This is a genomic window from Hylemonella sp. P2_B10 (assembly GCF_056404875.1).
The window spans coordinates 731,163-842,299 of the sequence record NZ_JBFUDE010000002.1 but is presented as its reverse complement, the minus strand read 5'-3'; the positions used below and the strand labels follow the sequence as shown (position 1 = coordinate 842,299).

The 111,137-nt window shown below is 65.0% G+C and carries 106 protein-coding genes and 2 tRNA genes (1 of these 108 only partly in view); 54 read left to right on the top strand and 54 right to left on the bottom strand.

Annotated elements, in window-relative coordinates; all coding sequences use genetic code 11:
- Both AC1DX2_RS11720 and AC1DX2_RS11715 read left to right on the top strand, forming a co-directional pair.
- Positions 1-922, top strand: the 3' portion of a protein-coding gene (locus AC1DX2_RS11720; protein WP_477196518.1) for a hemolysin family protein. 377 nt of this gene lie to the left of the window's left edge; only the last 922 of its 1,299 coding nucleotides appear in the window; its start codon lies off the left edge, out of view; its stop codon occupies positions 920-922.
- 74 nt (positions 923-996) lie between these two features.
- A complete protein-coding gene (locus tag AC1DX2_RS11715; protein ID WP_477196517.1) occupies positions 997-2,316 on the top strand; it encodes a peptidylprolyl isomerase in 1,320 nt (439 codons plus the stop codon).
- Positions 2,317-2,340: 24 nt separating this feature from the next.
- Here the strand turns inward: AC1DX2_RS11715 and AC1DX2_RS11710 are convergent, their stop codons facing one another.
- Positions 2,341-3,111 (bottom strand): YdcF family protein, encoded by a 771-nt coding sequence (locus AC1DX2_RS11710; RefSeq protein ID WP_477196516.1) that lies wholly within the window; start codon positions 3,109-3,111, stop codon positions 2,341-2,343.
- Between the two features lie 126 nt (positions 3,112-3,237).
- Here AC1DX2_RS11710 and AC1DX2_RS11705 point away from each other — a divergent pair, with 126 nt between their 5' ends.
- From AC1DX2_RS11705 to AC1DX2_RS11695, 3 genes are all read left to right on the top strand, one after another.
- On the top strand, positions 3,238-3,420 hold the full coding sequence (locus AC1DX2_RS11705; protein WP_477196515.1) for a hypothetical protein: 183 nt from the start codon (positions 3,238-3,240) through the stop codon (positions 3,418-3,420).
- A gap of 105 nt (positions 3,421-3,525) precedes the next feature.
- Entirely contained in the window at positions 3,526-5,085 is a 1,560-nt protein-coding gene (locus AC1DX2_RS11700) for a S1C family serine protease (RefSeq protein WP_477196514.1), read from the top strand.
- A gap of 40 nt (positions 5,086-5,125) precedes the next feature.
- Positions 5,126-7,324 carry a putative bifunctional diguanylate cyclase/phosphodiesterase gene (locus AC1DX2_RS11695; RefSeq protein ID WP_477196513.1) on the top strand — a complete coding sequence of 733 codons (2,199 nt, stop codon included), beginning with the start codon at positions 5,126-5,128 and terminating at the stop codon, positions 7,322-7,324.
- Between the two features lie 64 nt (positions 7,325-7,388).
- Here the strand turns inward: AC1DX2_RS11695 and AC1DX2_RS11690 are convergent, their stop codons facing one another.
- The 4 genes from AC1DX2_RS11690 to AC1DX2_RS11675 all read right to left on the bottom strand — a co-directional run bounded on the left by AC1DX2_RS11690 (position 7,389) and on the right by AC1DX2_RS11675 (position 12,735).
- Positions 7,389-10,262: a TonB-dependent receptor gene (locus tag AC1DX2_RS11690; protein ID WP_477196512.1), complete on the bottom strand. Its 2,874-nt coding sequence runs from the start codon at positions 10,260-10,262 to the stop codon at positions 7,389-7,391.
- Between the two features lie 180 nt (positions 10,263-10,442).
- The gene (locus AC1DX2_RS11685; RefSeq protein WP_477196511.1) at positions 10,443-11,207 is read right to left on the bottom strand and encodes a LytR/AlgR family response regulator transcription factor; all 765 of its coding nucleotides are present in this window, start codon (positions 11,205-11,207) and stop codon (positions 10,443-10,445) included.
- Positions 11,179-11,892 (bottom strand): sensor histidine kinase, encoded by a 714-nt coding sequence (locus AC1DX2_RS11680; RefSeq protein ID WP_477196510.1) that lies wholly within the window; start codon positions 11,890-11,892, stop codon positions 11,179-11,181. The genes AC1DX2_RS11685 and AC1DX2_RS11680 overlap by 29 nt, the downstream gene beginning before the upstream one ends.
- A gap of 18 nt (positions 11,893-11,910) precedes the next feature.
- Entirely contained in the window at positions 11,911-12,735 is an 825-nt protein-coding gene (locus tag AC1DX2_RS11675; RefSeq protein WP_477196509.1) for a cytochrome P460 family protein, read from the bottom strand.
- Positions 12,736-12,836: 101 nt separating this feature from the next.
- Here AC1DX2_RS11675 and AC1DX2_RS11670 point away from each other — a divergent pair, with 101 nt between their 5' ends.
- Positions 12,837-13,421, top strand: coding sequence for an ECF-type sigma factor (locus AC1DX2_RS11670; protein ID WP_477196508.1), 585 nt, complete (start codon positions 12,837-12,839; stop codon positions 13,419-13,421).
- A gap of 113 nt (positions 13,422-13,534) precedes the next feature.
- The gene (locus AC1DX2_RS11665; RefSeq protein ID WP_477196507.1) at positions 13,535-16,048 is read left to right on the top strand and encodes a protein kinase domain-containing protein; all 2,514 of its coding nucleotides are present in this window, start codon (positions 13,535-13,537) and stop codon (positions 16,046-16,048) included.
- Between the two features lie 23 nt (positions 16,049-16,071).
- Here AC1DX2_RS11665 and AC1DX2_RS11660 read toward each other — a convergent pair whose 3' ends face one another.
- Together AC1DX2_RS11660 and AC1DX2_RS11655 are read right to left on the bottom strand one after the other, a co-directional pair.
- Positions 16,072-16,767, bottom strand: a complete 696-nt coding sequence (locus AC1DX2_RS11660) for a hypothetical protein (protein WP_477196506.1) — start codon at positions 16,765-16,767, stop codon at positions 16,072-16,074.
- A 211-nt stretch (positions 16,768-16,978) separates the two neighbouring features.
- Positions 16,979-17,092, bottom strand: a tRNA-Thr gene (locus AC1DX2_RS11655).
- Positions 17,093-17,180: 88 nt separating this feature from the next.
- On the opposite strand from AC1DX2_RS11655, the gene AC1DX2_RS11650 reads away from it, so the two are divergent.
- The 15 genes from AC1DX2_RS11650 (at position 17,181) to AC1DX2_RS11580 (ending at position 28,205) form a co-directional block, all read left to right on the top strand.
- Positions 17,181-18,515 (top strand): tyrosine-type recombinase/integrase, encoded by a 1,335-nt coding sequence (locus tag AC1DX2_RS11650; protein WP_477196505.1) that lies wholly within the window; start codon positions 17,181-17,183, stop codon positions 18,513-18,515.
- Positions 18,516-18,745: 230 nt separating this feature from the next.
- Positions 18,746-19,039: a hypothetical protein gene (locus tag AC1DX2_RS11645; protein WP_477196504.1), complete on the top strand. Its 294-nt coding sequence runs from the start codon at positions 18,746-18,748 to the stop codon at positions 19,037-19,039.
- The gene (locus AC1DX2_RS11640; RefSeq protein WP_477196503.1) at positions 19,036-19,572 is read left to right on the top strand and encodes an HNH endonuclease; all 537 of its coding nucleotides are present in this window, start codon (positions 19,036-19,038) and stop codon (positions 19,570-19,572) included. The genes AC1DX2_RS11645 and AC1DX2_RS11640 overlap by 4 nt, the downstream gene beginning before the upstream one ends.
- Positions 19,573-19,592: 20 nt before the next feature.
- Positions 19,593-19,922: a hypothetical protein gene (locus AC1DX2_RS11635; protein ID WP_477196502.1), complete on the top strand. Its 330-nt coding sequence runs from the start codon at positions 19,593-19,595 to the stop codon at positions 19,920-19,922.
- A gap of 118 nt (positions 19,923-20,040) precedes the next feature.
- A complete protein-coding gene (locus AC1DX2_RS11630; RefSeq protein WP_477196501.1) occupies positions 20,041-20,535 on the top strand; it encodes a hypothetical protein in 495 nt (164 codons plus the stop codon).
- A 68-nt stretch (positions 20,536-20,603) separates the two neighbouring features.
- Positions 20,604-20,813 carry a DNA-binding protein gene (locus AC1DX2_RS11625; RefSeq protein WP_477196500.1) on the top strand — a complete coding sequence of 70 codons (210 nt, stop codon included), beginning with the start codon at positions 20,604-20,606 and terminating at the stop codon, positions 20,811-20,813.
- A 1,007-nt stretch (positions 20,814-21,820) separates the two neighbouring features.
- Positions 21,821-22,180, top strand: coding sequence for a hypothetical protein (locus AC1DX2_RS11620; RefSeq protein WP_477196499.1), 360 nt, complete (start codon positions 21,821-21,823; stop codon positions 22,178-22,180).
- Positions 22,177-22,902: a hypothetical protein gene (locus AC1DX2_RS11615; protein ID WP_477196498.1), complete on the top strand. Its 726-nt coding sequence runs from the start codon at positions 22,177-22,179 to the stop codon at positions 22,900-22,902. The genes AC1DX2_RS11620 and AC1DX2_RS11615 overlap by 4 nt, the downstream gene beginning before the upstream one ends.
- A 474-nt stretch (positions 22,903-23,376) precedes the next feature.
- Entirely contained in the window at positions 23,377-23,610 is a 234-nt protein-coding gene (locus AC1DX2_RS11610) for a helix-turn-helix transcriptional regulator (RefSeq protein WP_477196497.1), read from the top strand.
- 1 nt (position 23,611) lies between these two features.
- Positions 23,612-23,938: a hypothetical protein gene (locus AC1DX2_RS11605; protein WP_477196496.1), complete on the top strand. Its 327-nt coding sequence runs from the start codon at positions 23,612-23,614 to the stop codon at positions 23,936-23,938.
- A gap of 17 nt (positions 23,939-23,955) precedes the next feature.
- Complete coding sequence (locus AC1DX2_RS11600) at positions 23,956-25,374, top strand: hypothetical protein (protein WP_477196495.1); 1,419 nt, start codon at positions 23,956-23,958, stop codon at positions 25,372-25,374.
- A 93-nt stretch (positions 25,375-25,467) separates the two neighbouring features.
- Positions 25,468-25,911 (top strand): hypothetical protein, encoded by a 444-nt coding sequence (locus tag AC1DX2_RS11595; RefSeq protein WP_477196494.1) that lies wholly within the window; start codon positions 25,468-25,470, stop codon positions 25,909-25,911.
- Between the two features lie 98 nt (positions 25,912-26,009).
- Entirely contained in the window at positions 26,010-26,381 is a 372-nt protein-coding gene (locus tag AC1DX2_RS11590) for a hypothetical protein (protein ID WP_477196493.1), read from the top strand.
- A gap of 471 nt (positions 26,382-26,852) precedes the next feature.
- Positions 26,853-27,617, top strand: coding sequence for a S1/P1 nuclease (locus AC1DX2_RS11585; RefSeq protein WP_477196492.1), 765 nt, complete (start codon positions 26,853-26,855; stop codon positions 27,615-27,617).
- Positions 27,618-27,638: 21 nt separating this feature from the next.
- Complete coding sequence (locus AC1DX2_RS11580) at positions 27,639-28,205, top strand: hypothetical protein (RefSeq protein ID WP_477196491.1); 567 nt, start codon at positions 27,639-27,641, stop codon at positions 28,203-28,205.
- A 422-nt stretch (positions 28,206-28,627) separates the two neighbouring features.
- Here the strand turns inward: AC1DX2_RS11580 and AC1DX2_RS11575 are convergent.
- From AC1DX2_RS11575 to AC1DX2_RS11555, 5 genes are all read right to left on the bottom strand, one after another.
- Positions 28,628-28,703: transfer RNA gene (locus tag AC1DX2_RS11575), tRNA-Thr, on the bottom strand.
- A gap of 16 nt (positions 28,704-28,719) precedes the next feature.
- Positions 28,720-29,751 (bottom strand): class 1 fructose-bisphosphatase, encoded by a 1,032-nt coding sequence (locus AC1DX2_RS11570; RefSeq protein ID WP_477196490.1) that lies wholly within the window; start codon positions 29,749-29,751, stop codon positions 28,720-28,722.
- A complete protein-coding gene (gene pepN / locus AC1DX2_RS11565; RefSeq protein ID WP_477196673.1) occupies positions 29,751-32,450 on the bottom strand; it encodes an aminopeptidase N in 2,700 nt (899 codons plus the stop codon). Before pepN ends, AC1DX2_RS11570 begins: the two co-directional genes overlap by 1 nt.
- 29 nt (positions 32,451-32,479) lie before the next feature.
- Positions 32,480-33,584, bottom strand: a protein-coding gene (prfB, locus tag AC1DX2_RS11560; RefSeq protein WP_477196489.1) for a peptide chain release factor 2 whose coding sequence is annotated in 2 segments (ribosomal slippage) — positions 32,480-33,502 and positions 33,504-33,584 — 1,104 coding nt in all. Because the reading frame shifts where the segments join, the coding sequence is not laid out codon by codon here.
- A gap of 376 nt (positions 33,585-33,960) precedes the next feature.
- Positions 33,961-34,863: an alpha/beta fold hydrolase gene (locus AC1DX2_RS11555; protein WP_477196488.1), complete on the bottom strand. Its 903-nt coding sequence runs from the start codon at positions 34,861-34,863 to the stop codon at positions 33,961-33,963.
- A 7-nt stretch (positions 34,864-34,870) separates the two neighbouring features.
- Here AC1DX2_RS11555 and AC1DX2_RS11550 point away from each other — a divergent pair, with 7 nt between their 5' ends.
- The 4 genes from AC1DX2_RS11550 to plsY all read left to right on the top strand — a co-directional run bounded on the left by AC1DX2_RS11550 (position 34,871) and on the right by plsY (position 39,409).
- Positions 34,871-36,697 carry an acetate--CoA ligase gene (locus AC1DX2_RS11550; RefSeq protein WP_477196487.1) on the top strand — a complete coding sequence of 609 codons (1,827 nt, stop codon included), beginning with the start codon at positions 34,871-34,873 and terminating at the stop codon, positions 36,695-36,697.
- 77 nt (positions 36,698-36,774) lie between these two features.
- Positions 36,775-37,842 (top strand): aldo/keto reductase, encoded by a 1,068-nt coding sequence (locus AC1DX2_RS11545; protein ID WP_477196486.1) that lies wholly within the window; start codon positions 36,775-36,777, stop codon positions 37,840-37,842.
- Positions 37,843-37,858: 16 nt separating this feature from the next.
- Positions 37,859-38,353, top strand: coding sequence for an aminoacyl-tRNA deacylase (locus AC1DX2_RS11540; RefSeq protein ID WP_477196485.1), 495 nt, complete (start codon positions 37,859-37,861; stop codon positions 38,351-38,353).
- A 411-nt stretch (positions 38,354-38,764) separates the two neighbouring features.
- Complete coding sequence (gene plsY / locus AC1DX2_RS11535; protein ID WP_477196484.1) at positions 38,765-39,409, top strand: glycerol-3-phosphate 1-O-acyltransferase PlsY; 645 nt, start codon at positions 38,765-38,767, stop codon at positions 39,407-39,409.
- A gap of 11 nt (positions 39,410-39,420) precedes the next feature.
- On the opposite strand, the gene AC1DX2_RS11530 is transcribed toward plsY, so the two are convergent.
- The 3 genes from AC1DX2_RS11530 to AC1DX2_RS11520 form a co-directional block, all read right to left on the bottom strand.
- Positions 39,421-40,380 (bottom strand): HD-GYP domain-containing protein, encoded by a 960-nt coding sequence (locus AC1DX2_RS11530; protein WP_477196483.1) that lies wholly within the window; start codon positions 40,378-40,380, stop codon positions 39,421-39,423.
- A 142-nt stretch (positions 40,381-40,522) separates the two neighbouring features.
- On the bottom strand, positions 40,523-41,176 hold the full coding sequence (locus tag AC1DX2_RS11525) for a retropepsin-like aspartic protease family protein (protein WP_477196482.1): 654 nt from the start codon (positions 41,174-41,176) through the stop codon (positions 40,523-40,525).
- Positions 41,177-41,197: 21 nt separating this feature from the next.
- Entirely contained in the window at positions 41,198-41,683 is a 486-nt protein-coding gene (locus AC1DX2_RS11520) for a YajQ family cyclic di-GMP-binding protein (RefSeq protein WP_477196481.1), read from the bottom strand.
- 55 nt (positions 41,684-41,738) lie between these two features.
- Between AC1DX2_RS11520 and murB the strand changes: the two genes are divergently transcribed.
- Together murB and AC1DX2_RS11510 are read left to right on the top strand one after the other, a co-directional pair.
- A complete protein-coding gene (gene murB, locus AC1DX2_RS11515) occupies positions 41,739-42,833 on the top strand; it encodes a UDP-N-acetylmuramate dehydrogenase (protein ID WP_477196480.1) in 1,095 nt (364 codons plus the stop codon).
- Positions 42,834-42,937: 104 nt separating this feature from the next.
- Positions 42,938-43,774, top strand: a complete 837-nt coding sequence (locus tag AC1DX2_RS11510) for a glycine-rich domain-containing protein (protein ID WP_477196479.1) — start codon at positions 42,938-42,940, stop codon at positions 43,772-43,774.
- Positions 43,775-43,927: 153 nt separating this feature from the next.
- Here AC1DX2_RS11510 and rpmG read toward each other — a convergent pair whose 3' ends face one another.
- The 3 genes from rpmG to trxB form a co-directional block, all read right to left on the bottom strand.
- Positions 43,928-44,098, bottom strand: coding sequence for a 50S ribosomal protein L33 (gene rpmG / locus AC1DX2_RS11505; protein WP_477196478.1), 171 nt, complete (start codon positions 44,096-44,098; stop codon positions 43,928-43,930).
- Positions 44,099-44,109: 11 nt separating this feature from the next.
- Positions 44,110-44,343, bottom strand: coding sequence for a 50S ribosomal protein L28 (gene rpmB / locus AC1DX2_RS11500; RefSeq protein ID WP_272548698.1), 234 nt, complete (start codon positions 44,341-44,343; stop codon positions 44,110-44,112).
- A gap of 225 nt (positions 44,344-44,568) precedes the next feature.
- The gene (gene trxB, locus AC1DX2_RS11495) at positions 44,569-45,519 is read right to left on the bottom strand and encodes a thioredoxin-disulfide reductase (protein WP_477196477.1); all 951 of its coding nucleotides are present in this window, start codon (positions 45,517-45,519) and stop codon (positions 44,569-44,571) included.
- 176 nt (positions 45,520-45,695) lie between these two features.
- On the opposite strand from trxB, the gene AC1DX2_RS11490 reads away from it, so the two are divergent.
- The 3 genes from AC1DX2_RS11490 (at position 45,696) to lolA (ending at position 49,438) form a co-directional block, all read left to right on the top strand.
- On the top strand, positions 45,696-46,370 hold the full coding sequence (locus AC1DX2_RS11490) for a Crp/Fnr family transcriptional regulator (RefSeq protein WP_477196476.1): 675 nt from the start codon (positions 45,696-45,698) through the stop codon (positions 46,368-46,370).
- 63 nt (positions 46,371-46,433) lie between these two features.
- Positions 46,434-48,794 carry a DNA translocase FtsK gene (locus AC1DX2_RS11485; protein WP_477196475.1) on the top strand — a complete coding sequence of 787 codons (2,361 nt, stop codon included), beginning with the start codon at positions 46,434-46,436 and terminating at the stop codon, positions 48,792-48,794.
- Between the two features lie 5 nt (positions 48,795-48,799).
- Entirely contained in the window at positions 48,800-49,438 is a 639-nt protein-coding gene (gene lolA, locus AC1DX2_RS11480; protein WP_477196474.1) for an outer membrane lipoprotein periplasmic chaperone LolA, read from the top strand.
- A 36-nt stretch (positions 49,439-49,474) separates the two neighbouring features.
- Here the strand turns inward: lolA and AC1DX2_RS11475 are convergent, their stop codons facing one another.
- The 5 genes from AC1DX2_RS11475 to AC1DX2_RS11455 form a co-directional block, all read right to left on the bottom strand.
- Complete coding sequence (locus AC1DX2_RS11475; RefSeq protein WP_477196473.1) at positions 49,475-49,882, bottom strand: VOC family protein; 408 nt, start codon at positions 49,880-49,882, stop codon at positions 49,475-49,477.
- Positions 49,883-50,005: 123 nt separating this feature from the next.
- Complete coding sequence (locus AC1DX2_RS11470) at positions 50,006-52,051, bottom strand: Ig-like domain-containing protein (RefSeq protein ID WP_477196472.1); 2,046 nt, start codon at positions 52,049-52,051, stop codon at positions 50,006-50,008.
- 71 nt (positions 52,052-52,122) lie between these two features.
- Positions 52,123-52,935, bottom strand: a complete 813-nt coding sequence (locus tag AC1DX2_RS11465) for a ferritin-like domain-containing protein (RefSeq protein WP_477196471.1) — start codon at positions 52,933-52,935, stop codon at positions 52,123-52,125.
- A 26-nt stretch (positions 52,936-52,961) separates the two neighbouring features.
- On the bottom strand, positions 52,962-55,352 hold the full coding sequence (locus tag AC1DX2_RS11460) for a putative bifunctional diguanylate cyclase/phosphodiesterase (RefSeq protein ID WP_477196470.1): 2,391 nt from the start codon (positions 55,350-55,352) through the stop codon (positions 52,962-52,964).
- On the bottom strand, positions 55,349-55,954 hold the full coding sequence (locus AC1DX2_RS11455; protein ID WP_477196469.1) for a methylamine utilization protein: 606 nt from the start codon (positions 55,952-55,954) through the stop codon (positions 55,349-55,351). Before AC1DX2_RS11455 ends, AC1DX2_RS11460 begins: the two co-directional genes overlap by 4 nt.
- Positions 55,955-56,214: 260 nt before the next feature.
- Between AC1DX2_RS11455 and AC1DX2_RS11450 the strand changes: the two genes are divergently transcribed.
- Positions 56,215-56,739, top strand: a complete 525-nt coding sequence (locus AC1DX2_RS11450; protein WP_477196468.1) for a gamma carbonic anhydrase family protein — start codon at positions 56,215-56,217, stop codon at positions 56,737-56,739.
- A gap of 21 nt (positions 56,740-56,760) precedes the next feature.
- Entirely contained in the window at positions 56,761-57,750 is a 990-nt protein-coding gene (gene hslO, locus AC1DX2_RS11445; protein ID WP_477196467.1) for an Hsp33 family molecular chaperone HslO, read from the top strand.
- Between the two features lie 24 nt (positions 57,751-57,774).
- Here hslO and AC1DX2_RS11440 read toward each other — a convergent pair whose 3' ends face one another.
- The 5 genes from AC1DX2_RS11440 to AC1DX2_RS11420 form a co-directional block, all read right to left on the bottom strand.
- Entirely contained in the window at positions 57,775-58,317 is a 543-nt protein-coding gene (locus tag AC1DX2_RS11440; RefSeq protein WP_477196466.1) for an AAA family ATPase, read from the bottom strand.
- Between the two features lie 7 nt (positions 58,318-58,324).
- Positions 58,325-58,966, bottom strand: coding sequence for a nicotinamide riboside transporter PnuC (gene pnuC, locus AC1DX2_RS11435; RefSeq protein ID WP_477196465.1), 642 nt, complete (start codon positions 58,964-58,966; stop codon positions 58,325-58,327).
- A gap of 8 nt (positions 58,967-58,974) precedes the next feature.
- Complete coding sequence (locus AC1DX2_RS11430) at positions 58,975-59,250, bottom strand: septum formation initiator family protein (RefSeq protein WP_477196464.1); 276 nt, start codon at positions 59,248-59,250, stop codon at positions 58,975-58,977.
- Positions 59,251-59,358: 108 nt separating this feature from the next.
- Positions 59,359-60,642, bottom strand: coding sequence for a phosphopyruvate hydratase (gene eno / locus AC1DX2_RS11425; protein WP_477196463.1), 1,284 nt, complete (start codon positions 60,640-60,642; stop codon positions 59,359-59,361).
- A gap of 84 nt (positions 60,643-60,726) precedes the next feature.
- Complete coding sequence (locus tag AC1DX2_RS11420; protein ID WP_477196462.1) at positions 60,727-62,394, bottom strand: CTP synthase; 1,668 nt, start codon at positions 62,392-62,394, stop codon at positions 60,727-60,729.
- 481 nt (positions 62,395-62,875) lie between these two features.
- On the opposite strand from AC1DX2_RS11420, the gene coaBC reads away from it, so the two are divergent.
- The gene (gene coaBC, locus AC1DX2_RS11415; RefSeq protein ID WP_477196461.1) at positions 62,876-64,087 is read left to right on the top strand and encodes a bifunctional phosphopantothenoylcysteine decarboxylase/phosphopantothenate--cysteine ligase CoaBC; all 1,212 of its coding nucleotides are present in this window, start codon (positions 62,876-62,878) and stop codon (positions 64,085-64,087) included.
- Positions 64,088-64,186: 99 nt separating this feature from the next.
- Here coaBC and AC1DX2_RS11410 read toward each other — a convergent pair whose 3' ends face one another.
- On the bottom strand, positions 64,187-64,720 hold the full coding sequence (locus AC1DX2_RS11410) for an FKBP-type peptidyl-prolyl cis-trans isomerase (RefSeq protein WP_477196460.1): 534 nt from the start codon (positions 64,718-64,720) through the stop codon (positions 64,187-64,189).
- 74 nt (positions 64,721-64,794) lie between these two features.
- Between AC1DX2_RS11410 and AC1DX2_RS11405 the strand changes: the two genes are divergently transcribed.
- Positions 64,795-65,958: a JmjC domain-containing protein gene (locus AC1DX2_RS11405; RefSeq protein WP_477196459.1), complete on the top strand. Its 1,164-nt coding sequence runs from the start codon at positions 64,795-64,797 to the stop codon at positions 65,956-65,958.
- Positions 65,948-66,475 carry a hypothetical protein gene (locus AC1DX2_RS11400; protein ID WP_477196458.1) on the top strand — a complete coding sequence of 176 codons (528 nt, stop codon included), beginning with the start codon at positions 65,948-65,950 and terminating at the stop codon, positions 66,473-66,475. Before AC1DX2_RS11405 ends, AC1DX2_RS11400 begins: the two co-directional genes overlap by 11 nt.
- 521 nt (positions 66,476-66,996) lie before the next feature.
- Here the strand turns inward: AC1DX2_RS11400 and AC1DX2_RS11395 are convergent.
- The 6 genes from AC1DX2_RS11395 to AC1DX2_RS11370 are packed head-to-tail and all read right to left on the bottom strand — an operon-like array spanning position 66,997 to position 71,852.
- Positions 66,997-67,776, bottom strand: a complete 780-nt coding sequence (locus tag AC1DX2_RS11395) for an MBL fold metallo-hydrolase (protein WP_477196457.1) — start codon at positions 67,774-67,776, stop codon at positions 66,997-66,999.
- Positions 67,777-67,799: 23 nt separating this feature from the next.
- Entirely contained in the window at positions 67,800-68,918 is a 1,119-nt protein-coding gene (gene bamC, locus AC1DX2_RS11390) for an outer membrane protein assembly factor BamC (protein WP_477196456.1), read from the bottom strand.
- 44 nt (positions 68,919-68,962) lie between these two features.
- On the bottom strand, positions 68,963-69,856 hold the full coding sequence (gene dapA / locus AC1DX2_RS11385; RefSeq protein WP_477196455.1) for a 4-hydroxy-tetrahydrodipicolinate synthase: 894 nt from the start codon (positions 69,854-69,856) through the stop codon (positions 68,963-68,965).
- Positions 69,857-69,893: 37 nt separating this feature from the next.
- Positions 69,894-70,508 (bottom strand): class I SAM-dependent methyltransferase, encoded by a 615-nt coding sequence (locus AC1DX2_RS11380; RefSeq protein ID WP_477196454.1) that lies wholly within the window; start codon positions 70,506-70,508, stop codon positions 69,894-69,896.
- Positions 70,493-70,618 carry a hypothetical protein gene (locus tag AC1DX2_RS11375; protein ID WP_477196453.1) on the bottom strand — a complete coding sequence of 42 codons (126 nt, stop codon included), beginning with the start codon at positions 70,616-70,618 and terminating at the stop codon, positions 70,493-70,495. Before AC1DX2_RS11375 ends, AC1DX2_RS11380 begins: the two co-directional genes overlap by 16 nt.
- A gap of 10 nt (positions 70,619-70,628) precedes the next feature.
- Entirely contained in the window at positions 70,629-71,852 is a 1,224-nt protein-coding gene (locus AC1DX2_RS11370; RefSeq protein ID WP_477196452.1) for an MFS transporter, read from the bottom strand.
- Between the two features lie 131 nt (positions 71,853-71,983).
- Here AC1DX2_RS11370 and AC1DX2_RS11365 point away from each other — a divergent pair, with 131 nt between their 5' ends.
- The 5 genes from AC1DX2_RS11365 (at position 71,984) to AC1DX2_RS11345 (ending at position 79,174) form a co-directional block, all read left to right on the top strand.
- A complete protein-coding gene (locus AC1DX2_RS11365; RefSeq protein WP_477196451.1) occupies positions 71,984-73,954 on the top strand; it encodes a DNA topoisomerase IV subunit B in 1,971 nt (656 codons plus the stop codon).
- The gene (locus tag AC1DX2_RS11360) at positions 73,954-74,751 is read left to right on the top strand and encodes a lytic transglycosylase domain-containing protein (RefSeq protein WP_477196450.1); all 798 of its coding nucleotides are present in this window, start codon (positions 73,954-73,956) and stop codon (positions 74,749-74,751) included. The genes AC1DX2_RS11365 and AC1DX2_RS11360 overlap by 1 nt, the downstream gene beginning before the upstream one ends.
- A gap of 37 nt (positions 74,752-74,788) precedes the next feature.
- Entirely contained in the window at positions 74,789-77,173 is a 2,385-nt protein-coding gene (parC, locus tag AC1DX2_RS11355; RefSeq protein WP_477196449.1) for a DNA topoisomerase IV subunit A, read from the top strand.
- Between the two features lie 410 nt (positions 77,174-77,583).
- Positions 77,584-78,447 carry a phytanoyl-CoA dioxygenase family protein gene (locus AC1DX2_RS11350; protein WP_477196448.1) on the top strand — a complete coding sequence of 288 codons (864 nt, stop codon included), beginning with the start codon at positions 77,584-77,586 and terminating at the stop codon, positions 78,445-78,447.
- A 187-nt stretch (positions 78,448-78,634) separates the two neighbouring features.
- Entirely contained in the window at positions 78,635-79,174 is a 540-nt protein-coding gene (locus tag AC1DX2_RS11345) for a hypothetical protein (protein WP_477196447.1), read from the top strand.
- 116 nt (positions 79,175-79,290) lie between these two features.
- On the opposite strand, the gene AC1DX2_RS11340 is transcribed toward AC1DX2_RS11345, so the two are convergent.
- Both AC1DX2_RS11340 and AC1DX2_RS11335 read right to left on the bottom strand, forming a co-directional pair.
- Positions 79,291-80,253 carry an N-acetylmuramoyl-L-alanine amidase-like domain-containing protein gene (locus AC1DX2_RS11340; RefSeq protein WP_477196446.1) on the bottom strand — a complete coding sequence of 321 codons (963 nt, stop codon included), beginning with the start codon at positions 80,251-80,253 and terminating at the stop codon, positions 79,291-79,293.
- Positions 80,254-80,376: 123 nt separating this feature from the next.
- The gene (locus AC1DX2_RS11335; RefSeq protein WP_477196445.1) at positions 80,377-81,306 is read right to left on the bottom strand and encodes a helix-turn-helix domain-containing protein; all 930 of its coding nucleotides are present in this window, start codon (positions 81,304-81,306) and stop codon (positions 80,377-80,379) included.
- A gap of 124 nt (positions 81,307-81,430) precedes the next feature.
- Here AC1DX2_RS11335 and AC1DX2_RS11330 point away from each other — a divergent pair, with 124 nt between their 5' ends.
- From AC1DX2_RS11330 to AC1DX2_RS11295, 8 genes are all read left to right on the top strand, one after another.
- Positions 81,431-81,841 carry a hypothetical protein gene (locus AC1DX2_RS11330; RefSeq protein WP_477196444.1) on the top strand — a complete coding sequence of 137 codons (411 nt, stop codon included), beginning with the start codon at positions 81,431-81,433 and terminating at the stop codon, positions 81,839-81,841.
- A 112-nt stretch (positions 81,842-81,953) separates the two neighbouring features.
- Positions 81,954-82,829 carry a bile acid:sodium symporter family protein gene (locus AC1DX2_RS11325; protein WP_477196443.1) on the top strand — a complete coding sequence of 292 codons (876 nt, stop codon included), beginning with the start codon at positions 81,954-81,956 and terminating at the stop codon, positions 82,827-82,829.
- Entirely contained in the window at positions 82,810-84,570 is a 1,761-nt protein-coding gene (locus AC1DX2_RS11320) for an N-acyl-D-amino-acid deacylase family protein (RefSeq protein ID WP_477196442.1), read from the top strand. Before AC1DX2_RS11325 ends, AC1DX2_RS11320 begins: the two co-directional genes overlap by 20 nt.
- Before the next feature lie 268 nt (positions 84,571-84,838).
- Positions 84,839-85,666, top strand: a complete 828-nt coding sequence (locus tag AC1DX2_RS11315) for a hypothetical protein (RefSeq protein WP_477196441.1) — start codon at positions 84,839-84,841, stop codon at positions 85,664-85,666.
- Between the two features lie 38 nt (positions 85,667-85,704).
- Entirely contained in the window at positions 85,705-86,625 is a 921-nt protein-coding gene (locus AC1DX2_RS11310) for a DUF2785 domain-containing protein (RefSeq protein ID WP_477196440.1), read from the top strand.
- A 95-nt stretch (positions 86,626-86,720) separates the two neighbouring features.
- On the top strand, positions 86,721-89,444 hold the full coding sequence (gene acnA, locus AC1DX2_RS11305) for an aconitate hydratase AcnA (RefSeq protein WP_477196439.1): 2,724 nt from the start codon (positions 86,721-86,723) through the stop codon (positions 89,442-89,444).
- Entirely contained in the window at positions 89,444-90,034 is a 591-nt protein-coding gene (locus AC1DX2_RS11300; protein ID WP_477196438.1) for a GNAT family N-acetyltransferase, read from the top strand. The genes acnA and AC1DX2_RS11300 overlap by 1 nt, the downstream gene beginning before the upstream one ends.
- A gap of 8 nt (positions 90,035-90,042) precedes the next feature.
- Positions 90,043-91,215, top strand: a complete 1,173-nt coding sequence (locus AC1DX2_RS11295; protein WP_477196437.1) for an FAD-dependent monooxygenase — start codon at positions 90,043-90,045, stop codon at positions 91,213-91,215.
- 15 nt (positions 91,216-91,230) lie between these two features.
- Here the strand turns inward: AC1DX2_RS11295 and cutA are convergent, their stop codons facing one another.
- From cutA to AC1DX2_RS11260, 7 genes are all read right to left on the bottom strand, one after another.
- Positions 91,231-91,587: a divalent-cation tolerance protein CutA gene (cutA, locus tag AC1DX2_RS11290; protein ID WP_477196436.1), complete on the bottom strand. Its 357-nt coding sequence runs from the start codon at positions 91,585-91,587 to the stop codon at positions 91,231-91,233.
- Positions 91,588-91,604: 17 nt separating this feature from the next.
- The gene (locus AC1DX2_RS11285) at positions 91,605-92,564 is read right to left on the bottom strand and encodes a bifunctional helix-turn-helix transcriptional regulator/GNAT family N-acetyltransferase (protein WP_477196435.1); all 960 of its coding nucleotides are present in this window, start codon (positions 92,562-92,564) and stop codon (positions 91,605-91,607) included.
- Between the two features lie 37 nt (positions 92,565-92,601).
- Positions 92,602-93,234: a pyridoxamine 5'-phosphate oxidase family protein gene (locus AC1DX2_RS11280; protein ID WP_477196434.1), complete on the bottom strand. Its 633-nt coding sequence runs from the start codon at positions 93,232-93,234 to the stop codon at positions 92,602-92,604.
- A 112-nt stretch (positions 93,235-93,346) separates the two neighbouring features.
- Positions 93,347-94,396 carry a hypothetical protein gene (locus AC1DX2_RS11275; protein ID WP_477196433.1) on the bottom strand — a complete coding sequence of 350 codons (1,050 nt, stop codon included), beginning with the start codon at positions 94,394-94,396 and terminating at the stop codon, positions 93,347-93,349.
- A 163-nt stretch (positions 94,397-94,559) separates the two neighbouring features.
- Positions 94,560-94,832, bottom strand: coding sequence for a KTSC domain-containing protein (locus tag AC1DX2_RS11270; protein WP_477196432.1), 273 nt, complete (start codon positions 94,830-94,832; stop codon positions 94,560-94,562).
- A 31-nt stretch (positions 94,833-94,863) separates the two neighbouring features.
- Positions 94,864-95,073, bottom strand: a complete 210-nt coding sequence (locus AC1DX2_RS11265) for a DUF3820 family protein (protein WP_477196431.1) — start codon at positions 95,071-95,073, stop codon at positions 94,864-94,866.
- Positions 95,074-95,119: 46 nt separating this feature from the next.
- Positions 95,120-96,796 (bottom strand): hypothetical protein, encoded by a 1,677-nt coding sequence (locus tag AC1DX2_RS11260; RefSeq protein WP_477196430.1) that lies wholly within the window; start codon positions 96,794-96,796, stop codon positions 95,120-95,122.
- Positions 96,797-96,958: 162 nt separating this feature from the next.
- Here AC1DX2_RS11260 and AC1DX2_RS11255 point away from each other — a divergent pair, with 162 nt between their 5' ends.
- Positions 96,959-98,548: a calcium-binding protein gene (locus AC1DX2_RS11255; RefSeq protein ID WP_477196429.1), complete on the top strand. Its 1,590-nt coding sequence runs from the start codon at positions 96,959-96,961 to the stop codon at positions 98,546-98,548.
- Between the two features lie 13 nt (positions 98,549-98,561).
- Here the strand turns inward: AC1DX2_RS11255 and kynA are convergent, their stop codons facing one another.
- From kynA to AC1DX2_RS11235, 4 genes are read right to left on the bottom strand one after another with little or no spacing between them, the layout of a single operon-like run.
- Complete coding sequence (kynA, locus tag AC1DX2_RS11250) at positions 98,562-99,407, bottom strand: tryptophan 2,3-dioxygenase (protein WP_477196428.1); 846 nt, start codon at positions 99,405-99,407, stop codon at positions 98,562-98,564.
- Entirely contained in the window at positions 99,404-100,708 is a 1,305-nt protein-coding gene (kynU, locus tag AC1DX2_RS11245; RefSeq protein WP_477196427.1) for a kynureninase, read from the bottom strand. Before kynU ends, kynA begins: the two co-directional genes overlap by 4 nt.
- Entirely contained in the window at positions 100,705-101,328 is a 624-nt protein-coding gene (gene kynB / locus AC1DX2_RS11240; RefSeq protein ID WP_477196426.1) for an arylformamidase, read from the bottom strand. The genes kynU and kynB overlap by 4 nt, the downstream gene beginning before the upstream one ends.
- Before the next feature lie 51 nt (positions 101,329-101,379).
- Positions 101,380-102,327, bottom strand: coding sequence for a LysR family transcriptional regulator (locus tag AC1DX2_RS11235; RefSeq protein WP_477196425.1), 948 nt, complete (start codon positions 102,325-102,327; stop codon positions 101,380-101,382).
- A gap of 182 nt (positions 102,328-102,509) precedes the next feature.
- Here AC1DX2_RS11235 and AC1DX2_RS11230 point away from each other — a divergent pair, with 182 nt between their 5' ends.
- From AC1DX2_RS11230 to AC1DX2_RS11220, 3 genes are all read left to right on the top strand, one after another.
- Entirely contained in the window at positions 102,510-102,956 is a 447-nt protein-coding gene (locus AC1DX2_RS11230) for a hypothetical protein (protein ID WP_477196424.1), read from the top strand.
- A gap of 239 nt (positions 102,957-103,195) precedes the next feature.
- Complete coding sequence (locus AC1DX2_RS11225) at positions 103,196-104,389, top strand: porin (RefSeq protein ID WP_477196423.1); 1,194 nt, start codon at positions 103,196-103,198, stop codon at positions 104,387-104,389.
- A gap of 131 nt (positions 104,390-104,520) precedes the next feature.
- Positions 104,521-104,973: a hypothetical protein gene (locus AC1DX2_RS11220; protein WP_477196422.1), complete on the top strand. Its 453-nt coding sequence runs from the start codon at positions 104,521-104,523 to the stop codon at positions 104,971-104,973.
- Between the two features lie 41 nt (positions 104,974-105,014).
- Here AC1DX2_RS11220 and AC1DX2_RS11215 read toward each other — a convergent pair whose 3' ends face one another.
- From AC1DX2_RS11215 to AC1DX2_RS11195, 5 genes are all read right to left on the bottom strand, one after another.
- Positions 105,015-105,500 (bottom strand): hypothetical protein, encoded by a 486-nt coding sequence (locus AC1DX2_RS11215; RefSeq protein ID WP_477196421.1) that lies wholly within the window; start codon positions 105,498-105,500, stop codon positions 105,015-105,017.
- A 322-nt stretch (positions 105,501-105,822) separates the two neighbouring features.
- Positions 105,823-106,128 carry a YkgJ family cysteine cluster protein gene (locus AC1DX2_RS11210; protein ID WP_477196420.1) on the bottom strand — a complete coding sequence of 102 codons (306 nt, stop codon included), beginning with the start codon at positions 106,126-106,128 and terminating at the stop codon, positions 105,823-105,825.
- Positions 106,125-107,924: an RDD family protein gene (locus tag AC1DX2_RS11205; protein ID WP_477196419.1), complete on the bottom strand. Its 1,800-nt coding sequence runs from the start codon at positions 107,922-107,924 to the stop codon at positions 106,125-106,127. Before AC1DX2_RS11205 ends, AC1DX2_RS11210 begins: the two co-directional genes overlap by 4 nt.
- Positions 107,925-107,936: 12 nt before the next feature.
- Entirely contained in the window at positions 107,937-108,851 is a 915-nt protein-coding gene (argF, locus tag AC1DX2_RS11200) for an ornithine carbamoyltransferase (RefSeq protein WP_477196672.1), read from the bottom strand.
- A gap of 2 nt (positions 108,852-108,853) precedes the next feature.
- Positions 108,854-110,074 (bottom strand): acetylornithine/succinylornithine family transaminase, encoded by a 1,221-nt coding sequence (locus tag AC1DX2_RS11195; protein ID WP_477196418.1) that lies wholly within the window; start codon positions 110,072-110,074, stop codon positions 108,854-108,856.
- 183 nt (positions 110,075-110,257) lie between these two features.
- Here AC1DX2_RS11195 and AC1DX2_RS11190 point away from each other — a divergent pair, with 183 nt between their 5' ends.
- On the top strand, positions 110,258-110,551 hold the full coding sequence (locus tag AC1DX2_RS11190) for a DUF3579 domain-containing protein (RefSeq protein WP_477196417.1): 294 nt from the start codon (positions 110,258-110,260) through the stop codon (positions 110,549-110,551).
- Between the two features lie 125 nt (positions 110,552-110,676).
- On the opposite strand, the gene rpsT is transcribed toward AC1DX2_RS11190, so the two are convergent.
- Entirely contained in the window at positions 110,677-110,997 is a 321-nt protein-coding gene (gene rpsT, locus AC1DX2_RS11185) for a 30S ribosomal protein S20 (RefSeq protein WP_477196416.1), read from the bottom strand.
- Between the last annotated feature and the right edge of the window lie 140 nt (positions 110,998-111,137).

Sequence of the window (111,137 nt, the reverse complement as noted above, 5' to 3'; positions counted from 1 at the left end):
CTACCCCGAGGCGGTGGCGCGCTGGGTGGCACGGCCGATGCGCTGGATGGCCCAGGCGGCGCGGCCTTTCGTGCGCCTGCTGTCCGGCACCACGGCTGCGGTGCTGAAGCTGCTGCGCATAGACACCACGCAGGTGCGCTCGGTGACCGAGGAGGAAATCACCGCCAGCCTGGAGGAGGGCCGCGACGCCGGCCTGATCGAGCAGCACGAGCACCAGATGGTGCAAAACGTGTTCCACCTGGACGACCGGCCGCTGACCTCCATCATGGTGCCGCGCGCCGACATCGTGTGGCTGGAAGCCACCAGCAGCGTGGCGCAAAGCCTGGCGCACATCGACGGCCTGGCGGTGGAGGAAACCCAGTTTCACTCCTGGTACCCGGTGTGCCAGGGCGGGTTGGACAACGTGGTGGGCCTGGTCAGCCTGGCGCGGCTGATCAGCCTGCGCCCGCGCGGCGAGGAACTGCTGAGCGAGCACGCCACGCCAGCGGCCTTCGTGCCCGAGACGCTCAGCGGCATGGACCTGCTGGAGCAGTTCCGTACCAGGGCCGAGCGCCTGGTGTTCGTGGTGGACGAATACGGTGCCGTGCAGGGCATCATGACACCGCGCAACCTGTTGGAAGCCATCACCGGTGAGCTGCAGCCCAGCGCCGACGAGCAGGCCTGGGCCACGCGGCGGGAGGATGGTTCCTGGCTGCTGGAGGGGCTGATGCCGGTGTCCGAGTTGCGTGCCCGCCTGGACATCAAGGAGTTGCCGCTGGAAGACCGGGGCCGCTACAACACCCTGGCCGGGCTGCTGATGGCGGTGTCTGGTCACATGCCGGCCACCGCCGAGCGCATCGAGTGCGCCGGTTGGCTGTTCGAGGTGGTGGATCTGGACGGCAAACGCATCGACAAGGTGCTGGCCAACAAGCTGCCGGAGTGATGCGCCTCACACCGTTGCGCAACACGCTGCGTGGATAATGGGTGCGGTTTTTTTCTTTTCAGGATGGTGAGAGCATGAAGGGTTTGCGTTGGATGGTGCCGTTGTGGGCGGTGGTGTGGGGTTTGGCGGGTTGTGGCGGCGCGGATTCGCCCGCAGCAGGTACGCAGGTCAGTCCTCGCATGTTCGAACGTCAGGCGGCGCTGGCGGATACGGCGCTGTGTGCCACCCGCGCGGCGGGCGCCACCAGCGCCGTGGCCTACCAGGAGGTGGACGGCGAATGCATGAGCGTGTTCACCGGCGGCGAGAGCAGCCCGCTGGTCTCGGCCAAGGCGGCGCGCCCGCTGGCGCGCGCCATCAAGCCGGTGGACGCCAGCGCGTTCATGAACTGGGCGCAGCAGGTGTTTGCGCCTTTCTTCCCCAGTGGCCCGGCCACCGTCACGGTGCCGGGCCTGGCCTACCGTTACTACCCGGGCACGCAGAACTACATCGCCGTGCTGGACGACACCAGCATCGCCATCCTGGGGCCGGTGAGCGGCAACCAGCTGGCCTTCGTCGGCAAGCTGGCCGATTTCAGTTGCGCGGTGTACCCTGAGAACTGCCAGGCACAGGTGGACGGCATCACCTCGGTCAACGCGCTGAGCTACAGCCAGGGCGCCACGCTGGTGGTCAACGGCAGTGCGCTGGACCAGGGCATCAGCCTGACCGCACCCGGCTGCGGCACCGTGGCCGAGTTGGCCGGCGGCAGTGCCACGCAGCGGCGCTACAGCTGCGCCGCCGTCGCCAGTGCCACGCAACTGGCCGTGACCGTGAAGAACGCGGCTGGCACCACGCTGTCCACGACCAACCTGGCCGTGCCCGACCCGCAGGTCACCATGGTCACCAATTTCGGCACCATGGTGGTGGAGTTGTACCCGGCCAAGGCACCCATCACGGTGAACAACTTCCTGAAGTACACGCACGATGGTTTCTACACCAACACCACCTTCCACCGCGTGATCTCCAACTTCGTCATCCAGGGCGGCGGCTTCTTGTCCAACATGGCGCAAAAGGCCACCACCTACCCGGCCATCAAGCTGGAATCCAACAACGGCCTGAGCAACGTGCGCGGCACCATTGCCATGGCGCGCGGCGCGGCAGCAGACACCGCCACCTCGCAGTTCTACTTCAACGTGGTGGACAACAGCAGTTGCCTGGACTATGGCAAGGTCACTTGCGACACCACCGGCAACGGCTATGCCGTGTTCGGCCAGATCGTCTCTGGCCTGTCGGTGGCCGACACCATCAAGGTGCAGCCCACTTTCACCGTGCAGGCCAATGGCACCACGTATTCCGACGTGCCGGTGGCCAACGGCATCGTCAGCGTGCTGATCCAGTCCGTCGCGCAAACGCGCTGACGATCCGCGCCGGTCCGGGCCTGCTCAGGCCCGGCCGGTCAGCCGGTAGACCCACAGGCCAATGGTCTCGTGCAAAAACAGGTGCCACTTGAGGGCACCGCCGCTCAGCGAGAACTCGTTCCAGTCAGTGTGTTCGCTGGTGCGGAAGTCCACTGCGTAGGCGGTGACGTTCCATCCGGCCTTCTGGAAGGCCGCCATGGAACGCGGCATGTGGTAGGCCGAGGTCACCAGCAGCCAGGGCTGGCGCGGGTCCACGCCCGGCAGCTTGGCGCTGAGTACAGCGTTTTCGTAGGTGGTGCGTGATGCGTGCTCATAGAGCACGCGCTGCGCCGGCACGCCCAGGTTGTCGAACATGATCTTGGCACGGTCTGCTTCCGAGAACTTGTCGCGCTGCAAATTGCCTTCGCCGCCAGTGAACAGCAGGCGCCAGCCGGGGTTGCGTTGCAGCAGGCCAACGGGAACGATCATGCGCTCGGCGGCGTCATTCAAGGCAATCTGCCCCTGTTCGCTCCATAGTTTGGAGTGCTGCAACGCGCCACCCAGCACCACCATGCCCGCGTAGCCAGACAGCGGCGCGTTGGGCCGCGGGTTGGGGTAGTGCGACTCCAATTGGCGCATGCCCAGATCGGCCAGCGGCTGCCAACCGGTCAGCAGCAACACGGCCAGTGCACCCCAGCTCAAGCCCACACCCAGGCGCCGCCAGCGCCGCAGGCTCAGCAGGCCGGTGAAAAGGAGCAGTGCGGCCCAGGCCAATGGCTGGGTGCCGAATGCGAGCAAGTGGGCGGCGAGGAACATAGGCAGATGTCGAATTTTCTAACAGTTACCGCGATGTACGGAAAAAAATACAAGCACATCAACAGCTTGTCTGGTGGCCTGGATTTTGCTGCATCCTCGCAAAGACGTCGTTGTGGGTAAAGTTTGATGAACAGAAAATACTCGGACATGCTGCTCCAGCAGCGCCAGGCAGCCCAGGACAGGCTTCAGGCCGAGCGCATGGTCATCCCCGTGCCGCAGGTGATTGAAGACGATCCGGACACCGCCTGGAGCCTGTGGCAACAAGCGGTGGCTGCGCAGGACTCGCCCCCGGGCAGCCAGCGCGGGTAAGCGCCAGATGAGAAGTTGGCCGCCCCGCACGCGGGCGCGGGGGCCATGCCAGAATCGGGTCTTTGGTGGCTTGTCGCCACGGCCCCTTTTTTTTCTGGATCGTTGATGCTCTCCATTCGTTCACGGTGTGCCCGCCTGGCACACGGCTTGGCATGTGGCCTGGGGTTGGCCACGCTGTTGCTGGCAGGTGCCGGCGCGCAGGCGCAAACCACCAGCGACGCGGCGGCTTCCAGCCAGGTCAGCAATGCCGTGGTGAAGATCTTTGCCACCGTGCGCCAGGCAGACCCCTTCAAACCCTGGGCCAAGCAGGGGCCGCAGGACATCACCGGCTCGGGCGTGGTCATTGAGGGCCGGCGCATTTTGACCAATGCGCATGTGGTGCTCAATGCCAGCCAGATCGATGTGCAGGCCAACCAGGCCGGCGACAAGCTGCCAGCCCGTGTGGTGGCGATCTCGCCCGGCATGGACCTGGCCGTGCTGAAGCTGGATGACGAGTCCTTCTTCGCCAGCCACCCGCCCATGCAGCGCACCAAGGAGCTGCCCGACATCCGCGACGCGGTGCTGACTTACGGCTTTCCCACCGGCGGCTCGTCGTTGTCCATCACCAAGGGCATTGTGTCGCGTATCGAGTTCGTGCCCTACACCTTCCCGGTGGCGGGCCTGCGCATCCAGATCGACGCTGCCATCAACCCCGGCAACAGCGGCGGCCCGGCCGTTGCCGGCAACAAGATGATAGGCCTGGCCTTCGCCACGCTGGGCGGCGCGCAGAACATCGGCTACATCATTCCCAATGAGGAGGTGGAGTTGTTCCTGCAAGACGTGGCAGACGGTCGCTACGACGGCAAGCCGGCCATGTACGACGAGTTGCAGACGCTGGAAAACCCCGCCCTGCGCGCCTTCCTGAAGCTGGGCAAGGACATCCGCGGCATGGTGGTGCACCGCCCCTACCGCAAGGAAGCCGACTACCCGCTGAAGGAGTGGGACGTCATCACCCACATCGGCAGCATTCCGGTGGACGACCAGGGCATGGTCAAGCTGGGCCCGGACTTGCGCGTGGAGTTCCGCTACATGGTGCAGAAGCTGGCGAAGAACGGCAAGTTGCCGCTGACCGTGGTGCGCGCCGGCAAGGCCATTGGGCTGGAGTTGCCCGTGGCCACCACGCGGCCCATGCTGGTGCCGGACCTGGCGGGCAGCTATCCGCCTTACTTCGTTTATGGGCCGCTGGTGTTTTCCCGCGCCACCGCACAGTTCACCGCCTTCCTCAGCAGCAACGCCGCTGCTGCGGCGCGCTATGGCTTCATCGGCAGCCCGCTGGTGACGCGTCGCGGGGAGCCGCCCTCGGCCGACCGGCCCGAACTGGTGGTGATCTCGTCACCGTTTTTCCCGCACCGGTTGGCCAAGGGCTATTCCAATGCCGCCGGCTCGGTGGTGCGCACCATCAATGGCCAGCCGGTCAGAAGCCTGGTGCACCTGGTGGAGATCCTGCGCGACATGAAGGACGAATTCGTCACCGTGGAGACCGATGGCCGGGGCGGCGAAACCATGGTGTTCCGCCACAAGGACATGGTCGCCGCGATCGAAGAGATCCTCAACGACAACGGCGTGCGCGCCCAGGGCTCGCCGGACATGCTGGCGGTCTGGCAGACTGGCCAAGCGGCCAAGTAAGCCGCGCCAATAGGGGGCCTGGCGCAGTGGAGACACCGACGTGACGTACCTGATCCCGAGCTACGACGCCTGGCTGGTGCTGGTGTCCGTGCTGATCGCCAGCTTTGCCTCCTATGTGACGCTGGACCTGGCCAAGCGGGTGCGCACCAAGGACCGCGCCGTGGGTCTGCGCTGGTGGGCCGGTGGTTCATTGGTCATGGGCACCGGTATCTGGTCCATGCACTTTGTTGGCATGCTGGCCTTCTCCCTCCCCACGCCGCTGGGCTACACCCGGCTGCTGACCGCCTTGTCATGGGTGGCCGCCGTGGGGGTGTCCGCGGTGGCGCTGGCGGTGGCCAGCCGGGGCAAATTGAAGTTGTACCGCCTGCTGGGTGGCTCGGTGGCCATGGGTGCCGGCATTTGCGCCATGCACTACACCGGCATGGCCGCGCTGGACATGGCGCCGGCGATTGTCTGGAACTGGACGCTGGTGGCGGCTTCGGCCGCCATCGCGGTGACCGCCTCCGGCGTTGCCTTGCTGCTGTTTTTCTGGCTGCGACGCGTCAGCGACCGGCAAGGCCTGATGTACCAGTTGCTCGCGGCGCTCGTGATGGGACTGGCCATCAGTGGCATGCACTACACCGGCATGTTTGCCGCCAACTTCCCCGCCGGCAGTGTGTGCCTGAGCGCCAATGACCTGTCCGGCAGCAATCTGGGCGGGCTGGTGATGGTGGCCTCCATCACCCTGCTGGGTGTGACCTTGTTCACCTCCATGCTGGATGCCCGCATGCGCAGCAAGACCGTGTGGCTGGCCGATTCGCTGCAGGTGGCCAACACCGAGCTGCGTGCCGCCAACGAGGAGCTGCACCGCCGGGCCTTCCAGGACACACTGACCGGCCTGGCCAACCGCATGCTGTTCGAGGACCGCCTGGGCCACGCCTTGCAGCGCAGTGAGCGCACGGTGGGCAAGGGCTCGCAAGAGGAGCGCGCCCGCGTCCGGCTGGCGGTGCTGTTCCTGGACCTGGACGGCTTCAAGCCGGTCAACGATTCCTTCGGCCACGCCAGCGGCGACATGGTGCTCAAGGAGGTGGCACACCGGCTGATGGAGATGGCACGCCAGAGCGACACCGTGGCACGGGTGGGTGGCGACGAATTTTTGGTGCTGATGGAAGACATCGCCGATCCGCAGGACTGCATTTCGCTGGCCCAACGCTTTGTCGAGGCCCTGCGCCAGCCGTTCGAGCTGGGCGAGCGCCGCGTGCACATCTCATGCTCCATTGGCATTTCGCTGTTCCCCGATCACGGTGACCAGCAGCAGTTGGTGATGCGGGCCGACGCCGCCATGTACGCCGCCAAGCGCGCGGGCGGCAGCACGTATGCGGTGTTCGAGCCGCACATGGACAGTGGTGCGCTGGAGCAGGTCACCCTGCAGACGGAGTTGCGTTCGGCGCTGGAGCAGGGCCAGTTCGAACTGCATTACCAGCCCAAGCTGGGCGTGCGCCATGTCAACGTGGTGGGGGCGGAAGCGCTGATACGCTGGAACCACCCGCAGCGCGGCTTGCTGGCCCCCGGCGTTTTCATTCCTGTGGCCGAGCGCTTCGGCCTGATAGGCGCCATCGGCAACTGGGTGATCGACGAGGCTTGCCGGCAGATGGCCGTGTGGGCCAGCGAAGGCGTGAAGATGTTCGTGGCCATCAACTTGTCGGTGCACCAGCTGCGGCAGGACGATCTGGTGGAGCGCATCTCGCAGGCTCTGCAGCGCCACCGGTTGGAGCCTTCGCAGTTGCTGTGCGAGATCACCGAAACCGTGGCCATGGAAGACACCGCCGCCACCCAGACCGTGTTTGCCGGCCTGCGCGATCTCGGCGTGTACCTGTCCATCGACGACTTCGGCACCGGTTACTGCAGCCTGAGCTACCTGCGCCAATTGCCAGCGCAGCAGCTGAAGATTGACCGCAGCTTCGTGATGGACCTGGACACCAGCAGCCACGCCCGTGCGGTGGTGGAAGCGGTGGTGCAACTGGCCCACGCGTTGGATCTGCGCGTGGTGGCCGAAGGGGTGGAGAACGAGCGCCAGCGCGACATCCTGCTGCAACTGGGCTGTGACGAGCTGCAAGGCTTCCTGTTCGCCAAGCCCATGCCGGCTGGCCAGTTGCTGCCGTGGATCGCGCAGTCGTTCAGCAATGAGCGCAAGGCGCTGCGGGCCTACACCACCACGCGGCCACAGAGCGTGACGGACATGATGCCCCTGCAGCGCTAGGCGCAGCAGGCCTCACGGCATTCAGCGCTGAGCGCCGCAGGGGCCATGTCCTCTCTTTCTTGCTTCAGAAGTTGTAGTCCAGCCCCACGCTGTAGGCACGGCCCACGGCGCCGATCTGGTGCATGGACGGGTTGTACGGCGTGGTGCCGGTGCCGCCGTAGGTGCCCATGTCCACCGGCGGCGCCTTGTCAAACAGGTTGGTGATGCCCGCGCGCAGCGTCAAGCCCTTGCCGAATTTGTACGCGGCCGTCACGTTGGTGTAGGTGAAGGACGGTATCGTGCAGTACTGCGACGGCGGCGTCTTGCCCGACACCCCGAAGCTGCCGCCCACCGTGCTGCCCTGGCTGGTGATGCCCAGCACGCAGGTGTTCAGGCCGATGGCGGGGTCGGTGACGGCGAAGGCGCTGATGTAGCTGGTGTTGCTGGTCAGCGTCAGCGGGCCATTGGTGTAGGCCAAGGTCAGCTGCGCGCGGTCCTTGGGGCTGCCGGTGTCGCCACCCACCGCGGAGGGACCGTGCGTGCCCGCCAGCTGGATGGGCGGCGCGCCCTCGATCGACAGCGTGTAGCTCAGCAGGTGCGTCAGTTGGAAGCTCACCGCCAGCGTGCTGGCCTCGGCCAACTTGAACTTGTAGCGGGTCTCGAACTCGATGCCGCTGGTCTCCGTGGATTGGGCGTTGAAGTACGGCGAGTTGATGTAGGCGATGGGGCCCACCGGGCTCAGGCCGCTGCGGCCATCGCCAAACACCACCTGCTGCGGCGTGGCGCGCACCAGGAAGCTCAGCGGATTGAAGGACGGCGTGGCCGCAGCCGAGATGATCTGGTTGTCGATCTTGATGCGGTAGTAGTCCAGCGTGGTCGACCAGCCGGTGATCGGCTCCGCGATCAGGCCCAGCGTGAACGATTTGGACTTCTCCGGCTGCAGGGAGGCCGTGGTGCTTTGCAGGTACACCGGCTGGAAGTTGCAGAAGGCCGGCACGTTGGCAGCGGCCGTGGTGTTGGGCGTACCGTTGGCGTTGGACACCGGGCACAGCAACGGGTCGCGAATCGCGTTGAAGGCGAAGGTGGATCCGGCAATGCCGTTTTCTGTGGCCGTGGGCGCGCGGAAGCCCTCGGACACGGTGCCGCGCAGCGCGAATGCCTTGGACGGCGTGAACTTGAAGCCGAACTTGGGCGTGGTGGAGGTGCCGTAGGTGTCGTAATGGTCCACCCGCAGCGCGGCATTCAGCTCCAGCGTCTTGGTCACCGGCGCCGCCACCTCCACGAACGCGTTGGTGTTGCTTTCCGTCCCGATGGCGTAGGCACCGTTGATGGCCATCAGGCCCATCTGCACTTCCACCGGATCGGGGGCATTCAGGCTCTTGCGGAAATAGCCCGCGCCCAGGCTGAGGCCCAGCGGGCCGCCTTCCAGCTGCATCAGCTCGCGCGTGACGCGCGCGTCGATGAAGCCCAGGCTGTCGGTGGCCATGTTGTTCACTGTCGGCATGATGAATTTCATCTGCGCCGCAGTGGCGCCGCCGGTCAGCGACAAGGGCGCGCTGGTGTTGTTCAAAGCGGCATACAGGTTGGGGAAGTTGAGGAAGCCGTTGTAGACCAGCGACTGCTCCACCCGGGTATAGCCGGCCGAACCCTTGAAGTCCCAGCTGCCCATCGAGCCGTTGAGCTCGGCCACCAGGCGGGTGGACTTGGCGTCCTGGTCTGTGGTGCGCGCGATGGGGAAGAAACCGCGCACGTTGGCGGCCACGCCCAACGTGTTGCCGGGGTAGCTGGCCGGCACCGTGTAGTTGGGAATGGCGTTCAGGATGGCCGGCACCAAGCCGGGGCCGATGGCGGTGATGCCGGCGAACGAGCCCACGGGAATGGCCTGCGGCGCAATCGAGACCCTGGATTTGCTGTCGAAGAAGGACGCGGTGATGTTCATGTCCCAGTCGCTGGACAGTTTGGCGTTGAAGCGGCCGATCAGGTTCAGGTTCTCGGTGGGCGGCTGCAGGTTGCTGTAGAAGTCGGTGAAGGCGCACTGGCTGGCCTTCAACTGCGCGAAGTTGCAGTTGCTGTTCAGGAAGGCAAAGCCCGCCGGGTTGGTGCTGGAGCTGCCGGGCGCCTGCAGGTAGGGGGTCAGGATGTTGGGCAGCGAGGTGGCCAGCTGGGCGGCACCGGGGCGCCGGTCCAGGCCGCCTTCAGCCAGCCAGTTCAGCCGCGTCCAGTCGCCCGAGCGCTGGTTCAGCGCGATGGGGTTGGCGTGCTTGTACTCCAGCGAGATGTAGCCATTCTGGGCATCGGCCGAGGTGCCGAAGCCGTGTGCAAGGGACAGCGACGAGCTGGCGCCGCCGCCGTGCGAGGTGTTACCGGCGCTGGCGCTGATGGCCGTGCCTTGGATGGTCTTCTTCAAGATCACGTTGACCACGCCTGCGATGGCGTCCGATCCGTAGACGGCGGAGGCACCGTCTTTCAGGATTTCTATGCGTTCCACGGCTGAGAACGGAATGGACGAAATGTCCACGAATGGTCGCTGGCCATCGTCCGAACGCGGGAACGGCGCCATGCGGTGGCCGTCGATCAGCACCAGCGTGGCGCCCACTGTCAGGCCGCGCAGCGAGATGCCGGAGGCGCCGGTGGCAAAGGCGCCGCTGAAGGACTGGCTCAGCGTGCCGTTGCCGTTGGCGGTGATTTCGCGTAACACCTCGGACACGCTGCTGTAGCCGGAGTTCTTCAGGTCGGCAGCCGTCAGCACCTGCACCGGGCTGGCGGTTTCCTTGTCGGTGCGCGGAATGTTGGAGCCGGTGACGGTCACGCGTTCCAACTCGGCGCCGGGGGCCTGGGTTTGTGCCTGTGCCTGCACACCGGCCAGCGCCAGTGTGCCGCCGCCGAATGCCAGGATGAGTGCGCGCGCCAGCCCGGTTTGGCGACTGGCGTGCGGATGGCGATGTGCCTTGTTCTGCATGGGTTTTTCCTTCAGTGGTTGTCGGTTTCGCAAGGGAATAGCCTGCCCATACCCTTGCCGGACCACTGTAAAAAGACGCTGCCACGCGGCCAATGCCCGCTACACCCAAACCCAACAGCTGGGACGGCTGTGTGACCAACAGTGGTGTTTGCGTGAGCAATCGCCGGCTGCGCCGTGGCATCACGCCAACAATTTGCGCACCTGCGCGACGAAGCGCTCGCTGACCGGCAGCTCAATACCGCTGGACAGGCTGGCCACAAACGTCTTGTCGCCGCCACTGCTCAAGGCCGTGATGGTCGAGACCCGCGCCAGCGCCGTGCGGTGCACGCGGATGAACTGGTCGGCTGGCAGGGATTTGGCGATGGCGTCCAGCGACGAGCGGTGCAGCACCATGCCCGTTGCCATGTGCAACTCCACGTAATTGCCGGCCGAGCGCACCCACTGGATGTTGGCGATGGGGATTTTTCCCATGCTGCCCACCGAACGCACATGCAGGTGCTTGGACCCTGCCGTGGCTGGCCCTGCCGCGTCTTCCGACAGTTCTGCCGCTGCAACAGGCACCGCCGCCTGGCGCTGCGCCAGCGCGCGCTCGGCGCGGGCCAGCGTGGCGGCGAAGCGCTCGCCGTCAAAGGGTTTCAGCACATAGTCCAGCGCCTCCACCTCGAAAGCACTCAGCGCGTGCTCGGCGTAGGCGGTGACGAACACCACCAGCGGCGGGGCGCGCAGCGTGCGCAACTCTGCCGCCAGCCCCAGGCCGCTTTGCCTGGGCATGCGCACGTCCAGCAGCAGCAGGTCCACCGCCTGCTGGTTCAGCAGTGCGCGCGCCTCCTCGGCGCTGGCGCAGGCGGCCACGCACAGCCAGCGCGGGGACTCGGCCAGGGCCAGCTGCAGATTGGCGCGGGCCAGCGGCTCATCGTCAACAACCAGGGCTTTCCAGCGGCTCATCCAGGCTCCGTAGCGGTAGCGTCAGCAGCACCGTGAACCCACCGTCCGCGCCGGCCTGGGCGCTCAGGCTGGCCTGGTTGCCATACAGCAGGGCCAGGCGCTCGCGCGTGCCGGCCAGGCCCAGGCCCATGCCGGCGTTGCTGAGCACGCGGGCGCTGACAGGGGGCAGGCGGTTGTGCACCGCCAGCAGCAGTTGGCCGGCGTCCGTGCATTCCAGCTGCAGGCGGATGTGCTCGAAGCGGCCGGACACCTCCACGCAGTGGTGAAAGGCGTTTTCCACCAGCGGCTGGAACAGCAGCGGCGGGCAGGCGCAGCTGTCCCAGGGACCGCTGGCGATCTGCCATTCCACCTCGAAGGCGTCGCCAAAGCGCAGCCGCTGCAGGTCCAGGTAGCCGCGCACGAAATTCAGCTCGTCTTGCACGCTGATCCATTCGCCGGTGCCCGCCTTCAGCGTGTGGCGCATCATGCCGGCCATCTTGGCCAAGGCCTTCAGCGCGCGCGGCGGATCGTTGGCGCGTATCAGCGCCGAAATGCTGTTCAGCGCGTTGAACACGAAGTGCGGCTCCAGCTGGCCTTGCAGCTGCGACAGGCGCGCCCGCGCATGCGGGTCCGCGTCGTGCGGCCAGCTGGCGGCAGCAGGAATGAGCGTGGGCGCTGTCGTGCCCGGGAAACTGACGGCATGCATGGCGGTCTCCTGTTGCGGTTACTGCATCTTGCTCAGCGTGAACACATAGCTGTTCGCGGCCTGCGGCTTGTGGCAGGCCAGGCAGCGCGGCTGGTTGTTGCCCAGGCGCGGCGTGCCGTCGGCGGTGAACAGCCCGTAGTGCCAGTTGCCGTTGCGCAGCAGCGGCGGGATGTCTTCGCCCCAGCCGGCCTGCGCCTGCATGCCGTTGTAAGACAGCGGCTTGCCCAGGCGCCAGCGGCCCGGGCCATCTGGCAGCGGCTGGCCCTTGTCGTCCAGCTGCGCGGCGTACATGGCGCGCATCAGGATGGCGCCGTCCGGCAAGGGCTTGCGCGCACGGGCTGCCTCCAGCGCCACCGGGTTGGCATAGCTGACCTGCACCTGCAGGCTGCCGGCGATGTTCTCGCGCTCGTACTCGATGAAGCCCTTGGGGAACCCTGGCGGAAAGGCCATGCGTGACAGCGTGCCCTTGGTGGTGACGGCAGCAGCCGGCAGGGGCGCCGCAACAGCGTGCGCGGCCGGCTGGCTGCTCCAGAACGCGGCCAGCGCCTGCATGTCGGCCTCGCTCAGCTGGCTGGCAATGGCTTGCATCAGGTCGTTCTTGCGCTCACCCTTGTGGAAGGCTTGCAATTGCATCAGCAGGTAGGCGCTTTTCTGTCCGGCCAGGTTGGGGATGTCGGCGGCAGCGCTGATGCCCGCCGCGCCGTGGCAGGCCTGGCAGGCCGCCAGCCGCTCGTGCAGGGCGTCGTCGGCCTGGGCGGCCAGGTTGGCCGCCAGCAACAGGCCCAGCGCCCCCAGGCGCCAACTGGGCCAGGTGCGCGATGCATGAGTAGAAAAAACCGCCATCGTGGTTGCACGCTTGAAGTGGTCCTGCCTGGTTCCACGCAAAGCCGGCGGGAAAGCGGACATGGCGCGGACATGGCGGCCTGCGGTGGTATTCTTGTTTGATGCAGCCCACGCAGCAGCCTGACCCCCACCCCGCCGCACCAGCCAGCGCGACCGGGCTGGTGCCGCGCGAGTCGGTGGAGCAGCTGTTCCCGGCGCTGTATGGCGAATTGAAGCGCCTGGCGCGCTCCCGCCTGGCGAGCAGCGGCCGCCACACGCTGCTGGACACCTCGTCGCTGGTGCATGAAGCCTTTTTGCGCATGCAGCGTGACGGCGGCGTGGCTGTCAACGACCGCGAGCACTTCATGGCCTACGCGGCCACCACCATGCGCTCCATCATCGTGGACTTCGTGCGCCGCCGCTCCGCCGACCGCCGTGGCGGCGGTGCCGAGCATGTGACGCTCAGCACCACCCATGCCGGCGGCCTGGTCGATGACGGCGGCGGCCCGGAAGAAGTGCTGGCCGTGCACGAGGCCCTGCAGACGCTGGCGCAGGTGGATGCACGGCTGGTGCGGGTGGTGGAGATGCGCTACTTCGCCGGACTGACCGATGCCGAGATCGCCACCGCCCTGGGGCTGACCGACCGCACCGTGCGGCGCGACTGGGAGCGCGCACGGCTGCTGCTGGCCAGCATGCTGGGGCGCTGACCGCCGTTTGAAGGACACCGGTGCGCCCTTGTCCACCGGTGTCCGCTTGCCAGCGCAGATTGCGTTAAACCAGAAAACCGCACTTTCAACACAGCACTTTCCCAGGCCGCATGATGGACCTCCCTTCGCTGAAAGCCAGCCCTGAGCGGCTGCGCGGCCTCAATGCGCTGCTGGAGGTGGCGCTGGCGCTGCCGGCGCCGCAGCTGGAGGCCTGGCTGGCCTCGCTGCCGGCGGAGCAGCAGGCGCATGTGCCCTTGCTGCGCGCCATGCTGGCCCGCGCGGACCACGAGACCGACGACTTCCTGCGCGAGCCGGCCGCCCAGTCACTGGCGCAGCTGGCCCAGTGGGATGCCCAGCCGGACCAGCCGGGTGACGAAGTGGGGCCCTACCGCCTGTTGCGCGAACTGGGCGCCGGCGGCATGGCCACCGTGTGGCTGGCCGAGCGGCGCGACGGCCTGCTGAACCGCCCGGTGGCGCTGAAGCTGCCGCGCCTGGGCTGGGCACTGGGCCTGGCCCAGCGCATGGCGCGGGAGCGCGACATCCTGGCAGCGCTGGCACACCCCCGCATTGCCCGCTTGTACGACGCCGGCATCACGCCGCAGGGCCGCCCCTGGCTGGCGCTGGAGGTGGTGGACGGCCTGCCGCTGGACGCCTACTGCCAGCAGCATGCGCTGGACTTGCGGCAGCGGCTGGCGTTGTTTTTGCAGGTGGCCGATGCAGTGGCCCATGCGCATGCGCGGCTGGTGGTGCACCGCGACCTGAAGCCCAGCAACATCCTGGTCACCGAGGAAGGGGAGGTTCGCCTGCTGGACTTTGGCGTCGCCAAGCTGCTGCAGGAAGAGTCGGTGCCGTCGGCCGCCGCCAACCTGACGCAGCAGACCGGCCGCGCTGCCACGCCCGGTTATGCGTCGCCCGAGCAGGTGGCCGGTGGCCCCTTGACCGTGGCCACCGACGTGTATTCGCTGGCCGTGGTGCTGTACGAGCTGTTGACCGGCCGGCACCCCTACCAGCAGCCCGGCCAGAGCGCCGCCGCGCTGGAAGAGGCCGTGCTGCATGCCGAAGTGCCGCTGGCCAGCCGTGCGGCGGCCGCTGTCGGCCACCGCGTCGTGGCGCGCCAGTTGCGCGGCGATCTGGACGCGGTGCTGGCCAAGGCCTTGCAGAAAGAGCCGGCGCAGCGCTACGCCACCATGGACGCCTTTGCCGCTGAACTGCGTCGCCACCTGGCCGACGAGCCGGTGCTGGCCCAGCCGCCCAGCCGGCGCTACCGGCTGGCCAAGTTCGTGCGGCGCCACCGGGGCCCGGTGGCGGCGGGTGCTGCCGTCTGCGCGGCGCTGCTGGCGGGCTTGGGCGCTGCGCTGTGGCAGGCCGAGGTGGCGCGCGTGCAGGCAGCGCGTGCCGAGCAGGTGAAGGACTTTGTCGCCGCCGTGCTGCGCCAGGCCACACCGCGCGACGGCATGGGCGGCCCGGTGACGGCAGCCGACCTGCTCGGCGCGGCGGCGCGCCGTGTCGAGTCCGACCTGGCGCCGGCCAACCCGCGTGCTGCCGCCGAGCTGGGCGTGGTGATTGCCGAAAGCTTCTACGCGCTGGGCGAGTCGCCGCAGTCAGAGGCGGTGCTGCGCAACGCCATCTCCCGTGCCGAGCGGACGCTGGGCCGGCGCCACCTGGTGACGCTGCGCGGCAAGGCGCTGCTGCTGGAGAGCCTGAACACCGACGATCTGGCGGAGCTGAAGCTGCTGGTCAACAGCCTGCTGCCTGACGTGCTGGCCGAACTGCCGGCCTCGGCGGTGGATGCCGTCTTCGCGCTGCGCAGCCAAGGCTACGTGCTGACCCGTGTCGGCAAGAAGGAAGAAGCCTATGCGGCGCTGGCGCGGGCCATAGACATCGGCGAACGCCTGCTGGGCGAAAACGACGCCGACACCTTGCGCACCATTGGCCTGCTCTCGGCCGTGCAGGGCCAGTTCGGCGACCGCGAGGAGCAGTTGAAGACAGCGCTGCTGTGCATCCAGCGCGCGCAACAGACCTTTGGCACGCGCCGCCCGCACGGCGTGCTGTCGATGGCCGAACGCCGTTATGCCGACGCGCTGGCCGACGGCGGCCAGGGTGAGCAGGCCGTGCCGCTGTACCAGCGCGTGCTGCAGGATCGCAAGGCGCTGGACGCCTACGGCAGCTACCGCGTGCTGAACGCCAGTTTCACGCTGGCCCGGGTGCTGGTGGAGTTGAAACGGGTGGACGAAGCGCTGCCGCTGATGCGTGAAACCGTGGCGCTGCAGCAGCGGCTCAATGCCAAGGACGGCATGCAGCGCGACATCTATGGCAAGGCCATGGTGGCGCTGCTGGTGAAGGCGGGGCGCTCGCAGGACGCCCAGGCGCTGCAGCGGCAGATGGCCGGCGACGACTCCGGTGGCGTGCGGCCTCCATCCGCCCCGGACCAATCCTTGTCAGGCGGCACCCTGCCGGAAGACCACATGTCCCACGCCCAGCCTGGTGGCGATGCGCTCGACGGCATCGCCAGCCGACTGGAGCGGGTCAACCTGATCGATGGCTGGCGCGATGCCATGGCGGGTGATGAAGTCCACACCGTCGTCCACCCAGCGGCAGCCCTGATGGACGCCCACCAGCCCAGTTGAGCGGCCATAGCGCGGACCCTACGTCAGGGGCAGCGCGACACATTGGCCAGCCACGGCAGGCGTTGCAAGGCGTCGTTGGACGGGTCGATGCGGGAGGCCGCGGGGCGCTCCAGCATGACGCAGGTGTTGCCCCGCCGCAAGCGGACGTGGTCGTAATCCAGCCGCTCTTCCATCCACGGGCCGGACTCTGCGGCCACGGTTGCAATCTGCCGCTCCACCGTTGCCGACAAACGCCCGTGAAACGGCGTTTGGGCCGCCAGGCTGGGTGCGGCCAACGTGGACAGCGTGCTGCGCGGCAAGGTCAGGCTCAGCGCGCGCGATGGTGCCGGTTGCGCCGGCGCTGATGGGCCTTCGGGCAGTTGCGCCGCAGTATCTGCAGGCTCGGGCGCTGTTGCCAATGGTGTGCCAGCCGCAGGGGTTTGCGGGTTGGATAACCTGGGCTCGGCGGGCGTCGAGCGCTGCCGTTGCACTTCGGCCTTGGGCTCTTCGGTGGGTGTTGGCGGCAACGTTTGCAACCACACCGTGATGGCGGCCAGGGTGCTGCTGGGCGGCACAGACCGTTGATAGCCGGCCGATGTCAGCCACAACCACAGACCCAGCACGTGCAGGGCCAGCACCAGCAGGCCAACACCCAGTGGGCGCGAGCGATCACGTGGCGTGTGGCCAGCCGGCGCATGGGTGTGCCAGGGATGCGGGTTGAGGATGGAGAGGTTGGGCAAAGGGAGGGTCGCAAGGCCAAGACGGGTGCTGGACTATCGCATGCAGGCCGGCGTGGCTCCATCTGCTCGCGCGTTGTACCGCCTCAGGGCTCTGTGGGTGCTGGATTCCGATACCGCCTGTAGCCATACTGTCGCGGCTGGGTATGAGGCACGGGAAGGTGCAAGAAAAAAGCCTGCTACCAAATTGGTAGCAGGCTTTCCCTGTGTCTAATGGTGCCGGAGAGATGAATCGAACACCCGACCTTCTCATTACGAATGAGGCGGAAATTGTGTTTGCATTTGTTGATTGCCATGCCTACAATCAATGTAAATCAACAACTTAGGCGCAATTCGGCCCCTCAGAATGTTGATTGAAATTCGGCGGTTTATGGCCAATTTGCCTACAGACTGCCTACAGATTCTAGAGGTGGCTTGTGGCAGAGCAAAAGAGTCGGGTTCGGTTGACCGCTGGTCGTGTGGCCGCTTTCACGTGCCCGGCTGGCAAGTCTCAAGCGTTCCTATGGGACACCGAAGCCCCCGCGCTGATGCTTCGCGCCACGCCTACCGGGCGCAAGACATACGCCTTTGAATCGCGCCTACGTGGTGCCACCGTCCGCATCAGCATCGGCACCATGACCGATTGGACGATTGACCAAGCGCGCACCAAGGCCCAGGAACTGAAAAGGGCTGTAGATGCCGGCATAGACCCGCGTGAGCAGGAGCGGGAACAGCAGGCAGCTATCGAGGCCCATAAAGCCTCTGAGGCCGCCCAGGCCATCACCGTGGGGGCTGTTTGGCCTCGCTACTTGGCCGAGGGCAAGCCGAAGCGCCGAGACGCATTTAAGCCTGGATACCTCGCTGACCTCAAGGTCATGGCGGCGCCAGGGGGCGAGAAAAAGAAGCGCGGCAAGGGTGTTACTCGCTCAGGCCCGCTGGCCCCTCTGATGGCCCGCTCGCTGCCATCCATTACCGAGGATGTGCTGGCTGAGTGGTTTTATGCTGAAAGCAAGCTGAGCAAGCATCAAGCCGCTCGCGCCCTGATGATGTTCCGAGGGTTCCTTCGCTGGTGCTCTGCTCGTCCTGAATACCGCTTTCTCGTGAACAGAGATGCGGGAAAGGCGCCGGCCATCATTGAATCAATGCCCCAGGTCAAAAAGCGGACCGATTGCCTGGAGGCCGACCAGCTCAAGGGTTGGTTTGAGGGAACAGAGCAGCTAGGCAATCGCGTGCACGCCGTCTATTTGCGCGCTTTGCTGCTGACTGGGGCGAGGCGCGAGGAAATGGCGGGCCTTAAGTGGGCAGACGTGGATTTCAGGTGGAAGCAGATAACCATAGCCGACAAGGTGGACGCCACACGCACCATCCCGCTGCCTCCGTACCTCGCGCAGCAATTGGCCATCTTGCCACGCGCCAAACTTGCCAATGGCAAGGCAAACCCCTTTGTATTCGCCAGCAACGCGAGCGCTGGCCATATTTCCGACCCACGCGCCAGCCTGGAAGCGGTCAAGGTCTATGCGGGCATTGAAAAGCTCACGCTACATGGTCTGCGCCGCACCTTTGCCCTGCAGGGCGAGGCTGCAGGCGCGCCAGCGGGCGCTATCGCTCAGGTGATGGGACACAAGCCCAGCGCAACCGCAGAGGGCTACAAGCCGCGCAGCGTGGGCGCATTGCAGGAGTTTTTGACAGCAATTGAAGCCCACATCCTGCGACAGGCCGGCGTGCCCTTCGTGGCCGATGCCGAACCGGGAAAGCTGCATGCTGTGAAGTGATTCCGCGATGCCCTGGCGCGGTTTTTCCAGGGCAAAAAGGCGGCGGGATGGGTAGTAACAGTACCCATCCCGCCTGGCCATACCTCACTGTTAAGGAGTGAAAAATGGTTGCAAGTCATTCTACGGGTCGCGAAATTGTTCCCGTGCCCACATATCGCCCACTAGCCTATACGCCCCTTGGGCATTGGTGGCTTGATGGAGGTAAATCCACGAACACCGAGGCCAAGCGCTTGGTGTCTGAACTGAGAGACTGGGCGCAGAGCAATGACCATCCTGACGCGGTGAAGCTGGACGCGGCTCTTGGGGACGTGGAACGCCTCTTTCAGTCAGTTTGGACTGTTGTGGATGAAAGCCTATGTCAGCTTCGCCACGCCCAGTTGAGCCCGACCGCCGCTGCGGAAAGCATCGAAAAGGCAATGAGGATGATGCATCGCTGGCAGGACCGCAATGGCCGGATTGGCAATGCCAGCTTTGTGAAGGAAGGCGCTCAGTCAGCGCCTCAAAACTTCCCCAATCAGCCATGAACCCGGCCACTCTGCGCCAACGGCCCATATACGGCGGCGTATTCGGCCAAGGTCGCTATGCGTTGGCGTCGGTGCCGTGCGTTGCGCGAGGCCTGCATGCGGTGCGGTACATGGTAGTTGAGCCGCAGGGTGGTTCCGTGCTTAGTGTTGCCGACGAGAAAGCCGCCGCTTTGGCGGCTGCGCGGCGCATGCTGGAGAGGCTAGCAGCTTCAGAAGAGCCTGCCGCGAATGAGTCAGCATCAACTCAGGCCCTGTTGTGGCCTGATGAACCGCTGCCGGTGGCGACACCTTTGAGTTTTCAGCAACAGGTTTCCCGCCGTCGCCGGGAAGTGTTCGATCGTTGTGATGGGCATTGCCATTATTGCGGGCTGGGGCTGGAGTTAATCGGCCCTTGGGAGGTAGAACACATGAAGCCACGCGCCCTTGGCGGCACAGACAGCCCCTGGAATTTGGTAGCTGCCTGCGTCCCTTGCAATCGTTCGAAACGCGACCGGACGGCGCTTGAGTTTGTCGCTGGGCAACGTAGTCTTTAAACATTTACCTGGAGTTTGTTATGTCTAATTCTTCCTTCGCCATCGCGTCCCCAGTGCTATGGGACATTGATAGTTACACGCACACGGCAATTGGCTTTGTTGTCTTTCTGACCAACTCTCACGGGCGACACATCGCCGAGCGGCTGTCTGACTTTGTGGCCCAGATTGACGCGCGACAGTGGATGCCTTATATCCCACAAGAGGAGCTAGACCACTTCAAAACGCTGCTTGCTTGGGCCGAAAGGCAGCCGCCAACCGACTATGGCGGCATTGATTTGACGCCCGAAAGTCACTTGATTCACCCCGCGCACCGGACGCACCAGGCGCGCGCTGTGGTCGCTGGAGGATGAAAACGCGCCGGCAATGTCTATGATTTGAATTGCCACAGCTAGGCTTAGCGGCTGAAAAGCGGGACACCTTCACCCGCCTGCTGGGGCATCCTTTGAAGGGCACCACGAAGGGGTGCACATGAGCTTTACACCCGAGCAACCACATGACGGTCACTTGATTGACCTTGCCACTGAATGCGTGGAACTCGCAAAGCAAGGCAATTTTCAATCTGGAATGGAAGTCATTATTCAAAGTCGCATTGCTATTCGGGGGTTGATTGAACATGGGGAATCGCCAGACCCATTCAGAGTTATTTTCGTGAAGGCGCTACTAGATTCACTAGACTCAATCGTTGCCGGCGGCGACCCATTGGATTGTCTGAGCCTTCGCAAGCCAAGAAACAGATTGCCCGACCCTGCTATACCCGTTCGTAATGTGCTGCTGTGGACAAAAGTAGGCGGTGAGCTTGACCGACTGACGGAGCGTGGACACACGCGCCAGGACAAGCCAATAGAAGCGGCCATTAAATCGGTGTCCAAAGAAATGAAGCTCGACATTGAAGTGGTTGGAAAGGCTTGGCGAGATTTGGGTGGTGCTGAAGGATGGGAACGAGATAAAGCCGACTGGAAATAAGTGGCTGTGTTATTTCTGCTGCACATGGGAATGATGGGAATCCTCTCAACAAAACAGAGGATTCCTGTATGGCAGCAATTGCCTTTCAACCTGTGGCACTGGAGCATGAAAGCCGTGCCACGCTGCCGACCCATGAGGCGGCATATCACTTAAACAGGGCACAGCAGACGCTCAGGCTTTGGGCAATGCGCGAGGATGGCCCGCTGCGTCCCATGCGCATTAATGGCCGGCTAGCGTGGCCGGTGAATGAGCTGAAGCGCGTTCTGGGGGTGGCATAACGTGAACCCCACACAAGGCAACGGGCTGACTGCTGGTAACAGTCAACCCGCCGAGACTAAGTCTATTTCCGATGCTGATTCTACGGTAGTGCCGCGTTTTACGCCACGCCAGCAGCGAGCCCTTGATGCTCTTTGGCGTAGCCCGCTCATGCGCGAAAACCTCGACCGTGCAGCCGGTTGCAGCAATGGCCCGCAACTTGTGAGCGACCTCATAGAAAAGGGCGTGGCCATAACTTGTACGTTGATTGACTCGCTTGACCGAGATGGGCGCCCATGCAAGCCGGGGCGATACGAATTGACCGACCAAGGCCGAAAAACCTTGAGTCAGTGGGGTTGGACATAGCCCCGCCATGGCAAATGGCCGCAACAAGGGCCTTAGGGGCGATTCTGGGCGCGATTCGGGGGGCTTTGCTGCCATCCCCTGGAAAGTGCTCGATTGCCCCGCCTATGGCCTTCTATCGCATCCGGCGCGGGCTTTACTCCTGGAGTTTGCCCGCCAGTTTGTGCGCGACAACAACGGGCGGTTACTGGCATCTGGTGCCTACCTGGCTAAACGCGGCTGGAAAAGCGCTGACGTGATAACCAGAGCCAAGCGGGAATTGCTGGCAGGCGGCTTCATCTTTGAGACCGTCAAGGGCCAGCGTCCCAACAAAGCGAGTTGGTATGCCATCACGTGGCAGCGCTTGGACCGGTTGCAGGGTTTCGACCCTGGCGCCGCCGAGTGTTTCCAGCGTGGCGCGTATCAAAACGCCCCTTCCGTGAAAAACGCGACCCTTACTCCGTCTGGCGGTGTAGTGAGGCCCTTTATAGCGCCGTCTGGCGGTGTAGAGCGCCCCATCCCTACGCCGCCTCACGGTGCTATCAGCCCCACTTTTGGCCATCTCTCTACGCCGTCTGGCGGAAACCATCTAGATATGCCATCTGCTGGGATTGTTTGTCGGACTCATTGAACCCGGCAACCCTGAATTACTGCCTCAAGAAATTTTGGCCCTTTTTTTGGAAAAGACATGCTGACAAGAATTGAAGACCTGGCCTTTGAAATCGAAGGCGACACCATCACGCTAGAGCAAGGCTATGCAACCGGGCAGGTTGACCGTGTAGCACTGCACCGAGTCCACCTCCAGCATTTGGCGGAGAAGATGGGGCTGTTGCAGCCACCGTCGCCGAGTGTCCGCACGCTGGTGCGCCGGTTACTGACTTTGCAAGGCCGTATTGAATATCTGGCCGACCACCTGGCCAACCATTCCGACCACAAACACGCTGACTTGAGCCATGAGCTTACCTATGCAATAGCTACAGAGGACATTGCGAGGGAGTTTTGCGCCGAGCTACCCGCTGACTATCCCTCTAAGGAGGGCGGGCAATGACTGCAAAGAGAGACAAAGCAGCAAAGCCTTTAACCAAGGTCGAAGCGCCAAAGCGCAATGTGCTGGGCGTTCGGCTCAGAGAAGGCGAAGACCCGGAGGACGCCGTTGTACGGCAAACCATGAACCCGATTTCTCAGGGTGCCGCGTTGATTCAAATGCTTCAGGGAGACACGTATGAAATCAACGCCGTGGCGCGAGAGCTACGCGCGCAGGTTGATGGAGTCAATTCCGGCGATATGGCGAGGCCGGAGGCAATGCTTGTCGCGCAGTCTCACTCGCTTGATGAGCTTTACAACAACTTGGCCAGGCGGGCTACTGCAAACCTGAATGCCGGCTACCGCGAGGCTGGAGAGGTGTACTTGCGTCTGGCATTCAAGGCGCAGTCACAGTGCCGGACAACGCTAGAGGCGCTGACCGAGATGAAAACCCCGCGCACCGCGACCTTTGTACGTCAGGCCAACATAGCCAACGGGCCGCAACAGGTGAACAACGGCATGGCCAGCCCCGCGCACGAGAAACCCATCAAAAACCCGTCAAACGAACTTTCAGAAGGAACGCATGAGCTACTTTCGAACACCGGAGCACAAACGCTTGAGGGCCGAACTGATACGCCAGTGGAAGCCGTGGGAGCAGTCAACCGGGCCAAAGACTGCGGAAGGGAAGGCGGCGAGCGCAGCCAACGCAACAAAACACGGAAACCGGTCTCGCCGGGCAATCGATGAACTGCGATGGCTGCGCGAGCTGCTCAGAAGCGCCAGCAAATAGGCCCACGGAATTTGCGGAGCATCCAGCCCCCCCGCATTGGGTGGGGGCCATCCTGTCAGAAGTCGCCCAGGATAAGACAGCCAAGTGCGAGAGGCGACCGGTTGGGCGACCTCGAACCCGCACCGAGCAGTATTTTCTGGAGTTGCTCAAGTTCGAACGAGAGGCGCGAAATTGGTTTGCAGCGCGGCATGGCCGGCCTCCAAAGTCCGACAGAGAGTTGTTAATGGCGTACTCGACCACCTTTCTAGAGGCGATAGGGAAGCGCGCGGGCCGGCTGGCAACTGAGCCCTTTAAGAGGCGCATGCGTTCAATGTGCACAGAGCTATCCCGCGCCCGCACATTGGTGCGAGTCAAAAAAATTAATCCCGCATTTATTCAAGACCCTGGAGCGTTAGATACGAGGGCCGAAGTGTCCAAGGAGATTCCCCATCATGCATAGCTGTCCTGAATCCAGCGCCGTGGCAAAGCCGCTGCGCATCGTGCGAATGCCAGAGGCCGTCCACCGCACCGGCGTGTCTAGGTCTGCAATCTACGAAAGACTAGATGCGCATGAGTTCCCGCGACCCGTGAAGCTGTCAAAGCGGGCAATCGGGTTTGTCGAAAGTGAAATAGACCAACTCATTGAAAACATGGTTCGACAACGTGACTCGACTGAGAGGGCCTGATATGAATCAAACCGCGTGCAAAGCCGATGCATTTTGGCTACTCACTCCCTGGACATTCATGGGCAAGGCGGAGCCGCCAGACGAGGCAACCGGAACTATGGAGGAGGCGGAGAGGCGTGACGGGCTCTTTCGTGCCATGGTGCTTGAAAAAATAAACGCTGGTTATCCGTTCCTGATTGACGTGCTCAGAAACTCAGGCTGCAACATCCTCGCACGCCCAGGCGCGGTGAAGATTGTTACGCCGGCAGGCACCGAACATCTAATTCACGATGTTTCATTGGCAAGCACTCTTGTGCCATGGCGTGATGCCGGCCAAACACCTAACTGACTTTGGGGAGTATTTAAATGGCAGACGGATTGCTAAACAGCGGCGGAACAGCCCCAGCAAATGGCATGCTAAACAGCAGCGGCAAGCAAGCCAACGGCGACTATTACGCTGGTGGTATGTTGATGGCCGGCCCGATTGACTACACCCAAGGCAAATACGGCCCTAACGGCGGGGTTGCGCCAGATGGCATGTATTACGGGTCTGATGGGACTACGCACTTTCTGAACCCCAACGGTCAGCGCGCAGTCGCTGGTGGTGACTACTGGCACCCAACAGGTGCCGCAAACACCAACATGACGATAGACAACGGCGCCACAGTCGGCCCCACGCCGGACCTGAAAACCAAGTTCTATAACCAGATGTTCCAAGACAAACAAGCCGGCGATGGCTCTGGTTTGACTGCGGATTACTTGAAATCAACCGCTGGCAAGTTGGGCACTGATGTTTACGGATTGGGTAACTTGTTCGGCAAAGATAAAGCAGGGACAGATGCATGGCTGGCTACTCTGGGCGGAAAATCCGCGCCAGTAGACCCAACCACCAAAGTTCAGCAACTGGACACGCCGCTGACCACAATCCAGAGCAACATCAATACCAGCAATGTGCCAGGGCTTGTTGGCGGCGCCGATCTGTTGACCGCCATGCGAAGCGGGCAAGACTCTGCCTACAACCAAGCCAAATCTCGCCTAGACCCGACTTGGAGCAACTACCAGCACGACTTGGAGAACCAGCTTACCCAGCAAGGTATCCCGCGTGGCTCCGAGGCTTGGAATCGTGCCATTGATGAGTTTTCTCGAAACAGAAATGACGCCTATTCAACCGCGTTTAACAATTCGTGGAACAACGGCCTAGCCTCTCAGGGCCAACTGTTCACGCAAGGTCTGCAAGCGAACCAAAACGCCTATGGCCAGGCATCGAACAACGCCACGTTCCACAACAACGCCCAAGGCCAAAACTTCTCGCAAGGCATGCAAGGCCAACAATTTGGTCTGGCGCAGCAAGCCCAAGACTTTAACCAAGGCATGCAAACCAAGCAGTTCGACCAGGGCCTTGACCTGCAAAACTTCAACAAAGACCTTGCCACGCGTCAGCAGAACTACACCGAGAGCCGCGATGCATTGAACCGCGCCACGGGTGCGGACAACAGCACTAAATCGGGTCTGTTCGGGCTGGGCTCCACGGCAATTGCGGCCGCGATGCAGAACCCCGCCATCAGCGCATGGCTCAAGCAATTCCTAGGCGTTGACCCGTCAAAAAATGGCGTGAACCCAGACACGCACAAGTCTTTTGAGGTCATTCAGAACTCCAATAGCCCGACAGGGTATGTGAATGGGGGCGGGGAGCCAGTATTGAAAGACGGGACACCCGTTGCAGTCGATACCAACGGCCATGTGGTGTTAGATGAAGATGGTCAGCCGGTGAGCGTTTACGATTGAGCGGGTTGGCTATCAGCCCTCCGCACTTAAATGGCGGGGGTATACGGCATTGCAAAAAGAGTGCAATATTGTCGAATCCGGGAAGGGGGAACCATGTCTGAAGCGCGCGCCACTACTAAGCCAGCGGCAAGACTCGACCAGATGATTGCGCAGGCCGCCTTCTTAGTTTCAGCCTTTCTCTTTCTTTGGGCCTTTGCCATCTTCGTGATGCAGTGCCTTGGCTGGTTGCAATCTGGCCAGTGGCAGCCCGTCCCAGTTGGCCTGCTCTTTGTCTCAGAAGACGGGCATAGGTGGGTGTCATATTTCGAAATCAGAGCCCAGCCTTTGAAGATTGTGCCCGCCTTCGGGGCGCTGCGAGAGGTTGGCGACGTGGCGGCGAACATGGCGGGCCGAATGGTCGGATTGCAGAAGGTGCTTGGCTGGCTTCTTGATATCAATCTCTCAATTTGCTTGTTCTTGTTCGGCTCGGTGGCATCGCATATCGCAATGGATGCCGATTCAAAGGCTAGGCAAGCTCTTCTGGGTTTCGAGAAATAATAAAGCTCAGCACATGGTTTCAACACACTCTCGCATGTGGTGTGGAAATTAATTTGCCCCCCTTGAAATTCTGCGGGCAAACTGGCTAACCTGGGGCCATGCTTTACCGGGTTTTCAGAATGAACGAGCGCGGCGAACCGCTACCGCGAGAGGATTACGTCAAGCTGGCGCGCGTTGGCGATTTGCGCTTTGAGCGGCGTATTGACTGGGTAAACAAACACTGGGCGCGCCTGATGACGCCTGACTTTGAGTACGTCATTCCCTGCATGGAGCCTGCCGAGCTGGAAATAAGGGAGGGTTGGCTTGAAATCCGGGGAATGGAACATACCGACATTAAGGGCACGTACAAGAACGTGAAATCCACCAAGTGGCCCCAGGTCTGGCGCTGCCTGCCGGTGCCAGCCGTGCCAATCATCAAGCTGCCGGTGGTGGCGATGCCTGCTGGTCGTCAACCGGCATCATCTCCATAGACCGCCAGACCGGCCACGCATTGGGATTTCTGAGTAGTGCCTGCTCCTCGGTCAGCTTTTCCTTGGTGACCCAAGTGTCCTTGCCCTTGAAGGTGGAGGGCATGTTCCAGTGGAAGTGAGGTTCGAGTGTCATGGGGTCATGGTGCGCGGCGGAAATCGACATAGGTTGATATATATCAAGCGGGCACCGACTCATGGGCGACAAGTGTGTCCAGAGTGTGGCGTACTTGTTGTCGCGTGTCGTTATGAGGACGATTGGGTTATCCTGCTGTTGGGTGTAACAGCCCCCGCGTTTCACCTCCCTGAACGCGGCAAGCGCAAGCTTGTTCCAGCCCGGCCACGTGTCGGGCTTTCTTTTTCACCGGCGCTGACGCCGTGCTCTCTCAAACAGGACGCCAACCCACCCGCACATTGCATAGTTCGTACGCTGCGCCGCTGTGATATGGTGCCGCTTTTGTGATGGAGTCTGCTGTGCGTGCTGCCGTGATTGCAATCTGGAAATGCGCTGTATGCCTCGCCCTTGGTCTCGCCGGAACAAATGCTTTCGCATGGGGCAAGGATGGCCATGCCATCGTGGCGACGCTCGCGCAGGCTCAATTGAGCCCAAAGGCCAAAGCTGAGATTGAAAAGCTGCTGGCGCTTGAACCAGGCGCCACGCTGGCCAGCATCGCGAGTTGGGCCGATGAGCAGCGCGACCGCTCCACCGCAGCATGGCACTACATAAACTTTCCAAAGGGCTCATGCAACTACGACCCGGCCAGAGACTGCCCGGACGGCAATTGCGTGGTTGCGGCGCTGACAAAGCGGCTTGAGATTTTGAAGTCTGCCGCTACGCCTCAAGAGCAACTGACCGCCCTTAAGTACGTGGTTCACTTTGCTGGGGACATACACCAGCCCCTGCACGCGGGCTATGTCGATGACAAGGGCGGCAACTCGTACCAAGTGCGCTTTGGAGACAAGGGCACAAACCTACACTCCCTGTGGGACAGCGGCATGTTGCGCGCTGCCGGGGTTGAATTTGTGGCTGCAACTGTGCAGGCCATTCCGGCTAAGACCTATGCGCTGGAGCCAACCAAGATGGCTGAAGAATCGTGCAAGTTGGTGCAGGCTGAGGGTTTTTATCCTGACCGCGTTGTGTCAGAGGCTTACGCGGCCAAGTATGTACCCATCATGCAAGACAGGTTGGCGGCGGCAGGCGCTCGCTTGGCCTGGATGCTGAACCTTGCATTCAAGTAAAGACAACTAAGGAAGGTAAAGGTGAACATCTTTGCTGGCGCTCGCCGTGTATCAATGCTGCTTGCTGGCGCGTGGTGTCTGGGGTGCGTTGCATATGCTGCCTTGGCCAGTCCGCACTACACCGTCTCTGTTCAAGTGCCAGCTTATGGCTTGAAGCCTAAAGTGGTTGAAGCTTGTTCCAAGGATGACGCGACTGAGCACGTGTTTGTTAACCCCGAAAAAAAGGGTAATGCCAATGGCGGTGAGTCAGTTTGGGTAGTGCTATGTTTTCTAGCCAAACGTTCCGAAAGCGGGGAATTGGTTGTTGCATATGCTCCTGCCACGGATGGTAAGTATTGGATTGCAGCCAAGACCTCCCAGGAAGTGACTAGCTATAAAGCGTCTGTCGCAGCCGATTTTGAATTGGATGCTGATGGACTGAGGGCGGCCAAAGAAAAGAAAGCTGTGGCATTGTGGAATCAATGGAAATTGGCCATGCAGACATTGGCGGGTGGCCTGGCATTTGGCATAGTGGTTGTGCTCTCTGTGGGATGGGTGGTCCGTGGTTTTATGGGGATTCCAAGCGGGAGCGATGTGAGAGGGTCCTGATTGGACTCGCACATGAAATAGTGATGGGCGCAACTACGTTCAATGCCGGCGCGGTGCTTTTCCGGGGACAAGTTACGGCGTATTGGCCGGGGACACGCAGCCATACATGCGCTTTGGAAGACCTACCTCCCGAACTTATAGGTGGAATGGCATTCCTGCGGACACTCGGGCGCCTAGACGGGAAGGACTTCGTGTGTCTAGATTGGGGAGCGCGGTACGGCGACCCGACAGGCACCAAGTTTGGCGATGCCTATTCATTTGTCTTCCAAGCCATCCCCGAAGCAGCGAAGGCTTGCGTTTAGTGCCGCTTTCTGCGGTTCCGAATAGCCCCAACAGTGGCAATCTGCCTACAGATTGCCTACAAGGCCACAAAGAGAAAAGGGCTTGCTGCATTTTTAATAGCAGCAAACCCTTGTCAATTGTGGTGCCGGAGAGATGAATCGAACACCCGACCTTCTCATTACGAATGAGCTGCTCTACCGACTGAGCTACACCGGCTTTCCGTAGCCTTCCATTATAGCGCGGATTCGGCGTGGTAAGCCGCGACGCGTTCCACCTCGTTTTTCGAGCCCAGCACCACGCTGACGCGGTCGTGCAGGCCCTTGGGGGTGATGTCCAGGATGCGCTGGCGGCCGTTGCTGGCAGCGCCGCCGGCCTGCTCCACGATCCAGCCCATGGGGTTGGCCTCGTACATCAGGCGCAGCTTGCCGGCTTTTTGCGGCTCGCGTTTGTCCCAGGGGTACATGAAGACGCCGCCGCGCGTCAGGATGCGGTGCACGTCGGCCACCATGCTGGCGATCCAGCGCATGTTGAAGTCCTTGCCGCGCGGGCCGTCCTTGCCTGCCAGGCATTCTTCAATGTAGCGCTGCACCGGCTTGTCCCAGTGGCGCATGTTGCTCATGTTGATGGCAAATTCCTTGGTGTCGGCGGGAATCTGCAGGTTGCTCTGCGTCAGCACGAAGGAGCCCTGTTCTCGGTCCAGCGTGAACATGTCCACGCCGTTGCCCACCGTCAGCACCAGCGTGGTCTGCGGGCCGTAGATGCAGTAGCCGGCGGCCACCTGCTGGTGGCCGGGCTGCAGAAAGTCCTGCTCCGACACACCGGCCGATGGCGCGCTGCCGGCCGGCGCCTCCGGCTTTTTGAGCACGCTGAAGATGGTGCCAATGCTGACGTTGACGTCGATGTTGCTGGAGCCGTCCAACGGGTCGAACAGCAGCAGGTACTCGCCCTGCGGGTAGCGGTTGGGCACCACGTGGATGCCGTCCATCTCTTCGCTGGCCATGGCGGCCAGGTGGCCGCCCCATTCGTTGGCCTCGATCAGCACGTCATTGGCGATGATGTCCAGCTTCTTCTGCATCTCGCCCTGGATGTTCTCGCTCTCGGCGCTGCCCAGCACGCCGCCCAGGGCACCCTTGTTGACGGCGTGGCTGATGCTCTTGCACGAGCGCGCCACCACCTCCAGCAGCAGGCGCAGTTGCGAGGGGATGCGGCCGTTGACGCGTTGTTGCTCGACCAGATAGCGACTGAGGGAAATGGTGCCGGCCATCAGGAAGCCTCCAGGGCGCGGCCGACGACTTCGCGCACATCGTTGCTCAAGTCGGTCTTGGCGGCCACGCGGGCGATGGCCTCGCGCGCGGCGCTGCGGTAGGGCTCGGCCAGCTTGCTCCAGCGGTCCATGGCACGGGCCAGGCGGGCGGCCACTTGCGGGTTGATGGCGTCGAGCTCGATCACGCGTTCGCTCCAGAACACGTAGCCGGCGGCGTCGGCGCGGTGGAAGCCGGCCGGGTTCATGCTGCAGTAGCTGAACAGCAGGCTGCGCGCGCGGTTCGGGTTGCGCAGCGTGAAGTCGGGGTGTTGCATCAATTGGCGCACGGCGGGCAGCACATTGCCGCCACGGTCCGGTGTGCTGCCTTGCAACGCAAACCACTTGTCCAGCACCAGCGGTTCGCCCTTGAACAGCTCGTAGAAGCGCTCCAGCGCATCGGCCGCCAACGCATGGCCGCTGGAGACCAGGGCATTGAGCGCGTTGAAGCGGTCGGTCATGTTGCCGGCGTCCTTGAAGCGCTGGTAGGCCTTGCCGGGCCAGACCACGTCGTGGTTGCTGCGCGCGGCCAGGCACAGCTGCGTCAGCGCCAGGCCGGCCAGCGCGCGCCGGCCGGCCGACAGCGCGTCGGGGCTGTAGGCGCCGGTGTCCTTGTGGGTGTCGTAAGCCCAGGCCCAGTCGTGCGCCAGGGCCAGCGCCATCTGCTCGCGCATGGCCTCGCGCACCGCGTGCACACGCTGCGGGTCGAAGCTGGCCAGTTGCTCGGCCAGATAGGACTCGCCGGGCAGCGTCAGCACCAGCTCCTTGAAGGCGGCGTCCAGCGTGGGGTGGCGCAGCACGGCGCGCATGGCGTCCAGGAAGGCGGCGTCCAGCGGCATGCCCACCGGATCGGCGCTGGCAATGGCCTGCAGCGCGCGGTTCACCGCCAGGCGCTGGCCGGCTTCCCAGCGGTTGAAGGGGTCGCTGTCGTGCGCCAGCAGTGCCAGCAACTGGGCGTCGCTGTAGCCGTAGTCCAGCACCACCGGCGCCGAGAAGCCGCGCAGCAGCGAGGGCACCGGCTCAGCGTCCACATTGACGAAGGTCAGCGTCTGGCTGGCCTCATGCAGCACGATGGTGCGCGAGCTGCCGCTTGCAGCAGCCTCGCCCGCCAGTTGCAGCGCCAGCGGCTGGCCTTCTGGGCTCAGCAGGCCCAGGCTGACGGGGATGACGAAGGGCAGCTTGTCGGCCTGGCCGTGCGTGGGGGCGCAGCTTTGCGTCAGCGTCAGCGTGTAGCTGCGCGTTTGGGCGTCGTAGCTGGCCTCGGCCTTCACGCGAGGCGTGCCGGCCTGCGCGTACCAGCGCTTGAACTGCGGCAGCAGCCGCGCCAGCTCGCTGGCCGGGTTGGCATCGGCAATGGCCTGGGCGAAGTCGTCGCAGGTCACCGCCTGGCCGTCATGGCGCTCGAAATACAGCGTCATGCCCTTGGCGAAGCCTTCGCGGCCCACCAGCGTCTGCATCATGCGCACCACTTCGGCGCCTTTTTCGTAGACGGTGACGGTGTAGAAGTTGTTGATCTCGATGTAGCTGTCGGGCCGCACCGGGTGGGCCATGGGGCCGTTGTCCTCGGGGAACTGGGCGCTGCGCAGCACCCGCACGTCCTCGATGCGCTTGACGGCGCGGGCCGAAGCGTCGCGGGTCAAGTCCTGCGAGAACTCCTGGTCGCGGAACACCGTCAGGCCTTCCTTCAGGCTGAGCTGGAACCAGTCGCGGCAGGTGATGCGGTTGCCGGTCCAGTTGTGGAAGTACTCATGGCCCACCACGCTCTCGATCGCGGCGTAGTCCATGTCGGTGGCGGTGGCCTGGCTGGCCAGCACGTACTTGGTGTTGAAGATGTTCAGGCCCTTGTTTTCCATCGCGCCCATGTTGAAGTCGCTGGTGGCGACGATCATGAAGCGGTCCAGGTCCAGCGGCAGGCCAAAGCGCGCCTCGTCCCAGGCCACCGAGGCCATCAGCGAGTTCATCGCGTGCTCGGTCTTGTCCAGGTCGCCCAGGCGCACATAGACCTGTAGCATGTGGTCGCGCCCGGAGCGCGCGGTGATGCGTTGCTCGCGGCAGACAAACTGCCCGGCCACCAGTGCGAACAGGTAGCTGGGCTTCTTGTGCGGGTCCACCCACTTGGCGAAGTGGCGACCCTCATTGCCCGCGCCTTCCAGCGCACCGCTGTCCACCAGGTTGCCGTTGGACAGCAGCACGGGGTACTTGTCCTTGTCCGCGCGTAAGGTCACCGTGTAGCTGGCCATCACATCCGGGCGGTCCAGGAAGTAGGTGATGCGGCGAAAGCCCTCGGCCTCGCACTGGGTGAAGAAGGCATCGTTGCTGACGTACAGGCCCGACAGCTTGGTGTTCTTGGCGGGGTTGCAGGTGGTGAAGATCTCCAGCTCGAAAGGCGCCTCGCCCTCCGGCAGGTTTTCCAGCACCAGCTGCGCGCCCTCCATCTTGAACGAGGTGCCCTGGCCGTTGACCAGCACGCGCGCCAGGTTCAACTCCTCGCCGTCCAGCTTCAGAGGCTGTGGCGCCACGTCGGGGTTGCGCCGCACCGTCATCTTGCTCAACACCCGGCTCTTGGCCGGGTCCAGGTCGATGGTCAGGTCCACCGCATCGATCCAGTAGGGCGGGGCGGTGTAGTCTTCGCGTCGGATGACGGTGGCTTGTCCTTCACGCATCATGGCGTTCCTCCTTGGGGTTGTCTGCTTCAGACGCCTTGCTTCAGCGAGGCTTCGATGAATGGGTCCAGGTCGCCGTCCAGCACTTTCTGGGTGGCCGAGGTCTCGTAGTTGGTGCGCAAGTCCTTGATACGGCTCTGGTCCAGCACGTAAGAGCGTATCTGGTGGCCCCAGCCGACGTCGGTCTTGCTGTCTTCGAGCTTCTGCTGCTCTTCCTGGCGCTTGCGCATCTCGTGGTCGTACAGGCGTGAACGCAGGCGCTTCCAGGCTACGTCGCGGTTGCTGTGCTGGCTGCGGCCGTCCTGGCACTGCACCACGATGCCGGTGGGGATGTGCGTCAAGCGCACCGCCGAGTCGGTCTTGTTGATGTGCTGGCCGCCGGCGCCGCTGGCGCGGAAGGTGTCGGTGCGCACGTCGGACGGGTTGATGTCGATCTCGATCGAGTCGTCAATTTCCGGGTAGACGAACACACTGGCAAAGCTGGTGTGGCGCCCGCCTGAGGAGTCGAACGGCGACTTGCGCACCAGCCGGTGCACGCCGGTCTCGGTGCGCAGCAGGCCAAAGGCGTATTCGCCCTCGATCTTGATGGTGGCGCTCTTGATGCCGGCCACGTCGCCGGCGGTCTCGTCCTCCATCTGCGCCTTGAAGCCCTTGCGCTCGGCGTACTTCAGGTACTGGCGCAGCAGCATGCTGGCCCAGTCGCAGGCCTCGGTGCCACCGGCGCCGGCCTGGATGTCCAGGAAGGCGTTCAGCGGGTCGGCCGGGTTGTTGAACATCCGGCGGAATTCCAGTTCCTCGATGGTCTTGGCCAGCTTGGCGGCCTCGGCTTCTATGGTCTGCAGGCCGGCCTCGTCGCCGTCCTCTTTCGACATGTCATAGAGTTCCAGGTTGTCGGACAACTCGCCCGTCAGCTTGTCCAGCGTGACCACCACGCCATCCAGCGCCTTCTTTTCCTTGCCCAGTTCCTGGGCGCGCTTGGCGTCGTTCCAGACCGCCGGGTCTTCCAGCGATGCGTTGACCGTCCTCAGCCGTTCTGCTTTGGCATCGTAGTCAAAGATACCCCCGAAGCTCTTGCGTCCGGGCGGACAGGTCGTTCAGTTGGGTGCCGATTTGGTTGATGTGTTCTGCGTCCATGGTGCGAAATCCTTGTAATCCCCGCATTTTCTCACGCCTGGGCTGCCCAGCGACTTACGACGCCGATACCACCGGGGAGCCGGATGTGCAGGCTGCCGACGCCGCTGGTGCGCGTGGCTACGGGAATGTCCCCCGGCCCTGCGGGCCTCCTCCTTGATTTCCCTCCGCCACGCGCCCCAGCGACATCGGGGCCGTTGGCAGACGTGACACCGGCATACCGACGCAGGCATACCGGTTGCGCCGGCAGGATTAGGTCGTCATGGCATTCGGCGCAGCGGCATCAAGGAGGAGGGCCGAAGGCCCGGGGGACAGCCGCGGAGCTGAGTGCCGTGGCGGCCTGATCCTGCTGCTACAAAAGCTGGCGTGAAGCGGCTGGCTAAGCCAGAAACGCGTCCAGGTGCGCAGCGAGGACCTCTGGCTGATCGTGGTGCATCATGTGGCCGGCGTTGGCGATGCGCTCCACGCGGACATTGGGCACGGACTTCAGCCGCTCGTGGTACTGCGCCAGCGTGAACTTGCCCTGCCACCAACGGTCCAGGCTGTTGTCTTCGGCTTCCACCGCCAGCACCGGGGCGCTGATGCGCTGGTAGATCTCCAGCACCTCTTCCACCCGGTACAACTGCGCATTGGTGATCTTGTGCGCCGGGTCGCCCAGCACCTTCCAGCGCCCTTGCTCGTCCGCCTTGGCCCAGTGGCGGGCCAGCCAGTCGGCCTTGTCCTGCGTCAGGCGGGGGTTGGTTTTCATCAGCCGGCGCGCCACGCCGTCCACGCCGGGGTACTGGCTCAGGTCCAGCTCGCCGCGGTGCAGCTTTTTCAACTCGTCCATCCATTTGGCGTAGCGACCAGGGGCTTGCGCCGGCACCGTGGCCGGCATGCCAAAACCTTCCAGGTTGACCAGGCGGCGTATGCGCTCGGGGCGTATGCCGCCATAGAACATCACGATGTTGCCGCCCATGCTGTGGCCCACCAGGTCCACCGGCTGCTCGCCGGCATAGTGGTCCAGCAGGAAATCCAGGTCGGCCATGTAATCGGGGAACCAGAAGTTGTCCACGCCGCCGGCGCCGGTCAGGCCGTAGCCGCGCCAGTCGGGGGCGATCACATGGCGCTCTTCTTTCAGCGCATCCACCACGAACTGGTAGCTGGCGCCCACGTCCATCCAGCCGTGCACCATCACCAGTGGCGGCCGGCCGGCCTGGGGCTGGCCCCAGGTGCGCACGTGGTAGTCCAGATTGCGTATGCGTACGAATTCGCTGCGGGATTGTCGTCGGGCTTGGTACATTTGACGAATGATACGGAGACAAACTGTGACCGTCAGTCAACGCCGGGACAAAACCCTCAAGGTGCAGGACAACTACGAAACGCTGCAGCGCAACTTCCGCTGGCTGGTGCCGCGCGAATTCAACATGGCCGAGGCTTGTTGCGGCCGCTGGGCCCGCCAGCCCGATGCGGCCAGCCGCGTCGCCATCTACGCCAGCGCCCCGGGCGTGGCACCCCAGGCGCATACGTTTGCCGAGTTGCAGCAGCAGGCCAACCGCCTGGCCAATGCGCTGGCCGGCCTGGGGGTGCAGCGTGGCGACCGCGTGGCGCTGGTGATGCCGCAGCGGCTGGAAACCGCCGTCACCTACATGGCGGTGTTGCAACTGGGCGCGGTGGCCATGCCGCTGTCCATGCTGTTCGGCCCGCAGGCGCTGGAATACCGCTTGCAGGACAGCGAGGCGGTGGTGGCGGTGTGCGATGACAGTTCCATCGCCAACCTGCTGGAGGTGCGGGCCAGTTGCCCGCAACTGCGCACGGTGTTGGGCGTGGGCGCCGCCGCGTTGCAGGCCGATGTGGACTATGCCGCCCTGTTGGCCCGCCAGTCCCCGCGCTTCAAGCCGGTGGCCACGCTGGCCGATGACCCGGCAGTGTTGATCTACACCAGCGGCACCACCGGCCAGCCCAAGGGCGCGCTGATCCCGCACCGGGCGCTGATTGGCAACCTGACCGGTTTTGTGTGCAGCCACAACTGGTTTGGCTTTGACCCACAGGACGTGGCCGCCGGCACGCAGGCGGTGTTCTGGTCGCCGGCCGACTGGGCCTGGACCGGTGGGCTGATGGATGCATTGTTGCCCGCGCTGTACTTCGGCCGCCCCATCGTCGCCTACAACGGTCGCTTCAGCCCCGAGCAGGCGCTGACGCTGATGCGCCAGCACGGCGTCACCCACACCTTCCTGTTCCCCACCGCGCTGAAGGCGATGATGAAGGCCTTCCCGGGAGAAGCCGGCGAGTCTGGCCGCACCGTGCGCCAGGCGTTTGACCTGAAGCTGCAGGCCATCATGAGTGCCGGCGAGGCGGTGGGCGACGCCGTGTTCGCCTACTGCCGCGCGCAACTGGGTGTGACGGTGAACGAGATGTTTGGCCAGACCGAGATCAACTACATCGTCGGCAACTGCAGCATGAACGACGCCCCCAGAGGCGGGGCCGGCTGGCCAGCCCGTGGCGGCAGCATGGGCAAGGGCTATCCTGGTCACCGCGTGGCGGTGATTGACGACGAAGGCAACGAATGCCCGGTGGGCGTGCCGGGTGACGTGGCGCTGCACCGGCTGGACCGCCATGGCCACCCCGACCCCATCTTTTTCCTCGGCTACTGGAAAAACCCGCAGGCCACCGCCGCCAAGTACACCGGCGACTGGTGCCGCACCGGCGACCTGGCGGTGCGCGACGCGGACGGCTACCTGTGGTACCAGGGCCGTTCGGACGACGTCTTCAAGGCCGCCGGCTACCGCATCGGGCCCGGCGAGATCGAGAACTGCCTGGTCAAGCACCCGGCGGTGCTGAATGCCGCCGTGGTGCCCAAGCCGGACCGCGAGCGCGGCGCGGTGGTCAAGGCCTACGTGGTGCTGGCGCCCGAGTACCTGGCGGCGCGCGGCGGCAGTGCCGTGCACACGGCGGAATTCGAGCGTGAACTGGTGGCGCAATTGCAGGAGCATGTGCGCGGCAAGCTGGCGCCGTATGAATACCCGAAGGAGATCGAGTTCGTGGACGCGCTGCCCATGACCACCACCGGCAAGGTGCAGCGGCGCGTGCTGCGGCTGCAGGAGGAAGATCGCTTCAAGGCCCAAGCGCCAGCGTGAACACCCTCCAGCGTAAAAAGCGGCCAGGTCGTAAACTGGCGGGCTGAGCAGCTGATTTTCCTCTTTCCCTCCCCACCATGAACCTGATAGAACTGGGCCGCGCCAGCGGCTTGAACGTGACGCCCGTGTGCCTGGGCACCATGACCTTTGGCGAGCAGGTGGCGCAGCCCGAAGCGCACGCCATCCTGGACCGCGCGCTGGCGCGCGGCATCAACTTCATCGACACCGCCGAGATGTATGCCGTGCCGGCGCGGGCCGAAACCTTTGGCAGCACCGAAACCATCATCGGCCATTGGTTCGCCAAGACCCCTGGCGCGCGCCAGAAAGTGGTGCTGGCCACCAAGGTGGCCGGCCCGGCGCGCGGCCTGAACTGGATACGCAACGGCAGCGCCAACCTCAGTGCCGACGACATCGTGGCGGCCTGCGAGGCCAGCCTGAAGCGCCTGCAGACCGACGTCATCGACCTCTACCAGATCCACTGGCCGGTGCGCCACGTGCCCATGTTCGGCGCCATGTATTTCGACCCGGCCAAGGACACGCCCACCAACACGATGGGCGAGCAATTGGAGGGCATGCAGCGGCTGGTGAAGGCGGGCAAGGTGCGCGCGATCGGCTTGTCCAACGAGACGCCGTATGGGGTGCACGAGTTCGTGCGCCTGGCTGAAGCGCATGGGCTGCCGCGCGTGGCCACGGTGCAAAACGCCTACTGCCTGGTCAACCGCACAGTTGAAAACGGCCTGGACGAGAGCCTGCGCCACCTGGGCGTGTCGCTGTTGGCCTATTCGCCGCTGGCCTTTGGCCTGCTGACCGGTAAGTACGACGCCAGTGGCCACACCGGCCCCGAGGCGCCTGCCGGCGCGCGCATCGCCAAATTCGAGTCGGTGCGCAAGCAGCGCTGGGGCCGGCCCGACGCGCTGGCCGCCGCGCGCCGCTACAACGCGTTGGCACGCGACCATGGCCTGACGCCGGCGCAGATGGCGCTGGCTTTTTGCTACACCAAGTGGCAGGTGGCCAGCACCATCATCGGCGTCACCAGCGTGGCCCAACTGGATGAAGACCTGGACGCCTGGGGCACCACGCTGCCGGACGAACTGCTGAAAGCCATTGACGCGGTGCGCTGGGAGATACGCGACCCCGCGCAATGAGCAGGGTGCAGCCGCCATGGCCAAAAAAGACCACGTCAGCGAAACCCCTGCCACCGCGCTGTTGAAGGCGAACAAGATCGCTTTCAGCGAACATCCGTACGAATACCTGGAGCACGGCGGCGCCCAGCACAGCGCCCAGGTGCTGGGGCGCGACCCCTTCACGGTGGTGAAGACGCTGGTGATGCAGGACCAGGACGCCAAACCGCTGCTGGTGTTGATGCACGGCAACCGCACCGTCTCTACCAAGAACTTGGCGCGCCAGATCGGCGCCAAGTCGGTCGAGCCCTGCAAGCCCGAGGTGGCGAACCGCCACAGCGGCTACCTGGTGGGCGGCACGTCACCCTTTGGCACCCGCAAGGCGATGCCGGTGTACATCGAAGAGACCATCCTGGCGTTGCCGCGCATCCTGATCAACGGCGGGCGGCGCGGTTACCTGGTGGAAATCGACCCCCAGGTGTGTGTGCAACTGCTGGGCGCCAAGCCAGTGCAGTGCGCGCTGGCTGACATCTAAGAGAGGTCGTTGGCAGCTGACACCATTGGGCGACGGGTTTGCGGTTGCCGATGCCGCTGGTGCGCGTGGCTACGCGGATGTCCCCCGGGCCTGCGGCCCTCCTCCTTGATTCCGCTCCGCCACACGCCCCAGCGACATCGGGTTAATTGGCACGCGCAACGCTTGAACGCCGGACGCAAGCACGCCAACCACGTTCGCAGGATCAGGTCGATGCGGCATTCGGCGCAGCGGCATCAAGGAGGAGGCCCACAGGGCCGGGGGACAGCCGCGGAGCCGAGTGCCGTGGCGGCCTGATCTCGCCAAACCAAACCTCAGGGCGCCGAATACCGATGAACCGTCCCAACACTGGCAAAATCACGACCCACAGCCGCTTGAACGCCAGGGCGGCAAATACAACATCAGGAGACTTCCTTGGAAGCTGCGAAATCGATCTACCCGGTGCTGGCCACCGTGCTGGCCTACCTGTGCGGTTCGCTGTCGTTTGCCGTCATCGTCAGCAAGGTGATGGGCCTGAACGACCCGCGCACCTATGGCAGCAAGAACCCCGGCGCCACCAATGTGCTGCGCTCGGGTTCCAAGGCGGCGGCCATCGTCACGCTGCTGCTGGACGCCTTCAAGGGCTGGTTGCCGGTGGTGCTGGTCAAATGGTATGGCCAGCCCTACGGCCTGGAGGAGGGCACGCTGGCCATGGTGGGGCTGGCCGCTTTCCTGGGCCACCTGTACCCGGTGTTCTTCCGCTTCCAGGGCGGCAAGGGCGTGGCCACCGCTTTGGGCGTGGTGCTGGGCCTGAACTGGATACTGGGCCTGGCCACCGCCGCCACCTGGCTCATCGTGGCCTTCTTTTTCCGCTACTCGTCGCTGGCCTCGCTGGTGGCGGCGCTGTTCGTGCCGGTGTACTACGTGTTCGGCGACGGCGTGGCCTGGGTGATGGAAAAGCAGGTGATGTTTGGCGTCTGCGCGATGGCGATGCTGCTGGTCTACCGCCACGTGGAGAACATAGACCGCCTGATCAAGGGCACCGAGTCGCGCCTGGGCAGCAAGCCCAAGAAGGCCTGAGAGGCCGACTGCTAGGACTCTTGCGCGGCGTAGGCGCCCAGTTGCAAGATCAGGTGGTGGTTCAGCCGTACGCGCACGGTAGAGGCTGACAGCGCCGCCTGGATCTTCGGGCTGGCCGCGGCCGTGCGGTGCAGGCGCGGCTGGTTGATCAGCTCGCCCATGTCGCTGATGACGATTGCCACATGCGGGTGGTTGGCCTTGCTGCTGCGCCGCATCACCACCGCCACTTCGCCATTGTCCAGCCGCACGAAGGTGCCTGGCGGGCACAGGCCCACAGCGCGCACCAGTACCCGGCCAACCTCGTCATTCTGCTCGGCGGAGCTGGTGATGATGGTGCGCACCGAATCCGTGGTGGTGCGCCCGGCACGCGACTTGCGCGGCGAGATCATGGCGGCGTAGCGGTCCACCACCCGCAGGATGCGGGCCAGCCGCACCACCGGTTCGACGCTGATCAGCTCGCCCTGGTCGGTGCGTTCGTCATGGTGCCGGCCCACCACGTCGATCCACAAGTCGTCGCGCACGCCCAGGCTGCTCAGCAACGCGGCACCCTTGGCGGTGTGGGCGCGTATGGCGTCCTGCTGGGTGCTGGAGGGTTTCTCGATCTGCGAGGCCAGCTGGTCCTGCAGCGCCGTCATGGCGATGTTCATGGTCAGCGCGGCGTGCACCAGGCTCTGGCGCTCCTCGGGTTGCAGCGGCAGCTCCACCGCGATCAGGTGGCACAGCACGGCGCACACCAGCGCGTGGGAGGCGCTGTAACCGACCGGGGAGTTGGTGGCCAGCTGGAACAGCAGGTACAGGCCGACGTCGGCATCGCGCTCCAACAGCGTCTGCATCCAGCGGTCGTATTGGCGCACCCGCTGCTCAAACTCCTGGATGCTGGTGGGGCTACCCAAAATGATGCCCAGACCCGACTCCAGGTCGGACCACAGGCTGAGCAAATCCTCGTATTCGTTTTCGTTTTGTACGGTCACGGCACTGGTTTGCGTGTATCGATGCAGGCAGGGCTTACAAAGTGGCCTGGGGCGACCCAAGCATTATGGCATTCGCCCCATTGTGCCAAACCCGGCGGCCTGCGGGGCCCCGGGCAAGCCCTTGCGACGCCCGGGTACATGGTCAGTACCGCCGCAACAACACCAGCTGGTCATTGTTGCGGTTCATCTGGAAGCGCGTCAGAAAGCTGTTGCCCAGCAACACATAGGGCATGTTCGCCGGCACCACCACCGCGTCCACCTGGCGCAGCGTGACCTCGCCCAGGCGCACGGCGTCCAGCTTGACGCGCCAGCCCACCGAGTCGCCGTTCGCGGTGCCCACGCGCGTGGGCTGGCCGGCGCGGTAGTTCAGGTCCAGCCGCTCGGCCTGCGCGGTGCTCAGCGACACCACGGTGGCGCCGGTGTCCACCAGAAACTGCACAGCCTGGCCGTTGATCTGGCCCATGCTGAAGAAGTGACCGTTGCCGTCCGCCGTCAGCACCACCTTGCCCGTGCCGGCGGCGCCGGCATCGCCGCCCACACTGGCCGGCGCGTCCCCCACCCTCAGCGTGAGGTGCTTGCCGGCCACGTCCACCACGGCCTGCTGGCCGGCTGTGGACACCAGCTTCACGCCCAGGCGTGCCTCGCCAGGTGCCATCACCAGTGGACGCCCACCATCGATCACCAGCAGGGCCTTGCCCCCCAGCATGCCGGTCAGCGCCACCGACTGGGCCTGGCTGGCGAGCGCCCAGCCCCACAGCGCAAGGCCGGCGAGCAGGGTGAGCGCGGACCTGGCCATGGCGGCGGGCGCTGGCGGCCCTCAGTCGCGGAAGTTGTTGAAACTCAGCGGTATGTCGGCGATGTCCTTGCGGATCAGCGCCATGGCCGCCTGCAGGTCGTCGCGCTTGGCGCCGTTGACGCGCACCGCATCGCCCTGGATGGAGGCCTGCACTTTCAGCTTGCTGTCCTTGATCAGGCGCTGGATCTTCTTGGCCGCCTCGGACTCGATGCCGTTGCGCACCTTGATGACCTGCTTGACCTTGTCGCCGCCGATTTTTTGCACATCGCCCATGTCCAGGAAGCGCACGTCCACCGAGCGCTTGGTCAGCTTGTTGCGCAGGATGTCCTCGATCTGGGTCAGCTGGAATTCGGCGTCGCCGATCAGCGTGATGTCCTTGTCCTTGATCTCCACCGCCGCCGCCGTGCCTTTGAAGTCAAAGCGGGTGGCGATTTCCTTGGCGGTGTTCTCCACCGCGTTTTTGACTTCGGGCAGGTTGGCTTCGCAGACGGTATCGAAAGAAGGCATGGTGCAATCAGAACTGGGGGCGGGTTGCTGGCCTGCCCAATGCGACAATCCGGCTATGTTAGTCGAGAAAAACGTCCCGCTCCAAGCTTGCAACACCTTTCACATTGTGGCCAAGGCGCACCAGCTGGTGCGCGTGACCAGCGAGGACGATGTGCGCCAGGTGCTGGCCGATGCCGAACTGGCCCACGGGCCCAAATTCGTGCTGGGTGGGGGCAGCAACATTGTGCTGACGGGCGATGTCAAGCCGCTGGTGCTGAAAATCGAAATCCAGGGCCGCCAGCTGCTGGAGGAGACCGCCAAGGCCTATGTCGTGGAGGCGGGGGCCGGCGAAGTCTGGCACGATTTTGTCGCCTGGACCGTGGAAATGGGCTACTACGGGCTGGAAAACCTGGCGCTGATCCCCGGCACCGTGGGCGCCTCGCCGGTGCAGAACGTGGGCGCCTATGGTGTGGAATTGCAGGACCGCTTCGAGTCGCTGGACGCGGTGGACCTCGCCACCGGCCAGAGCTTCACGCTGAATGCCGCCCAGTGCGCCTTTGGGTACCGCGATTCGGTGTTCAAGCATACAGCTCCGACCGATGGCGCGCCGCTGGCCCAGGGCCTGGGACTGGCCGGCCGGGCGCTGATCACCCGGGTGCGCTTTCGCCTGCCCAAACCGTGGAAGCCGGTGCTGGGCTACGCCGACCTGGAAAAGAAAATGGCGGAAACCGGCGTGGCCAGCCCCACAGCGCCCCAGATCTTCCAGTGGGTTTGCGACATTCGCCGCGCCAAGCTGCCCGACCCGGCACAGATTGGCAATGCCGGCAGCTTCTTCAAGAACCCCACGGTAAGCGCCGACCAGTGTGCCGACATCATTGCCCGCGAACCCAAGATCGTGCACTACAAGCTGACCGACGGCCGGGTGAAGCTGGCCGCCGGCTGGCTGATAGACGCCTGCGGCTGGCGCGGCAAATCCGTGGGCAATGCCGGCGTGTATGACAAGCAGGCGCTGGTGCTGGTCAACCGCGGTGGCACCGAAGACCCGGCGTTTCCCGGCAAAACCCGTCCCGGTGCCACTGGCGGCGAGGTGATGACGCTGGCCAAGGCGATACAGACCAGCGTTTACGAGCGCTTCGGCATCTTGCTGGAGCCTGAGCCGGTGGTCGTCTGAAACCTTGCGGGACAGACCACTGCGAAGCAGTGCTCTGTCCTCAACTGGTCGTAGTTTTCCGGCTGTCCGGCTGTTCGTTCGAGGCGTGGTAAAACCATGCCCAAATGCTGTCCAAACCCTCGCTGTGGCTGATACGCCATGCCAGCCAGGCGCCGCTGCTGGTGGCCGCGCTGTGGCTGCCGCTGCTGGGCATTGCCGTGATGAACGACCGGCTGCGCCTCGGCTCTGGCTGGTTTGTGCTGGCGCTGGCCTCCTTGCTGGCGGTGGCGTTGTGGCGGGTCTGGGCGCGCTGGCAGCACGAAAAAATCGTCCGTGAGGCGCCGCTGCCACAGTACCTGAAACGCAAGCTGCGCGCGACTTACCCGCAATGCAGTGACAAGGACGCCCATCTGGTCGAACGTGGCCTGCGCCAGTTCTTCCTGGCCTGCCTGCGCAGCAAAAAGGGCTTCGTGGCCATGCCCTCCAAGGCGGTGGACGCGATGTGGCATGAGTTCATCCTCAACACCCAGGCCTACAAGGACTGGTGCGAGTTGGCCCTGGGCTGGTTTTTGCACCATACCCCGGCCGAAGCGCTGGGTGCCAAGGCCAAGGGCAACGATGGCCTGCGCCGTGCCTGGTACTGGGCCTGCCGCGACGAGGCGATCAACCCCAAGGCGCCCAGCCGGCTGCCGCTGCTGTTCGCGCTGGACGCCAAGCTGGCCATTGCCGGTGGTTTCACCTACCAGGCCAATTGCCGTGATATCCAGCACAAGAGCGCTGCCGGCGCGGGGGATGGCGGCGTCTATTGCGGAACGGATTTCTCCGACGGCTCGTTCAGCGGGGACGCCGGGGGCTTTGGCGGCTCGGAGTCCAGCAGCGACAGCAGCGGGGGCGATTCCGGCAGCAGCGACGGCGGCAGCAGTTGTGGGGGCAGCGGCTGTGGAGGCGGCGGTGGAGACTAAGAAGGCCCCCACGGTCGCCCACTTCGTGTGGCTCCCTGCCCCCCAAGGGGGCCGCAAGTCCCCTTGGGGCGGCCCGGCGGGGACTTAGGCTCGGCAGGCGGTCGCAAAAAAGCCCGCCTGAAGCGGGCTTTTTGTTGAAAACCAGTTGAAGGCTTACTTCAGCTTGGTTTCCTTGTAGTCCACGTGCTTGCGAGCGACCGGATCAAATTTCTTGATCAGCATCTTCTCGGGCATGAGTTTCTTGTTCTTGCTGGTGGTGTAGAAGTGACCGGTACCGGCCGTCGATTCCAGCTTGATTTTTTCGCGTCCGCCTTTGGTTGCCATGTTCGTGCTCCTTAAGCTTGGCCGCGTGCGCGCAGGTCTGCGAGCACGGAATCAATGCCGTTTTTGTCGATCAGGCGCAGGCCGGCGTTGGAGATGCGCAGGCGCACCCAACGGTTTTCCGTCTCCACCCAGAAACGGCGGTATTGCAGGTTCGGCAGGAACCGGCGCTTGGTTTTGTTGTTGGCGTGGGAAACATTGTTTCCCACCATCGGGCCCTTGCCCGTGACTTCACATACGCGTGCCATGAGGACACTCCAATTTGAATTAACAGCTTTCGCCGCACCTCGCCACAGCTGTGAGGGCCGTGGCGGTAAAAAGATTTTGCCAAAACCCCCGCCAAGCCTGTGTATGGAACAAGCAGCCGAGGTATTTCGGAAAAGCCTTCAATTATAAGGCTTTTTTGGTGTTGGCGCCGCTTTGGCGGCCGACCGCCCATCTGGCGCCCCGGAAATGGGCGCCGCCGGGCTGGCTCAGCCCTGTTCCAGGAAGCGCTGGGCGTCCAGTGCCGCCATGCAACCGGTGCCGGCGCTGGTGATGGCCTGGCGGTACACGTGGTCCTGCACGTCCCCGGCGGCAAACACGCCAGGTATGCTGGTCATGGTGGCAAAGCCTTTCAGGCCGGACTGGGTGATGATGTAGCCGCCAGCCATCTCCAGTTGGCCCTGGAAGATCTCGGTATTGGGCGCGTGGCCGATGGCGATGAAGCAGCCTTTGAGTTCCAGGTCTTCGGTGCTGTCGTCTTTGGTGCTGCGCAGGCGCACGCCGGTGACGCCGCTGGCGTCGCCCAGCACCTCGTCCAGCGTGGCGAAGGTCTTCAGCACGATCTTGCCGGCCGCCACCTTGTCCATCAGCTTGTCCACCAGGATGGCCTCGGCCTTGAACTTGTCTCGCCGGTGCACCAGGTAGACCTTGGCCGCAATGTTGGAAAGGTACAACGCTTCTTCCACCGCCGTGTTGCCGCCCCCCACCACGCAGCAGACCTGCTCGCGGTAGAAAAAGCCGTCGCAGGTGGCGCAGCCCGACACGCCGCGCCCCATGAAGGCGGTTTCCGACGGCAGGCCCAGGTACTTGGCCGAGGCGCCGGTGGCGACGATCAGGGCGTCGCAGGTGTACGTGTGGCTGTCGCCCGTGAGCTTGAAGGGGCGCTGGCTCAGGTCCACGGCGTTGACGTGGTCGAACACGATCTCGGTGTTGAAGCGCTCGGCATGCTCCTGAAAGCGCTGCATCAGCTCCGGCCCCTGCACGCCGTGCACGTCGGCCGGCCAGTTGTCCACCTCGGTGGTGGTCATCAGCTGGCCGCCCTGGGCCATGCCGGTGACCAGCATGGGTTTCAGGTTGGCGCGGGCGGCATAGACGGCGGCGGTGTAACCGGCGGGTCCGGAGCCCAGAATCAGGACTTTGGCGTGCTTCGGTGTGGACATGAGCGAGAAACCTTTGGCAATATCGGCGTTTGGCCGTGTACAGTTCGGGGCAAAGGCCATGAAAATCAATGGCTTTTGCTTGGCCCTGCCCGAACCAGCCGGTTTTTGACCAGGTTTTGGCGGGCGCAACCCTGGATTGTAAGAAACGCCGGCTACCGCCTGTTGGAGAACGCCAGATGACCCTGTTGAGCAATCTTGACCTGATTCGCCGTGTGCCGTTGTTTTCGGTGCTGACTTCGGCCCAGTGCGAGTCACTGGTGGGGGCGGTGGGCAAAAAGCATTTCCGGCGCGGCGAGAAGATTGTGGAGGAGGGCAAGAAGTCCGACGCGCTGTTCATCATCCTCGAAGGCCAGGCCCGGGTGCTGATGACCGACCACAAGTCGCGCGAGGTGATTCTGGCCATGCTGGGTGCGGGCGACTACATCGGCGAGATGAGCCTGATCGACAACGAGCCGCACTCGGCCACCGTGGAGGCCGAGGTGGAGTGCCAGACGCTGGTGCTGGGCCGCGAGGCCTTCACCCGCTGCCTGGAGCAGAACTCGTCGGTGTCCTTCACCATGATGCGCGGCCTGGTGCAGCGCCTGCGCAGCGCCGACCGCAAGATCGGTTCGCTGGCGCTGCTGGGCGTGTACGGCCGGGTGGCCAACATGCTGATCGAGTCGGCCAATCCCACAGGTGACAACAAGAAGATCATCCGCAAGAAGATTTCCCGCCAGGACATCGCCAAGATGGTGGGGGCCTCGCGTGAAATGGTCAGCCGGGTGATGAAGGACTTCGAGGATTCCGGCTTCATCGAAACCCAGGAAGGCGGCGCCATCGTGATCAACGAGCGGCGCGGCATGCCGCGTTAGTGCGCACGGTGCAGGGGTACTCAACCAGGGCCGCCTGAGGCTGGTAAGCTTGGGCGTTGCCCCATGACCTATTCGCTGCACACCCTGTCTTCCTCGTCATCCTCCGCGCCGGCCTCGTCGGCGCCCCGCGGCGTCCTCAGCCGCTTTGCCAATGAACTCGCGCTCATCATCGGTTTTGCACTGCTGGCGCTGTGGCTGCTGGCACTGCTGAGCTACTCGTCCGCCGACCCGGCCTGGTCCACCTCGGGCACCGGCGAGCCATTGCGCAACAGCGTGGGGCGCCTGGGCGCATGGGTGGCCGATGTCAGTTATTTCTGTTTTGGTTTCTCGGTCTGGTGGTGTTTTGCCGCTGGCGTGCGCAGCTGGCTGACGCTGCTGGCCGACTGGATGCGCAGCAGCGAAGGGCGCGAGCCGCCGCCGCCGGTGGGTTGGCCTGCGCGGCTGTCGCGCCATGGCGTGCTGCGGGCCTTGGGCCTGCTGCTGCTGCTGTGCGCCAGTTGCGCGCTGGAGTGGAGCCGCCTGTACAGCCTGGAGCCGCGCCTGCCGGACCATGCCGGCGGTGCCCTGGGTTACTGGGTGGGGCCGTGGAGCGTCAAATGGCTGGGCTTTGCCGGCTCTGGCCTGGCGTCGATCGCGGTGATGGTGGTTGCCATGGCCATGGTGTTTCGCTTCTCCTGGAGCCATGTGGCCGAGCGCATCGGCGAGCGGCTGTATGCACTGGTGGAAACGCGGCGCGAGAAGCGTGAGATCGCCGAGGACCTGGCGCTGGGCCAGCAAGCCGCCCGCGAGCGCGAAGAGGTGGTGGTGGTGCAGCGCGAGGAGATCGAGGAACAGCACCCGGCACCGCTGATGATAGAGCCAGTGATGCTGGCCGTGCCCAAGAGCGACCGGGTGGCCAAAGAGCGCCAGAAGCCGCTGTTCACCGAGATGCCCGACAGCAAGCTGCCGCAGGTGGACCTGCTGGACGGCGCGTTGGCGCGCCAGGAAACCGTGTCGCCTGAGACGTTGGAGATGACCAGCCGCATGATCGAGAAGCGGCTGAAGGACTTCGGTGTCGAGGTGCGGGTGATCGCGGCCTCGCCCGGCCCGGTGATCACACGCTATGAGATCGAGCCGGCCACCGGCGTCAAGGGCTCGCAGATCGTCGGCCTGGCCAAGGACCTGGCGCGCAGCCTCAGCCTGGTGTCGATACGCGTGGTGGAAACCATCCCCGGCAAGAACTACATGGCGCTTGAATTGCCCAACGCCAAGCGCCAGTCCATCAAGCTGTCCGAAATCCTGGGCTCGCAGGTCTACAACGAGGCCAAGTCCATGCTGACCATGGGCCTGGGCAAGGACATCATCGGCAACCCCATCGTCGCCGACCTGGCCAAGATGCCGCACGTGCTGGTGGCCGGCACCACCGGCTCGGGCAAGTCGGTGGGCATCAACGCCATGATCCTGTCGCTGCTGTACAAGGCCGAGGCGCGGGATGTGCGGCTGTTGATGATCGACCCCAAGATGCTGGAAATGTCGGTCTACGAAGGCATCCCGCACCTGCTGGCGCCCGTGGTCACCGACATGCGCCAGGCCGCCCATGGCCTGAACTGGTGCGTGGCCGAAATGGAGCGCCGCTACAAGCTGATGAGCAAGATGGGTGTGCGCAACCTGAGCGGCTACAACACCAAGATGGACGAGGCCAAGGCGCGCGGCGAATTCATCTCCAACCCGTTCAGCCTCACCCCCGAGGCGCCAGAGCCGCTGGACCGCTTGCCGCACATCGTGGTGGTGATCGACGAGCTGGCCGACCTGATGATGGTGGTGGGCAAGAAGATCGAAGAGTTGATCGCCCGGCTGGCTCAAAAGGCGCGTGCCGCCGGCATCCACCTGATATTGGCCACGCAGCGGCCCAGCGTGGATGTGATCACCGGGCTGATCAAGGCCAACATCCCGACCCGCATCGCCTTCCAGGTCAGCAGCAAGATCGACAGCCGTACCATCCTTGATCAGATGGGCGCCGAGGCCTTGCTGGGCATGGGCGACATGCTGTACATGCCCAGCGGCACCGGCCTGCCGGTGCGCGTGCACGGCGCCTTTGTCAGCGACGAAGAGGTCCACCGCGTTGTGAGTTATCTGAAGTCACAAGGCGAGCCCAATTACATTGAAGGCGTGCTGGAAGGCGGCACCGTGGACGGCGAGGACGACCTGGCCGGCGGCGGTGGCGCGGGTGGCGCCAGCGGCGAGAAGGACCCGATGTACGACCAGGCGGTGGAAGTGGTGTTGAAGAACCGGCGCGCCAGCATTTCGCTGGTGCAGCGCCATTTGAAGATTGGTTACAACCGCGCCGCCCGGCTGGTGGAAGACATGGAAAAGGCCGGCCTGGTCAGTGCCATGAGCGGCAGCGGCCAGCGCGACATCCTGGTGCCGGCGCGCAACAACGAATGATGAACATGCTTTTCAAATCCCTGGGTTGCGCGTTGCTGGCGGTTGCGGTGGCGGTGCCTGCGCTGGCCAGCGGGCTGGACAGCCTGGAAAATTTCATGAAGACGGTCAAGTCCGGCAAGGCGGATTTCACCCAGGTCAGCACCTCGCCGGCGCGCGATGGCCAGCAGCCCAAAACCAAGACCACCAACGGTAGCTTCGAGTTTTCGCGCCCGCACAAATTCCGCTTCGTCTACAAGAAGCCATTCGAGCAGACCATCGTGGCCGATGGCCAGTCGCTGTGGTTGTACGACGTCGACCTGAACCAGGTCACCGTCACCAAGCAGGCCCAGGCCCTGGGCGCCACGCCGGCGGCGCTGATCTCCTCGGCCGCTGATCTGCGCGCCCTGCAGGCTGACTTCAACCTGGCCAGCGCGCCTGACAAGGACGGGCTGGAATGGGTGGTGGCCACACCGAAGGCCAAGGAAGGCCAGCTGCAACGTGTGCGGGTGGGCTTTCGCGCGGGCAGCCTGGCGGTGCTGGAAATCCTGGACAGTTTCGGCCAGAAATCCGTGTTGAGCTTTTCCAGCTTCCAGGCCAATGCGGCGCTTGATGCGGCTGCCTTCCAGTTCAAGCCGCCAGCCGGGGCTGACGTGATACGGCAGTAGTTTCTGCCGCCGGCTAAATCTGGATTCAAGTCGAAGTCAGTTCAACAACTCTCCGCCCCAGAGAGCCGGGTCCACATCCGTCAAGGTTTGCGTGAAGGTCCACACGTGGCCGCCCAGGTCTTGGGCGCTGTACTGGCGTTCGCCATAGGGCTGGTCCGTGGGCGGGCTCAAGATGCGTGCGCCGGCCTGGCGCGCCTGCGCGCAGTGGGCCTGTGCGTCAGCCACGCGCACCAGCACCGCATGCTGGGGACTTGAGCCGGCTTGCGCGCGGTCGGTGGCGACGACGGCACCGTTGCCGTACACCAGTTGCACCCGGTGGTTGCCGATGCGCAGCCTTTCCTGAAAGCCAAAGGCGCGGTTGAGCCAGGCGGCGGCTTCCCGGGCGTCCGTGTAAGGTAGCTCGGGGATCACCGAGCAGTCGGGGATGGAACGGTTGCTTAACATGCCCTGTATGTGTTGGGGACAGAGCAACAATTGCTGCGCAATTCTTGGTCTGTCCCGCAAGGTCAAAAGTGTTGGGGACAGAGCAACAATTGCTGTGCAATTCTTGGTCTGTCCCGCAAGGTCTCAGACTGTGTACTGCAACCCTGTCCCCGCATACCCCACCAGGTTGACATGCTGCTGGTTGGCCGTGGAAGCGGCCATGTCAGCCATCCACTGGGCCTGCGAGATGGTGCCCGCGTTAAGAGGTGCCAGCAGGCTGGCCAATGTGGCCGCGTCCGGCGCCTTGCCGTAGACGTCGGCATAGACCATCTTCACCAGGCTGGCGTTGTCCGCACCGCCGGCAAAGGCCGCCACGATGCCCGAGCTGACCAGCAGCGTGGCACCGTCCAGCAGGCTGGCCCCGCTGTCGAAGAAGCTCAGGAACAGCCCGGCATATGACTGCACGCCCACAAAGGCCGGCCCCAGGCTGGTGGCCACGGCCATCATCAGCACGGTCTTGCCGCCGGCCTGGGTGGCGCCCAGGTCCAGCGCCAGCCGGCTGTCGCTGAACTGCAGCCGCTCGACGTTGGTCAGGTTGTCCACCCCATCGCTGCCGGTGGTGCGCTTGTCGCTCACTGTGGTGGTCGCCACGCCCAGCGCCAGCGTGTAGTCGCTGAACTTGCCGCTGTACTGGGCGGTGTCGGTCCCAGCGCCGCCATCGATGGTGTCGTTGCCGGCCTTGCCGTTGAGCAGGTTGCTGCCCTCGTTGCCATACAGCTCGTTGTTCAGGTCATTGCCGCTGCCCGCCAGGTTGCCCGAGGCGCTGGCTATTGACAGGTTTTCCACGAAGCTGGTCAGCGTGTAGTTGATGCTGGCGATCACCTTGTCGACCGAGCGGCCCAGGTCGGCATCCGGACGGCTCGGGTCCAGGGGCTGGGCGGTGTTCGCCTGGGTTTCCTGCACCAGGTCGCCGGGGCTGTTGACGTAATACAGGTCGGCGCCGTCGCCGCCCTGCATGGTGTCGCCGCCGCCGGTGCCGCCGATCAGGGTGTCGTTGCCGCTGCCCCCCAGCATCAGGGTCTTGCCAGCGCCGCCTTGCAGCACGTCGTTGCCGGCGCCGCCGTCCAGGGTGCCGTTGCCGGGGCCTGCGATCAGGGTGTCGTCGCCAGTGCTGCCGGTCAGGTTGGGTGCGGTGACGGTGGCGGTTTGCGTGACACCGGTGCCGGCGGTGGTGAAGTGGTAACCGGTGCTGCCGGCAAAGGCGTTGCCGGCCAGGTCCTTGACGGCGTTGGCGCCCAGTTCCACGCTGTAGCCGGTGCTGGCTGACAGCGCGTTGATGAAGTGGATGGTCAGCACGCTGCCGCTGACCGACAGGTTGGCGGTGTTGCTGGCGTTGAAGGTGGACACCACGTTGCCCAGCGCATCCTTGAGCACGACGGAGCCGGTGCCCAGGGCGACGGCTTCGCTGAAGGTGATCTTGACGTCGGCTGTGACGGACACGCCCACGGCGGCGTTGGCCGGGGTGGCGCTGACCTGCGTGGGTGGGGTCTTGTCGTTGGCGGCGGACAGCAACTGGGTGCCGGTCACCGTGGAGTCGGAGAACTTGAAGTTCTCCACATTGGTGACCCGGTCGGTGCCGTCGCGGTTGGCGGTCTTGTCGGTCAGCGTGTAGGCGCCGGTGACGCTGTCAAAGCTCACCGTGTAATCGGTCAGCTTGCCGCTGAATCCCGCGGTGTCGGTGCCGGCGCCACCGTCCAGCGTGTCATTGCCCTCGCCCCCTTCCATGATGTCGTCGCCGGTGCCCCCGGCCACGGAATCGTTGCCAGCGCCGCCGTACAGGCGGTCATTGCCGCCGCCGCCGTCTATCGAGTCGTTGCCGCCGAAGCCGCCCAGGTAGTTGCCGACCTCGTCATCGCCCTTGAGCACATCGTTGAACTGCGAACCGTAGATGTCCTCGATGTTGAGCAACAGGTCATGGCCGTCTCCGCCGTCGGCATTGCCCAGCGAAAAACCGCTCAGCACCACGGTCACCGCCGAGGGGGCGTCGAGGTAGCTGGCGATGTCTTCGTCTTCGCCGCCGTTGATGACGTCATCGCCGCCCGAACCTGCGATGATGTCTGTGCCCTTGCCTCCCGTGAGGGTGTCCGCATTGGGGGTGCCAAACAGGGCGTTTCCAGTAGGTGCGGTCATGGCGAGTCCTTTCAGTCGGTGGGCTTTTTCACTATACAGCTTAGCCCCGATTTTTGACAGATGGAAAGCCGCTAGCTGGAGGCGGTATCTTTCGGTTTGGGCGCTTGCAGCACGGCCAGTTCCTGCTCGGCAAACCCGGCGTCGCGCCGGGCCCCCAGGTTGAACGGCCCGCGCAGCCCGGGGGCACGGTGTTCGTGCGCCAGGGTGGCATAGGCGTCCAGCGGATCCAGAGCGCGCTGCGCGCAGACCCAGCGGAACCAGTGGTTGCCCAGGGCCACATGGCCCACCTCGTCGCGCAGGATGGTGCTCAGGATGCCAGCGCCAGCGGCGTCGCCGGCCTGGGCCAGCTTGTCGCGTATCAGCGGGGAGGCGTCCAGCCCGCGCGCCTCCAGCGTGCGCGGCACCAGGGCCAGGCGCGCCAACAGGTCGTGCCGGGTGCGCTGCGCCATGTCCCACAGGCCGTCGTGGGCATCAAAATCGCCATAGCGGTAGCCCAGGTGGTGCAGGTGGTCCGCCAGCATGCTGTGGTGGGTGGCTTCCTCTTTGGCCACGCCCAGCCAGTCGCGGTAGAACTGGCGCGGCATGCCGTCAAAGCGCCAGACGATGTCCAGTGCCAGGTTCACGGCGTTCAGCTCGATGTGGGCCAGCGCATGGATCAACGCCGCCCGGCCGGCAACGCTGGTCACCGCGCGCTGGCGCACCTGCTGCGGCGGCACCAGGCGCGGCCGCTCCGGGCGGCCGGGGATCTGCGCGGTGCTTGTCGGGTCGGCAACAAAGGCGCGATCGTCCACGTCATCGTGCAGGCCCAGGCAGGCGGTGCACTTGTCGGCCGGGTCGCGCAAGGCCAGCACGGCCAGGACCTGTTGCCGCGTGGTGGCACTCATGGGCGTTGGCGCAGCGGCGGCGGCCGTCAGGCCACCGGCTGCGCCTGGCGATGCAGGCACCAGGCGGTGAAGTCGGCCAGCGCCAGCGGCTTGCTCATGTAATAGCCCTGGGCCTCGTCGCAGGACAAGGCCTTCAACTGCTCCCACACGGAGACGTTTTCCACCCCCTCGGCCACCACGGTCAGCGACAGGTTGTGCGCCAGGTCGATGGTGGAGCGCACGATCTTGGCGTCGTCCTGGCTTTTCTCCATGCCCATGACGAAGGATTTGTCGATCTTCAGCTCGTCCACCGGCAGGCTCTTCAGGTAGGCCAGCGACGAGTAACCGGTGCCGAAGTCATCGATCGACAGCTTGAAGCCGCGCTCGGCCAGCCGGTGCAGCGTGGCCTCGGCGCGCTGCGGGTCGTCCATGATGGCGCTCTCGGTGATCTCCAGGCAGAAGGCCGACGCGCTGACGCCGTGGCGCGCCATCAGCGCGTCCAGCTTGGCGGGGAAGTCCTGGTCCAGCAGGTCCCGGGTGGACAGGTTGACGGCCACGCGCAGTGCCTGGTTGGGCAGTTGCAGCGCAGCCCAGTGGCGCGCCACCTCCTCGAACATCCACAGCGTGATCTGGCGCACGAAGCCGGTCTGCTCGGCAAACGGGATGAACATCACCGGCGCCAGCATCCCGCGCTGCGGGTGTTGCCAGCGCACCAGCGCCTCGGCAGCCACCACGCGGTTGTCGCGCAGGCTGATCTTGGGTTGCAGGTACAGCCGCAACTCGCCTTGCTCCACCGCCTGGCGCAACTCGGTCAGCAAGGAGAGGGTCTGCGTGCTGCCGGCATCCAGTTCGGGGTCATACAGCTGCAAGTCGGTGGTCTTGCGCTTGGCTGAATACATGGCCGCCTCGGCGCGGCTGAGCAGGGTGTCCACGTCGGTGGCGTGCGTGGGCCAGCAGGCAATGCCAATGCCGGCGCTCAGGTCCACCGTGTTGTCGTCAAAGGCCAGCGGCAGCTCGAAGGACTTGGCGATGCGCCCGGCCACCACGATGGCGTTGTCGGTGTCGCTGTGCGACAGCAGCACCGCGAACTCGTCACCGCCCAGGCGGGCCACCATGTCGTCCACCGCGCGAATCTGCACGCTCAGGCGCTCGGCCACGGCCTTCAGCAGGCGGTCGCCGTAGGCATAGCCCAGCACGTCGTTGACGTGCTTGAAGCGGTCCAGGTCCAGCATCACCACCGCCAGCGAGGTCTGGGGCGCCCGGTTACCGGCACTTTGCGGCCCCGGCGTAGGCAGGCTCTTGAGCGCAATGGCGCGCTGCACCGCCTCGCGAAAGCGCGCCCGGTTGGGCAGCCCGGTCAGCGGGTCCCAGTAAGCCAGCTTGACCACCTCGGCCTGCTGGGCGGCAATGTTCAGCCGCATCTGGTCGAAGGCGCGCGCCAGGTCGCCAATCTCGTCGCGCCGCTCGGTGTAGTGCACGGCTTGCCCGTAGTCGCCCTGGCCCAGACGGTCTGCATCGGCCACCAGCGCGCGCAACGGTGTGGTGACGCGGTTGGCCGTGAAGGCGCTGCCCAGCGCGAACAGCAGCGTGCCCACGATGGTGATCAGGCCCAGCGCAACCTGCACCTGGCGAAACGGCCTCACGGCGTCGTTCAGCGAGGCCAGCAGCAGCGTGCGCACATCGCCCATCAACGAGGTCTGCTTGACCTGGCGGATGATCAGCGTGTCGTTGTCCAGCGGCAGTTGCGTGCGGGCATCGCCTTGCAGCAGGGCCTGCGTGGCGTCCGGCGGCAGTGTGGACACCATCACCTGGCCTTGACCCGCGGCGGGTGACGTCATCATCACCACGTGGATGCCGCCCGACAGCGTGCGCATGTCATTGGCCAGCGTCTGGTCCAGCTTGAAGCCCAGCAGTATCCAGCCCACCACCACCGGCCGGCGTATGGGCACCATGACGAACTGGAACACCTTGCCGTCCACCAGCGCGGTCTGGCTGCCCTGGTTGTTGCGCGACAGCGGCGCAGTCAGCGTCTGCAGCACCGGTGGCAAGGCTGCGGCGTCGGCGCCGCTGCCCAGGGTGCGCACCTGCAGGCTGGCGTCCAGCAGTGCGGAAATGCTGGCGCCGACACGCTGGGCGCTGTTGTCCAGCGCGGAGCGTATGGTTTCGGTGTCGTCGCTGGAGAGCGCGGACAGAAAGCCGAAGTCCTGCGCCTGCAGCGAGGCGTTTTGTCGCAGCTTTTGCGCGTTCTGGTCCAGCAGGCGGGCCCATACCCCCTCGGCCACGCCCAGCTCCTGGGCGACCTGGGCGCGCACCGTGGTGTCCACGTTCTCGCGCACCGCCATGAACACCGCCGCCTGCACCACGAACAGCAACAGCAGCGACACCACCACGATGCGCCGGGCCAGGCCCCAGCGGGCATAAAGCTGGCTGAGCTTCACTTGACGACGCCGGCCACGCCCACCGTGGTGCTGATGCCGCTGGCGGGCACCACCAGGGCCTGGTCCAGGGGTGGTTGCTCTACCGGCATGGCGGCGTGCCAGGTACGCAGTCGGTAGTTGCCCGGTGGCACGTTGTCCAGTGTGACGCTGCCGCTGGTGGCGCTGTGGCCGTAGTAGGGGCTGTCCACCACCACCACCCAGGCCACCATGTTGTCATGGATGTTGCAACCCAGCACGGCGATGCCGGGCCGCTCAAACACCACCGGGCTGGCAGGCTTGCCGGCATACAGCTTCAGCTCGAAGGTCTTGGTGGGCGAGAACGAGTAGACATGGTGGCGCACCGTGTCGCGGTTGGGGAAATCCACCGAGGTGCCGACGGTCACCACCGTCACCTTGGGCACGAAATTCTTGTCCACCTGGGCGATCTCCGCCCCCTTGGCGGCCTTGACGGCGGCCTTGGCCTCGCGCGACTCCAGGTACACCACGGCATCAGGCACGGCCCGTCCGGCACTGTCCTGCACCTTGACCTGCACGCTGGCGGCCGCTGCCGGCAGGGCCAGGCAACCCAGCAGCAGCATGGGCAACAGCACAGGTCTCAGCAAAAAACTCCCCCAGGACCGGGCGGGCCCGCCGACAGTGACAGGTGGTGAGGCGGTGTTCGGATGCATTGTTTTCCTTGATTCTGCCATGTCCGTGACCGGCGTTGGAGCCTGTGGCGGGCGGCTGGTTCACCCCTAGCGCGGCATTCCCGTCTCGTGCAAGGCACAATGGCGGTCATGAGGGTGCTGACGAGGCGCCTTTTTTCCTTTCCCGGCACTTAGTCCTACAGACAGCCACAAACCTTACCGACTGAACCCGCAACATGGCCATTTACCAACTGGATGACCTCACCCCCCGCCTGGCCGACACCGCCTGGGTGGCCGACAGTGCCCAGGTCATGGGCAATGTGGAGCTTGCCGACGACGCCAGCGTCTGGTTCGGCGTCGTGATACGGGGTGACACCGAAACCATACGCATAGGCAAGGGCTCCAATATCCAGGACGGCAGCGTGCTGCACGCCGACGTCGGCAAACCGCTGACCGTGGGCGAGCATGTGACGGTGGGGCACAAGGTGATGCTGCACGGCTGCACCATCGGTGACGGCTCGCTGATCGGCATCGGCGCGGTGGTGCTCAATGGCGCCAAAATTGGTAAGGGCTGCCTGGTGGGGGCCGGTGCGCTGGTCACCGAGGGCAAGGAATTTCCCGATGGCTCGATGATCCTGGGCAGCCCGGCGCGCGTGGTGCGCGAGTTGACGCCTGAGCAGGTGCAGGGCCTGCACATGAGCGCGTTGCACTACATCGACAACGTCCGGCGCTTCCAAAGCGGCCTGAAGAAGCTGGCCTGAAGGCTTGAGGGGGTAGCTGCCTTGTCCGAATTGCACAAATTCATTTTCGAAGGCCTGCCGGTGCGTGGTGCCATCGTGCGCCTGACAGAGGGCTGGACCGAGATCCTGCGCCGCCGCGCCTCCAACACCTCGTTGGGCGCCTACCCGGTGCCGGTGCGCGACCTGCTGGGCGAGATGACCGCCGCGGGCGTGTTGATGCAGGCCAACATCAAGTTTGACGGTGCGCTGGTGCTGCAGGTGTTTGGCGATGGGCCGGTCAAGGTGGCGGTGGCCGAGGTGCGCGCCGACCTGGGCCTGCGCGCCACCGCCAGCGTGCTGGGCGAGGTGGCGCCCGACACGCCGCTGAGTGCCATGGTGAACCAGCACAACAAGGGGCGCTGCGCCATCACGCTGGACCCCAGCACCAAATTCCCCGGCCAACAGGCCTACCAGGGGGTGGTGCCCTTGTTTGGCGACCGCGGCGAGAAGCTGGAAAAACTCAGCCAGGTGCTGGAGCACTACATGCTGCAAAGCGAGCAGCTGGACACCACGCTGGTGCTGGCGGCCGACGACAAGGTGGCCGCCGGCCTGTTGATACAGCGCATGCCGGTGCAGGGTGAGGGCAACCTGGCCGGCAGCCTGGTGAGCAAGGCCAATGAGGACGAGATCGGCGTCAACGAGGACTACAACCGCATCTCCCTGCTGGCCGCCAGCCTGAAGCGCGAAGAGTTGCTGACGCTGGACGTGGAAACCGTGCTGCACCGCCTGTTCTGGGAGGAGCCGCTGGCGCGCTTCGCGCCGGTGGTGGGCGAGCCCAAGCCGCATTTCGCCTGCGTGTGCAGCCGCGAGCGGGTGGGCAAGATGATCCTCGGGCTGGGCGAAGAAGAGGTGGCGTCCATCATCGCCGAGCGCGGCGATGTGGAGGTGTCGTGCGAGTTCTGCGGCAAGCAGTACCACTTTGACGCCGTGGATGCGGCGCAGATCTTCCTCGGCGGGCGCGAGCAGCCGCCGTCCAGCGGCGCGCTGCAGTAGGCAACTGGTGCCCGGCCGGCGCGCTCAGCCACGCACCTGGGTGCTGATTGGGGTATGTGCCTGGACATGCGCCAGCGCACAGGCCAGGCGCTGCGGCCCCACCCCCTGCACCCGCTGAAAGGCCAGGCCGGCACTGGCCAGCGCCGCGCGCACCAGCGCATCCACTGGTTCGCGCACATGCGCGCCGTCGCGTTGCAGGCCGTCGGCCACCCAGGGCAGGTCCAGCGCGGTCAGCAGCGTCAGGTCATAGCTGCGCTGATGCGCCAGCGCGAAGGGGTACAGGCTGCGATCAGCAAACAGCATGTCGCTGTAGACGGCGGTCATCAGCGGTGTGGTGTCGGCAATCACCACGGCGGCGCTGCTGGCCTCATCAGCCAGCCGGGCTTGTGCTTCGGCGATGGCACGCTGCTCGTCGGGACGGGGTGTGCGCCCTTGGGCGATGCACCAGCCCCGTAGCACCTCGTCTGCCACATGTACCCGCTGCCCCAACCCCCTGTAGTGCGCGGCCAGTTCCTGCGCCAGGCAGGACTTGCCGGTGCTCTCCGCGCCCAGGATGGCGATTCTCATGGCAGCTTCAGGCCGGCTGCACTGCGAGGCGGCGCGTCCAGCTGCGCCAGCCGGCCACGCTGAGCAGGGCGAACAGGGTGTACAGGATCACGGTCAGCCACAGGCCCTTGTAGGCGTACAGGCTGACGCCAACCACGTTCACCGCCAGCCACACGGCCCAGTTCTCGATGAATTTTCGGCCCAGCAGGAACTGGCCCACCAGGCTGAGCGCGGTGGGAAAGGCGTCCCACCAAGGCACGTCGGTGTCGGTGAAGTGTTTCAGGAACAGCCCGGTCAGCGGCCACAGCGCCAGGCAGGCCAGCACGGCATTGCGCAGCCCGGCGCGGCTCAGGCGTGCAATGTGCAGCTGTGAGCCGTCGGCCCGGTGCCCGCGCAGCCACTGGGCCCAGCCCCAGCCCGCCACGATGGCGAAAAACACGTTCAGCCCGGCGTCGCCATACAGTTTGCTGCGCGCGAACAGCGCGGCGTACATCACCGAGCTGATGGCGGCCAGCGGCCAGCCCCAGTGGATTTCGCGCATGTTGCAGCCCACCATGGCCAGCGCCAGCACGAAGGCGATGACCTCCAGCCAGGTGGTGGGTGAGTTCCAGAGTGTGAAGGCGGTGGCAAACACCCAGGCCCACAGGGGACTGTCCAGCAACTGCGACATGAGTGGGCCTACTTGGCGATCTGCACGTAGATTTCGTTGGCCTTGACCATGCCCAGCTCCTGGCGGGCTTTTTCCTCCACCATTTCCAGGCCCTCCTGCAGGTCGCGCACCTCGGCCACCAGCCGGTCATTGGCCAGCTGGGCCTGGGCGTTCTTTCTCAGCTGCGCGTCCCTTTGCTCGCTCATGTGCGCCACGCTGGAGACGCTGCCCCGGCCAAACCAGAGCTGCGCATGCAACATCACCAGCAAGGCGATCAGCGCAAGCGAGACGAGGCGGCTGGCCATGCTCAGGTGTGTGAAGGCTGTTTCGCCGCCGGGCCGCCCCAAGGCGAAATGCGGCCCCCCCGGGGGGCAGGGAGCCACATGCAATGGGCGACCGTGGGGGCCATTTGACTATTTCAGGTTGTAAAACGCCGCGCGGCCAGGGTAGGTCGCAATGTCACCCAGGTCTTCTTCGATGCGCAACAGCTGGTTGTACTTGGCGATGCGGTCCGAACGGCTCAACGAACCGGTCTTGATCTGGCCGGCGTTGGTGCCGACGGCGATGTCGGCGATGGTGGAGTCTTCGGTCTCCCCCGAGCGGTGGCTGATGACGGCGGTGTAGCCGGCGCGTTTGGCCATCTCGATGGCGGCGAAGGTCTCGGTCAGCGTACCGATCTGGTTGATCTTGATCAGGATGGAGTTGGCAATGCCCTTGTCAATGCCTTCCTTGAAGATCTTGGTGTTGGTGACGAACAGGTCGTCGCCGACGATCTGCACTTTCTTGCCCAGTTTGTCGGTCAGGATCTTCCAGCCATCCCAATCGTTCTCGGCCATGCCGTCCTCGATGCTGATGATGGGGTATTTGTCGACCCAGGTGGCCAGGATGTTGGTCCACTCTTCGCTGGTCAGCGTCAGGCCTTCGCCTTCCAGGTGGTACTTGCCGTCCTTGTAGAACTCGCTGGCCGCGCAGTCCAGGCCCAGTGCGATCTGCTCGCCCGCGGTGTAGCCGGCCTTGTCAATGGCTTCCAGGATCAGCTGGATGGCCGCCTCATGGCTGGGCACGTTGGGGGCAAAGCCACCCTCGTCGCCGACAGCGATGCTCATGCCCTTGTCGTGCAGGATGGCCTTCAGCGCGTGGAACACCTCCGCGCCGTAGCGCACGGCTTCGCGGAAGCTGGGCGCGCCCACCGGGATGATCATGAACTCCTGCAGGTCCAGGTTGTTGTTGGCATGCGCACCACCGTTGACCACGTTCATCATCGGCACCGGCATCTGCATGCCGCCCATGCCGCCGAAATAGCGGTACAGCGGCAGGCCGGATTCTTCGGCCGCCGCGCGCGCCACCGCCATGGACACCGCCAGCATGGCGTTGGCGCCCAGTCGGGACTTGTTTTCGGTGCCGTCGAGGTCGATCAGCGTGCGGTCCAGGAAGGCCTGCTCAGACGCATCCAGCCCCAGCACGGCTTCGGAAATTTCGGTGTTGATGAATTCCACCGCCTTCAGCACGCCCTTGCCCAGGTAGCGGCCCTTGTCGCCGTCGCGCAGCTCGATGGCCTCGCGCGAGCCGGTGGAGGCGCCCGACGGCACGGCGGCGCGGCCCATGGTGCCGGATTCCAGCAGCACGTCGCATTCCACGGTGGGGTTGCCGCGCGAATCCAGGATTTCACGGCCTACGATGTCAACGATTGCACTCATCTTTTTCTTTCTGCTCTGATTTTCAATGGAAACCGGGCTGCAGCAGGGCTGCGCAATGCTCGCGATGATAAGGCCCCAGCCCGCTCATGCCACCACTTTGAGGTTCTTGCCAGCCGCCTGGTGGTCCAGCGCGGCCTTGATGAAGGCGTTGAACAGCGGATGGCCGTTCCACGGCGTGGACTTGAATTCGGGGTGGAACTGCACGCCCACGAACCAGGGGTGCACGTTTTGCGGCAGCTCGACGATCTCGGTCAACTGCTCGCGCTGCGTCAGCGCCGAGATCACCAGGCCGGCATCGCGCAGCTTGTCCAGGTAGTTGACGTTGGCTTCATAGCGGTGGCGATGCCGCTCGGTCACCACGTCGCCGTAGATCTTGTGCGCCAGCGTGTTGTCGGCCACGTCGGAGCTCTGCGCGCCCAGGCGCATGGTGCCGCCGAGGTCGGAGTTCTCATTGCGGCGCTGGATGCTGCCGTCTGCGTCCTTCCACTCGGTGATCAGTGCGATCACCGGGTGCGGCGTGTTGGGTTCGAACTCGGTGCTGTTGGCCTTGTCCAGCTTGGCCACGTTGCGCGCGAATTCGATGGTGGCCACCTGCATGCCCAGGCAGATGCCCAGGTAGGGCACCTTGTTCTCGCGGGCGAAGCGGGCGGCGGCGATCTTGCCCTCGGTGCCGCGCTTGCCGAAGCCACCGGGCACCAGCACAGCGTCGAAGCGGGCCAGTTGGGGGATGTTTTCGGGCGTGATGAATTCGGAATCGATGTACTCGATCTTCACCCGCGCATGGTTCTTCATGCCAGCGTGGCGCAGCGCCTCGTTGAGCGACTTGTAGCTGTCGCTCAGGTCCACGTATTTGCCCACCATGGCGATGTTGACCTCGGCCTGCGGGTGTTCGGTCTCGTACACCAGGTCGTCCCAGCGCTTCAGGTTGGCCGGTGGCGTGTTCAGGCGCAGCTTGTCGCAGATCAGGCCGTCCAGGCCCTGTTCATGCAGCATGCGCGGCACCTTGTAGATGGTGTCCACGTCCCACATGGAGATCACACCCCAGGTCGGCACGTTGGAGAACAGCGAAATCTTCTCGCGCTCGTCGTTGGGAATGGGCCTGTCGGCGCGGCACAGCAACGCGTCGGCCTGGATGCCGATCTCGCGCAACTGCTTGGCGGTGTGCTGGGTCGGCTTGGTCTTCAGCTCGCCGGCGGCGGCGATCCAGGGCACGTAGCTCAGATGCACGAAGGCGCTGTTGTTGGGGCCCAGCTTCAGGCTCATCTGGCGCACGGCTTCCAGGAAGGGCAGCGATTCGATGTCGCCCACGGTGCCGCCCACTTCCACAATGGCCACGTCCACCGCCTCGGGGGTGCCGTAGCCGGCGCCGCGCTTGATGAAATCCTGGATTTCGTTGGTGACGTGCGGGATCACCTGCACCGTCTTGCCCAGGTAGTCGCCACGGCGCTCTTTTTCGAGCACGCTCTTGTAGATCTGGCCGGTGGTGAAGTTGTTGGCCTTGCGCATGCGTGTTTCCACGAAGCGCTCGTAGTGGCCCAGATCAAGGTCGGTCTCGGCACCATCGTCGGTGACAAACACCTCACCGTGCTGGAAGGGCGACATGGTGCCCGGATCCACGTTGAGGTACGGGTCGAGCTTGATGAGGGTGACTTTGAGGCCCCGCGATTCCAAAATCGCAGCTAAGGAGGCTGAGGCGATTCCCTTGCCAAGGGAGGACACCACACCGCCGGTGACGAAGACAAATTTGGTCATGTCAGAGGCGAACCCGTTGGTTCGTAAGGTGGTAAAGCGAGATTATACGCTTGGGTGTTTTTTCGTCTTTTTGCGTGGTTCCGCGCTGGGTGTGCGGCGCGGCAGCGGCTGAATGGCTCCTTCCCCGGTGTGAAGGTCCGCTGCGCGGACTCCCCTGCGGTGCTCAGAGCCAGCGGGAATCGCGCAAACTCGCCTTCGGCTCAGACATGCGCGATTCTTGATCCGCTGTCTCCTGCGCTCCTCGGCTTCACACAGGGGACCCTTCCGCCAATCACCCGCTGCCGCGCCGCACACCCAGCGCTTCTTGGCGCTCGAACGTCTCAGGGGACCGCATCGGCGTTGGTGTATACCTCGCAGGAGGGTGAGGTAGTGTTGGCGCGCCAACGTTTCCTCGATAACCAAAGAGCGGCGCTAACGCCAACAGCCAACGTCTAAGTCAACATCACGGCGAGAAAACACAGCCTCTGCTACATTGGCGCGCATGAACGACTTGGCTGGAAAACACATCGTCCTGGGGCTCACCGGTGGCATTGCCTGCTACAAGGCGGCGGAGCTGTGCCGGGGCTTGATCAAGGAGGGCGCCACCGTGCAGGTGGTGATGACCGAAGCCGCTGAGCAGTTCATCACGCAGGTCACGATGCAGGCGCTGAGCAACCGCACGGTGTATGGCTCACAGTGGGACGCGCGCGAACCCAACAACATGTCGCACATCAACCTCAGCCGCGAGGCCGACCTGATGCTGATCGCGCCCTGCAGTGCCGACTTCATGGCCAAGCTGCTGCATGGCCGCGCTGACGACCTGCTGAGCCTGATGTGCCTGGCGCGCCCGCGCGACAGCGTGCCGCTGCTGATTGCCCCGGCCATGAACCGCGAGATGTGGTCGCACCCCGCCACCCAGCGCAACATGCTGCAGCTCGATGCCGACGGCGCCCACATTCTGGGCGTGGGTAGCGGCTTCCAGGCCTGCGGCGAAACGGGGGACGGCCGCATGCTGGAGCCGGCCGAGCTGCTGCTGGACGTGATCGCGTTTTGCCAGCCCAAGCCGCTCAAGGGTAAGCGGGTGCTGATCAGCGCCGGGCCGACTTACGAGGCGATAGACCCGGTGCGCGGCATCACGAACCTTTCGAGCGGCAAGATGGGTTTTGCCATTGCGCGCGCCGCGCACGAGGCCGGTGCCAGGGTCACGCTGGTGGCTGGGCCCGTGGCGCTGGCCACACCGCGCGGTGTGCAGCGCGTGGACGTGCGTTCAGGCCGTGACATGCTGGGGGCCGTCAGTGCGCAGGCCCCTCAGGCCGACGTTTTCGTGGCTGCCGCAGCGGTGGCAGACTGGCGGCCCGCTGAGTCGGCCGAGCACAAGATCAAGAAGGACGGCTCGGGCGTGGTGCCCGAACTGCGTTTCGTTGAGAACCCCGACATCCTGGCCACCGTGGCGCGGTCCGACAGGGCGCGCGCCGGTCAGCTGTATTGCGTCGGCTTTGCGGCCGAGAGCCAGGACCTGTTGGCCAATGCCCAGGCCAAGCGGGTGCGCAAGGACGTGCCGCTGCTGGTGGGCAACATCGGCCCGGCCACTTTCGGCCAGGACGACAACGCGCTGCTGCTGGTGGACGCCCAGGGCAGCCAGGAGGTGCCCCGCGCACCCAAGCTGGCGCTGGCACGCCAGTTGGTGGCGGAGATCGCGCGCCGTTTGGAGTAATGGCCCCCACGCTCGGCACTGCGTGTCCTCGCTGCCCCCCGAGGGGGCCGCTTTTTGCCTTGGGGCGGCCCGGCGGCAAAAAAAGGAGAGGCGTGCGCGTCAGTGCAGCGAGCCGCTGCCCGGTGCCTGCGTGTGCAACGCTTGCACCTTGAAGAACCCGGTGCCGGCCGAGCCGCGGCCAATTTCGTCCTCTGTGGCTTCGCGCACCGCTTCCACCTTCAGGTGCAGGCGCAGCGCGATGCCGGCCAGCGGGTGGTTGCCGTCTATCACCACGTGGTCGGGGTAGATGTCGGTCACCGTGTACAGCGCGTCGCGCGGGGCGTCGGGGTTGCAGCCGGCGGGCAGCGAGGTGCCCTCAAAGGTCAGGCCCTCTTGCAGGTCCTGCGGGAACAGCTGGCGCGGCTCCAGAAAGATCAGTTGGTCGTTGAAGTCGCCAAAGGCTTGCTCGGGCTCCAGCTGCACGTCCAACGTGTCACCGACCGCATGGCCTTGCAGCATGTCCTCGATTTTTTTCAGCAGGTCGTCGCCGCCCACCAGAAATTCCACCGGTTCGTCCAGCACGTCCAGCACCTCGCCCAGCGTGTCTTTCAGCGTCCAGGTCAGCGCGACCACACATTGTTCCGTAATTTCCATGCGGCGAATTGTCGCAGCTTGACCATGTCCTTGGGTGGACAATGGCGTTTTCAAAATGGACAGTCGACCCTAACATGGATGTGAATCAACCACTGGCGCTGCTGGGGGGCTTGAGCCCCAGCCAGTTCATGCAGCGTCATTGGCAGAAGAAGCCGCTTTTGGTGCGCCAGGCGGTGCCGGGCATGCAGCCGCTGCTGGCGCGCGACCAGCTGTTTGCGCTGGCTGGCCAGGACGGCGTGGAGTCGCGCCTGGTGCAGCAATTGGCCGCCAAGGACAAGCCAGGCAAGGCCGGCCGGGCCGGTGCCGGCTGGCGCATGCGCAGCGGTCCGTTCGAGCGCCGCGCGCTGCCGGCGCTGAAGACGCCGGGCTGGACGCTGCTGCTGCAGGGCATGGACTTGCAGGACGATGCGGTGCACGCGCTGCTGCAGCGCTTTGCCTTTGTGCCCAGGGCGCGGCTGGACGACCTGATGATCAGCTACGCCAGTGACGGCGGTGGCGTCGGTCCGCATTTCGACAGCTACGACGTGTTCCTGCTGCAAGCGCAGGGCCGCAGGCGCTGGCGTATCAGCCAACAGGCCGACCTCAGCCTGCAGCCGGACGTGCCGCTGAAAATCCTGTCCCGTTTTGAGCCCGAGCAGGAGTTTGTGCTGGAGCCCGGTGACATGCTGTACCTGCCGCCGCGCTACGCGCATGACGGGGTGGCCGTGGGCGAGTGCATGACTTACTCGGTGGGCTTTCGTGCTCCGCGCCAGGGCGAGTTGGCGCGCGAACTGCTGCAACGGCTGATGGACGAGGAAGAGGAGGGCGCCGAAGGCGCTCTGTTCCGCGATCCCAGCCAACCCGCTGTGGCTGCCCCCGGCGCCATTCCCCCCGGCTTGCAGGACTTCGCCGCCCAGGCGTTGGCGCGGGCGCTGAAGGCGCCGCTGGCCCTGCAGCGCGCGCTGGGCGAGTACCTGACCGAGCCCAAGCCCAACGTGTGGTTTGAGAGCGCCGGGGATGAGAGCGAATGGCCCGCCACCGCCACGCTGCAGCTGGACCGGCGCAGCCGCATGATGTACGACGACAAGCATGTCTTCATCAACGGTGACAGCTACCGCGCCGGCGGCCGCGACGCCCGGCTGATGCGCCGTCTGGCCGACCAGCGGGCCTTGACGCCACGCCAACTGGCCGGCGCCAGCGGCGATGCCTTGGACCTGTTGGCCAGCTGGGTGGAGGCGGGGTGGTTGCATGTCGAATGAACCCAACAACCCCCAGGGCGACGCCGCCCCGGCACCGACACTGCCCCAGGGGCGGGTGAACGGCTTGGCGGCCTTTCATGACCTGGTGCGCAACACCCTGGCCGTGGCGGCGGAGCAGGGGTGGATGGAAATCATCTTGTGCGACGCAACATTCGCCGATTGGCCCCTGGGCGAGCGGGCCGTGGCCGAGTCGCTGCAAGCCTGGTCGCGCAGCGGGCGCAAGTTCACCTTGCTGGCCACCCGCTATGACGAGCTGATACGTCGCCATGCCCGCTTCGTCACCTGGCGACGCACCTGGAGCCACATCATCGAATGCCGCGCCTGCCCGGCGGAGGACCCGCTGGACTTTCCCAGCGCCATCTGGAGCCCGCACTGGGTGATGCGCCGGCTGGAGTTGCAGCACAGCGGCTGCATCTGTGGGTCGGAGCCGGAGCGCCGGCTGCTGCTGCGCGAGGAGCTGGACGAGCGCCTGCGCAACAGCTCTCCGAGCTTTCCTGCAACAGTTTTGGGGCTTTAGAGTAGCTTTACAAACCAGGGTTTATCCGGGCTTTCCTAAATTCCTCTTATAATTCAAGGCTAAGCAATATGAGCTCGAGTCGTCTTGCTTGGTCATTGCGGCTTGCCGTGATGGCAATTTCCGGAAATTGTTTTCAACTTATCAGGTAACTTCAAATGAACAAAACTCTCGTTTTGGCAGCCGTAATTGCTGCCGCCGCTCTGGCTGCATGTGGCAAGAAGGAAGAGGCACCTGCCCCCGCTCCCGCTCCTGTGGCTGCTCCGGCTCCCGCTCCCGCACCGGCCCCCGCTGCTGACGCATCTGCTCCCGCCGCCGCCGCCTCCGCTGCTGGCGCCGCCGTGGCTGCCGCTGCTGACGCTTCTGCCGCTGCTGGCAACGCTGCTGACGCCGCCAAGAAGGCTGTGGACGCCGCCAAGGACGCAGCTGCTCCCAAGAAGTAATTCCTGGACAGTTCGTTCTGATGAAAAAGCCACCCTCGGGTGGCTTTTTTCATGGGCGAATGCGTTGTGGGAAAAGGGGGCTCACACCTCCAGCCAGTCGGTGCCCAGCACCGCATCAGCCACGGTGACAGTGGGCGACCACAGCAGGCCCAGCGCCTCGTCGATGGCCTGGCGCGCCAGCTGCGGCAGGTTGTTTTGCAGGCTCAGATGGGCCGCTACCACGTTGGTCAATCCGTCGTGCGCCACCGCGCGCAGTATCTCGCTGGCTTGCGGGTTGGACAGATGGCCGTGGCGGCCGCCCACGCGGCGCTTCAGCGAGTCCGGGTAGCGCGAACGCGCCAGCATGCCGGGGTCGTGGTTGAACTCCAGCATCAGCGCGTGGCAGGCGGCCAGGTGTTCCAGCACGTGGCTGGTGGCGTGTCCCAGGTCGGTCAGCACGCCCAGTTTGCGCTCGCCATCGGTGCAGCTCAGTTGCAGCGGCTCGCGCGCGTCATGCGGCACGGTGAAGGGGGTGACCTGCAGCTCGCCCAGGTCGATGCGCTCGCCGTCCTGGGCGGTTCGCAACAGGCCGTCCATGGCGGGTTCTCCGATGCCGGCGTAGGTGCCCAGGCTCATCCACACGGGTTTGCGCTGGCGCCGCGCCAGCGCGCGCGCGCTGCCGATGTGGTCGCCATGCTCATGGGTGACGAAGATGGCGTCGATCTGGCTGACGAGCAGGCCGCAGCGCGCCAGGCGCAGGTCCAGCTCTTTCAAAGTCAGCCCGCAGTCGATCAGCAGGCGCGTGGTGTGCGCGCCGCTGCCGCCTTCCACCAGCGTGGCGTTGCCGGTGCTGCCGCTGCCCAGGTTGCGAAAGCGCAGCACCGGTGCCTGGCCTTGGGACAGGCTTACTTCAGCTCGTCGGCAATCACCTTGACGATGCGCTGGGCGTTGGCCGAGCTGTCCGGCTGGCCCTTGTCGTTGAGCACCGAGACGGTGGTGGATTCGCCCTGGCTGCGCACCACCACGCGGTACTTGGTGGGTGCGCTGCTGTTTTCCGAGCCGAACAGCTTGGCGAAGAAGCCCGGTTCGGAGCGCGCCGACGACGGTTCCACATACCGCACGAAGTAGGTGCCCTGGCTGCGGTCGCGGTCTTCCACGGTGAAGCCGGTGCGGTCCAGTGCCAGGCCAACACGGCGCCAGGCGCGGTCAAAGCCCTCGGTCACCTGCACCACCTGCTGGCCACCCTGGGTGAGGATCTGCGCGTTGGGCTTGGCGCCCGGCAATGCAGCGCCTTGCGGAGCCGTGGGCGAGGCCACCAGCGTGCGGGCCTGGTCCTTGGGCGCGCCCAGCTTGATCAGCAGGCGGCTCAGGAACTCGGCTTCCAGCTCCGGGTCAGCCGGGCGGGCCTGCCAGGCGGTCTGGGCGTCCTTTTGGGGGCCGGAGTAGACCTCGGCCATGCCGCGGTGCGTGATGAAGATGTCGGTGCCGCCGGCGGCATTGCGCTCCAGCCGGGTGCGGTACTTGTCGCGCTCACCGGTGGAATACAGCGAATCAAACAGCTTGCCCACCGTGTTGCGGATGAAGTCGGACGGCAGCTTGGCGCGGTTTTCCGCCCAGTCGGTTTCCATGATGCCGAGCTCGGCCTGTTGGGTAGCCAGCGTGAAGCCGCTTTCGCGCCAGAAGTCGCCCACAGGGCCCCACAGCTGGTCGACCGGCCGGTTCACCACCAGCCAGCGCTGGCCAGCGGAACGCTCCACGCGCACATCGCCCAGGCTGTTGATCGCGGTGGGGGCGGCCGCGGCGGTTTGCGTTTGCTGAGCGCCCTGGAAACTGGAGGCACTGACGCTGCCGCCAGCGGTCGAGTAGCGGGTGTCGCGCGAGAGCTGCGTCAAGTCGGGAGGAACCACGAGGGTGGGGGCTTTGGCGGCGCCCTTGTAGTCCACTTTGTTGTCGCTGTCCATCGAGGAGCAGGCGCTCAGCGAGACGGCCAGCGCGAGCAGCGACAGTTTTACGGGATGGTTCACTCTCGGTTTTCCTTTGGAAAAAAAGCGGTTCGGTCTAGGGCCGGTCACAGCAGGCCGGCGGCCTGCAATGCGGCACGCACAGCGGCGTGGTGAGTGGGGGTCAGCGGCGTCATCGGCAGGCGCAGGTGGTCGCCGCACAGGCCCAGCTGGGCCACCGCCCACTTGATGGGAATGGGGTTGGCCTCGACGAACAGCGCCTTGTGCAATGGCAGCAGCCTGAACTGGATCTCCATGGCCTTGCGGGTGTCGCCGGCCACGGCCGCCACGCACAGCTCGTGCATCAGGCGCGGCGCCACGTTGGCGGTGACGCTGACATTGCCCTGGCCGCCGCACAGCATCAGCGCCACGGCAGTGCCGTCGTCGCCGGAATAAACAGCAAAGCCCTTGGGGGCCTCCTTGATCAGCCACTGCGCGCGTTCGATGTTGCCAGTGGCTTCCTTGATGCCGACGATGCCGGGCACCGTCGCCAGGCGCATCACGGTTTCGTGCTGCATGTCGGCCACCGAACGGCCGGGCACGTTGTACAGCACCATGGGCAGGTCCACCGCCTCGGCGATGGCCTTGAAGTGCAGGTATTGGCCCTCTTGCGTGGGCTTGTTGTAGTAAGGCACCACCTGCAACTGGCAGTCGGCCCCCACGTCCTTGGCGAATTTGGCCAGCGCGACGGCCTCGGCGGTGGAGTTGCCGCCGCAGCCGGCCATGATGGGCACGCGGCCCTTGGCCTGCTCCACCGACACGCGGATGATCTCGCAATGTTCTTCCACATCCACCGTCGGCGATTCGCCGGTGGTGCCCACCACGCCTATGCAATCGGTGCCCTCGGCGATGTGCCAGTCGATCAGCTTGCGCAAGGCGGGGTAGTCCACGGAGCCATCGGCCAGCATCGGGGTAACGAGCGCAACAATGCTGCCGGTGATGGGGCGAAAGGGTGATGTCATGGACTGCGGGCGCAATTTCGGTAAACGGGCATTTTAACTAGAGCGGGTGGCGCTTCCGGGCGGCTGCTTGTCCGTCCGGTAAAGACGGTGCCAGCGCGGCGATGCGCTGCACGAAACGCTCGGGCTCGCCCAGGAAGCCCTCCTCATAGGCTACCACCCTCAGACCTTGGCACACCCTCAATAGTTCACCGGGCTGCAGCAGGAAGTCCGGCCGCGAGGGTTTGCCCACGGTTTCGTTGCCGTCGGCAAAGGTCTCGTAGATCAGCACGCCACCCGGGGCCAGGCTGGCCAGCAGCGTGGGAAACAAGGCGCGCCACAGGTAATTGGTGACCACCAGCGCGCCGAACTGCCGTGGTTGGCCCGCGGCTGTCAGCAGCGGCCAGGGATCGTTTTCAATGTCGGCCAGCACCACCTCGCCGTGGGCGCGGGCGCTGGCCAGCGCTTCGGCCGAGCGGTCCACACCGCACACCGCATGGCCACGGGCGGCAAACCAGGCCATGTGGCGGCCTTGGCCGCAGGCCACGTCCAGCACGGTGGCAGCGGGCTCGGCCAGGTGCGACCAGCGGCGCACCCAGTCCGATGGGGCGCCGCTGCCGTGCGGCCCGCCGCTCACTGCAGCTGCCGTGCCGTCCGCGCTCAAAAGCAGGCCCACACCTGGTCGGCCAGCATCACCAGAAAATCCGGCCGCGAATACAGTGCGAACGCCGCCAGCAGCGCCAGTGCGGCGCCGGCCCAGGCCAGCAGTTTGCGGGTGTGCTTCACCTTTTTTCCATCAGGCGCTGGCCGGCTGGCGGGCGATGGGCGCCTCTTTCACCGGCAGGTTGACCAGGGCGGCCAGCACACCCAGCGCGATGGCGATGTACCACACCACGTCGTAACTGCCGGTGCGGTCGTACAGGAAGCCGCCCAGCCACACGCCCATGAACGAGCCCAGCTGGTGGCTGAAGAACACGAAGCCGCTCAGCATGGACAAATGGGCGACGCCGAAGATCTGCGCCAGCGCCGCGTTGGTGGGCGGCACCGTCGACAGCCACAGCAAACCCATGGTGGCGGAGAAGATGTAGACGCTGGTGGGCGTCAGCGGCGCCAGCAGGAACAGCGAAATCACCACCGTTCGCGCCAGGTAGATGAAGGCCAGGATGTTCTTTTTGGGCATCCTCTGGCCCAGCGTGCCGGCGGTGTAGGTGCCAAACACGTTGAACAGCCCGATCAGCGCCAGCGCATTGCTGGCCACCTGGGTGGACAGGCCATGGTCGCGCAGGTAGCTGGGCATGTGCACGCCGATGAACACCACCTGGAACCCGCAGACGAAGTAGCCCGCCATCAACAGCTGGAAGCTGGGATAGGTGAAGGCCTCGCGCAGCGCGTGAAAAATGCTTTGCTGACGCGGCGCCGTGGTGCCGCTGTTCAGCGCCGGCTCGCGCAGGCCAAAGGCCAGCGGCGCGATCAGCAGCGCAAACAGGCCCAGCGTCTCCAGCGCCTGCTGCCAGCCCAGCTTGCTGATCAGCAGGCCCTCGGTGGGCAGCATCAGGAACTGGCCGAAGGAACCCGCCGCCGCTGCGATGCCCATGGCCCAGGAGCGCTTCTCCATCGGCACGTTGCGGCCGATCACGCCGTAGATGACGGCGTAGGTAGTGCCCGCCTGGGCTACGCCGATAGTGATGCCGGTGGTCAGCATGAACAGCAGCGGCGTGGGCGAATGCGCCATGCCCAATAGGCCCAGCCCATATAACAGCGCGCCCGCCACGATGACCCGGAAGGCGCCGAAGCGGTCCGCCAGCATGCCGGCGAAGATGCCGGTGAAGCCCCAGGCCAGGTTCTGGATCGCCAGTGCAAAGGAAAAGGTCTCGCGCGTCCAACCCTGGGCCTGCGTGATGGGCTGCAGCCACAGGCCGAAACCGTGGCGTATGCCCATGGAAAGCGTCACAATGGCGGCCCCGCAGACCAGAACCTGGACCATGGACAAGGGTTTGTGAGGGTTGTTTGCGAGGGTCATGGCCCCAAATGTACCGAATTGTCGCTGCGGCTGCCGTGGCGGCCGGCGAGCCCACGGCTGCGAGCCTGGATTCTGGGTGATATGTTTATATATACAGTATCCTGTCGCCACCCCCACTACAATCCAGCCCCATGTCAGTCAAACCACCGAGTGAATATTCCGAAGGCTCCATACGGGTGCTGAAGGGCCTGGAGCCCGTCAAGCAGCGCCCGGGCATGTACACCCGCACCGACAACCCCTTGCACATCATCCAGGAAGTGCTGGACAACGCCGCCGACGAGGCGTTGGCGGGCTTTGGCAAAAAGATCAAGGTCCTGCTGCATGCTGACGGCTCGGTCAGCGTGGAGGACGACGGCCGGGGCATCCCCTTTGGCATGCACCCGGAAGAAAAAGCGCCGGTGATCGAGCTGGTCTATACCCGCTTGCATGCCGGTGGCAAGTTCGACAAGGGCAAGGGCGGTGCCTACAGCTTCTCCGGCGGCCTGCACGGCGTCGGCGTCAGCGTCACCAATGCGCTGTCCAAGCGGCTGGAAGTCACCAGCCACCGCGAGGCCACCGTGGCGCGCATGGCGTTTTCGGGTGGTGATGTGGTGGAGAAGCTGCAGACCCGCAAGCAGGCCGAGGGCGATCGCAAGACCGGCTCCACCGTGCGTGTGTGGCCCGACGCCAAGTATTTCGAAAGCGCCGCCCTGCCGATGAACGAGCTGGCCCACCTGCTGCGCAGCAAGGCGGTGCTGATGCCCGGCGTGACGGTGACGCTGGTGGTGGAAAAGACCAAGGAAAGCGCCAGCTGGCTGTACAAGGGCGGCCTGCGCGATTACCTGAGCCAGTCCCTGACGGCAGACCCGGTGATCCCGCTGTTCGACGGCAGCGGCTACGCCGACGCCCAAAGCGACAGCTTCGCCGAGGGCGAGGGCGCCGAATGGAGCGTGGCCTTCACCGAAGAAGGCCAGCCGGTGCGCGAAAGCTATGTCAACCTGATTCCCACCACGGCCGGTGGCACCCATGAGGCCGGCCTGCGCGACGGCCTGTTCACCGCCGTCAAGAGCTTCATCGACCTGCACTCGCTGCTGCCCAAGGGCGTCAAGCTGCTGCCGGATGACGTGTTTGCCCGCGTCTCCTACGTGCTGTCGGCCAAGGTGCTGGACCCGCAGTTCCAAGGCCAGATCAAGGAGCGGCTCAATTCACGCGACGCCGTGCGCCTGGTCTCCAGCTTCGTGCGCCCGACACTGGAGCTGTGGCTGAACCAGCACGTGGAATACGGCAAGAAGCTGGCCGAGCTGGCCATCAAGGCGGCGCAGACGCGCCAGCGCGCCGGCCAGAAAGTGGAAAAGCGCAAGGGCTCCGGCGTGGCTGTGCTGCCGGGGAAGCTGACCGATTGCGAAAGCCGCGACCTGGAACACAACGAGGTGTTCCTGGTCGAGGGCGACTCGGCCGGTGGCAGCGCCAAGATGGGCCGCGACAAGGAATGCCAGGCGATATTGCCGCTGCGCGGCAAGGTGCTGAACACCTGGGAGGTGGAGCGTGACCGGCTGTTTGCCAACACCGAAGTGCACGACATCGCGGTGGCCATCGGCGTGGACCCGCACGGCCCCAACGACACGCCGGACATGAGCGGCTTGCGCTACGGCAAGGTCTGCATCCTGTCCGACGCCGACGTCGACGGCTCGCACATCCAGGTGCTGCTGTTGACGCTGTTCTTCCGCCATTTCCCCAAGCTGATCGAGACCGGCCATGTGTATGTGGCGCGGCCACCGTTGTTCCGCGTCGACGCGCCGGCACGCGGCAAGAAGCCGGCCTCCAAGGCCTATGCGCTGGACGAGGGCGAGTTGACAGCCATCCTGGACAAGCTGCGCAAGGAAGGCGTGCGCGAAGGCGCCTGGAGCATCAGCCGCTTCAAGGGCCTGGGCGAGATGAACGCCGAACACCTGTGGGACACCACGCTGAACCCCGACACCCGCCGCCTGATGCCGGTGCAGTTGGGCAACATGGATTTCGCGCAGACCGAGGGCCTGATCACCAAGCTGATGGGCAAGGGCGAGGCCGCCGCCCGCCGCGAGCTGATGGAGCTGCATGGCGACGCCGTGGAGGTGGACATTTGATGCAGTGGGCGCGCGTCTTGTGGGCTCCGGTGTTGGCGCTGTTGCTGGGCGCCGCTGCGCCCGCGCGCGCCGACGTCTGGGGCTACATCGACGACAAGGGCATCGCGCACTTCGCCGCCGAGCGGGTAGACGAGCGTTACGAAATTTTCTTCCGCAACACCGACGGCGCCAAGGGCCTGTTGCCTGGCCAGCCCACGCCACGGCCGGTCAGCGTGCCCACCATGGCGCCGCGGTTGCTGGCCTTCTTCGAGGTGTCGCCCAATTACAAGGCGGTCAAGTACCACATGCGCGAGGCCGCGCGCAGCCAGAACGTGGACTATGAGCTGCTGCAGGCGCTGATTGCCACCGAATCCGGCTTCGACGCCGCCGCCGTGTCGCCCAAGGGCGCGGTGGGCCTGATGCAGGTGATGCCCGACACCGCGCGCCGCTACGGCGTGCGCGACGAGAAAAAGTCCAGCGTGGAAAAAAAGCTGGTCGACCCCGGCACCAACATCGCCACCGGCACCCGTTACCTGCGCGATTTGATCAAGCTGTTCGCCGGCAAGCTGGACCTGGCGTTGGCCGCCTACAACGCGGGTGAAGGCGCCGTGCAGCGCGCCGGCAACCGCATCCCCAATTACCGCGAGACGCAGAATTACGTGGCCACCGTGCTGCAGCTCTACAGCCTGCTGAAGCCACCGGCGGCGGTGCTGGAACAGCGGCGCAACCTGCTGGGCGGCGCCATCAACCGCGGCAACCTGCCGCCGGCGGGCGCCGCGATCGAAGAGCCACGCTTCAACAAGCTGGCGTCGGACTGATTTATTTTTCTTTTTTTCAGATTGCTGTTTTCGTTCCATGAGTGAGCAACCCACACTGGATTTCAACCAGCCCCCCGCCGACGGCGACGAGTCGCTGGCCAGCTACGCCCAGCGCGCCTACCTGGAGTACGCGCTCAGCGTGGTCAAGGGCCGCGCACTGCCCGATGTGTGTGATGGCCAAAAGCCGGTGCAGCGGCGCATCCTGTACGCCATGGCCCGCATGGGCCTGGGCTTTGGTGGGCCCAATGGCAACACCGGCGCCAAGCCGGTCAAGTCGGCCCGCGTGGTGGGCGATGTGCTGGGCAAGTTCCACCCGCACAGCGACCAGGCCGCCTACGACGCCATGGTGCGCATGGCGCAGGATTTCTCGCAGCGCTACCCGCTGATCGACGGCCAGGGCAATTTCGGCTCGCGCGACGGTGACGGCGCCGCCGCCATGCGTTACACCGAGGCGCGGCTGGCCAAGATCACCAGCCTGCTGCTGGACGAGATCGACGAAGGCACGGTGGACTTTGTCCCCAACTACGATGGCTCCACCAACGAGCCGCGCCAACTGCCGGCGCGCCTGCCGTTCACGCTGCTCAATGGCGCCAGCGGCATTGCCGTCGGCCTGGCCACCGAGATCCCCAGCCACAACCTGCGTGAGATCGCCGACGCCTGCGTGGCGCTGATCAAGACCCCGAAGCTGAGCGACGACGAGCTGTTGGCGCTGGTGCCCGGCCCCGACTATCCCGGCGGCGGCCAGATCATCAGTGCCGCCAGTGACATTGCCGATGCCTACCGCACCGGCCGCGGCTCGCTGAAGGTGCGCGCACGCTGGAAAATTGAAGAGCTGGCGCGTGGCCAGTGGCAACTGGTGGTGACCGAACTGCCGCCCGGCGTCAGCACCCAGCGCGTGCTGGAAGAGATCGAAGAGCTGACCAACCCCAAGGTCAAGACCGGCAAGAAGGCGCTGACGCAGGAGCAGGTGCAGCTGAAGGCCAGCGTGCTGGCCGTGCTGGATGGCGTGCGCGACGAATCCAGCAAGGACGCGCCGGTGCGCCTGCTGTTCGAGCCCAAGACCAGCCGCATCGAACAAAGCGAACTGATCACCACGCTGCTGGCCCACACCAGCCTGGAGAGCTCGTCGCCCATCAACCTGACCATGGTGGGGCTGGATGGCCGGCCGACGCAGAAGTCGCTGCGCCAGATGTTGGAAGAGTGGATCGCCTTCCGCCAGACCACGCTGCAGCGGCGTTCGCAGCACCGGTTGGACAAGGTGCTGGACCGCATCCACATCCTGGAAGGCCGCCAGCTGGTGTTGCTGAACATCGACGAGGTGATCAAGATCATCCGCCACAGCGACGAGCCCAAGCCGGCGCTGATCGCGCGCTTCAAGCTGTCCGACCGGCAGGCCGAAGACATCCTGGAAATCCGCCTGCGCCAGTTGGCGCGGCTGGAAGCCATCAAGATCGAGCAGGAGCTGAGTGGCCTGCGCGACGAACAGAAGAAGCTGGAAGAAATCCTGGGCAGCGCCACCGCGCTGCGCCGCTTGATGGTGAAGGAAATCGAGGCCGACGCGAAGACGTTTGCCGACGAGCGCCGCACGCTGATCCAGGCCGAAAAGCGCGCCGTGGTCGAGGTGCGCGTGGTGGACGAGCCGGTCACCGTGGTGGTCAGCGAAAAGGGCTGGGTGCGCGCGCGCACCGGCCATGGGCATGACGCGGCGGGCTTTGCCTTCAAGGCCGGTGACGGCCTGTACGGCACGTTTGAGTGCCGCACGGTGGACACGCTGCTGGTGTTCGGCAACAACGGCCGGGTGTATTCGGTGCCGGTGTCCACGTTGCCCGGCGCGCGCGGCGACGGCCAACCGGTGACCACCATGCTGGAATTGGAAGCGGGCACACAACTGGCCTATTACTTCGCTGGTCCGGCCAACGCCACGCTGCTGCTGGCCGGCAGCGGCGGCTACGGCTTCATCGCCAGCGTGGAGAACATGACGTCGCGCCTGAAGGCGGGCAAGGCGTTTGTCAGCACCGCTGCTGGCGAAACGCTGTGCCGCCCGTCGCCCGTGGCGGGCACGGTGGGCAGCGTGCCAAACCCGGCCGGCGGCGTGCCGCTGGTGCAGCCCTTGGTGCCTGCCACGCATGTGGCCTGTGCGTCGGTGGGGGGGCGCATCCTGACGTTCGAGATCAGCGAGTTGAAGACCATGGCCAATGGCGGCCGTGGCTTGATGCTGATCGACCTGGAGCCCAAGGACAGCTTGGCCGGTGCCGCCGCCTACACGCGCAGCATCCGCATCACCGGTGTCGGCCGGGGTGGCAAGGAGCGCGATGAGACGCTGGAGATTCGCAGCCTGAACAATGCCCGCGCGGCGCGTGGGCGCAAGGGCAAGGCGGCGGACCTGGGGTTCAAGCCGAATGGTGTGCAGCGGGTGGAGTGACGCGCGTTTGGTTTCCTCGTTGACGTGGCTCCGCAGCGCGCCAGCGTGGAAATTGGCCCTTCCCCGGTGAGCAGGTCCGCTGCGCGGACTGCCCTGCGGTGCTCGAAGCCGGCGGGAAACGCACAAACTCGCCTTCGGCTCAAACATGTGCGTTTCTTTTTCCGCCGTCTTCTGCGCTCCTCGGCTGCTCACAGGGGGCCCTTGACCAATTTCCCCGCTGGCGCGCTGCTCCTTTGTTGGCGAAGTGTTCTGCGCGTGAAGCTCTCACGAGTACTCGGCCGTCTCTTCGGCCGTGACCAAGCCACCTCCGCCTCCTTGATCAACAGCAGAAGCACGCGTGCCAACCCCAATACCGGAGACAGCTTGCTCGCCGTAGACTGGCCGTCTTACCAACCTCGACCTGCAAGACCATGAGCGCTGAGACCGCCTTCGGCACCGCCCATCACCTGGCTGAGCTGGACGCCCAGGGCTATACCGTCATCTCCGATTTCTTATCAGCGAAAGCCATCGCCGACGTGCGCGCCGGCCTGGCCCCCTACCTGCACACCCACGCCGGCCGCAACAACTTCGAGGGCTACCAGACCGAGCGGGTGTACACACTGGTGGGACGGGGCAAGGTGTTTGAGGACATTGCCGAGGATGCGCGCGTGCTGGCTTTGTTGGACGTGTTGCTGCGCCCTGGCTACCTGCTGACCGCCAGCCAGGCCATCTGCATACGCCCGGGCGAGACGCCGCAGCCGGTGCATTACGACGACAGCTTCTACCCCATCCCGCGGCCGCGACCGGCCATCAGCGTCAGCACGATCGTGGCGGTGGATGCGTTCACGGCAGACAACGGCGGCACCGAAATGATTGCGGGCAGCCACCGCTGGAGCGATGCGGACATTGTCGGCGCATATGGTGCCGATGGCGGGTATGACGCTGATGCGGCGGCGCCGCCTGCGCTGGAGCGCCAGTTGAAGCCCATGGTGGTGCCGGCGGGCGCCTGCATCGTGTTCCTGGGCACCTTGTTGCATCGGGGCGGGGCTAACCACAGCAGTGCCCTGCGCCTGGCATTTTCCAACCAATACTGCGAGCCCTGGGCGCGCACGCAGGAGAATTTTTTCCTGGGCGTGCCTCCGGAGTTGGTGCGGGAGATGTCGCCGCGTGTGCAGACGCTGCTGGGTTACGACATCATGCCGCCGTTCATGGGGCATGTGACGGCGTCGCACCCGACCAAGACGCTGAAGCCGGACTATGTGAACCCGGTGCTGGCGCAGCGGTGTAAACCCTAGTTTTTACGATATGGCTTCACTGGCAATGAATACTCGCTCTTACTTGGCTCTATTTCTGAAAGGCAATGGCCCATTGAAATTTGCAGTTTGCATATGCATTTCGTCACTCTTCAATGGGTCAAATGCATGGGCTGCCGCAGTTTGCGTAAAGCCATCACCGAGTTCAATAGAGGAGGGCGCCGGACTGTTGAGCACGATGCAGAAAATTCGTTCAATCGAGTCTCTATTGCCGGTTCCGTTTCAGCGCGAAACCGGCTATCAGCTGAAATACCTTCCGCAAATGTCGCTCAATACCTCGGAAGAAAAGACGCATCGACTGGAGTTTTTCTTCATAAAAGGTCTCCCCGACAACTATGTCAGCAGCGCTCCAATGAACGCAAAGCCTATTGGGGGAGATTATTCTGTGGCCTGGGGATACTCGAATGGTGGCTCCGTTAGCCTGCGTTTCAGGCTCAATGAAAACAATGTCTGCGTGACCGAAGGTGCGTTGGTCAAGATGTTTGGCAAACAATTCGAGGAAAGCTATTCAACGTTGAGGCACTACTCGCTCGGACAGGTGCCAATTCAAGGGATTCGGCCTCAGAGTTACACCATGTCATTCGCCTCGAAGCATGGACGCACCATGACCTATCAATTTGATTGCACCTGTGCTTCGGACATTTCCGTGATTGAGAACCACGGTGCTGGTTGGTACCCCCGGCTGGATCAGCTTGGAGTACTTGAATAAATGACTCTCTCAGGCTTGCGCTAGAGTTCTCTGGGTTGTGCAGCCCAGCCTGCACCAACATCACCCACAGCACCCGTCAGTAACTGCATTCGCCGGAAAGCACGACTCTACCCTTCTCAATTTCCTGCGACGGGTGTGCCCGGACGCGGTTGCGGTGCCGCTGGCGGCACCACGATCTGCTCGTTCAGGCGCAGGAACTTGAAGCCGGCCAGGCGCTGGCCGTTCTTGCCCGCACGCGCGTTGCGCTCTTCGCGCTCCGCCGTGCGCGCCATGAAAGCGTCGAAGGATTCTTCGCGCACCTGCGGCTCTGCCGAGTTCAGGAAATTGCGCTCGCCGTTGGGGCCCAGCACCACCAGGCCCACGTGCGAAGCCCAGTAGCTGCCGTCGCGGGTGGAGATCACGTTGACGAAATCGCCCTGTTGCAATTTGGACAGCACTTCCTTCACGCGCTCCTTGGACACATAGGCTTCCTGGCTGGTCTGCACGGGAATGTTGCGTTCGGTGTTGTGGCGGGTTCTCAGGAAACGCGCGCGGTCCACGGTCAAGGCAAAGCTGGGTCCGCCGGGACCGGCCAGCTCGCTGCTGATGTCGGTGACCAGCCAGCGGTTGTTGACGTTCCAGTCCACCTCGGTGTAGTGGTTGCGCGTGGCCACGCCCACCACGCCGTCCTTGTAGCGTATGCGTTGCAGCATCCAGAAGAACTCTTCCCACGACTGGCTCAGCGCCATGGCGTAGGTGTGTTCCGCGAACACCACGCAGTCGCTGTGGTCCAGGCTGAACATGGGCAGGTTGTCGTGCAGCTCGTACGGGTACTCGCCCAGCAGGTTCAGCACATAGGGCTGGCCGATGTTCTTGCGGCCAATGGCGGCGATGCGCTTGCGCAGGTCGGGCTCGGCCTGGTGGATGTAGGCGATGTAGCGGTGCGCCTCCTGCGGCGTCATCTGGTAGATCTGCTTTTGCAGCACGCTCTCCAGCGTGATGGGTGCGGCAGGCGTTGCAGGCGACGCGGGGCTGACGGGGCTTTGCGTGGCGCAACCGGTCAGGGCAACCACCAGCAGCAACAAAGGCAATACACGCATGGGCATCATCCAGGAGGAAAGCCGCATGCTAGACCAAGACGCGGTGGCCGGACAATGAAAATTCGGCATGGGGCTATTCGGCAGCCTTGTCGGGCGCCGTGAACAACACCGTGCCGTGGTTCTTCAAGCTTGCGCCAACAGCGTGCGCAGCATCTCCCCCGTGGCCGCATCGGCGGGGAAGAACGACTCCAGCGCCAGCTCCTGCAGCGTCACATCCACCGGCGAGCCGAAGATGGTGGTGGTGCTGATGAAGCTCATCACGCCCAGCGGGGTGTGGAACTGGAAAGGCACCACCACGCCCAGGTGTTCACCGGCCAGGTGCAGTTGCTCGTCGCCTTCCGGCGCCGGGTAGGCCTGCAGCTCTTCCAGCAGCGCCACCAGCACGGCGTCGCCGGTGGCGGCAATCTGCTGGCGCAGGCGCTCGAACAGGTGGGCGCGCCACTGCGCCAGGTTGGCGATCTTGGGGGCCAGCCCTTGCGGGTGCAGGCTCAGGCGCAGCACGTTGACAGGCGCTTGCAGCAAGGCCGGGTCGGCGCCGGCCATCAGGTGCGGCACGATGGCGTTGGCGGCCACCAGGTTCCAGTGCCGGTCCACCGCCAGCGCGGGGTAGGGTTCGTGGCCTTTCAGCACCAGGTCCACGGCCGTGCGGGCTGCTGCCAGGGCCGGGTCATCCAGGCCGCGCTCGCGGTACATGGGTGCGAAGCCGGCCGCCACCAGCAGCGCGTTGCGCTCGCGCAGCGGCACCTCCAGCCGCTCCGCCAGGCGCAGCACCATTTCGCGGCTGGGCATGGCCTTGCCGGTTTCCACAAAGCTCAGGTGGCGGGTGGAGATGGCCGCGTCCATCGCCAGGTCCAGCTGGCTCAGCCGGCGGTGTTCGCGCCAGTGGCGCAGGCGTTGGCCGAAGGGCGCGGGCGTGCGCTCGCCCAGCGCCGGGGCCAGCGGGCGCGGCGCGGCGGCGCGGCGCGCGGCACTGGCCGATGACGCCGCGGGACTCTTGCCGGTGCTGGCAGCAGTGCCGGACCGCCCGGCACGGTGAGGAATGTCGTGGTTCATGCGGCCATCGTAGAGCATCCGCCGCCGCCGGGCCATGACCTGTCAGGTCATGGACGCCATGCCCGGCGGCGCCGAGGATTCAGCCGTGTCTTCAACCCTTGATTCACTTGATAAGGAGCATTACATGCTTGCATCCCTGGCTGCCTCTCCCCACTTCCTGCGCCGCGTGCTGCTGGTGGACGCCCTGTCCTGTGCCGCCTGCGGCCTGCCGCAGCTGCTGCTGAACGTCTCGCTCGCCCAATGGCTGGGCCTGCCTTCGGCGCTGCTGACCGGCACCGGTGTGTTCCTGCTGGTGTACGCGGCGGTGGTGGCCTTCATCGCCACCCGCGCGGTGCTGCCGCGGCCGTTGGTCTGGGTGCTGGTGGCCGGCAATTTGATCTGGGCGGTGGACTGCGTGCTGCTGCTGGCCAGCGGCTGGTTAACGCCCACCGCACTGGGCACCGCCTATGTGCTGATGCAGGCGGTGACGGTGACCGTGCTGGCCGAACTGCAATGGCTGGGCCTGCGCGGCCAGCGCGCACGCGCCGCTTGGTGAGGCAGCGCAGTTCCCTGGTGTAAACCCTGGCCTGCCGGCAGCGGGCCGGCGTTTAACCTCACAGCGACGGGGCGGCACGGGCCGCCTCGCTTGTTTGTGAGGGAAGGTGAGGATGAGCACACAACAACTGGTGCTGACTCTGGTGCTGGCCACCATGGTGTTCTCGGTGGCGCTGGAGCTGAGGGTGGACGACTTCCGCCGCGTGCTGCAGACCCCGCGCGCGGTGGTCTGCGGGCTGATCCCCCAGTTCATCCTGCTGCCGGTGGGCACCTGGGCCGCCACGATGGTGCTGGACCTGCCACCCAATGTGGAGGCAGCCATGATCCTGGTGGCCGCCTGTCCTGGCGGTTCGCTGAGCAATGTGGTCACGCACTACGGCCGCGGCAACACCGCGCTGTCGGTCAGCGTGTCGGCGGTGGCCAGCGTCATTGCGCTGTTCGCCACGCCGTTCAATTTCAGCTGGATGGTGGCCACCAACCCGGCCACCGCCGGTTGGCTGCGCACGCTGTCGGTGGACCCGTCGGACATCTGGATCAGCCTGCTGCTGATGCTGGCCGCGCCGATGGCGCTGGGCCTGTTCGTGGCCCACCAGTTCCCGGGCCTGACGCGGCGCATCCACAAGCCGTTGGCCAATTTTTCGCTGGTGGCGCTGCTGGCCTTCATCGTGCTGGGCCTGATCAAGGAGCGCCAGATGCTGACGCTGGGCCTGCTGCCCATGCTGCTGATCGTGGTGCTGCACAATGCCAGTGGCCTGTTCTTCGGCTGGGCCACCAGCATGGCCATGCGCGTGTCCGAGCGCGACCGCCGCGCGGTGATGATTGAGGGTGGCATGCAGAATTCCGGCCTGGCGCTGGGCATCATCGCGGTGCAGTTCAACAGCGACCTGGGCATGGTCATCATTGCCAGCCTGTGGGGCATGTGGCACATCGTCAGCGGCATGACGCTGGCATTTCTATGGAGGCGCAAAGATGCTCGACTTGCTCATTAAGGGCGGGCTGGTGGTGGATGGCAGCCGCGGTGAGCCGGTGACGGCTGACGTGGCCGTGCAGGATGGCCGCATCGTGGAGGTCAGCAGCAAGCCGATGGGCGCGGCGGCCCGCGAGACGCTGGACGCCCAGGGCGCCTGGGTCACCCCCGGCTTCGTCGACATCCACACCCACTACGACGGCCAGGCCACCTGGGACGACACGTTCTCGCCCAGTGTGGACCACGGCGTCACCACGCTGGTGATGGGCAATTGCGGCGTCGGCTTCGCACCGGTGCGCCCGGGCGGGCAGGACGGGCTGATCAAGCTGATGGAAGGGGTGGAGGACATCCCCGGCGCCGCGCTGCACGAGGGCATACGCTGGGGCTGGGAGAGCTTTCCGCAGTACATGGACGCGCTGGCGGCCACCCCGCGCTGCTTGGACTACCTGGTGCAGGTGCCGCACGACCCGCTGCGCATGTATGTGATGGGCGCGCGCGCGGTGGCCCAGCAGGCCGCCACGGCGGAAGACATCGCCGCCATGCGCGCCTTGCTGCGTGAGGCGCTGCAGGCCGGTGCCGCCGGTTTCAGCACCGGGCGCAGCGACAACCACCGCACGTCGGAGGGCAAGGAAACGCCGGCCTCGGAAGCCAGCGCGGCCGAGCTGACCGGCATCGCCCAGGCCTTCGACGGCCTGCAGCACGGCGTGGTGCAGATGGTCAGCGATTTCGACCTGATGCGCGACCCGAACCGCTTCAACACCGAGTTCGATCTGGTGGAGCAACTGGCGCGCGCCGCCGGCCGGCCGCTGTCCATGACCTGGTTGCAGCGCGACCCCGGCGGCCAGCAGTACCTGGCTATCCAGAAGCGCACCGAGGCGGCGGTGGCTGCCGGGCTGCCGTTGTATTTGCAGACTGCCGCGCGCGGCATCGGTGTCATCAACGGGCTGGAGGCCAGTTTTCACCCCTTCATGGGCTTCCCCGGCTACAAGGAAGTGGCGCACATGCCACTGGCCCAGCGTGCCGCCGCATTGCGCGAGCCGGCGCGCAAGGCGCGCATCCTGTCGGAGCAGTCCGAGCGGCTGGCCGGCGACGGCACCGCGATACCGCCGCTGGTGGACATCCTGCTGGCCCGCATTGACATGATCAGCGGCCGCATGTTCCCGCTGGACCAGCGGCTGGACTACGAGCCCACGGTGATGCACAGCTTCCTGGTGCGCGCCAAGCAGGCCGGCGTGAAGCCGCTGGAGGCGCTGTACGACTACCTGGCAGCGGGCGACGGCAGCAACCTGATTTATTTCCCCATCTTCAACTACAACGACGGTTCGCTGGCCACGCTGCGCCAGATGCTGGACCACCCGCGCGCGCTGTTCGGCCTGGGCGACGCTGGTGCGCATGTGGGCACAGTGTGCGACGCCAGTTTCAGCACCTTCATGCTGACCCATTGGGTGCGAGACCGCGCCGAGGGCAAACTGCCCCTGCAGCGTGCGATGGAGATGCTGTCACAGCGCAACGCGCGCTACCTGGGCCTGCAGGACCGGGGCCGGCTGGCGCCGGGCCTGCGCGCGGACATCAACGTCATCGATCCACACCGCCTGGGTGTGGGCACGCCGCGCCTGGTCAACGACCTGCCGGCCGGTGGCAAGCGTTTCCTGCAACGCGCCCAGGGCTATGTGGGCACCTGGGTGGCTGGGCAGGCGGTGCAGCGCGACGGCCGGCTGACGGCAGCGCGTCCGGGGCGGCTGGTGCGCATGGGGCAGCCTTAGCGGCGGCTGTTGTCGGTGGCTCAGGATGAGCCTTGAGGGCGCGGCCATGCCAAAGGCGCCAACACTTGGTGCGACACTTCCATGCGTTGACGAGAGACAGAGTTTCGCCCCTGACTCAGGGGGTTTGGTCCCAGCTTGGCTGCACACGCTGTGCCAGCATGGACTTTTGTGCTGGAAATCATTCAAATGGCCACAGCTTGCGCGGCCAACTGGCTGCGACGCTGCCTGAAAGCATTTGGCAAATGGTCCCATTTCAAGCGAGTCTGTCATGAACCCCTGGTCTCTCGCGGCGCTGCGTTGCATGGCCCTGGCGGGGCTGACGGCCTGCTTTGCGGCTTGTGGCGGCGGGTCTGGGGGTGAAAGCGCCACCGTCACGCCTGGCACGCCGATTGTTCCGACCACCCCCACCACCCCTGTCAGGCCCGCCCAGGTACAGGTGCTGATGATGGGCAACAGCCATACGGTCGTCAACGACCTGCCTGAAACGCTGGCGCGCATGTTGCGCGGCGGTAACCCGAGCAGGACGGCGAGTGCGGTGGCGGCGCCCGGTTATATGTTCCTGGAAGAGCGCTTCAACGACCCGGTGTCGCTGGACCTGCTGCGCGGCCAGTCCTGGAGCGTGGTGGTGCTGCAGGCGCAAAAGTACAGCCAGAGCGGCCAGTTCACCTACTCCACGGCGGAGGCCGAGCAACTGATACGGCTGGCGCGCCAGGCCAACGCCTTGCCCGTGCTGTTTCCGGAATGGCCACGCCTGGGTGTGGACGAGACCGCCCGCATCTACGACCTGCACGTGGCCATCGCCACCAAAGCACCCGCCTGCGTGGCGCCCGTAGGCCAGGCCTGGGACCTGGCCATGCGCCGTTTCCCGGCGCTGCGACTGCACGACAGCGATGGCAACCACTCGGCGCCGGCCGGTGCCTACCTGACCGCGCTGGTGCTGCATGCCACCATCACCGGCGCGTCGCCGTTGGACGTGGCCATTGCCGCGCAAAGCGGTGTCGACGCCACGGTGCAGGCAGACCTGAAACGCGTGGCCTTTGACACCGTGCAGGCTTTTCCGCCACGCCAACACTGTCCGCAGGACAAGCCGGTGTGACAAGCGACAGAATCCCATCACCTTAAGGAGCAAACCCCGTGTGTTGTCTGCCCGTTCGCAGTCTGCTGACCCTTGGCTTGTTTGTCACGTCGGTGTGCACCGTCGCGGCGGCGCCGGCCTGCCCGCCCCCCGACTGGCCGCTGTCGGCTTTGAAGCAACTGAAGCAGGACAAATGGCATTTGCCGGATGACACCCGGCGCGAGACCCTGGCCACCGCCTTGCTGCCCTGCTTGATTGACGCCAACCCCGAGCTGCGCGACAGATTGGCGTTCGAAGCCTTGAGCGCATGGATGCGCGCCAAGCAACTGTCCGAAACTACCCGGCGGCTCATCTACCAGTCGCAACTGGCGCAGTTGAACGATGCGGCGCCGGACCCTGCTGGCTTTGCCAAGCCTTTTGCGGCACTGACCTTGGCCGAGGTGGCACGGGCTGACCGCCTGCAACCGTTCCTGACTGCACAAGAGCGTGCGGCGCTGGTAGAGGCCGGCAGCCGTTACCTGTCCAGTGTGCGCGACTACCGGGGCTACGATGTGAACGAGGGATGGCGCCACGGGGTGGCGCACGCGGCCGACCTGCTGATGCAATTGACGCTGAACCCTGCGGTAGACAAGGCGCAACTGGCGCGCATCGTCATGGCGGTGCAGTCCATGGTGGCGCCGCCGGGTGAGCATTTCCTTGTCTACGGCGAAGGCGAGCGCCTGGTGCGCCCTGTGTTGTTTGCTGCGCGGCGGGGCTTGCTGGACGCTGCCTTCTGGACCGAGTTTGTGGCCCCCCTGGCGACGCCCGGGCCCTATGCATCCTGGGGCGTGGCGGCCCAATCCCAGGCTGGCCTGGCACGCCTGCACAACCTCAAGGGTTTTTTGAACCCGCTGTATTTCAATGTGCGTGAGGGCGGCGACGCTGCCGTGCAGGCGGTGCTGGGGCCGCCCGTTCTGGAAGCCTTGAAAAAACTGCCCTGAACCTGGCTTTTGGGGGTGTAAACCAAGACTTCACACAAGCCCTTGCGGAGACTGCCAAAATAGCCTGGATTGCAGCCATCCAGGAGTCGACCGCCATGCCCCACGCCTTTGCTTCCACGCTGAAGAACTTCAAGACCGCCTCCGGCAAGGCCGGCCAGTTCTATTCACTGCCCGAGCTCACCAAGCAGTACCCCGCCATTGCCCGCCTGCCGGTGTCCATTCGCATCGTGCTGGAGTCGGTGCTGCGCAACTGCGATGGCAAGAAGGTGGCTCCCGAGCACGTGGCCCAACTGGCCAACTGGAAGCCCAATGCGGCGCGCACCGACGAAATCCCCTTCGTCGTCTCGCGCGTGGTGCTGCAGGATTTCACCGGCGTGCCGCTGCTGGCCGACCTGGCCGCCATGCGCAGCGTTGCGGCTAAGCTGGGCAAAGACCCGAGCCGCATCGAGCCGCTGGTGCCGGTGGACCTGGTGGTGGACCACTCCATCATGGTGGACCATTACGGCAAGAAGGATTCGCTGGACCTGAACATGCGGTTGGAATTCCAGCGCAACCGCGAGCGCTACGAGTTCATGAAGTGGGGCATGCAGGCGTTTGACACCTTCGGCGTGGTGCCACCGGGCTTTGGCATCGTGCACCAGGTGAACCTGGAATACCTGGCGCGCGGCGTGCACCAGGCCAAGGGCGTGTACTACCCCGATTCGCTGGTGGGCACCGACAGCCACACCACCATGATCAACGGCATCGGCGTGGTGGGCTGGGGCGTGGGCGGCATCGAGGCCGAGGCCGCCATGCTGGGCCAGCCGGTGTACTTCCTGACGCCCGATGTGGTGGGCTTTGAGCTGACCGGCCAGCTGCGCGAGGGCGTGACCGCCACTGACATGGTGCTGACGGTGACCGAAATCCTGCGCCAGCACAAGGTGGTGGGCAAGTTTGTCGAGTTCTATGGCGAAGGCACGCGCACGCTGACGGTGCCCGACCGCGCCACCATCGCCAACATGGCGCCCGAATACGGCGCTACCATGGGCTTCTTCCCGGTCGACGGCCGCACGCTGGACTACTTCGTGGGCACCGGCCGCACGCAAGCCGAGATCGAGGCCTTCGAGGCCTACTTCAAGGCCCAGGGCCTGTTTGGCGTGCCCGGCAGCGGCGAGATCGATTACTCGCAGGTGGTCAAGCTGAACCTGAGCGACGTCACGCCCAGCCTGGCCGGCCCCAAGCGGCCGCAAGACCGCATCGAGCTGGGCAAGGTCAGCAGCCAGTTTTCGTCGCTGTACAGCCTGCCCAACTCGGCCAACGGCTTCAACCGCCCGGCCGACACGCTGGCCACCCGCTTCCCCGTCACCACCGGCGGCAAGGCGGTGAGCATTGGCAATGGCGACGTGCTGATCGCCGCCATCACCAGCTGCACCAACACCTCCAACCCCAGTGTGCTGTTGGCCGCCGGCTTGCTGGCCAAGAAGGCGGTGGAGGCGGGGCTGAAGGTGCAGCCCCACGTCAAGACCTCGCTGGCCCCCGGTTCGCGCATCGTCACCGAATACCTGACCGAGACCGGCCTGTTGCCCTACCTGGAGAAGCTGGGCTTCGCGCTGGCCGGCTACGGCTGCACCACCTGCATTGGCAATGCCGGCGACCTGACGCCGGAGCTGAACGACGTCATCACCAAGAACGAGCTGGTGTGCGCCGCCGTGCTGTCGGGCAACCGCAATTTCGAGGCCCGCATCCACCCCAACCTGAAGGCTAACTTCCTGGCCAGCCCACCGCTGGTGGTGGCCTATGCGATTGCCGGCAACGTCAAACGCGACCTGATGACGCAGCCGGTGGGCCAGGGCAAGGGTGGCCGGGATGTGTACCTGGGCGACATCTGGCCCAGCAGCGACGAGATCCATGCGCTGATGAAGTTCGCCATGAAGGGCAAGGCCTTCCGCGCCAACTACGCCAAGGTGGCCACGCAGCCCGGCGCACTGTGGGAAAAGATCAAGGGCGTGTCCGGCCAGGCCTACACCTGGCCGGCCAGCACCTACATTGCCGAGCCGCCGTTTTTCCAGGGCTTCACGCTGGCGCAGGGCGCTGACACCGCGTCCACGGTGCGGGGCGCCAAGATCATGGCGCTGTTTGGCGACTCCATCACCACCGACCACATCTCGCCGGCCGGCTCCATCAAGGAGAGTTCGCCAGCGGGCGTTTGGCTGAAGGCCAACGGCGTGCAGAAGGCCGACTTCAACAGCTATGGCGCGCGCCGTGGCAACCACGACGTGATGATGCGCGGCACCTTCGCCAACGTGCGCATCAAGAACCTGATGCTGCCCGCCGCCGCCGATGGCTCGCGCGAGGAGGGCGGCAACACGCTGTACCAGGGCACGACGGACGCTTCCACGCAGAAGATGCCGATCTATGACGCCGCCATGAAGTACATGCAGGCCGGCATTCCCACGGTGATCTTCGCTGGCGAGGAATACGGCACCGGATCCAGCCGCGACTGGGCCGCCAAGGGCACGCAGCTGCTGGGCATCAAGGCCGTGGTGGCCAAGAGCTTCGAGCGCATCCACCGCAGCAACCTGGTGGGCATGGGTGTGCTGCCGCTGCAGTTCAAAGGCACGGACTCGTGGCAGACGTTGGGTCTGACCGGCAACGAGACGGTGGACGTGCTGCCGCTGCCGGCGCTGACGCCGCAGAGCGATGCCAAGCTGGTCATCACCCGTGCCGACGGCAGCCGCCAGGAGCTGACCGTGACGCTGCGCATCGACACCCCGATCGAGGTGGACTATTACCGCAGCGGCGGCATCCTGCCCTTCGTGCTGCGCCAGCTGTTGGCCTGATGGCGTTCGACACACCCCGCCTGCGCCTGCGGCAATGGCGTGCATCCGACCGCGAGCCCTTCGCGGCGATGAACGCCGACCCGCGGGTGCGTGCCTACTTCCCAGCCTTGCAGACCCGTGCCGAGAGCGACGCCAGCATAGACCGCTGGCAGGCGCACCTGCAGGGCCGGGGCCGCGGCTGGAGCAACTGGGCGGTGGAGTTGCGGGCGCGGCCGCAGTTCATCGGCTTTGTGGGTTTGTCCAAACCGGCGGACGACCTGCCTTTCTCCCCCTGCGTCGAAATCGGCTGGCGGCTGGCACCCGCGTATTGGGGCCAGGGCTATGCCAGCGAGGCCGCTCGGGGCGCCTTGCAGTTCGGGTTTGAGCAGCTCGGGCTGCAGGAGATCGTGTCGTTCACCGCCGTGGACAACCTGCGTTCGCGCAACGTGATGCAGCGCATAGGCATGCAGCACAGCGAAGACTTCGAGCACCCCCATCTGCCTGTGGGGCACCGGCTGCGCCCGCACTGCCTGTACCGCCTGACCAGGGCACGCTGGCAGGCGCTCCAGGTCGATGCGGCCGATGCGGCCGGCCTGTCCGCGCCAGCATGACGGCCGCCATGGCGCCGTTGTTGGTGGCCGGCGGCGGCATTGGCGGCCTGGCCGCCGCGCTGGCCTGCAGCCGGGCCGGCTGGCCCGTGCAGCTGTTCGAGCAGGCGGCGCAGTTCAGCGAAGTGGGGGCCGGTGTGCAGGCCGGGCCCAACGTGGTGCGCCAGTTGCGGCATTGGGGCCTGGGTGATGCACTGGCCCGTCTGGCGGCCTTTCCGCAGCGTCTGCAGGTGCGCAGCGCAGCGTCAGGCGCTGAATTGGCTGTCTTGCCCTTGGCCGACTTTGCGCAGCGCTACGGCGCGCCGTATGCCACGCTGCACCGGGCGGACTTGCATGGATTGTTGCTGCACGCGGTGCAGGCCGCGGGGCGGGTGCAGCTGAACCTGACCACACCGTTCACCGTCGCCAACCCATCCGGCGATGCGGTGGCCTTGCTGCTGGCGGACGGCCGGCAGGTGCATGGCCAGGCGCTGGTGGGCGCCGACGGCCTGTGGAGTGTGGTGCGCCACGGGTTGCTGGATGATGGCGCACCGCAGTTCACCGGCCACCTGGCCTACCGGGCGCTGCTGTCGCAAAGCGATTTGCCGGCAGCTTTGCGCAGCCAGCAGGTCACCGTCTGGCTGGGGCCGGGCCTGCACGTGGTGCAGTACCCGGTGCGGGCTGGCGAGGCGCTGAATGTGGTGGCCGTGATCGAAGGTGCCCAGCCACAGCAACTCAACAATTGGGATCAACAGGCCGATGACTACAGGCTGTTCCACGCCATGGCGGGCAGTTGCGCGCCTTTGCAGGACTTGCTGCGCGCCATGGGTCCTTGGCGCTGCTGGGCGCTGAGCAACCGGCCGCCGGTGCAGGGCCCGCAGCAGATGGCCCAAGGCCGCGTGGCCTTGTTGGGCGACGCGGCACACCCCATGCTGCCCTACCTGGCCCAGGGGGCCGGCATGGCGATCGAGGATGCCGCCGCGCTGGAGTCCGTCTTCAGCCTACCCGCTGGCGTAAAGGTGGACGTTCCCGCCGCCTTGCAGGCCTATGCCCAGCGCCGCTGGCAGCGCAACGCGCGCGTGCAGGCCCGATCCAGCCGCAATGGGCGCATCTTCCACGCCAGCGGGCCGCTGCGCTGGGGGCGCGACGCGGCGATGGGGGTGCTGGGACGCAGGCTGCTGGATTTGAAATGGCTGTATGGCTAGGCGCGCCTGGCAGGCCTAGCTTTCAGGGCCGGCCTCAGGTCCGGCTTGCACGGCCTCCTCCACCCATGCCAGATACGCCGCCGAGCCTCTGACGATGGGCGTGGCGATGATCTCCGGCGTGGTGTACGGGTGGTGCTGGCGTATCAGTGCTTCCAGGCGCGCATAGGCATCGGTGCGGGTCTTCATGGCAATCAGCCATTCGCTGTCGGCGCACAGCTTGCCCTCCCACCGGTAGTGGCTCTTGATGGCCTGGATCTGCGCGCAGGCGGCCAGCCGGGCCTCGACCACCAACTGGGCGAGCTTGTCGGCCTCTGCCTCGGAGCCCACCGTGGTGCAGACCACGCAGTGGGGATAGTTGTCGGTGTCAGCCATGGCTTGCCCCCGCAATCTCACAGCGTCAGCGCCCAGGTCTCGCTGACCAGGCCGTGGACGCCGTAGGCGTCCAGCGTTTCACTGCCGGTCAGCACAAAGCCGCGCTGGCTGTAGATGGCGCGTGCCGCGTGCAACTGGCCGTTGGTCCACAGCACCATTTTGCGGTAGCCCTTGGCGCGGGCAAAGGCGATGCATTCGTCGGCCAGCCTGCCCCCCAGGCCCAGGCCGCGTGCCTCGGGGCACAGGATCAACAGCCGCAACTGCGCCACCTGGGCGGACTTGCGCACCACCAGCACCGAGCCCATGCGCTGGCCGTCCACCTCGGCGATCCAGGCTTTCTCCCAGGCCGGGTCGAACCTGGCCATGACGCGCGCGACGATGCCGGCCACCAGCGCCTCGAATTCGCTGCTGTAACCGTATTCGCGGGCGTACAGCTCACCGTGCTGCTGCACCACCCAGCCCATGTCGCCGGGGCGCGGGTCGCGCAGCACCACGGTGCGGGCCACCGCCGCGCTCGCAACGGCCTGCGGATCTTGCCGTGCCAGCAGTTGCTGCGCTGTGGTCAGCGACTGCACCAGCTGCCGTTGCCCCACCTCGGACAGTGGTGCCAGCAGTTGCGCCACCTGTTCGCGCGATTTGCGCTCCAGCGGCGCAAAGGCGGCGCGGCCCTTGGCCGTGAGGCGCAACAGGCTTTGCCGCGCGTCAGCGGGCGAGGGCGTGCGCTTGAGCCAGCCGTGTGCCTCGAAGCGGCGCAGGATGCGGCTCAGGTAGCCGGCGTCCAGCGCCAGCTCGCGGCCCAGCTCGGTGGCGGTGGGCTGCTCGCGCTGTGTCAGCTCGTACAGCACCCGCACCTCGGCCAGCGACAGACCGCTGTCCAGGTAGGGCGCCAGCACGCCGATGCGCTGGGTGTAGAAACGGTTGAAGGCACGCAGCGCGTGCACATGGTCGTCGGTGGCGATGGCAGTCATGCTTGCCATCGTCAATCAATTGCTTGACTTTGTCAAGTAATTGGCGTCACCCAGCGGGCCGACTTGCCAGCTCAGCGCGTGCCTGGGCCAACTCCTTTTCCAGCCGCGCCAGCTCGTCGCGCAGCGGCATGACGGCGGCCTCCACTTCTTCCTCCGTGTAGCGCGGGGTGATGTGCTGCGGGCAGTTCCAGTCGAAGGCTTCCACCTCGATGACCACCGCACGCTGTGGCTGGGCGTCGTAGCCGGCAGGCATCAGCCGCGCCAGCAACTGCGGGTCGTCCGCGGCAGCTACCTGCCGCACCCGGCCCAGGATCTTCAGCCGGCTGCGCGCGGCGTAGTCCATCAGGATCAGCGCCACCTTGTCGTTGCCCTGCAGGTTCCCCATGCTGATGTACTGCAGGTTGCCGCGAAAGTCCGCGTAAGCAATGGTCTTGCTGTCCAGCACGCGCAGGAAGCCCGCCGGCCCGCCGCGAAACTGCACATAGGGCCAGCCGGTTTCGCTGACGCTGGCCTGGTAGAAACCGTCGCGCGCCTCGATGAAGTCGGCCTCGCGCTCGGTCAGGCTGTCGCGCCGGTCGGGTGCGGCGTCCAGCCGGGCATAAGCCTCGCGGCTGCCCATGCGGGTTTGCATGGCGCGTACGGTGGGGGTGAAGGCGATGTCGGAGAAAGCGCGGCCCATGTTCGGCTCCTGGGGGTGTGCAGAGCCGAAGTGTGATCCATCCGTCACGAAAACGGAATTGCTGCCAAATTGAATTCACTATTCCATATTTCGGAATAGTAGCCGTGCCGGCTCATGGCCCGAATGCGGCCTTGATGCTTTCCACCGCCGTGCGGTTCAGGTACAGCACATAGTCCACCGTGCCGGCGCTGCTGCGCGATTTCAGCGCCACGCCGTTCTTCTGCAGGATGGCGCGGTAGACCTTGCCGTTGAGCTCGAAGAAGGCCAGGTAGGAATCGGTGACGTTGACCGAGCTGGGCACCAGGCTGGTGGAGACCCAGGCGCGCAGGCCCTGCACCTGCTGGACGCTGCCATTGGCCAGCGTGAACAAGGTGGTGCCATAGGTGTAGGGGAACACGCTCTCCAGCGTGCCGGTGCCGTCGCAGGGGGAGGGGTCCTTGTCGGCGGTGGTGGCCACCGAGCAGTCCTCGATGAAGTAGGTGTCGCCGAAGCGTGTTTCCTGCTGCTTGATGTAACCCGAGCCAGTGGTGAAGCTCAGTTTGTTCTTGGTCAACGTGCTGTTGGCGATGGCGTCAGCCAGCACCGGCAGCGTTTTCAGCTCGGCGGGGATGGCGGTGACCACGCCGCTCATGGTGCTGCTTTGCACGCTGGTGATGGCGGCGCTGAAGACGATGGTGCTGCCGGCCAGGTCCAGCGTATCGCGTATCACCTGTGAGCCCACCAGGTACAGCCGGGTCTTGGTGCGCCCCGGCAGGTTGGCGGCGGTGCGCAAGCCACCATTGACCATCACCCGCGTGGGCGCGGAGGTGCTGAAGTCGGGCAGCACCAGCGTGGTGGACAGCGAGTCCACCAGCGCGTCTATGGGCTGCGGCGTGGTGGTCAGCGTGCCGGTGACGGCCGCCTTCTGGCTGTAGGCATAGTGCGTGCCGCTGACAGGCAAGCCCTTGGCCGGCAGTGAACTGGCCAGTGTGTAAGCGCCGCCGTTGCTGTCCAGGTAGGCCGCTTCCACCAACTGCTGGGTGGTGGGGGTGACCACCACGGTGGTGGTGCCGCCGGACGTGCTGCCGCTGCCGCCGCCGCCGCAGGCGCTCAACAGCGCGGTCAACAACAGCGCGCCACCGGAGGCGACGCAGCGCAGAAGGGAGTTTGAAAACAGGGTCATCACAGCTTGCAGGGATTACCCGCCAATCTAGCATTTCGCCCCGCTGCGCAGCCGCCTTGAAAGGCCGAAATTAGCCGGCTTATTCAGTCTTTATGGGGGATCTGACGCCGGCGTTGAATTGAAACGCGCGCAGAAGCCCTGCAGTGCTTTCCAGCGCAATGACTCATTCCCCGCCACCGAAAAGATCATCGAACTTCTTGGCGGCATCAGAGGGGCCTGCCACTTTTGACGGGATGCCCTTGGGGTATTCCTCGGCGATCCGGTCTTCCCAGTACGTGCTGGGGTTGGGGGCGCTGCAAAGTCGCCGGAAGACTTCCTGCGGAACATGTTTGTAGGCCAGCACATTCTGGTTGTCCCAGTGCAGTTCCAGCTGCTGGGTCGCAGGGTCATAGTCGGCTTTGCGGATCCGGCCGCTGGTAAAAGTCTTTGTTGGCATGGCTTGACGCACTCCGGAAAACGGGCAAACACTATCGCCTGAGCGGTTTCAGCAATTCAGCCAGGCCATTGTGGTCAATCTCGTGCATCAGTGAAAGCAGGCGACCTATTTCCCCTTTCGGCAACCCTTCCCGGGCAAACCAGGCCAGGTAATTTCCCGGCAGGTCTGCAAGCACAACACCCTTGTGCTTGCCAAAGGGCATTTGAAGGGTCACCAGTTTTTGCAGGTCTTCAGGATTCATTGAGCGTCAGCCCGCCAGCGCCGGTGCGGCGACATGCCAGGAAGAACTATCGCCCCACCGAGAACAGCAGGGCTTTGTTGATGGCGAACACCGCGCCGTCCGGGCCGATGGCCGTGGGCGTGTAGGCCTCGCCCAGCCCGTTGGTCAGCTGGATGCGCTCGGTCAGCTTGTTGGTCACCATGTCCCAGCGGTACAGCCAGCCGTCCTCGTTGTTGACCAGGATGGACTTAGTGACCTGACACACCGCTGCGGTGTTGATGCACCATTCGCGCACGGCATCGTAGCCGGGGTAGTTGGGGTCGGCGGTGGGGCCCAGAATGGTCCACACCTCCTTCATCACCGGGAGGGCGGAGATGAAGTCGAACTGCTGCGTGTTCGGGTCCAACACCGCCAGCTTGTTCTGCCCGTCGCCGGTGCCCGCGCCGGCGTAGTTGTTGTACTTGACCATCACCAGGTAGCTCGATGGCCCCGTATAGGAGGGCACCATGCTGGCCGGCACGATGGAGCAGGTGTCGTCCCAGCCGAAGGAGCCGGGGATCTTGAGCTGCGTCAGCGTGGCGTTGAAGTGCAGCAGCCAGCCGCGCGAGTTGTGGCCGGACTGGTCGGATTCCAGCACGCCAAAGTACACGTCGCCGTCCGGCCCCACGGTGGGCGAGGCGGTGGCGTTGTCATTGAGCCAGGCGGTGCGGCCGGTGTTGGGGTCCATCAGGCGCACGGCCCCTTTGGTGGCCAGTGTCGTGCTGTCCAGCGCCAGCAGGTAGCCCGATTGGCGCACGCCGGAGATCAGCCGGGTGTTCACCGCCACATACACCGTCTTGCCGTCGCTGGACAGCGCCGGTGCGCAGTTCATCGCCACCTTGTCGATGTTGGTGTCGCCACTGGCGGCCTTGGCACCCACCCAGGTGCCGGTGCCGTCCGCGGTCACCCGGGCCAGGCCGCTGAGCAGGCCGCCTGGGTTGCCGGTGTTGGCGATGAAGCCGAAGTAGAGGGTGCCGTTGGCGTCCGAGGTCAGCGGCGTGTTGATGAACACGTTGGCGTCATAGGCCGCCTGGGCCGCGGCGTAGGCCGCCGCGCCGTAGAACACGGCGGTTTGCGTGGTGGCGGTGGTGGAGTCGGCGTCGGCGCGCCACAGCAGCTTGCCGCCGGCCCCTGGCGCATAGATGCGGTTGGCCGGCGTCAACGTGATGCCATAGGGCAGAACCCAGTTGTGCGCGGGCTGCACGTAGTCGCTGGTCACGGTCCACAGCGACGCACCGGTGCCGCCGGCGCGGGCCTCAAAGCGGAAGCCGTCGAGGGTGCCGGTCTTCACCGGCACGATGACCGTGTTTTTCGCCGTGATGGCGGGCGAACCGTAGTGGGCCAGCAGGTTGCCGTTGGCGGTGTATTGCGGCGCCAGATCCACGGGCGTGCTCCACTGGATGCGCGTCAGCGGCTGCGTGGCCACGCTACCGCCCAGCGCCGTGTGCTGGGCGTCGCGTCCATAACCCCACCACGGCGGGCCGTTGACGACCGGGGTGGTGGGCGTTGTCGGTGTGGTGGGGGTGGTGGGTGTGGTCGGCGTCGTGGGTGTGCTGGGGCTGGCGTCCGAACCGCCACCACCGCCGCAACCGGCCAGTGTGGCCAGCGAGGCCAGTGACAGCAGCAGGTGGCGCCGGTCAGGGGAGGCGGGGGAGCCGGGGTCGGATGCGGGGGTGTCGGGTTGCGTCTTTTGGAGCATGGCCATCACAGGTGGGTTGTGTGAACGGTGGACACAGGTGTGTTTAGCCAGTTTAGCCGCATCGGAAGCCCGCGCCGGCCGCGCTGACTTGGGTAATATCCCCATGGACCCATTGGCCGGTCGTGCACTAGGCTCTGGGGGTACAAAAAACCTTTGCAGCTGTCACACATGGCCACCATCAACATCACCTACAACGACCCCAAGGGCGCGCTGGCCAGTGTGCCGCTGCTGGGCACCACCATCACCGCCGCCATCAACTACCTGAGCCAGTACGTGGTGTTCCAGGGCACGCTGGACGTGGCGGTGAATGTGGACAGCACCTCTACCGGCCGCTTCGCCGGCACCGGCGACACCAGCTTCGTGAAGACACAGAATGGCATTGCCATCTGGGAATCGGCGGGAGCGGCAGAGTCTCGCACCGGCGTGGACCCGCACCCGCAGACGCCGGACTTCACCATCTTTGTCGACCCCAGCTCCACCTACCTGTCACTGCTGTGGTGGGACCCCAATATCGCCAACAGCCTGGGCGCCCGCGTGCCCACCAACAAGACCGATGCCTTCACCGTGGTGCTGCACGAGCTGCTGCATGGCATGGGCATCAATGGCTGGCGCGACATCACCACCGGGCAACTGAGTACCAGCTACGAGTCGCTGTGGGACTCGTTGGTGGTGGTCAATGGCGGCCAGGCCAGCTTTGTGGGACCGGCCACGGTGGACTTGCTGGGTCAGCCCGCCGAGGTGCGCCTGGGTGGGTCGCAAGGCATGTACCACCTGGGCAACGGCCCCACGGTGGCGAGCAGCCAGATGCCGTGGATAGAGGCCAGCAACTTCAACGGCTACTACTATTTCAACGGCGAGCGCTACACGCTGGACCGCCTGGATCTGGCATTGCTGCAGGACCTGGGCTGGACGCTGAGGCCCACCACGCTGACCGAGGTGGTGCAGCCCTGGGACGACCGCATGACCGGACACTACATGGTGGGCTGGTCCACCAACGAGCAGCTGACCGGTGACGTGCTGGCCGACCGCATCGAAGGGCGCGGCGGCAACGACCTGCTGGTGGGGCTGGATGGCAACGACCTGCTGGACGGCGGCGACGGCAACGACACGCTGCTGGGTGGCAACGGCGTTGACCAATTGCGGGGTGGTGCCGGCAGCGATGTGCTGAACGGTGGCAGTGGCAACGACAGCCTGGATGGCGGCGCCGGCGCAGACACCGCCCAATATGCCGGCAAGCTGGCCGACTACAGCTGGAACCCGACGACCGGCGTGCTGACCGACAAGCGCACGGTGGCCACCAGCGAGGGCAGCGACACCCTGGTGAACATGGAGCGCCTGCAGTTTGCCGATGTCAGCCTGGCGCTGGACATGGGCGCCGGCCAGGCGGGCGGGGAGGCGGTGCTGATCATGGCAGCCGCCGTGGGCGTGGCCTTTTCCAACGACAAGACCTGGGCCGGCGTCTTCATGCACTATTTCGACTCGGGCGCCACGCTGCTGGATGGCGCGCGCCTGCTGGTGGACGCCGGCATCGTGGCAGCGTTTGCCGGTGGCACCGACAACAGCACAGTGGTCAAGTACTTGTATGCCAATGTGTACGGCGCGGCGCCCAGCGCCAGCCAGTTGGCCAGCCTGGTAGCACCATTGGATGCGCACACCACCACGCAGGCGCAGTGGCTGGCCGAGCTGACGCTGTCGGCCGCCAACCAGACGCATGTGCAACTCGCCGGCCTGGCGCAGACAGGCTGGCAGTTCGTCTGATTTGGTGCTGTCGCTACAGTGAGGTGCGCAGTGTCCAGATTTCCGGGAACAGCACCACGTCCAGCATCTTGCGCAGGTAGGACACGCCGCCGGTGCCACCGGTGCCGCGCTTGAAGCCAATCACCCGCTCCACCGTGGTCACATGGCGGAAGCGCCACAGGCGGAAGGCGTCTTCCAGGTCAGTCAACTCCTCGCCCAGCTGGTACAGGTCCCAGTGCTGCTTGGGGTTGCGGTAGACAGTCAGCCAGGCTTGCTCCACCGCGTCGCTGGGAACGTAGGGCTGGGTCCAGTCGCGCTGCGTGTGGCTGGCCGGCACCGCGATGCCACGGCGCGCCAGCAGGCGCAGCGCCTCGTCGTACAGCGAAGGTGACGCGTAGGCCGCCTGCACCTGGGCCAGCAGGTCGGGCCGGTGTTCATGGGGCTTCAGCATGGCGGCATTCTTGTTGCCCAGCGCAAACTCAATGCTGCGGTACTGGTAGCTCTGGAAACCGCTGGAACTGGCCAGGTACGGACGAATGGCGCTGTACTCGGGCGGCGTCATGGTGCTCAGCACGTCCCAGGCGTGCACCAGCTGCTCCATGATGCGGCTCACGCGTGCCAGCATCTTGAAGGCCGTGCCCAGCTCGTCCTGCGCCACATGGGTGATGGCCGCGCGCAGTTCGTGCAGCATCAGCTTCATCCACAACTCGCTGGTCTGGTGCTGCACGATGAACAGCATCTCGTTGTGGTCGGGCGAGCGCGGTTGCTGCGCGTTCAGGATGGCGTCGAGCTGCAGGTAGTCGCCATAGCTCATGGACTGGCTGAAGTCCAGCTGGGCTTTCTCATCGGCCACGATGTTCTCTGGCTTGGAGGTGTTCATGTGACGGCGTTCCTGCTGTTGAATTCCGGGCGCTGCCATTCGGTTGTTTCCAGCACCTCGCGCAGATGCCGCACCGCGTGCCAGATGTCCTCGAAACCGGTGTACAGCGGCGTGACGCCAAAGCGCAGGATATCGGCGTGCGTGCCGCCGTCACCGGCACGAAAGTCGCCAATGACACCGCGCGCAATCAACGCCTGCACGATGGCGTAGGCGCCGTCGCTGCGTGTCAGGCACACCTGCGAGCCGCGCCGCGCGTGTTCGCGCGGCGTCACCAGGTCCAGGCCATGGCCAGCGCATTGCTGCTCGACCAGGGTGATGAACAAGTCGGTCAGCGCCAGCGATTTCATACGCAGCGCCGCCATGCCACCCAATGGCTGGGCGGCCACGAACGTGTCCAGACCGCATTCCAGCAGTGCCAGGCTGACGACGGGCTGGGTGCCACACAGGTAGCGGCCAATGCCGCTGGCCGGCCGGTAGTCCGGTGTGAAGGCGAATGGCGCTGCATGGCTCCACCAGCCCGACAACGGCTGCCAAAAGCGGTCTGCATGGCGCGGGTGCACCCACACGAAAGCCGGTGCACCGGGGCCGCCGTTGAGGAACTTGTAGCCGCAGCCGATGGCGAAATCGGCCGCGCTGGCGGCGTGCGCATCGCCACCGTTGCCATGCAGCGTCACCGGCACCGCGCCGGCGCTGTGCGCCAGGTCCCACACCACCAGCGCGCCGGCCGCGTGCGCGGCGCTGCTGACAGCGGCCATGTCGTGCATGGCGCCGGTGCGGTAGTTCACATGCGTCAGCATCAGCACCGCCACGCTGGCGTCCAGGGCGCTGGCGATCTCGTGCGGCTCCACCAGTTTCAGCGTGTAGCCGCGCGCCTTGCACAGGCCTTCGGCGATGTACAGGTCGGTGGGAAAGTTGCTGCGTTCGCTCAGCACCACGCGGCGCGCGGGTGCGTCTTGCGCGGCGATGTTCAGCGCGGCGCTCAGCACCTTGTACAGGTTGATGGAAGTGCTGTCGGTGGCCACCACCTCGCCGGGTTGGGCGCCTATCAGCGTGGCGATCTTGTCGCCCAGGCGCTGCGGCAGCTCAAACCAGCCGGCGCTGTTCCAGGCCCGTATCAGCTGCTGGCCCCATTCCTCTCGCACCACCTGGGCGGCGCGCGCGCTAGCGGCCTTGGGGCTGGCGCCCAGTGAATTGCCGTCCAGGTAGATCACGCCGCCGGGCAGCTCGAACTGGTCGCGCAGTGCGCGCAGCGGGTCTTGCTGGTCGAGACGCCGGCAATGCTGCAAGGTGAGTGCACTCATGTCAGCTCCCTCAGCACCGCGCGCACCGGCGAGGCGTCAGCCTGCATCAGCTTCAGCGGCAGGGCGATCAGCTCGTAGTCACCCTCGGGCACGTCGTCCAGCACCAGGTTCTCCAGCACGCGCAGGCGGTGGCGCAGCAGTTGCTGGTGCGAGGGCAGTTGCTGGCTGGTGGCCGGGTCCACGCTGGGCGTGTCTATGCCCACCAACTGCACGCCGCGTTGCGCCAGCAGGGCGATGGTTTCTTCCGCATAGGCGCTGAAGCTGTCCCAGCTCTGGCTGGCCGTGTGCGCGGTGCGCACCAGCACGCGCGGCGGCAGTTCCTTCAACGCATGGGCCAGGTGCTCTGGGCGCACCAGCGGCCCGCAGTTCAGGCAGTGGATGACGCGGCAGGGGCCCAGGTAAGGCGACAGGTCCAGCTCGCCCACCGCTGGGGCGCCATCGGCATAGTGCAGCGGCGCGTCGGCATGCGCCCCGGTGTGGGGCGACAGCGTGATGGCGTTGACGTTGACCGGACAACCCGGCCCCAGCGTGAAGTGCAGCCGCTGGCTGTAGGTGGTGTCGCCGGGAAACACGGCGGACTTGTGGTCCACCGGCGGCGAAATGTCCCAGATTTTTGGCATGGGAGAAAAAGGAACGTGGAAGCACGCATTGTGCTTCAGCTTGGGCTGCGTTCAGCTTTCGCAGCCGGCGGCCAGCAACCAGGGGTCGCGGTCTTCGCCACCGAAGGACTGCACCAGGAAGTCCAGAAAGGCCTTGGTGCGCGCCGGCACATGCTTGCGCGTGGGAATGGCGGCGTAGATGCTGCCGCTGAACAGCCGCCAACCCGGCAGCACGCGCTCCAGCGCATGCTCCAGCAGGGCTTCCTCCACCATGAACGAGGGCAGGCCGGTGATACCCAGGCCAGCCAGTGCGGCGGCATAGCGCGTGTCCTCGTGGTGGGTGTCCAACGTGGGGCGGTTGGGGGTGCGCGTCACCTCCTCGTCGGCGAAAGCGTTGCCGGGGCAGGCGCCCCGGTGGAAGGTGACCTCGCGTATCGTGCCGGACATCAGGATGTCGTGGTGGTCCAGGTCATCGGGGTGCTGGGGCCGGCCGCGCACGTCCAGGTACTCGGGCGAGGCGCACAGGATCACCTCGGCGCGCGCCAGCCGGCGCGCCACGAAGTCGCCGTCCAGTGGCTGCAGCCCGACCCAGATGATGCTGACATCGAAGTTTTCGTCCACCGTGGCCATCGGGCCGGAGACCGTCAACTCCATTGACACATTGGGGTACAGGGCGCGGAATTTGGGCAGGTGCTTGGCGATCTGGTGCACGGTGAAGGCCGATGGCGCCAGCACGCGCAGGTGCCCGCGCAACTCGGTGGTGGCGTTGCCGGCCAAGGCTTCGGCGTCGTCCAGGTCGGCCAGGATCTGGCGCACCCGCGCCAGGTAGATGGAACCGGTCTCGGTCAACGCCATGCGCCGCGTGGTGCGGTTGATCAGCCGTGTGCCCAGGTGCTCTTCCAGGTCCACCACCAGGCGCGACACCACGGCTGGCGACATGTTCAGCTCCCGGGCGGCATGGGCGAAGCTGCCTTCGTCCACCACCCGGGCAAAAACGCGCATGGAGTTGAGTCGATCCATATTTCAAGAGCTCGATTGTTTCTATTTTAGCAATGCTGAATTGAAAACTGGCCTATTTATCAATTGGAACCGAGTATTTACATTTCATTCATCGATGGGCCAGATGCAATGGCAGTGACTCACCGAGGGTCCCGGACCGGGTGGTCCAGGGCATTTGGAGCACTTTTGAAAGGTTAGACATCATGAAACTCTCTCGCAAACTCTCCGCTGTGCTGGTTCTGGCTGCCCTGGGCGCCACCGCACAAGCCCAATCCGAACTCGTCTTCGTCGGCGGCGAAGCCGGCTACATCGCCAAGGCCGTGGCCCCCAGCACGCTGACCCGTGGCGAAGTCACGGCGCAGTTGGCCCGCTCGCTGGCCGCTGGCCAGACCACGGTGCAAGGCGAAGCCGGTGGCGTGCTGGGCACCAATGGCCTGGCCCCGTCCGATGTGGCCCTCGCCGCCGTGACCGTGCACCCCAGCCGCGCGCAAGTGAAGGCTGACACCCGCGAAGCCATCCGCACGGGTGACTTCGTGGTTGCCGGTGAAGCCGGCCTGAAGGCCAACCAACTGTACCCGCGTCAATACGCACCTGTGCGCGCCCAAGTCAGCGCCAACAGCGGCAATACCGCCACGGCTGCCGGCTACTGAACCGCGCCGGGATGAAAGGCCGTTTGCCGTTCATGAAATCTGTGTATACGTATATACGTATATATCAGCAGATTATGGGTGGCGCGGTCGTTTCATGGAAGTTTCATTCAACTGCCTTCGCCCTGTAGCACGCGCTGCATACGCTGTGGGGGTTCGCGAATCAAGCATTCCGTTGAACGCATTTCATCCCCGTGCTGGCTGAGCCCAGTGTTATTTCTCCCTATCCGGATTGAACCATCATGAAAAAAAATACCCTTGCCCTGGCACTCGCTTCCGTGCTGGTCGCTCCCGCCGCTTTCGCCGATGTGGACGTTGGCCCCTTCACCGTCTATGGCAAGCTGATCTCCGCCGTTGAAACCATCTCGGTGGACAACGTCAACCCCACCATCGCCAAGACCAAGGACAGCCAGACCCGTCTGGCTGACCAGACCTCACGCATTGGCTTCAAGGCCAAATACGACCTGGGTGGCGGCCTCTACGCCGTGGGCCAGGTGGAAAGCCGCTTCTACCTGGGCAACAACGGCAACAACACCGACGACAAGGCCGAACTGGGCAGCCGCAACACCTTCGCCGGCCTGGGCAGCGATGTCTTCGGCGTGGTGCGCCTGGGTCGCTACGACAACGCCTACAAGCTGTCGCTGAACCAGGTCGTACCCAGCCTGTACTACACCTCCGGCAACCTGAACGACGCCTCGTCCGACTACGGCTCGGGCCAGATCCTGAACCGCCTGGGCGCTCGCCAGGGCGACATGGTGGCGTGGGAATCGCCCAACTGGGGCGGCTTCCAGGCCAACGTCAGCTACAACATGGGCAAGGACTCCACCGGTGCCATCTCCGCCGGCTCCGCGTCCAACACGGTCAGTTTCACCCCGGCCAGCGACCTGATGCCGCAGACCTCCATTGGCGTGGCCTACATCGCCAACGGCCTGAACGTTGGCTTCGGCTACACCACCATCAGCAATGCCTCATGGAACCTGGCTTCCAGCAGCGGCGCCAAGGCCACCAACTTTGGTGGCTCGCAAAAGCTGAACGCCTTCCAGTTCGGCGCCGAGTACAAGTTCGGCGGCGTCTGGTCTGTGGGCGCGGTGGCAGAGCGGACCCAGTCCAGCCAAAGCGGTACCACGGCCGCTGCCGCGTTCGACCAGCAGCAGAACACCTACGCGCTGATCGGCACCTACAAGGAAGGCCCGTGGGAAGCCCAGCTGCACCTGGTGCGCGCCAATGACGTGGAAGGCACGACCACCAGCGGCACCGGCGCCAACCAGGCAGCCATTGTGGTGGGTTACCAACTCCACAAGTACGTGAAGGCCGTCGGTTCCTTCACCCGCGTGAACAACGACAAGAACGCCAACTTCACCTCGCTGTCCGGCTTCGGCCTGGACAAGGGCAACAGCATGAACCAGCTGGCGCTGGGCGTGCTGGTGGCGTTCTGATCCAGCGTCCTTCGGAAGTTCACTGATACCGCGCAAGCGGCCGGCAGCCTCATGCTGCCGGCCGCTTGTTTACTTTGTAAGCCTGGGATAGGACAATCCGCGCAGTCGTTGTACACAAGAAGGTCGGGTTTGTGAAAAGAATGCGTTGGATTCCGCTGCTGGTGCTGGTGGTGCTTGGGTTGACGGCCTGGGCCAACGATTTCATCATGCTGCAGGGCGAGCGCACCATCTACACAGCGGGTTGCGAGCAGGGCGCGTGGCAAGGCCAGCGCTGCACCGGCAAGCTGGTGGCGGCTGAGCGTTACCGCTTTCGTGCGTTGAAACCCCACAGTGAGGTCTTCTTCTGGGTGGCGGGCTCGTCCGAGCCGGCTGGCCGCTTCACGCAGTGTGACATCCAGAGTGCCACGGACTGGGTGTGCAAGCCCAGCGCCGACCTGGGCCGCTCCATCACCTCGCAGATGTCCCAGGGCCGCGCGCTGCCTGACCCTGGCGGCAAGACCCGGCCCTTTCACCCGGTCTCCAAACTGCACTGGATGCTGCTGCGTTACGGCTGGCCGTACAGCAGCAGCGCCGATGGGGCCTGAGGGCGCGTGACGAGAACAAGCGGCTGCACAGGGGCGGCCGCTCAGGGCGTCTTGCCGGCTTGCAGCCGCGCCTGCTCCATGCATTCGCGCGCCCAGGCCCGGGCCTCGTGCATGTGCTCAAAGCATTTGAACGGCCGCTGTATGCCCTCGTAGATCTTGGCGAACTTGGGCAGCATCAGCTTGGCGCCTTCCACCGTGGGTGAGACCACGAAGGCGGTGGCCACCGGCTCTTTGCCCGGCGGCTTTGCCTTGCGCATCAGCTTGTCATAGCGCGCCAGCGCCTCTGGCGGCGCCATGGCGCTGTTCAGGATGGTGCAGATGCTGGCCCAGGGCCCTTGGTACTGGGTGGTGCGCAGGATGTCCATCTGCGCCACCGCCAGCGAATCCACCAGCTCGACGTTGAAAGGACCGGTGGACTCGTAGAGCAGAAAATCCCCGTCCATCCACATCTGCACGCTGCCATGCGGGCGAAACGCCTTGTGGCCCACCTGGTCCGTGCTGTGCTTGAGCGTCTGGTTCTTGGTCACTGCGAGTGTTGCGGGAACGTTATTGCCGTCATGGTACAGCAGGGAGCCTTTGCGCCACGATGGTTGGTGAAGATCAGGCCGACGCGGCACTCGGCTCCGCGGCTGTCCCCCGGCCTGCGGCCTCCTCCTTGATGCCGCTGCGCCGAATGCCGCATCGACCTGATCCTGCGGACGTGGTTGGTTTGCGACGGTGCGTATGCCAATTGATCCGAGGTCGCTGGGGCGCGTGGCGGAGGGAAATCAAGGAGGAGGCCCGCAGGGCCGGGGGACATTCCCGTAGCCACGCGCCCCAGCGGCGTCGGCAGCCTGCAAAAAGCAACGCTCAGTTCAATGGTGGCAGTCCGTGCTTGGCACGGGCTCGCGCGCAGGCGTCGCTGCCTTCCTCGAACTCGCGACAGGGCGATGGGCGCCATTCGTAGATGCCGCAGCCTACCTTCTGACCCACCACGCCTGTCAGAGCGGCGCAGCGTATGGGTACGTAATCGGTGCCGCGCATGCGGCAGGTGCTGCCGTTGATGTCGTCAGCCAGCCCCTTGGGCACCGTGCCGCCCATGTCTTCCATCTCGTAGACCGAGAAATCGACCCGGAAGCACGCGCAGCAGGCGCCGCAGGTGGTGCACGCGCTCATGGGATGGTGACAGCGATCAGGCTGCTCTTGCCGTAATTGTGGTTAGAGGGTTGCCGGCCCTGGAAGCGGATCTGCGAAGCCTTGACGTCCCACTGCATGGCCGCACCGCTGTAGGGGTCCCGCATGGCGGGCGTGGCCGCTTGTACGGTGTCACCCATTTTGTCGTGGGGAATCCGCTGACGCATCAGCATCAACTGCAGACCCACCAGTCGGGCGTGCCCGTCGGCATCCACTTGGCGCTGGAAATAGGGGAGGTAGTTGACCCATCCCGTGTCCACGAGCAGCTCGCCAATCGGATTTCTCAAATAGACCAACCCGAAGAGGTTCGGGCCCGGCTCCGGCATGGGTATCGGGATGTCTTGAAGTCGCCCCGCCCGGATTTGAGCGTCAATCCAGTTGGTCTGTACCTGTGCTTGCGCGTAGAACGCATTCAACGTGGCGTTGGGTAGGTAGAACAAGCGAACGGCAAGCCGGCGCCACCAGGCCTCGCGAGTCGCATCGGCTCGGCCCGGCAGCACGTTCAAGGAGAAGGTGGTCTCAAAAGCGAATGGCGGGTGCATGCTGAAGGCTTCGCCCGCCAGCGGTGCCGTCAGCGGTGACAGTTGTTCTCCATGCGTTTGCGCCAGGGCCGGGTATTGCCCGAGCAACTCACTGAGCAAGCGCATGTCCCGGTGCACCATGCCCACCGCAACCATGCGGCCTACCACCGTGGAAGTGCTGCGCACCAACCTGCGCGAAAACTGGGCGCATTCGATCAACTGGTTCACGCCAAGGTTAGGCTTGCCGTCAGCAATGTTGTACAAGGCTCTGATTCTGATTAATTCGGCCGCGTCGTTGAGGAAGCGCAGCGGCGGGCGGGGGGCGTCCTGCCGGGGCACTTCCACTTCGATGAAATTGGCCGCACGTGCCATGGCCAGGAATTTCTGCGCATCCGGTTCGGCGGCGGCCAGCAACTGTTCGGTGGCTGGCCGCTCTGCCAGGTAGTGGGTGACGCAATGCTGTTTTTGGTAGTCACAACGCCCGGCAGGTTCGGAGCTGGGGCTGCGGGTGGGCTCCGACGCCCAGGGGGCATGCGGCGCCAATTGGGCGTGGAGTAGCAACTGTTGCTGCAGGATCAGCCTGCCGGCGTCGTACGGGTCTGTGCCGGCCTGCGCATCCTTGCCCAGTAGCACCAGGTACCCGTTATCGTCGAGGGCATTGGTGGGCGGCTTCCATACCATGGCCTGTGCCACCTCCGGTTTCAATGCGTCATCCCCTGCATTGATGGCGGTCCAGGCCAGTAGGGCCGCCAAAATCAGGGTCAACACGGACGCCAGCAGGTACAGGAAGGCCGCGATCAGTCTCCTGACTGCATTCCCGGGGGTTAATGTCACCACGGTGTCGGTCAGCAGGTCATGCAAGGCTTGCCGCCTGCGCGTGAATGGCTGGATGAGGTAGCCGAGCAGCAAGACCGCTGACAGGACGTGCAACAGGTTGCGTGCGATGGCTCGCCAAAACCCCAGCGGCAGTTGCGTAGGCCGGGTGACCTGGATGCAGAACAGGCGCTTGCCCAGTGTCGCCCTGCTCCGCCCGGACTCCTGCAGGCCGAAATACAGCGGCCCCAGGCTGATGCTGAAGCCCATGAAAAGCACCCAGGTCAACATCCAAGTATCCGATTGCTTGGCTGTGCTGGAGGTCAAGGCCAGCATGACAGCCAGCGCCAGCACCGCCGCGCCGAGGATGATCAGGCCGTCCAGCAACAATGCGCCGGCTCGGCGCCAAAAGCTCGCATACCGTATCTGTGCGACGGCCCCCATCGCGCCACGGGCCTACAGCCGCCCCAGCAGCAAGTACTCCATCAACGCCTTCTGCACGTGCATGCGGTTCTCGGCCTCTTCCCACACCACCGACTGCGGGCCGTCGATGACGTCGGCATCCACCTCTTCGCCGCGGTGCGCGGGCAGGCAGTGCATGAACAGGGCGTCGGGCTTGGCGATGGCCATCATCTCGGCGTCCACGCGCCAGTCGGCGAAGGCCAGTCGGCGCTTGTCGTTCTCGGCCTCGAAGCCCATGCTGGTCCACACATCAGTGGTGACCAGGTCGGCACCGGCGCAGGCTTCCATCGGGTCCTGGAACACCTTGTAGCTGTTGCCCGAACGCAAGCCGGCCACCGACTGGTCGACCTCGTAGCCACTGGGGGTGCTCAGGTGCACCGTGAAGCCCAATTGCTCGCTGGCCTGCAGCCAGGTGTTGGCCATGTTGTTGCCATCGCCCACCCAGGCCACCGTCTTGCCGGCGATGGGGCCACGGTGCTCGATGTAGGTGAAGATGTCGGCCAGGATCTGGCAGGGGTGGAACTCGTTGGTCAGGCCGTTGATCACCGGCACGCGCGAATGCTCGGCAAAGCGCTCGATCTTGGTTTGCTCAAAGGTGCGGATCATCACCAGGTCCACCATGCGGCTGATGACCTTGGCGCTGTCCTCAATCGGCTCGGCGCGGCCCAACTGGCTGTCGCCGGTGGTCAGGTGCACCACGCTGCCGCCCAACTGGTACATGCCGGCCTCGAAGCTGACGCGCGTGCGGGTGGAGGCCTTTTCGAAGATCATCGCCAGCGTGCGGTCCACCAGCGGGTAGTGCTTCTCGTAGGCCTTGAACTTCTTCTTGATGAAGGCCGCGCGCTCGAACAGGTAGGCGTGCTCCTCGGCCGTGAAGTCGCTGAATTGCAGGAAATGCCGGATCGCCATCGTCACGTGCCAGCCAGGAACTGCTTGACCAGCGGGCACAGGATGCCCACCAGTTCGTCGGCCTCGGCCTCGGTCATGATCAAGGCGGGCAGCAGGCGTATCACGGTGTCGGCGGTGACGCTGATCAGCAGGCCGTTCTTGGCGCAGAGCTTCACCAGCTCGTAGCAGGGCTTGGCCAGCTCGATGCCAATCATCAGGCCCTGGCCGCGAATTTCTTTCACTTGGCCGCTGGCCAGCTCAGTGGCGAACTCGCGCTTGAAGGCGGCGTTCAGCCGCTCGCCGATCTTGGTGGCATTGGCCAGCAGGCCTTCTTCTTCCATGATGCGCAGCGTCTCCACTCCGGCGCGCATGGCCAGCGGGTTGCCGCCGAAGGTGGTGCCGTGGTTGCCCGGGCCGAACACCTTGGCCGCCTTCGGGCCGGCCACCAGCGCGCCGATCGGCACGCCCGAACCCAGGCCCTTGGCCAGCGGCATCACATCGGGGGTGATGCCGGCCCACTGGTGGGCAAACCACTTGCCGGTGCGGCCCATGCCACATTGCACTTCGTCAATCATCAGCAGCCAGTCGCGCTCGTCGCACAGCTTGCGCACGTCACGCAGGTAGTCCATGTGCATGGGGTTGACGCCGCCTTCACCCTGGATGGCTTCGAAGAACACCGCCACCACATTGGGGTTGCCTTCGGTGGCTTCTTTCAACGCATCGATGCTGTTCAGCGGCACGCGGATGAAGCCTTCCACCAGCGGGCCAAAGCCGGCCTGCACCTTGGTGTTGCCGGTGGCGGACAGCGTGGCGATGGAGCGGCCGTGGAAGGCTTTTTCATAGACCACGATCTCGGGTTTCTCGATGCCCTTGTCGTGGCCGAACTTGCGCGCCAGCTTCAGCGCCCCCTCGTTGACCTCCAGGCCCGAGTTGCCGAAGAACACGTTGGTCATGCCCGACAGCGCCACCAGCTTGGCGGCCAGCGCTTCCTGGTTGGGCACGTGGTAGTAGTTGGAGGTGTGGATCAGCTTGGCGATCTGGTCCTGCAACGCCGGCACCAGCTTGGGGTGGTTGTGGCCCAGGGTGTTGACGGCGATGCCGGCCAGCGCGTCCAGGTATTCCTTGCCATTGACGTCCCACACGCGGCAACCCTGGCCGTGCGACAGCGCAATGGGCACGCGCCCATAGGTGTCCATCACGTGGGGCGATGCGGGCTCGGCGAGGTTGTGGGCGGCGGCATTCATGGCAGGCTCCAGGGTGGCGTGAAAACAAAGCGGCCCAACGTGATGTGGGCCGTTGAACCCGGATTCTAAACTTGCAAGGCCGAACAGCCTGTGTCAGGCCGTCACAAGGGTAAAATCTTGGTGCGGCGCAGCATCGCCGGTCAAGCACCACAATGGCGCAGCCCACACCCAAACCCTAGCCGCATGGTCCCCAAATCCGTCAAGAGCGTCACCATCCTGGGCCAGACCCAGAATGGCCGCCCCTTTCGCCCCAGCGACTGGGCGGAACGCCTGGCCGGGGTGATGAGCCAGTTTCGCCCCGGCGGGCCGCAACCCGGCAGCCACATGAGCTACTCGCCCTGGTGCGTGCCCACCACCGTGGACGGTGTGCGCAGCGTGGTGATCGACCCCGAACTGCGCGACTACGACGTCATGGCCTGGGACTTTTGCCTGAATTTCGCCCGTGACAATGGGCTGCAGGTGAAGTTCGAGGAATAGGCAGCCGACAGCCTGTTTCTCGCGGACAACAAAAAACCGCCCCGAGAGGCGGTTTTTGCTTTGCTGACAGCGCACCCGTTACAAACGGCGGAGCCCTGAGACTCCGTGCGATTGCCTGATGGAGGTCAGGCGGCCTTTGCGGCTGCCGGAGCAGCCGTTGCCAGGGCTTTCACCTTGGTCGACAGGCGGCTCTTGTCGCGAGCTGCCTTGTTCTTGTGGAAGATGCCCTTGTCAGCCACGGTGTCCACCACGGCTTGCATCTTGCCGAAAGCTTCCGTGGCCTTGGCCTTGTCGCCAGCGGCAACGGCCTTTTCCACGTTCTTCACGGCGGTACGGTATTTGGAACGCAGCGAGGTGTTCGCGGCGTTGATCTTGACGTCCTGACGGACGCGCTTGCGGCCCGACGCCAGGCGCGGGTTCTTTTTCTTCGGCTTTCCAGATGCCATTTTGAATGTTCCTTAGTCTGTGGATGTTGTCAGCAAAGCCCTCAATTATAGCAGCTGGATGGCCCCCACGCTCGTTCACTGCGTGTAACTCGCTGCCCCCCGAGGGGGCCGCAGTCCCCTTGGGGCGGCCCGGCGGGGAC

Bases quoted from the DNA above. Each gene is read 5' to 3' on its own strand.
- AC1DX2_RS11590 (WP_477196493.1), top strand. From the start codon at position 26,010: ATGCTTTACCGGGTTTTCAGAATGAACGAGCGCGGCGAACCGCTACCG.
- AC1DX2_RS11465 (WP_477196471.1), bottom strand. From the start codon at position 52,935: ATGAGTGCCACCACGCGGCAACAGGTCCTGGCCGTGCTGGCCTTGCGC.
- AC1DX2_RS11190 (WP_477196417.1), top strand. From the start codon at position 110,258: ATGGTCCCCAAATCCGTCAAGAGCGTCACCATCCTGGGCCAGACCCAG.
- AC1DX2_RS11230 (WP_477196424.1), top strand. From the start codon at position 102,510: ATGAAACTCTCTCGCAAACTCTCCGCTGTGCTGGTTCTGGCTGCCCTG.
- AC1DX2_RS11545 (WP_477196486.1), top strand. From the start codon at position 36,775: ATGAACCTGATAGAACTGGGCCGCGCCAGCGGCTTGAACGTGACGCCC.
- AC1DX2_RS11260 (WP_477196430.1), bottom strand. From the start codon at position 96,796: ATGGCCATGCTCCAAAAGACGCAACCCGACACCCCCGCATCCGACCCC.
- kynU (WP_477196427.1), bottom strand. From the start codon at position 100,708: ATGAGTGCACTCACCTTGCAGCATTGCCGGCGTCTCGACCAGCAAGAC.
- AC1DX2_RS11485 (WP_477196475.1), top strand. From the start codon at position 46,434: ATGACCTATTCGCTGCACACCCTGTCTTCCTCGTCATCCTCCGCGCCG.
- AC1DX2_RS11320 (WP_477196442.1), top strand. From the start codon at position 82,810: ATGCTCGACTTGCTCATTAAGGGCGGGCTGGTGGTGGATGGCAGCCGC.
- AC1DX2_RS11350 (WP_477196448.1), top strand. From the start codon at position 77,584: ATGAGCGCTGAGACCGCCTTCGGCACCGCCCATCACCTGGCTGAGCTG.
- AC1DX2_RS11475 (WP_477196473.1), bottom strand. From the start codon at position 49,882: ATGTTAAGCAACCGTTCCATCCCCGACTGCTCGGTGATCCCCGAGCTA.
- AC1DX2_RS11715 (WP_477196517.1), top strand. From the start codon at position 997: ATGAAGGGTTTGCGTTGGATGGTGCCGTTGTGGGCGGTGGTGTGGGGT.
- AC1DX2_RS11605 (WP_477196496.1), top strand. From the start codon at position 23,612: ATGAATCAAACCGCGTGCAAAGCCGATGCATTTTGGCTACTCACTCCC.
- murB (WP_477196480.1), top strand. From the start codon at position 41,739: ATGTTAGTCGAGAAAAACGTCCCGCTCCAAGCTTGCAACACCTTTCAC.
- AC1DX2_RS11595 (WP_477196494.1), top strand. From the start codon at position 25,468: ATGTCTGAAGCGCGCGCCACTACTAAGCCAGCGGCAAGACTCGACCAG.
- AC1DX2_RS11540 (WP_477196485.1), top strand. From the start codon at position 37,859: ATGGCCAAAAAAGACCACGTCAGCGAAACCCCTGCCACCGCGCTGTTG.
- AC1DX2_RS11470 (WP_477196472.1), bottom strand. From the start codon at position 52,051: ATGACCGCACCTACTGGAAACGCCCTGTTTGGCACCCCCAATGCGGAC.
- AC1DX2_RS11275 (WP_477196433.1), bottom strand. From the start codon at position 94,396: ATGACCCTGTTTTCAAACTCCCTTCTGCGCTGCGTCGCCTCCGGTGGC.
- eno (WP_477196463.1), bottom strand. From the start codon at position 60,642: ATGAGTGCAATCGTTGACATCGTAGGCCGTGAAATCCTGGATTCGCGC.
- AC1DX2_RS11610 (WP_477196497.1), top strand. From the start codon at position 23,377: ATGCATAGCTGTCCTGAATCCAGCGCCGTGGCAAAGCCGCTGCGCATC.
- AC1DX2_RS11510 (WP_477196479.1), top strand. From the start codon at position 42,938: ATGCTGTCCAAACCCTCGCTGTGGCTGATACGCCATGCCAGCCAGGCG.
- AC1DX2_RS11690 (WP_477196512.1), bottom strand. From the start codon at position 10,262: ATGCAGAACAAGGCACATCGCCATCCGCACGCCAGTCGCCAAACCGGG.
- AC1DX2_RS11700 (WP_477196514.1), top strand. From the start codon at position 3,526: ATGCTCTCCATTCGTTCACGGTGTGCCCGCCTGGCACACGGCTTGGCA.
- AC1DX2_RS11270 (WP_477196432.1), bottom strand. From the start codon at position 94,832: ATGCCAACAAAGACTTTTACCAGCGGCCGGATCCGCAAAGCCGACTAT.
- rpmG (WP_477196478.1), bottom strand. From the start codon at position 44,098: ATGGCAACCAAAGGCGGACGCGAAAAAATCAAGCTGGAATCGACGGCC.
- AC1DX2_RS11450 (WP_477196468.1), top strand. From the start codon at position 56,215: ATGGCCATTTACCAACTGGATGACCTCACCCCCCGCCTGGCCGACACC.
- AC1DX2_RS11255 (WP_477196429.1), top strand. From the start codon at position 96,959: ATGGCCACCATCAACATCACCTACAACGACCCCAAGGGCGCGCTGGCC.
- AC1DX2_RS11630 (WP_477196501.1), top strand. From the start codon at position 20,041: ATGAGCTTTACACCCGAGCAACCACATGACGGTCACTTGATTGACCTT.
- argF (WP_477196672.1), bottom strand. From the start codon at position 108,851: ATGGCGATCCGGCATTTCCTGCAATTCAGCGACTTCACGGCCGAGGAG.
- AC1DX2_RS11335 (WP_477196445.1), bottom strand. From the start codon at position 81,306: ATGAACCACGACATTCCTCACCGTGCCGGGCGGTCCGGCACTGCTGCC.
- AC1DX2_RS11525 (WP_477196482.1), bottom strand. From the start codon at position 41,176: ATGGCCAGGTCCGCGCTCACCCTGCTCGCCGGCCTTGCGCTGTGGGGC.
- AC1DX2_RS11670 (WP_477196508.1), top strand. From the start codon at position 12,837: ATGCAGCCCACGCAGCAGCCTGACCCCCACCCCGCCGCACCAGCCAGC.
- AC1DX2_RS11265 (WP_477196431.1), bottom strand. From the start codon at position 95,073: ATGAATCCTGAAGACCTGCAAAAACTGGTGACCCTTCAAATGCCCTTT.
- AC1DX2_RS11420 (WP_477196462.1), bottom strand. From the start codon at position 62,394: ATGACCAAATTTGTCTTCGTCACCGGCGGTGTGGTGTCCTCCCTTGGC.
- AC1DX2_RS11665 (WP_477196507.1), top strand. From the start codon at position 13,535: ATGGACCTCCCTTCGCTGAAAGCCAGCCCTGAGCGGCTGCGCGGCCTC.
- AC1DX2_RS11705 (WP_477196515.1), top strand. From the start codon at position 3,238: ATGAACAGAAAATACTCGGACATGCTGCTCCAGCAGCGCCAGGCAGCC.
- AC1DX2_RS11520 (WP_477196481.1), bottom strand. From the start codon at position 41,683: ATGCCTTCTTTCGATACCGTCTGCGAAGCCAACCTGCCCGAAGTCAAA.
- AC1DX2_RS11440 (WP_477196466.1), bottom strand. From the start codon at position 58,317: ATGAGAATCGCCATCCTGGGCGCGGAGAGCACCGGCAAGTCCTGCCTG.
- AC1DX2_RS11490 (WP_477196476.1), top strand. From the start codon at position 45,696: ATGACCCTGTTGAGCAATCTTGACCTGATTCGCCGTGTGCCGTTGTTT.
- AC1DX2_RS11405 (WP_477196459.1), top strand. From the start codon at position 64,795: ATGGATGTGAATCAACCACTGGCGCTGCTGGGGGGCTTGAGCCCCAGC.
- AC1DX2_RS11235 (WP_477196425.1), bottom strand. From the start codon at position 102,327: ATGGATCGACTCAACTCCATGCGCGTTTTTGCCCGGGTGGTGGACGAA.
- AC1DX2_RS11620 (WP_477196499.1), top strand. From the start codon at position 21,821: ATGCTGACAAGAATTGAAGACCTGGCCTTTGAAATCGAAGGCGACACC.
- AC1DX2_RS11635 (WP_477196502.1), top strand. From the start codon at position 19,593: ATGTCTAATTCTTCCTTCGCCATCGCGTCCCCAGTGCTATGGGACATT.
- AC1DX2_RS11300 (WP_477196438.1), top strand. From the start codon at position 89,444: ATGGCGTTCGACACACCCCGCCTGCGCCTGCGGCAATGGCGTGCATCC.
- acnA (WP_477196439.1), top strand. From the start codon at position 86,721: ATGCCCCACGCCTTTGCTTCCACGCTGAAGAACTTCAAGACCGCCTCC.
- AC1DX2_RS11555 (WP_477196488.1), bottom strand. From the start codon at position 34,863: ATGTACCAAGCCCGACGACAATCCCGCAGCGAATTCGTACGCATACGC.
- coaBC (WP_477196461.1), top strand. From the start codon at position 62,876: ATGAACGACTTGGCTGGAAAACACATCGTCCTGGGGCTCACCGGTGGC.
- kynB (WP_477196426.1), bottom strand. From the start codon at position 101,328: ATGCCAAAAATCTGGGACATTTCGCCGCCGGTGGACCACAAGTCCGCC.
- AC1DX2_RS11325 (WP_477196443.1), top strand. From the start codon at position 81,954: ATGAGCACACAACAACTGGTGCTGACTCTGGTGCTGGCCACCATGGTG.
- AC1DX2_RS11340 (WP_477196446.1), bottom strand. From the start codon at position 80,253: ATGCGTGTATTGCCTTTGTTGCTGCTGGTGGTTGCCCTGACCGGTTGC.
- AC1DX2_RS11430 (WP_477196464.1), bottom strand. From the start codon at position 59,250: ATGGCCAGCCGCCTCGTCTCGCTTGCGCTGATCGCCTTGCTGGTGATG.
- AC1DX2_RS11365 (WP_477196451.1), top strand. From the start codon at position 71,984: ATGTCAGTCAAACCACCGAGTGAATATTCCGAAGGCTCCATACGGGTG.
- AC1DX2_RS11685 (WP_477196511.1), bottom strand. From the start codon at position 11,207: ATGAGCCGCTGGAAAGCCCTGGTTGTTGACGATGAGCCGCTGGCCCGC.
- AC1DX2_RS11410 (WP_477196460.1), bottom strand. From the start codon at position 64,720: ATGGAAATTACGGAACAATGTGTGGTCGCGCTGACCTGGACGCTGAAA.
- pnuC (WP_477196465.1), bottom strand. From the start codon at position 58,966: ATGTCGCAGTTGCTGGACAGTCCCCTGTGGGCCTGGGTGTTTGCCACC.
- cutA (WP_477196436.1), bottom strand. From the start codon at position 91,587: ATGGCTGACACCGACAACTATCCCCACTGCGTGGTCTGCACCACGGTG.
- rpmB (WP_272548698.1), bottom strand. From the start codon at position 44,343: ATGGCACGCGTATGTGAAGTCACGGGCAAGGGCCCGATGGTGGGAAAC.
- kynA (WP_477196428.1), bottom strand. From the start codon at position 99,407: ATGAACACCTCCAAGCCAGAGAACATCGTGGCCGATGAGAAAGCCCAG.
- AC1DX2_RS11710 (WP_477196516.1), bottom strand. From the start codon at position 3,111: ATGTTCCTCGCCGCCCACTTGCTCGCATTCGGCACCCAGCCATTGGCC.
- AC1DX2_RS11680 (WP_477196510.1), bottom strand. From the start codon at position 11,892: ATGCATGCCGTCAGTTTCCCGGGCACGACAGCGCCCACGCTCATTCCT.
- AC1DX2_RS11330 (WP_477196444.1), top strand. From the start codon at position 81,431: ATGCTTGCATCCCTGGCTGCCTCTCCCCACTTCCTGCGCCGCGTGCTG.
- AC1DX2_RS11640 (WP_477196503.1), top strand. From the start codon at position 19,036: ATGAACCCGGCCACTCTGCGCCAACGGCCCATATACGGCGGCGTATTC.
- AC1DX2_RS11625 (WP_477196500.1), top strand. From the start codon at position 20,604: ATGGCAGCAATTGCCTTTCAACCTGTGGCACTGGAGCATGAAAGCCGT.
- trxB (WP_477196477.1), bottom strand. From the start codon at position 45,519: ATGTCCACACCGAAGCACGCCAAAGTCCTGATTCTGGGCTCCGGACCC.
- pepN (WP_477196673.1), bottom strand. From the start codon at position 32,450: ATGCGTGAAGGACAAGCCACCGTCATCCGACGCGAAGACTACACCGCC.
- AC1DX2_RS11600 (WP_477196495.1), top strand. From the start codon at position 23,956: ATGGCAGACGGATTGCTAAACAGCGGCGGAACAGCCCCAGCAAATGGC.
- AC1DX2_RS11570 (WP_477196490.1), bottom strand. From the start codon at position 29,751: ATGGCCGGCACCATTTCCCTCAGTCGCTATCTGGTCGAGCAACAACGC.
- AC1DX2_RS11205 (WP_477196419.1), bottom strand. From the start codon at position 107,924: ATGGGGGCCGTCGCACAGATACGGTATGCGAGCTTTTGGCGCCGAGCC.
- dapA (WP_477196455.1), bottom strand. From the start codon at position 69,856: ATGACATCACCCTTTCGCCCCATCACCGGCAGCATTGTTGCGCTCGTT.
- AC1DX2_RS11285 (WP_477196435.1), bottom strand. From the start codon at position 92,564: ATGGCAAGCATGACTGCCATCGCCACCGACGACCATGTGCACGCGCTG.
- parC (WP_477196449.1), top strand. From the start codon at position 74,789: ATGAGTGAGCAACCCACACTGGATTTCAACCAGCCCCCCGCCGACGGC.
- AC1DX2_RS11675 (WP_477196509.1), bottom strand. From the start codon at position 12,735: ATGGCGGTTTTTTCTACTCATGCATCGCGCACCTGGCCCAGTTGGCGC.
- rpsT (WP_477196416.1), bottom strand. From the start codon at position 110,997: ATGGCATCTGGAAAGCCGAAGAAAAAGAACCCGCGCCTGGCGTCGGGC.
- lolA (WP_477196474.1), top strand. From the start codon at position 48,800: ATGCTTTTCAAATCCCTGGGTTGCGCGTTGCTGGCGGTTGCGGTGGCG.
- AC1DX2_RS11400 (WP_477196458.1), top strand. From the start codon at position 65,948: ATGTCGAATGAACCCAACAACCCCCAGGGCGACGCCGCCCCGGCACCG.
- AC1DX2_RS11370 (WP_477196452.1), bottom strand. From the start codon at position 71,852: ATGACCCTCGCAAACAACCCTCACAAACCCTTGTCCATGGTCCAGGTT.
- AC1DX2_RS11615 (WP_477196498.1), top strand. From the start codon at position 22,177: ATGACTGCAAAGAGAGACAAAGCAGCAAAGCCTTTAACCAAGGTCGAA.
- AC1DX2_RS11295 (WP_477196437.1), top strand. From the start codon at position 90,043: ATGGCGCCGTTGTTGGTGGCCGGCGGCGGCATTGGCGGCCTGGCCGCC.
- AC1DX2_RS11195 (WP_477196418.1), bottom strand. From the start codon at position 110,074: ATGAATGCCGCCGCCCACAACCTCGCCGAGCCCGCATCGCCCCACGTG.
- AC1DX2_RS11360 (WP_477196450.1), top strand. From the start codon at position 73,954: ATGCAGTGGGCGCGCGTCTTGTGGGCTCCGGTGTTGGCGCTGTTGCTG.
- AC1DX2_RS11225 (WP_477196423.1), top strand. From the start codon at position 103,196: ATGAAAAAAAATACCCTTGCCCTGGCACTCGCTTCCGTGCTGGTCGCT.
- AC1DX2_RS11550 (WP_477196487.1), top strand. From the start codon at position 34,871: ATGATACGGAGACAAACTGTGACCGTCAGTCAACGCCGGGACAAAACC.
- AC1DX2_RS11315 (WP_477196441.1), top strand. From the start codon at position 84,839: ATGAACCCCTGGTCTCTCGCGGCGCTGCGTTGCATGGCCCTGGCGGGG.
- AC1DX2_RS11210 (WP_477196420.1), bottom strand. From the start codon at position 106,128: ATGAGCGCGTGCACCACCTGCGGCGCCTGCTGCGCGTGCTTCCGGGTC.
- AC1DX2_RS11280 (WP_477196434.1), bottom strand. From the start codon at position 93,234: ATGGGCCGCGCTTTCTCCGACATCGCCTTCACCCCCACCGTACGCGCC.